Genomic DNA, 113823 nt, shown 5'->3' with positions numbered 1-113823 from the left:
GAGGGCATGACGCACCCCTATCTTCTGACCGAAGTTACGAACCTCGTTCGATATCACGGACGAGACGACGGACAGTCGGCATCGCAGGGCGCCGGTCGATCGCCGACTGCTCCACCGCGGACGGAGAACTCCCTTGAGAAGCACCGTAGTTCGGCTGCTGGTGGCCGTGTTCGTCGCTCTGGCCGCCACCTTGGCCGGCCCCGGCGCCACCGCGCACGCCGCCGTGCCCGACTCCCCTGCCGTGACCTACACCAACCCGATCGCCGAGAAGCGGGCCGACCCGCACATCTTCAAGCACACCGACGGCTACTACTACTTCACCGCCACCGTCCCCGAGTACGACCGGATCGTGCTGCGCCGGGCGACCACGATCCAGGGGCTGTCGACAGCCGCCGAGACCACGATCTGGACGAAGCACTCCAGCGGGGTCATGGGGGCCCACATCTGGGCTCCGGAGATCCACCACATCGACGGCAAGTGGTACGTGTACTTCGCCGCCGGCTCCACCAGTGACGTCTGGGCGATCCGCATGTACGTCCTCGAAGGCACCGGCGCCGATCCGCTGACCGCGACCTGGACCGAGAAGGGCCAGATCAGGACCACGTGGGAGAGCTTCTCGCTGGACGCCACGACCTTCGCCGTCAACGGTGTGCGCTATCTGGCGTGGGCACAGCGCAACCCGGCGGAGAACAACAACACCAGCCTGTTCCTCGCGAAGATGTCCAACCCCTGGACGATCAGCGGGACTCCCGCCGAGCTGTCGCAGCCCACCCTGTCCTGGGAGACGATCGGCTACAAGGTCAACGAGGGCCCGGCGCTGATCCAGCACGGCGGCAAGGTGTTCATGACGTACTCGGCGTCCGCCACCGACGCCAACTACTGCCTGGGCATGCTGACCGCGTCCGCCACGGCCGACCTGACCAACCCGGCGTCCTGGACGAAGAGCCAGAGCCCGGTGTTCCGGTCCAGCGCCGCGACCTCGCAGTACGGACCGGGCCACAACTCCTTCACCGTCTCCGAGGACGGGAAGTCGGACGTCCTCGTCTACCACGACCGCGGCTACAAGGACATCAGCGGCGACCCGCTGAACGACCCCAACCGCCGTACCCGCGTGCAGAAGGTCTACTGGAAGGCGGACGGGACCCCGGACTTCGGCATCCCGGTCGCCGACGGCGTCACCCCGAAGCGCTTCTCGTCGTACAACTTCACGGACCGGTTCGTCCGGCACTGGGAGTACCGCGCGAAGATCGAGGCGAACGTCTCGCCGCTCGCCGACTCGCAGTTCAGGGTCGTACCCGGGCTCGCGGGCACGGGCACGGTCTCCCTGGAGTCGGCCAACTTCCCCGGCTACTACCTGCGGCACAGGAACTTCGAGGTGTGGGTGGAGAAGAACGACGGGTCGGCGGCGTTCGCCTCCGACGCCGGCTTCTTCCCGCGGGCCGGACTCGCCGACGCGGCGGGAGTGTCGTACGAGTCCTCCAACTACCCGGGCCGCTATCTCCGGCATTACGACTACCTGCTGTATGTGCAGACCCCGGGCACGGCCACCGACAAGGGGGACGCGACCTTCTACGCCCAGTGACACCCCCGGACGGTGTCGAGGGTCCTTCTCCGGGCACTAGGAGAAGGACCCTCCGGATCCGAGGAGCGACAGTGACGACAGGGCGACTCCCCGATCACGAACAGCGCATACTCGACGAGGTGGAGCGCGCCCTGCGCCGCGACCGCCGACTGGAGCGCCGGCTGCGCACCGGACGGCTGCGCCGGCGGCCCGACCTGTCCCGCGTGGTGCACTACCGCCCGCACGTCCTGACCGTGGGCCTGCTGCTCGCGGCCTCCGTCTCGCTCATGGTGACGGGCATCGTCACCGCACGGCCCGCGGTGATCTGGGCCTTCGCGGCCCTGTGGCCCCTGACCCTGTACGCGGTGTTCCGTCTGCTGTGCCGCTGGACGGAACCCTGAGTCTCACGCCTCGCCCTCCCCGAAGGCCGACTCGATGGGCCGTTCGTCGACCAGCACCCGCCCCCGCGGCGGCCCCGCGAGCAGCGCGCGTACGGCCGTCAGGACGTCCGGTGCCACATGACCGGCGCGTGCCGTCTCCTCCGGCCGGGTCCGCTGGTCCGGTACGAGGATGCCGTGGGCGCCGACCCGGGAGGCGGCCTCGGCGTCCGCGGCGGTGCCGACGACCGCGCAGTCGGCCGGCGCGGTGCACACCCGGCCCGCCGCCCAGAGGATCAGGCCGGGTTCGGGCGGACGGCAGTGGCAGCCGTCGTCGGGCCCGTGCGGGCACACTCCCCAGATGTCGAAGGGGCCGAGCAGTTCGTCGACGCGGCGGTTGACGGCCCGTACATCGGCGTCGGCGGCTCCGCCGTGCCGGGTGTCCGGCTGCACGGCGACGAACCCGGTGCGGACGTCGTGCAGACGCAGCATGCCGAGCGCCTCCAGGGCTCCGGACGCGGGACGGAGCCTGCCGGGGTCGAGCGGGTCCTCGGCGAGGATGCTGTCACGGTCGAACAGCACCGTACGCACGCGCGTCATGCGGCCACCTCCCGGCTCTCGCGGGCACTTCTTCCCCTCGGCGGGTAACCGCGTGCGGCCGGTCCATGCGGGCGGGTGCGCCCCGTCGGGCCGCGCCGAGCAGGTGGGACACCTGGGAGATCCCCGCTGAGCAGGCCGGATTCCCTAAGATCGGCTCGTGGTCACCTTTCTCCTCGAACGTACGGCCCCGCTCTCGCAGGACGAGGCCTGGCGCCGCCTCACGGAGTGGCCCCGCCACGGCGACTCCGTCCCCCTGACGCGCGTCACCGTCGTGCCGCCGGGGCCCACGGCCGAGGGCACGCTCGTCGTCGCCCGCTCGGGGTGGGGCCCGCTCGGCTTCGACGACCCCATGGAGGTCACCGTCTGGCGCCCGCCGACGGAGGGTGTCTCCGGCCTGTGCCGCCTGGAGAAGCGGGGCCGGGTGGTGCGGGGCTGGGCCGAACTGGAGGTGCATCCGGGCCCGGGCGGCCGGGCGCGCGTCATCTGGCGCGAGGAGCTGCGGGTGGCCCTGCTCCCCAGGGCCTTGCTGGGTGCGGCGGCCCGGACGGTGTTCGGACGGACGCTCAACCGGCTGCTGCGGGGGACCTGAAGCGCGTGCAACAGTGGCCCCCATGACGGCGGTCGAGGGTACGACGGTACGGGTGGACGAGGTCGAGGAGCTCGCGGCGGACGGCCTGCGGTGGCTGATGTCCGCCGCGCGGGAGACGGGGACCGGCGCACTCGCCTGGCCGAGCGCGTCCTCGCGGGAGGAGACCGACCCGACCCTGTACAGCGGCACGGCGGGGATCGTCGCCGTGCTCCTGGAGGCGTGGCGGCACTTCGGTGACGACTCCTACGCCGACCTGGCAGTGCGCGCGGGCCGCGGTGTGGCCGCCGCCGTCGACGGCCACGAGGACGACTCGCTGTACTTCGGCCGGTCCGGCATGGCCCTGGTCCTGCACACCCTGGGCGACGAACTGGACGACAGCGCCTGCGCCACGGCCGCCGGCCGGGCGATGGACCTGGTGCGGGCGCACTTCGAAGGGGAGCGCTGGGGCGAGCTGTTCGAGCTGATGGGCGGCAACGGCGGGATCGGCCTGGCCGCTCTGGAGGTCGGCGACCCCGGGTTCGCCGTGCTCGCGGTGGAGCCCTATCTGCGGGCTGCTGAGCACACCCCATGGGGCGTCACCTGGCCGCACCGCCCGGGGCCGGACGCCCGGATGCACCACATGTCCCACGGCACGCTGGGCATCGCCTTTGCCCTCGCCCGGATCGGCCACGCGAGCGGCCGCGCCGACCTGGTCGACCTGGCGCTGGCGGGGGTCGCGGACGTCGTGGCCCGCGACGAGGGCGGCCCGGACGGCTTCCTGGTGCGGCACTCCACCCCGCAGTACCTCCCGGACCTGATCGAGCCGGTCAGCTACGGCTGGTGCCACGGTCCCACCGGCGACGCCCAGATCTTCCGGCTGCTGCGCGACACCCACGGCGACCCCGCCTGGGCCGCCCTCGCCGACCGCTGCTGGCACACGGTCACCCGCTCCGGGCTCCCGCGGCGGCTGCGGCCCGGCTTCTGGGACAACAACGGCCGCTGCTGCGGCACCGCCGGCGTCCTCGCCCTGGCCTGCGACCGGACCGCCGAGCGGACCGGGGGGCAGCAGGCGTACGACTTCGCGCTGACGCTCGTCGCCGACCTCACCGCCCGCGCGGTCCGGGACGGCGAGGGTGCCCGCTGGTCCAACGTCGAGCACCGGGCCACGCCGAGCGAGCTCGCGCCCCGCACCGACTGGGCGCAGGGCAGCGCGGGCATCGTGCGTGAACTGCTGCGGTTCGTCCGGCTGGGCCGGGGCGGCGATCCGGGGTACGCCTTCGCGTGGCCGGACCAGCCCCGGGTGTCCGCTCAGGCCACCGAACCGATCCGCCGGGCCGGGACCGACGTCACGTCGTGATGGATCGGCGTGTGCGCGCCGGTGAGGGAGACCCCGCTGCCGCCCCGCCGGGCCGCGACGATCTCCGCGGCGATGGACAGGGCCGTCTCCTCGGGCGTACGGGCTCCGAGGTCCAGGCCGACGGGTGACCGCAGCCGCGCCAGCTCCAGTTCGGTCACGCCGACTTCGCGGAGGCGTTCGTTGCGGTCGAGGTGGGTGCGGCGGGAGCCCATGGCGCCGACGTAGGCGACGGGCAGCCTGAGGGCCAGGCGCAGCAGGGGGACGTCGAACTTGGCGTCGTGGGTGAGGACGCACAGGACGGTCCGGGCGTCGACCTCGGTGCGCTCCAGGTACCGGTGCGGCCACTCGACGATGATCTCGTCGGCCTCCGGGAAGCGTGCCTCGGTCGCGAAGACGGGACGCGCGTCGCACACGGTGACCCGGTAGCCGAGGAACTTCCCGATCCGCACCAGCGCGGACGCGAAGTCGATCGCGCCGAAGACGATCATCCGGGGCGGTGGCACGGAGGACTCGACGAGCACGGTGAGCGGGGCGCCGCAGCGCGAGCCCTGCTCACCGATCTCCAGGGTGCCGGTGCGGCCCGCGTCCAGGAAGGCGCCGGCCTCGGCGGCGACGGTGCGGTCCAGTTCGGGATGGGCGCCGAAGCCGCCGTGTCCGCGAGGGTCCTCGGGGCGTACGACGAGTGCGTGGCCGACGAGTTCGCGCGGTCCGGAGACGATCCGCGCCAGCGCCGTCGCCCGGCCCCCCGCCGCGGCTTCGAGCGCCGTCGCGACGACGGCACGGACGGGATCGCCCGCCCGGACCGGGGTGACGAGGATGTCGATGACCCCGCCGCAGGTCAGACCCACGGCGAAGGCGTCCTCGTCGCTGTAGCCGAAGCGTTCGAGGACCGGCTCCCCGTCCTCCAGGGCCTGTCGGCACAGTTCGTACACCGCGCCCTCCACGCAGCCGCCGGAGACCGAGCCGATCGCCGTGCCGTCGGCGTCCACCGCGAGGGCGGCGCCGGGCAGGCGGGGTGCGCTGCCGCCGACGGCCACCACGGTGGCCACGGCGAAGTCACGTCCCTGCTCGACCCACCGGTGCAGCTCGTCGGCGATGTCCAGCATGTCTCGGTCTCCTTAACAGCGGTTGCGTACGGGTGCGTTCGTGCTGCTAGTGCACGCCCATCCAGCTCTCGATCGGATGGAGGGCGTAGTACACCAGGAAGATCGCCGTCAGCCCCCACATGAAGGCGCCGATCTCCCGCGCCTTGCCCTGCGCGACCTTGATCGCGACGTAGGAGATGACGCCGGCGGCGACACCCGCGGTGATCGAGTAGGTGAACGGCATGACCACGACGGTCAGGAAGACCGGGATCGCGGTGGCGCGGTCGGCCCAGTCGACGTGGCGGGCGTTCATCATCATCATGGCGCCGATGACCACGAGGGCGGCGGCCGCGACCTCGCCCGGCACGATCGCCGTGAGCGGGGTGAAGAAGAGACAGGCCGCGAAGAACAGGCCGGTGACGACGGAGGACAGGCCGGTACGGGCGCCCTCGCCCACTCCGGTGGCCGACTCGACGAACACGGTCTGCCCGGAGGCGCCGGCCACTCCGCCGATCGCCCCGCCCGCGCCGTCGATGAACAGCGCCTTGGACAGGCCCGGCATCCGGCCCTGCGCGTCGGCGAGTTTCGCCTCGGTGCCGACGCCGATGATGGTGGCCATCGCGTCGAAGAACCCGGCGAGCACCAGCGTGAACACGATCATGCCGACGGTCATCGCGCCGACCTCGCCCCAGCCGCCGAACTCGACCTTCCCGAAGATCGAGAAGTCCGGCATGGAGACCGCGCTGCCGTGCAGTTCGGGGGCGCCGCTCGCCCACTGCTTCGGGTCGACGGCTCCGGCCGCGTTGAGGACGACGGCCAGGACGGTCCCGCCGAGGATGCCGATCAGGATGGCGCCGGGGATGCCCCGGGCCTGGAGCATGAAGATCGCGAGGAGGGTGACGGCGAACAACAGGACGGGCCAGCCCGCGAGTTCGCCCGTCGGGCCGAGGGTCACCGGGGTCGCCTTGCCCTGGTGGACGAAGCCGGCCTTGTAGAAGCCGATCAGGGCGACGAACAGTCCGATGCCCATGGTGATCGCGTGCTTGAGGGCCAGCGGGATCGCGTTCATGATCATCTCGCGCAGGCCGGTGACGACCAGCAGCATGATGACCACGCCGTACATCACGCACATGCCCATGGCCTGCGGCCAGGTCATCGCGGGCGCGACCTGCGAGGACAGCACGCCGGAGACGGAGAGGCCGGCGGCGAGGGCGAGCGGCACCTTGCCGAGGAAGCCCATGAGCAGCGTGGTGAGGGCCGCCGCGAACGCGGTCGCGGTGATGAGCGCCTTCTGGCCGAGCGTGTCCCCCGCCACGTCCTTGCCGGACAGGATCAGGGGGTTGAGCAGGAGGATGTACGCCATCGCCATGAAGGTGGTGACGCCGCCGCGCAGTTCACGCGCGACCGTGGATCCTCGCCGGGATATGTGGAAGTACCGGTCGAGCCAGGACCTGCCGGCCGGGACGCGGGTGCCTTCTCCCGCGTCGTCGGCGACGGTCGCCGGCTCCAGTGACTGCTGGGTCATGTGGGCCTACTCCCAAGGTTCACAGGGGCACCCGTCAACCGCCTCGGCGGCTGCGGGATTTGGGAAGGTGCTGCGGCCGCACGACCCGGGGGACGGCCCGAGACGAACGAACGGGGTACTCCGGGCGGCGCGGCGAAGTGTGACGTTCCCGGTGCCGCCCGGAGGGACTTGCTAGGCCGTGCCCGTGAGGTGTTCCGGGCGTACCGGCGTCCTGTTGAGCTCCAGCCCGGTCGCGTTGCGGATCGCCGCGAGCACGGCCGGGGTGGAGGACAGGGTGGGTGCCTCGCCGATGCCGCGCAGCCCGTACGGCGCGTGGTCGTCGGCGAGTTCGAGCACGTCGACGGGGATGGTCGGCGTGTCGAGGATCGTGGGGATCAGGTAGTCCGTGAAGGAGGGGTTCTTCACCTTCGCCGTCTTCGGGTCGACGATGATCTCCTCCATCACCGCGACGCCCAGGCCCTGGGTCGTGCCGCCCTGGATCTGGCCGATGACGGACAGCGGGTTCAGCGCCTTGCCGACGTCCTGCGCGCAGGCCAGCTCGATCACCTTGACCAGGCCGAGCTCGGTGTCGACCTCGACGACCGCGCGGTGGGCGGCGAAGGAGTACTGGACGTGTCCGTTGCCCTGCCCGGTCCGCAGGTCGAAGGCCTCGGTGGGCCGGTGCCGCCACTCCGCCTCGACCTCGACGCTCTCGCCCTCCAGCACGTCGGCCAGGTCCGCGAGGACCTCACCGGCGTCGGTGACGACCTTGCCGCCCTCCAGGAGCAGTTCGGCGGTCGCCCAGGCGGGGTGGTAGGAGCCGAACTTGCGGCGCCCGATCTCCAGGACCTTCTCCCGGACCAGCTCGCAGGAGTTCTTGACGGCGCCGCCGGTGACGTACGTCTGCCGCGAGGCCGAGGTCGAACCCGCCGAGCCCACCTGGGTGTCCGCCGGGTGAATGGTCACCTGGGTGACACCGAGCTCGGTGCGGGCGATCTGCGCGTGGACGGTGACCCCGCCCTGGCCGACCTCCGCCATCGCGGTGTGCACGGTGGCGACGGGTTCACCGCCGACGACCTCCATGCGCACACGCGCGGTCGAGTAGTCGTCGAAGCCCTCGGAGAAGCCGACGTTCTTGATGCCGACCGCGTAGCCCACGCCCCGCACCACGCCTTCGCCGTGGGTGGTGTTGGACAGACCGCCCGGCAGCTGACGTACGTCGGCCTGCTCGCCGGCCGAGAGCCACTGCTGCTCCGGCGGCAGGGGCATCGCCTTGACGCGGCGCAGGAGTTCGGCGACGGGGGCGGGCGAGTCGACGGGCTGGCCCGTCGGCATGATCGTGCCCTGTTCCATGGCGTTCAGCTGCCGGAACTCCACCCGGTCCATGCCCACCGCGTCGGCGAGCTTGTCCATCTGGGCCTCGTAGGCGAAGCACGCCTGGACCGCGCCGAAGCCGCGCATCGCGCCGCACGGCGGGTTGTTGGTGTAGAGCGCGATGGCCTCGATGTCCACGTCGTCGACGACGTACGGCCCGATCGACAGCGAGGAGGCGTTGCCGACCACGGCCGGCGAGGCCGAGGCGTAGGCGCCGCCGTCCAGGACGATCCGGCACTTCACGTGGGTCAACTTGCCCTCGCGGGTGGCCCCGTGCTCGTAGAAGAGCTTGGCCGGGTGCCGGTGGACGTGTCCGAAGAAGGACTCGAACCGGTTGTAGACGATCTTGACGGGCTTGCCGGTGCGCAGGGCCAGCAGACAGGCGTGGATCTGCATCGACAGGTCCTCGCGGCCGCCGAAGGCCCCGCCGACGCCGGACAGCGTCATGCGCACCTTGCGCTCGGGCAGCCCGAGGACGGGGGCGATCTGGCGCAGGTCGGAGTGCAGCCACTGGGTGGCGATGTAGAGGTGGACGCCGCCGTCCTCGTCCGGCACGGCGAGACCCGACTCGGGACCCAGGAAGGCCTGGTCCTGCATGCCGAAGGTGTACTCGCCCCTCACCACGAAGTCGGCCTTCCTGGCGGCCTCTTCGGCGTCGCCGCGGACGATCGGCTGCCGGTGCACGATGTTGGGGTGCGGGACGTGTCCGATGTGGTGGTCGTCGCGGTTCTCGTGGATCAGGATCGCGTCGGGGGCGGTCGCGGAGGCCTCGTCGGTGATGACGGGCAGCTCGCGGTACTCGACCTTGATCTTCGCGGCCGCCCGGCGGGCGGTCTCCGGGTGGTCGGCGGCGACGATCGCGACCGGCTCGCCGTGGTGCCGGACCTTGCCGTGGGCGAGGACGGGGGTGTCCTGGATCTCCAGACCGTAGTTCCTCACGTCGGTCGGCAGATCGTCGTACGTCATGACGGCGTACACACCCGGCAGGGCGAGCGCCTCGCTCGTGTCGATGGACACGATCTCGGCGTGCGCGACCGTGGAGCGCAGGATCTGCCCCCAGAGCATGTCCTCGTGCCACATGTCGGACGAGTACGCGAACTCGCCGGTGACCTTGAGGGTGCCGTCGGGGCGGAGCGTGGACTCGCCGATGCCGCCCTTGGTCTTCGAACCCTGGGTGATCTTAGTGGGGGTGCCGTTGGGAGTGGACACGTCAGACCGCCTCTCCCTGTCGGGCGGCCGCGAGGCGGACCGCGTCCATGATCTTCTCGTAGCCGGTGCAGCGGCACAGGTTGCCCGACAGCGCCTCGCGGATGTCGGCGTCGCTCGGGTTGGGGTTGCGCTCCAGCATCTCGTCGGCGGCGACCAGCAGCCCCGGGGTGCAGAAGCCGCACTGGACGGCGCCGGCGTCGATGAACGCCTGCTGGATCGGCGCCAGTTCGGTGCCCTCGCCGGTCTGCGAGTCCTGCCCCCTGGCGGACCAGTCCTGGGCGTCCTGGAGCGAGGTCCCGCGGGAACCGCACGCCCGCTGCTTCGCGTGGTCCGCGAGCCCCTCGACGGTGACGACCTCGCGACCCTCGACCTGCCCGGCGGCGACCAGGCAGGAACACACCGGAACGCCGTCCAGCCGTACGGTGCACGATCCGCACTCGCCCTGCTCGCAGGCGTTCTTGGAACCCGGCAGCCCGAGCCGCTCGCGCAGCACGTACAGCAGGGACTCGCCCTCCCACACGTCGTCGGCTTCCTGCGGCCGTCCGTTGACAGTGAAGTTGACGCGCATTACGCAGCTCCCTCCGTGGTGGCGGCGGTGCCGCGGTACGACTCCCAGGTCCAGGTCAGCGTGCGGCGGGCCATGATGCCGACCGCGTGCCGGCGATAGCTCGCCGTGCCCCGGACGTCGTCGATCGGGTTGCAGGAGGCGGCGCACAGGTCCGCGAACTGCTTGGCGACCGAAGGGGTGATGATCTTGCCGTTGTCCCAGAACCCGCCCTCCTCGAGAGCGGCGTTCAGGAAGTCCTCGGCGGCCTTGGCCCGCACGGGGGTGGGGGCGGCCGAGCCGATCCCCGTCCGCACGGTCCGCGTCCCGGGGTGCAGCGCGAGCCCGAAGGCGCACACGGCGATGACCATGGCGTTGCGGGTACCGACCTTGGAGTACTGCTGGGGTCCGTCGGCCTTCTTGATGTGCACGGCGCGGATGAGCTCGTCGGCGGCCAGCGCGTTGCGCTTCACGCCGGTGTAGAACTCGTCGATCGGGATGCGACGCGTTCCGCGCACCGACTCGACCTCGACCTCGGCGCCTGCGGCGAGGAGGGCGGGGTGGGCGTCTCCGGCCGGGGAGGCGGTGCCGAGGTTGCCGCCGACACCGCCGCGGTTGCGGATCTGCGGGGAGGCCACCGTGTGCGAGGCGAGGGCCAGTCCCGGGAGCTCACCGCGCAGGTGCTCCATGATGTGGGTGTACGGCACCGAGGCGCCGAGCCGCACCGTGTCCTCGCCGACCTCCCACTCGGTGAGGTCGCCGATGCGGTTCAGGTCGAGCAGGTACTCGGGACGCCGATGGTCGAAGTTGATCTCGACCATCACGTCGGTGCCGCCCGCGATGGGCACAGCTGTGGGGTGCTCAGCCTTGGCGGCGAGCGCCTCCTCCCAACTGGCGGGGCGAAGGAAGTCCATGACCGGCTCTCTTCTTCGTCTTGGGGGTCGTACGGATCGAGCCAGATCGTGTGCGGCGGGCCCGGCTCGTTCATGTGCTGTTCACGTGGAGTGGGGTCAGTACACAGCGGCGTACTCCGACGGGGTCAGTCACGGAAACCATGAAGGAGTTGGCTGGTCGGGACCGTCATCTTGTAGATTCGTATGAACGGAGGTCCTCAGTAACCTCCATGTTTTCCTGCGGAAACGTGCGACACAGCCCACGTGACCTGGGACACAGCTCCGGAGGCGGCAGCGGCCGTTCCCCACTCCACCGGACTCCTCCTCCATCGTAGATTTCGAGACAAAGAACGGCGGCGACGAGAATGCGGCTGCGCGCACTGCTGGACACCGACGCGCTGGGCCTGCGGCTGCTCGGCGGCGAGGACGAACTGGACCGCACCGTGCGCGGTGTGATGACCACCGACCTGCGCGACCCCAGCCGCTACCTCTCGGGCGGGGAACTGGTCCTGACGGGCCTCGCCTGGCGCCGGGACGCGGCCGACTCGGAGCCGTTCGTACGACTCCTCGTGCAGGCCGGCGTGGTGGCGCTGGCGGCCGGCGAGGCGGAGCTGGGCGCCGTCCCGGAGGACCTGGTCGTCGCCTGCGCCCGGCACCGCCTCCCGCTGTTCGCGGTGCACGAGTCGGTGGCCTTCGCGACGATCACCGAGCACGTCGTGCGGCAGGTGTCCGGCGAGCGCGCGGGCGACCTGGCGGCCGTGGTGGACCGACACCGGCGCATGATGACGTCGGGCCCGGCGGGCGGCGGCCCGGACGTGGTCCTCGACCTCCTGGGCTCCGACCTGGACCTGCGCGCCTGGGTCCTCTCCCCGACCGGCCGCCTGATCGCGGGCCCGAAGGTGGCGGGTCCCGGCCTGCCCGCGGACACCTGCGCGAAGCTCGCGGCCGAACACCTGGCGGCGGCCCGCACCGGCCGCCGGGGCCCGCACCGGGTCACCCTCGGCCCGTCGGCGTACTCCCTCTTCCCGGTCCGCAGCAGCGGCCGCTCCCCCCAGGGCTCCCGGGACGTGCGCGAGACCGTCCTGTCCGACTGGCTGCTGGCGGTGGAGGCGGACGCCGGGGACTGGCCGGAGGAGCGGCTGGACCTGCTCCAGGGCGTCACCCAGCTCATCGCGGTCGAGCGGGACCGCAGGGACGCGGCCCGCACGGTCCGCCGCCGGCTGGCCCAGGAGGTCCTGGAGCTGGTCCAGACGGGAGCGGCGCCCGCCGAGATCGCCGCCCGTCTGCGGGTCGCCGCCCCGGTGCTCCTGCCCGGTCTGGGAGCGGCCCCGCACTGGCAGGTCGTGGTGGCGAGGGTGGAGTGGGAGGGCGGCGAGCTGGAGGGCGGCCCGATGGCGCAGGCCCTCCTGGAGGAGATCCTGGTGGACCCGGCGGCCACCGGCCCCGAGCCCTCCGACCGTATCGCGGTGGCCCACACGGGTGACGAGGCGATCGCGCTGGTCCCGCTCCCCGCGGTCTCGGCCGAGCACGACGGCTCGGAGTCCGGCATCCTGGCGGACGCCCTCCTGGAATCGGTCCGGGACCCCTTGTCGGCCGGCCTGGACCACGACGGCCGGGTCACCCTGGGCGTCAGCGCGTCGGTGCACTCGGCGGAGGGCCTCAGAGGCGCCCTGGAGGAGGCCCGCCACGCCCGCAGGGTGGCGGCGGCCCGGGCCGGCCGGGTCTGCGCGGCCGGCCACCAGGAACTGGCCTCCCACGTGCTGCTGCTGCCGTTCGTGCCCGACGACGTGCGCCGCGCCTTCACGGCCCGGCTCCTCGACCCGCTGCGCGACTACGACCGCCGCCACCGGGCCGAGCTGATCCCCACCCTGGAAGCCTTCCTGGACTGCGACGGCTCCTGGACCCGCTGCGCGACCCGTCTCCACCTGCACGTCAACACGCTGCGCTACCGCGTCGGGCGGATCGAGCAGTTGACGGGCCGGGACCTCTCGCGCCTCGAGGACAAGCTGGATTTCTTCCTGGCGCTGCGGATGAGCTGAAACCTGTGGGCGCCCGGACTCCCACGACTTTGTGAATTCCTTCACCCACCCCCTTGGCCGGGCCCGTCGTTTCGTGCTGAGATGCCGCCACCACTCAAAGCTCGACGGCGCGCTCGGGGAGGGCAACGTGGCGCATACCGCCATGTCTGGTAACGGAACGACCGCCGGTGACGATCCACTCCAGACCGCGGTATGGCGGCTGCGCTCGCGAGCCTGCTGGGCCGACGCGGCCGCCCTGCTCCAACCGGTCACCGCGCAGGCGGCCCTGCAGCGAGCGGCACTCCTGGTGGAACGCTGCCTGTACACGGAGCAGGGCTGGCCCGAGGCGGAGGACGCGCTGCGCACCGCCGAGGCGCTGGCCCACAGCGACGAGGAACGGGGGGCGGCCGCTTGTGAACGAGGGCAACTTGCGTACGCCTCCACCCTGCACGGGGTCCGGGACCGGTCGGACGAGGCGAGGGCGGCCCTGGGCCGCGCCGCGGCGCTGATCCCTCCGGGGGCGCAGGGGCGGGCCCTGCTGGACTTCCGCCGGGGCCTGCTGGCGGAGAACCTGACGCACGCCCCGCAGGCGGCCCGGGCGGCCTACCGCCGCGCCCACGCGGGCGCCACGGCCCAGTCCGACTCCCTGCTGCTGTCCTTCACCTGGCGGCACCTCGCCGGACTGGCGCTGCGGGAAGGGGAGTTGGCCGAGGCCCGGCACGGCTTCGCCGAATCCCTGCGGATCCGGGAGGAGTTGGGCTACCTGGTGGGCACGGCTCCGGCACTGGCCTCGCTGGCGGACGCGGAGGTGGAACCGGAGGCGTCCCGACTGCGCGAGGAGGCGCGGCGGTTGTACCGGTTGCTGGGCGGCGTACCCACGTGGCTGGCCCGCCAGCTGACCCCACCGGCGGCCACGGCGTGAGATCGCGGGACGGCCGCGGCTCCGCCGTGGCCGCTCGCGCAGTTCCCCGCGCCCCTGGGGAGATACAGGCACCTACGCCACGACGGACCGTTCGCCGCACCACCTGCCACGGACTGTCGTAGGGCGAGTGCGGGTCCGTCGTGGCCGGTCGCGCAGTTCCCCGCGCCCCTGGGGAGATGCAGGCACCTACGCCATGACGGACCGTTCGCCGCACCGCCTGCCATGGACTGTCGTGGGGCGGGTGCGGGTTCGTCGTGGCCGGTCGCGCAGTTCCCCGCGCCCCTGAGTGGGTCATGTGGACGCTCGTGCAGACGCGTACGGCGGTGAGGGGACGGGGTGGGGGGTGTCCGCCCGCAGCGGCCGGCGTCCGTTACAGAGCACTACTCAAGGGGCCGAGCCGCCGGACCGAGGACGGATACCCCCCACCCCGGCACCGACCCACCCACCGGGCCGTATGCGCTACGCACGCCCCCACCGGGCAGCGACGGGCCGCCGCAGGCATCTACAGGGGCGCGGGGAACTGCGCACAACGCCCGCCCCCACCAAGCCGCACCCGCACCCAACCATCAACCCCCACCGGCGAAATGCCCGCCCACCAAAACCCGCACCACATCCAAGTCCCGCGCGATCAACGCGTCCAGCAGCGCGGTGTGCTCCGCCGCGTCCGCGATCAGATCCGCCCGCCCCCGCGAAGCCAGGCCACCGACCAGCGGCCACTGCGACCGCCGGTGCAAGTCCTCGGAGATCTGCACCAGTTGCTCGTTCCCCGACAGCAGCAGCACCGCGCGGTGGAACGCCCGGTCCGCCTCCGCGTACGTCGCCCGGCACCCCGAGGACGCGGCGCGCACCGTGGCCTCCGCCACCGGCCGCAGCTCCGCCCACCGCTCCACCGGCACGCTCCGCGCCAGCCGCAGCACCACCGGCACCTCGATCAGCGCCCGCACCTCGGCCAGTTCCGCCAGCTCGCGGGCCCCCCGCTCGACCACCCGGAACCCGCGGTTGGGGACGGCCTCGACCGCACCCTCCAACGCGAGTTGCTGCATCGCCTCGCGCACGGGCGTCGCCGACACCCCGAACCGCTCTCCGAGGGCGGGCGCCGAGTAGACCTCACCGGGCCGCAGGTCTCCCGCGACCAGTGCCGTCCGCAGGGCGTCGAGGATCTGCCCCCGCACCGAGGCCCGCTGCACCACGGGACGGGGAATCGGCACCTCGCTGTGGGTGTGCTCGCCCCGCGCCGCGGCATCCTCCCCGACACGGGCCCGCGTCTGCGGCGGCACCCGTACCGCGCCGACACCTCGGCCCCCCTCCCGCCCGTCGCCCTGCGTCCCGGCGGAGCCTTCCGTCCCGGCGGAGCCTTCCGTCCCGGCGGAGCCTTCCGTCCCGGCGGAGCCCTGCGCACCCTGCTTCACGGGCCCTCCTCCGGACGTGTCGGTACTTGGGGTCATTAACGGCAGGTTGTTACTCACCCGTCAAGCACCTTAGGCGCAGAACGCTCCAGTTCAAATCCCGAAGATCTTGGGTAAGGTAAGCCTTACCTCAGAGTCCAGACGACCGCGAATCGGTGGCCCCGCATGCCCGCACCGCTGACCACCCCCCGTTCGGCACCCCGTACCGCCGCACCCTCGGCCCTCACCGCCGCCTACGCGCGCCTGACCGAGGCCCTGCCGATGCTCACGGTGACGGAGCTGCCCGCGGAGACCCCCCTCCCGGCCACCGACGGCTGGGTCACCGCCGCCGACCTGGCGGGGAGCGCGACCGCGCTGGACGCCTTCCTCGCCTGGGACGACGAGCAGGTCCTGAGGGACAACGCCCGCAAGGGCCGCCCGGACGTGATCGCCGGTTTCGGCCTGCACCGCTACGCCTGGCCCGCCTGCCTCCTGTTCACGGCCCCGTGGTTCCTGCACCGCCGGGTCCCCCGCTACCCCGTCACCCACGTCTCCTACGACCGCACCCGGGGCCCGATGTCCCTCGCGGTCCACCCCGGCTCCTTCGCCTGCCTCCCGGACGACCCGGCGGCGGGCCTGCCGGGCGCGTACACGGTCCGTGACGAGGAGACCCTGCGCGCCGAGCTGCGGGACGCGATCGCCGAGCACATGGAGCCGCTCCTCACCGCCTTCGGCCCGCGCATGCGCCGCCGCGGCAGGGCCCTGTGGGGCATGGTGACCGACGAGATCGTCGAGGGGATCTGGTACGTCGCCGAGCTCCTCGGCGAGCACGAGAAGCGCCGGGCCGAGCACGCCCTGGAGCTTCTGCTGCCCGGGACGACGAAGCCGTACGCCGGCTCCCCGGCCTTCCGCGTGCTCGCGGGTCCGGACGGCCGGCCGCTGCGCACCCGGGACCGGGTGAGCTGCTGCATATACTACACGCTGGCCCCGGACGACACCTGTGTCACCTGTCCGCGCACCTGCGACAGCGACCGGATCGCCAAGCTGACGGCTGCCGCCGCGAGTTGATGCCCCCTCAGGGGACCCCCGGCGCGGACCCCCGGTCCGCGTCCCGTAAGATCAACGCCGACTGGGACGCCCGTTCGGTTACAGGTGATTCACAACTTCCTCACCTGCCGCAGGAACTTTCCGTGGAACCACCCGTACGGGTAGTCTTATTCGAACTCAACTCCCGCCCCTCAAGCGGCAGTTCGAGCAGAAAGCCGCCCTGGGCAACCCCTTGCACTTCCTTGGCGGCCTCTTGCCCCGAAAACGCCTGAGGGCCGTTGGGATTGGGCCACTATGGCGGGCGTTACGCCCTATCCCAATGCAAGGGACCCCAGATGAGACTGACCGACATATCGCTGAACTGGTTGCTTCCGGGCGCCGTACTGCTCCTGGGCATGCTGGCGGCGGTGGCGGTGCTCGCGCGGAGCAAGCGGTCCGGCGGGGAGCACGCGAAAGACGACTCGTGGGAGCGGAGCGAGGAGCGCCGCAGGCGCAAGGAAGCCATATACGGCACCGCCTCCTATGTCCTCCTGTTCTGCTGTGCGGCGGTCGCCGCCGCCCTCTCCTTCCACGGTCTGGTGGGCTTCGGCCAGCAGAACCTGAACCTGTCCGGCGGCTGGGAGTACCTGGTCCCGTTCGGCCTGGACGGCGCGGCGATGTTCTGCTCCGTGCTGGCGGTCCGCGAGGCCAGCCACGGTGACGCGGCCCTCGGCTCCCGGATACTCGTGTGGACGTTCGCCGGTGCGGCGGCCTGGTTCAACTGGGTGCACGCGCCCAGGGGTTTCGGCCACGACGGCGCTCCGCAGTTCTTCTCCGGCATGTCCCTCTCGGCGGCCGTCCTCTTCGACCGCGCGCTGAAGCAGACCCGCAAGGCCGCACTGCGCGAGCAGGGTCTGGTGCCGCGTCCGCTGCCCCAGATCCGCATCGTCCGCTGGGTGAGGGCGCCGCGTGAGACGTACAAGGCCTGGTCGCTGATGCTGCTGGAGAACGTGCGCAGCCTCGACGAGGCGGTCGACGAGGTCCGCGAGGACAAGCGTCAGAAGGAGGCGGCCCGTCTCCGGCGCCGCGAGCAGGAGCGGGTCGAGCGGGCGCAGCTCAAGGCGATCAGCCGCGGTCATCGCGGCTTCGTCGGGCGGGGCGGGCGTCAGTTGGAGCAGCAGCAGCCGCAGGCCGCCCTGGAGCGGGCCTCCGCGGAGCCTGCGATATCCAACCCGGAGCCGCTGCCCGTGCGTCAGCGTCCTTCGCTCCAGCCCGTCCGCGGCGGCACCGAGTCGCACTCCGTCGACCTCACCGCGGAGGACGACACAATGGCCCTGCCGCGCCTCGACTCGCTGGAGCGCAAACTCAAGGATCTTGAGCAGCAGTTCGGCTGAGGCGAAGGCCGAGGCCTGAAGGGCACGGCCGGAGCGGCCGGAGCACCACGGGAAGGGGGCGTGACCGCGACGGTCACGCCCCCTTCCCGTGCGTCACGCCGCTCCGGCGTCCAGCTCGAACCAGACCGCCTTGCCCACGCCGTGTGCCCGTACGCCCCAGGCGTCCGCGAGGGACTGCACCAGGGCCAGGCCCCTGCCGTGCGTACCGTCCTCCGCGTCCGGTACCCGTACCCGGGGGATGCGGGCGACGAAGTCCCGCACCTCCACCCGCAGGGCCCGCGGCCCGACCGTGGCGGTGACGACCGCGTCATGGTCGGTGTGCACGAGTGCGTTGGTGACGAGTTCACTGGTGAGCAGTTCGGCTATCTCGGAGCGTCCGGGCCTCCCCCAGTGTCGTAGCAGTTCGCGCAACGCCCTGCGCGTCTCCGGTACGGCCCCCAGGTCCGCCCGCTCCAGTCGGCGCCGGAGCTGCGGCGACTGCGCCTGCTCCCGGGCGCTGTCGGCCTTCTCCTCCATGGTGTGTGCCGAGAAGGCCCCTGTCACCGTGGGACCGCCTCCTCGTGCCTGCCTCTTCATGACCCCCGCCCGCGTGCCGATGTCGGTTTCCCTCCTGCTCGAACACGTTCACGGGGATGCATGCCCGGTAGTTCATGCGCCAGTCATGTCGAATCGTCAACGACCAGGTGTTCGGCCATGTTTGCGGTGGCGACGACGGCCGGCCCGGCGGGACGGACCGAGGCTCGCGGACCCCGGGGCACGACGGCGCAGGCGGGACGGGGACAGCGGCTCGCGGCGGCCGGTACGAACGCCCGTCACGCCGTGCCTGTGCCGCTGGTCCCCTCCCTGTGGCATGTGCCCCGCCCCCCGCTGTCCGTCCTCCGGACGCCATGCGCGGCCCGGGAGCGCTACACGAGGCGGCCGGTGCGGGAAAGTGCCTGGTCGGCGAGGTGGCTCCGGGAACCGGGACGGCGGCCGAACCGCGACCACCAGGTCGGAGGCGGCCCCGGACGGGAACCGGTCCGGCTCAGCCGCCGGCCGCGGAGCCTGCCGTACGACGGCCCGCGCGCCCCTCGAACGGTGTGCGCCCCCGCCACCGGCGCCCGACGAACGGGGTCCGGTGAGCGGGGGTTGAGCCGGTGCGTACGAGCCCTCGGGCGTCCCGCGGGTCCACGGTGCCGCAGGGTCCCTCGCCCACCCGGTTCCGGGACACCGGGACCGTACGGCGTGGGACGATCTGCCGACTCCGCACTGCCGAGCTCGCCGTACCCGGCGAAGAACTGGGGCAGGAGGGAAACTGGCCTGATTCGGACGCTACTTGCGCCCGAGGCCCTTGGTGCCGATGTGGGAGATCTTGTGGCTGCCGCGGCTCATGTCGACCACGAGCGTGCTGGTCTGCCCGGCGCTCCAGGTGAGGGTGACGACGGCCTCCGTGCGGTCGCCGGTGCCGGTGACCTTCCAGGCGAGGGGCACGTTCTGGGCGCGCAGGACGCCGTCGGCGTGCTCCTTGTCCTCCCAGGCGTTCAGTTCCTTCTGGAAGGCGGGCGTGAGGTAGTGCGCGCGGAGCGCGTCCCGCAGTTCGCCGCCGCCCTCGTCGGTCGCCGCGTCGACGTAGGCGCCGTAGAAGTCGGCGATGCGCGTGATGTCGTCGGAGGGCTTCCCGCTGACGCTGCGCGGTCCTCCGGCGGAGGCCTGGGCCGTGACACCGAGGCCGAGGGCCAGGGCGAGGCCGACGGCCAGGGTGGTGCGGCGGGTCGCCTTGGTCGTGTTCATCCGTGTTCCCCGTTTTCTTTGCGGTTCCTGCTGCCGGTGGTGCGGTCCGTGCGGGGCCGCCCGCCCGACCCCCGTGCGGGAGGGCGGCCCCGTTCTCAGTGGAGCTTGCCGACCGCGGTGGCGGTCGTCTTCTTGAAGGCCTTCACCGGGGCGTCGGCGAAGTCGCCCATCTGCGACCACTCCACGACGGTGACGGTCCGGTCGTCCCGGCCCACGGACAGCAGGCGCACGTCGGTCGCGCCGAACGAGTGCTCCGTGTGCAGGCCGTGCACCCGGGCCCCCTCCTCGACCGCGACCTTCCCGTAGTTCTTGTACGTCGCCTCGAGATCCGGGTCGCCCTGTTCGAGGCGGCCGGCGCAGGTGCGGATCTCCTTGTTCATGCGGTCGGCGAGGGCCGCGGCCTTGGCCTTGGTGCCGACCTGGATGGTGAGCTGGCGGGCGCTGGTGTCCAGATCGGTGCGGAAGTCGCGGTACCGGGAGTCGTAGCCCGGCAGCGCGTCCGCGAGGCAGAGCTGGAGTTCGTCCGGGACGCCGTCGGTCACCTTGCCCGCCGTCCACGTGGACGAGGGGTGCGGCGGGAGGTCGGCGGCCGAGAGGAACCTGGGCGCGGCCGGCGCGGCCCCGGCCTGCACGGTGAGTGTGACGCCGAGCATGAGGCCGGTGAGAGAGAGTACGGTGAGCGCGCCTGCTCGACTGCGCTTGGGCATGAGTGTCCCCCGTGAGATACGTGCATGGATGTGGGATGCCACGGCGACGCCGGATGGTCGGTCCGGCCCGGTCGGTGTGACACCAAGAGCATCAGCGGTCACACGGGGCGGACGCAACACGGGACGCGCAATCCGTCGGCATGGAACCATCCCAGGCCGTCTGACGTGCAGGTACAGGCAGTGCCTGGGATACGGGATCAAGGGGGAAATCGTTGTCGGCACCGGAACCACGGGACGATGTCCAGGAGTTCGCGGCCCTGCTGCGGCGGCTGAAGGAGCGCACGGACCGCAGCTACGGTTCGCTGGCCCGGCGGCTGAACATGAACACATCGACCCTGCACCGCTACTGCGCGGGGGACGCCGTACCGGTCGACTTCGCGCCGGTGGAGCGGTTCGCCGCGCTGTGCGGGGCCTCGGCCGAGGAACGGATGGACCTGCACCGGCTGTGGCTGTCGGCGGTGGCGGCGCGCCGGCGGCCGCGGGCGGGCGAGACCTCGGAGGGTGCGGCTGGGACGACGGCGGATGCTGCCGACGGGGCAGGCGCTACGACCACGGCGGCGGCAGACGGTGACGCGGTGACCGGCGGTCCAGGGGACGTGGACAGGGCGGCCGTGGACACGGCTGACGGCGCCACGGCGGACGCGGGTGGGGACGGTGAGGTGCGTCCGGCGGCCGAGGGTGAGGAGGACGCCCTGCTCGCGGGGCGCGCCGCTCCTCCGGCCCGCCCCTGGTACCACCGTCGGCGCCTCGTCGTGACCGCCGCCGCCACCGTGGCGTTGCTCGCCACGCTGGGCACCCTGTCGGCGCTGCCCTCGGGGCGTTCCGCGTCCGACGAGGTCGCCCAGGCCCCGGACCCGTCGTCGTCCACGACGGCGCCGGTCACCGCCGGTCGCTCACCGTCCGGGTCGCCGAGCCCGTCCGCCACCTCGGGCTCCCCGTCGCCCCGGGGCACCGGGAAGAGCGCCTCCCCTTCGGTGAAGGGCGGCGCCGCCCCCGCGAAGGGCAGCGGCGGTTCCGGGCAGCGGGGCACCGCGACCGGCACCCCGCTCACCTGGACCGTCAACTCCCATGTCTGGAACGCGGGCTGCGGCCACGACTACGTCATCGACAAGCCGCCCGCCCAGGTCCCGCCGCCCCCGACGGCCCAGGACGCCGCGAACTGGGCGGGCACGCTGGGCGCCGTCCACGGCCGGCAGACCATGGTGCAGATCTCGGTGCAGGGCCGTGACTCGACGGCCGTCGTCCTGGAGGACCTCCGGGTCCGGGTCGTCTCGCGCGGGACCCCGGCCCAGGGCAACTCGTACGCCATGGAACAGGGTTGCGGAGGCGCGCTCACCCCGCGCCAGTTCTCCGTCGACCTGGACAAGGACCGGCCGATCGCCCGATCGCAGCCCGGCAACGACGGCGGGAACGTCATCCCGGCCGTGCGGATGCCCTACCGCGTGTCCTCGCAGGACCCGGAGGTGCTGCTGGTCACGGCCGAGACCGAGACCTGCGACTGCGCCTGGTACCTCGAACTGGACTGGTCCTCCCAGGGCCGCACCGGCACGGTCCGCGTCGACGACCGCGGCCGCCCGTTCCGCACGTCCGCCGTCAAGGGCCTGCCCCGCTACTGGTACGGCACGGACGCGGCAGGTCAGCGGGCATGGGTGGAGTACAGCGGTTAAGGGCGCGGCACGTTGCGGAGGTTGGAGCGGGCCATCTGGAGCATGCGGCCGACGCCGCCGTCGAGGACGATCTTCGAGGCGGACAGGGCGAAGCCGGTGACCATCTCGGCGCTGATCTTCGGCGGGATGGACAGGGCGTTGGGGTCGGTGACGATGTCGACGAGGGCCGGACCCTTGTGCTTGAACGCCGACTTGAGCGCCCCCGCCAGGTCCTTGGGCTTCTCGACGCGCACGCCGTAGGCACCGCAGGCCTGGGCCACGGCGGCGAAGTCGGGGTTCTTGTTGGCGGTGCCGTAGGAGGGGAGCCCGGCGACCAGCATCTCCAACTCGACCATGCCGAGCGAGGAGTTGTTGAAGAGGACGACCTTCACCGGCAGGTCGTACTGCACGAGGGTCAGGAAGTCGCCCATCAGCATGGAGAACCCGCCGTCCCCGGACATCGACACGACCTGGCGCCGGCGGTCGGTGAACTGCGCGCCGATCGCCATCGGCAGCGCGTTCGCCATCGACCCGTGCGAGAACGAACCGATCACCCGGCGGCGGCCGTTGGGTGAGATGTAGCGTGCGGCCCACACATTGCACATGCCGGTGTCGACGGTGAACACCGCGTCGTCGGCGGCGAGTTCGTCCAGTACGGAGGCCACGTACTCGGGATGGATCGGGACGTGCTTGTCGACCTTGCGGGTGTACGCCTTGACGACCCCTTCGAGCGCGTCGGCGTGCTTCTTGAGCATCTTGTCGAGGAAGCGCCGGTTCGTCTTCTCCTTCACCCGCGGCGTCAGACACCGCAGGGTCTCCTTCACGTCGCCCCAGACGGCGAGGTCCAGCTTGGAGCGGCGGCCGAGGTGTTCGGGCCGTACGTCGACCTGTGCGATCTGGACGTCGTCGGGGAGGAAGGCGTTGTACGGGAAGTCGGTGCCGAGCAGGATCAGCAGGTCGCACTCGTGGGTGGCCTCGTAGGCGGCGCCGTAGCCGAGCAGTCCGCTCATGCCGACGTCGAAGGGGTTGTCGTACTGGATCCACTCCTTGCCCCTGAGGGCGTGGCCCACCGGTGACTTGACCTTCTCGGCGAGCTCCATGACCTCGGCGTGCGCGCCCGCGGTGCCGCTGCCGCAGAAGAGGGTGATCTTCTGGGCCTTGTCGATCATCTCGACGAGCTTGTCGATCTCGGCGTCGCCGGGGCGGACGGAGGGCCGTGAGGTGACGAGGGCGGTCTCGGCGGCCTTCTCGGGGGCGGGCTGGTCGGCGATGTCGCCGGGGAGGGAGACGACGCTGACGCCGGAGCGGCCGACGGCGTTCTGGATGGCGGTCTGGAGCAGCCGCGGCATCTGCTGGGGGGTGGAGATCATCTCGCTGTAGTGACTGCACTCCTGGAAGAGGCGGTCGGGGTGGGTCTCCTGGAAGAACCCGAGGCCGATCTCGCTGGAGGGGATGTGCGAGGCGAGGGCGAGGACCGGGGCCATGGAGCGGTGGGCGTCGTAGAGGCCGTTGATGAGGTGCAGGTTGCCCGGCCCGCAGGAGCCGGCGCACGCGGCGAGCTTCCCGGTGATCTGCGCCTCCGCCCCCGCGGCGAACGCGGCGGTCTCCTCGTGCCGTACGTGCACCCAGTCGATGCCGGCGTTGCGGCGGACCGCGTCCACGACCGGGTTGAGGCTGTCGCCGACCACGCCGTAGAGGCGTTTCACCCCGGCCCTGACGAGGATGTCCACGAACTGTTCGGCGACGTTCTGCTTGGCCATGGATCCATGCACCCCTTCGGTCTCCTTGGGTCCATCAATCCACACTGGCCGCGATCACGCCTCCCAAACGGCTGCGGCCGTACGGTCGTCGGCATATCCCTTGACCCGTACCTGGGAGTCGGCGAGGAACGCGGCGAGCCCGGGCGGGGTGGGGCCCGACCACCGGTCCGTGAGGTACTCGCACAGTTCGGGCTCCCCGCGCAGGGGGTCGGCGAGGCCGCCGGTGCACATCAGCAGGGTGTCACCCGGGCGGGCGACGGAGGCGCGGAAGCGGAATGCCTCGCGGGGCGGCTCGGGGGCGGGTTCGTAGGGGCTCGGGGGTGTGGGGATGCCGAGGTCCATGGTGAGACGGTCGCCGTCGGGGGTCTCGGGCGGCAGCGAGCCGAAGCCTACGACGGGTTCGCCGGTGAGGTCGGTGACGCGGGGTTCGATGTCGTGCCACTCGCCGTCCCGGAGGCGGAAGAGGCCGCCGGCGCCGATGCCGAAGAAGACCCGGACACGGCAGTCGGGGTCGGCGGGCAGGAGCAGACAGCGCAGGGTGGCGGCGTACTCCTCCGGGTCGATGCCCTGCTCCACCGCGCTGGCGCGGAGCTTGCCGAGACTGCGGTCGGTGAGCCGGTGCAGCCCCGACTTGAGGTCGCCTCGGCGGGCGGCGCCGATGTCCTGCGCGAGCCGGGCATGACTGCGTCCCACGGCCCGGCCGATCCAGTGGCACGCCTCGGCCGCGGCGCGGTGGGCACCGGGGGTGGCGCGGGCGCCGGTGGCCATGGCGACGAGGACCAAGGCCTGGTCGCCGGTGCCGAAGCGGGCGGTGAGCAGGGAGTCCCGCCGGGGCTCGCCCCGGAACCTCGCCGAGTCCCCGCGCACGGACACCGCCCGCAGGGTGCAGGCCCCGTACCTGGCCCCGTCCAGCACGGTGTCCGCCACCAGGTCGTCCAGTTCCTCGGGGTCGGCGGGTGGGAGGGCGGTGGGTTCGGCGTCATAGGTGGGCGGCCCGGAACCGACGAAGCCGACGGGCCCGGGAGGGAGAGTGGGGAGGTCAAGACGGGTGGCGGTACGGGGTGCCTGCGGCGCGGGGGCGGGGTCCTGACCGGGTCCTGCGGACTCGGTCGTGGCGTTGGGCCGGGTGGAGCCGGGACCGTCGGACCGGGTTGGTGGTGTCGTTGCGGAGGTCTGCTGGTTGCCGCCGGTGTCGGGGCGAGGCACGGGGTCAGGGGCACGGTCGGGGCCGGGCTCAGGGGCCGGGGCGGAGGCCGGGGCGGGGGCCTGTGGCGTCGCCCACCAGTCGCCTTCGCCGTGACGGGTGGGGGCCGCGCCTCGCTCCGGGGGAACTGGAGCGTCCTCGGGGCGACCGGGAGGCGGCACGTCGTCGGTACGGTCCGGGAAGTCGGCTCGGTCGGCGTTCTCTGGTGGCGCGGGTGGGGTCGCCGGCCGGGGCGGGGCGGCGGGGTGCGGAGGCGGCGCTGTCGGGGGCCTCGGAGGCTCGGCCGGCGTACGTGAGGCCGGAACGGTCGTCGCCGGAGGTGTTTCCGTGGACGCTCGGCCACCGGGCTGCCGGGGTGGCCGGTCCTCGGGGTCCCGCTCGACGAAGCCGGGCGGCTTGGGCCCGGGCGGGAAGGGGGCGGGTGCGTCGTGGGGCGGTTCCCACGCCCGGGCGCCGCCGGGTGAGGGGGCCGCCGCGTCACGGGAACCTGTTCGCGGTGCGGGGACCATGGGACCGGCCTGAGGACTCTGCGCGTCCACGCCACCGGGCCGTGCCTCGCGGCGGGGGTGACCGTCGCCGGGCGCTGCCTGGCCCCCGAACGGCCCGCCTGCGGCCCCCGCCCCAGGGCGCTGGTCCCCGGCACCGGGCCTCGCGTCTTCGGCCCCCGCCGCACTCCGAGGCTGTCCATCTCCAGCCCCCGCCGCACGCCAAGGCTCTCCCCCACCCGGCCCTGCCCCGGACCCGAACGGCCGACCACCAGCCACCGCCCCGGGGCGCTGGTCCCCGGCTCCGGGCCCACCGTCTCCAGCCCCCGCTTCCCGCCCGAGCTGCCCGTCACCAGGCGCCCGCTCTGACCCGAAGGGCCTGTGCGGGGGTCGTCCGGGTCGCTGGTCCGCGGCCGACGCCCGTTCGTCGCCGCCGTTCTCCTCCGCGGGGGCAGGCTCCCGAGCCGCCCCGGCTCCGCGGTCGTCCCGGGGCGCCGGGACCCCGGTCCCGTCCCGTACCGCTCCCGCCGCCGAGGCGAAGCGGTCGTCCAGGGTGTCCGGGGCCGGTGCGGGGCCCGTGTCGTCGGCGGAGTCGTAGAGCTGCCCCCACCAGTCGTCCTCGTGACCGGTGGGCCTTCCCCCCTGCTGATTCATGCCCTCAATTGTCCACCGCGGGGGCCGTATGAAAACGGGGCATCCCGAAAATCAAGCTCCGCCACGCGCGTCGAACGGCGTGTCGAGTGAGCTGTCGAACTCCTGTTGCCCAGGGGGTCACCGGACGGGTCGCCGGACGATTCCACCCCCCACGGGAGAACCGCCCGGCGACGCCGGAGCGACCCGGACCCCGATGCCGGGACGGCTCGGGCCACGATCCGGCCGGCTCGGCCCGAGTGTGCCCGGCCCACCTGTCGTGGAGCTGTGACGGACGACGTCGTTGCCTGTGCCGCCCGCCCCGGGTCCCTCACCGGGTGCCCGCCGGAGCGGCCCCGCGAACCTCCCTGCTCTGCGTTTCGAGCCGTCCTCCTGCACCCTGGACGAATGGGAGCGTGGGACCTCCTGCTGGTCGGCCTGGTCATGCTGTTCGGCCTGGTCGGGGTTCTGGTGCCCGGTGTGCCGGGGGCGTGGCTCGTGTGGGCCGCGGTCCTGTGGTGGGCCCTGAAGGACCCGCAGCCGGTCGCGTGGGGCGTGCTCGTGGGGGCCACGGTCGCCCTGCTCCTGTCCCAGGTGGTGCGCTGGGCGCTGCCGCCGCGCCGGCTGCGGACGAGCGTGGCGGGCCCGCGCACGGGTGTGTACGCCGGGGCGGGCGCGTTCCTCGGGTTCTTCCTGATCCCCGTGCTCGGTGCGATCCCCGGGTTCATGGCCGGCATCTACGTCTCGGAACGGCTCCGCCTCGGCCGGCACGGCGAGGCGAGGGCCGCGGTGCGCACGGCGATGCGCTCGGGCGGCTCCAGCGTGCTGACGGAACTGTTCACCTGCCTGCTGATCATGGGCGCGTGGCTGGGGGCGGTGCTGTGGGGCTGACGTGGGACCGCAGGACTAGGGCATGCCCAGGCCGAGAGTCCGATGTGCGGGCCGCCCGCGCGTGTTTGGGTGGCTGCCATGACCGAATTCAGCGAGGCCGAACGCGCGTACCTGAAGTCCCAGCGGCTGGGTCGGCTGGCCACCGTCGACCCGCAGGGACAGCCGCAGGCGAACCCGGTCGGCTTCTTCCCGCAGGACGACGGCACCATCCTGATCGGCGGCCACGCGATGGGCCGCACCAAGAAGTGGCGCAACCTGCAGAAGAACCCGAAGGTCGCGCTGGTCGTCGACGACATCGTCAGCCTGAAGCCATGGACGGTGCGCGGCATCGACATCCGCGGGGAGGCGGAACTCCTCACCGGCCCGCACGAGTTGGGCCCGCACTTCAGTGAGGAGCTGATCCGCATCCATCCGCGGCGCATCCACAGCTGGGGACTGGAGGAGTCCTAGAGGGCGCCTTCGAGGGTGAGCAGGGTGGTCTTGCGCTCCAGACCGCCCGCGTACCCGGTGAGCGTGCCGTCGGCGCCGATCACCCGGTGGCACGGGCGGAGGATCAGCAGGGGGTTGGCGCCGACCGCGCCGCCCACGGCCCGGACGGCGACGCGGGAGGCCCCGACGCGCGCGGCGATCTCGCCGTAGGTCACCGTCGCGCCGTACGGGACGTCGTCGAGGGCGTCCCAGACGCGGGTCCGGAACTCGGTGCCTTCCGGGCGCAACTCCAGCTGGAACTCCTTGAGTTCACCGGCGAAGTAGGCGGCGAGCTGCTCCTCGGCGGCCCGGAAGGGGGCGGGGTCGTGGCGCCAGCCGTCCTGGACGGTACGGCCGTTCCGCTGTCCGGGGACGGACAGCGAGGTCAGTGCGCCGGTGTCGTCGGCGGTCAGGAGCAGACTGCCGACGGGGCTGTCGAGACGGGTCCAGCGGATGGGCATGGTTACTCCAACTCCCCTGCTGCACGCAGGTGTTGCCAGGCGTAGGAGCGCCAGGGGCGCCAGGTGTCGGGGGTGTCGAGGCCCGGTGGGGCCACGTCGGGGTCGCCGAGGGCGCGGCTGCGGACGACGGCGACGGTACGGGCGTCCAGGCCGGGCAGGGCCAGCAGCGCGCGCTGCGCCGCGTCGCGGTCCGCGCCCGGGTCGAGCCGTAGGGCGCCGTCGGCGAGTGCGGTGGCGAGCGCGCCCAGGGGTCCGGCCGCCTCGGAGAGGGCCGCGGGGTCGGGGAACAGGTGGGTGAGGTTGCCGCAGGGCGCGTCCAGGGTCTTGCCGTACCGCTGGACGAGCCGTTCGGATGCGGTACGGCCCACCAGTGCCCGTACGGCGAGCTCCTCCGGGTCGGCGGCGCCGGGCGACCGGATGCCGGGGCGGGCGGCGACCAGGGGGGCGAGCCGGGGGTCCGCGCCGAGCCGCTCGTCGACGGCGTACGGATCGGCGTCGAGGTCGAAGAGCCGCCGCAGCCGTCCGACGGCGGTGGTCAGGTCGCGCGGGTCGGTGAGGTGCAGTTGGGCGTCGAGCCAGCCGCCGGGGTGGGCGCCGGTGGCGGTCCTGGTGGCACCGGGGCGTTCGTGGACGGCGACGATGCCGGTGCCGTGCGGAAGCCGGAGGGTACGGCGGTAGGTGCGGCGGCCGGGTCGTCCGGTCACCTCCTCGACGCCGGGGACGGCCTCGCGCTCCAGCAGGTCGAAGACGGTGCCGGAGCGGTAGGGGCCGCGGTGGGCGAGCCGTAGCGGGATGCCCGCGGTGGGGGTGGCCGCGCGGCGGGCGGTCCGGGCGGCGGCCCGCAGGGCGCTGGGGGTGGCGGCGTAGATCTCGCGGATCGTGTCGTTGAACTGCCGGACGCTGGCGAAGCCCGACGCGAAGGCGATCTCCGTGACCGGCAGGCCGGTGGTCTGGAGCAGGACGCGCGCGGTGTGGGCGCGCTGGGCGCGGGCCAGGGCGACGGGCCCCGCGCCGAGTTCGGCGGTGAGCTGCCGCTGGACCTGGCGCGCGCTGTAGCCGAGGCGGTCGGCGAGCCCGGCGACGCCCTCCCGGTCGACGACGCCGTCGCCGATCAGCCGCATCGCCCGGCCCACCACGTCCGCCCGAGCGTTCCAGTCCGCGGAGCCGGGCACCGCGTCCGGACGGCACCGCCGGCAGGCACGGAATCCGGAGCCCTGCGCGGCGGCGGCCGTCGCGTAGAAGCGGACGTTGTGGCGCTTCGGGGTGACCGCGGGACAGCTGGGCCGGCAGTAGATGCCGGTCGTCTCGACGGCGAAGAAGAACTCCCCGTCGAACCGGGCGTCCCGGCTGCGGACCGCTTCGTACCTGGTGTCCTCGTCCATCACGTGTCCAGTCTCCGCCGTGCGCGGGGGTGCCGCTGGCGGAAATCGGACAGGGCACTGGGGTGGACGGGTGCGGTCCGTCGCGGCCGGACCGCACCCGTCCAGGGGCGCGGGGAACCGCGCGACCGGCCCCCACCCGGCCGCTGCCGAACGACCGCGTCCTGTGCCTACGCCCAGCGCCCCCGCTTCGCCTCCATCGCCGCCTTCCCCTGTGCCCCCCGCTTCTTCCACTCCTTCCTGATCTCCGCGCGGAGCCTCGCGTCGGTCTTCGCCACGATCCGCTGGTTCTCCCGGATCAGCTTCCGGTAGCTCTCCAGCCGCCGTTCGGGCAGCTCACCGGAGTCGATCGCGGCCAGCACCGCGCACCCCGGCTCGCTCTCGTGCGCGCAGTCGTGGAAGCGGCACTGCCGGCCCAGTTCCTCGATCTCGGAGAAGACCTGTCCGACACCGGTCTCGGCGTCCCACAGGCCGACGCCCCTGAGGCCGGGGGTGTCGATGAGCACACCCCCGCCGGGCAGGGCGAGCAGGTTGCGTGTGGTGGTCGTGTGGCGGCCCTTCCCGTCCGCGTCCCGGGTGGCCCGCACGGCCATCGCGTCCTCGCCGATGAGGACGTTCGCCAGGGTCGACTTCCCCGCGCCGGACTGTCCGAGCAGCACGGTCGTACCGCCGGAGACGACGGCGACGAGCACGTCGAGCCCCTCCCCGTCCAGGGCGCTGACGGTCAGCACCGGGACCCCGGGTGCCGTCGTCTCCACGTCCTGCACGAGATGGGAGAGGGTCGCCGCGTCCGGCACGAGGTCGGCCTTGGTGAGCACGACCACGGGCTGGGCGCCGGACTCCCAGGCCAGGGCGAGGAAGCGTTCGATGCGGCCGAGGTCGAGTTCGACGGCGAGCGAGACGGCGACGACGGCGTGGTCGACGTTGGCCGCGAGGATCTGCCCCTCGGACCGCTTGGAGGAGGTGGACCTGACGAAGGCGGTACGGCGTGGCAGGTACGTCCGTACGTAACGCGGATTGCCGCCGGGCTCGACGACGGCCCAGTCGCCGGTGCACAGCACCCGCATCGGGTCGTTCGGGGTGACGAAGGCGGTGTCCGCCCGCAGCAGCCCGTCGGCGGTGACGACGTCGCACTGCCCGCGGTCGACCCGGACCACGCGTCCGGGCAGGAGCCCCTCGGACTCGTAGGGGGCGAACGCGTCCGCCCATGCCTCGTCCCAGCCGTAGGGAGCGAGAGCGGAGAAAGCCTGAGAAGTGGAGCTGGAAGTCAAGGGAGACCCTTCACAAGGGTGGCCCCGGCACAAGGAGTGGGTGTCAGCCGACGGCCACGGAGGTGGACTTGATGATCTGGATGCGGGCAGCGCTCATCGCAAGGACAGCCATCGGTCGACACCTCCCTCATTCCTCGCTCGTGGGGCACGGCAGCGGTGTGCGGCCGTGCGAAGCGGTCTCACCTTAGAGGCGCCCGGGCCGGGGGCGCCACCGGTTTTTCCGGCCTCCGCCGCGGGCGTCCTCCTCACTCGAACAGCCCGGTGCGCTGGTCGTCCGGGAGGAGCGGTTGTGGCATGGAGACCGACCCCCACCTCCAGGAGAGCCCGTGATGACCCACCGTCCGCCCCGTCCCTTCCGCGTCCTCGCCCCGGCCCTCGCCGCCGGCGTCCTGCTGACGACCGCCGCATGTTCCGACGGCGACGACAGCGGGCCGGACCGTGCGGACACCACGCGGGTCTCCTCCTCGCCGCTCGCACAGGCGTCCCCGGCCCCGCTCACCCCGGCCGGGGCGCGGGCCGCGCTGGTGACCGAGGCGGATCTGGAGGACGACTGGAACCAGGTGAAGAACGCGGCCACCTGGCGCGACAGCCTGCTGGTCGGCAAGGTGGACGTCGCCGACTTCCTCACCGGCAAGGCGGACGCCGCCGACTGCCAGAAGCTTCTCGACCGGCTCTACGGCGACGATCTCCTGGGCAAGCCGTCCGGGGCGTCCGCGCTCACCGGCTTCGAGGAGGGTGCCTCCCGGCTGCTGTACCAGGTGGCCGCCTACGACAGGGCGGGGCTGGACAGCTCCTTCTCCTGGCTGAGGAGCCTGCCGGTCAAGTGCGACCAGTTCACGGCGACGGACGAGTCCGGGGCCGAGCGCACGGTGCAGGTGACCGAGCGGTCCCTGCCCGAGGAGGGCGACGCCCGTCAGGGGCTGCGGGTCACGGTCCGGGGCACCTCGGGCGGCGAGCCCGCCACGCTCACCCTCGACGTCGCGGCCGTGCGGGTGGGCACGGACGCCATCACCCTGACCAACGGCGGCCTCGACGGAGTGGACGGCGACAGTACCGAGCAAGCGGTGAAACTGGGCACGGCCCGGCTGAAGGACGTCCAGGCGGGACGCACCCCGTCGGCCGACCCGGGCGAGCTCGACTGACGGGCCGGTGAGCGCCGCCCGTCCCTTCCGGCGGGCCGGCCGCCGGGTTCGGCGTACCGCGCTGTGCGTGGCCCCGGCCAATAGCGGGCGGTGGCCCGCGGACTCGGGGTGTGCGTTCTCAGTCCAGGAGCGTGCGGGCCGCGACGGCCGAGGCGCTGATGGCTGCCGGGAAGCCGGCGCAGAACGCGATGTGGGTGATGATCGCCGCCGGTTCGGCCCGGGTCACTCCGTTGTCCACGGCCCGCCGCGGTCGCGCGGGCAGCTCCTCCGGGATTCCCCACCAACTCGGTCAGGGCCGGGGTGAGGGCGCGGGCCGTTTCGCGCGGCGACGCAGACGTGGAACGCGCGACGGGCCGCGTGGTCACCGGGCGCTCCGTGCGTGGGCGTGGCGGGCGATGCTTGCGGCGAACAACGGGGTTTCCCGCCGGTTGTGGTCACCGGAGGCGGCCTGCCGTGCGGCGGCGGCGGCCCTCGAAGGTGCCGCCGGTCTTCTCGAGAAAGTCCATGAATTCCCGGGTGGGGTGGCTGGTGACCTGGTTGGTGTAGGTGACGGTGCCGTCGCCGTTGTCCTTGGCCGACAGGTCCCAGATCACCTGGACCGTCGTCCAGCCGTGCGGGGTGAGGACATCGGAGGTGGACACCATGTGGCAGTGGTGCCTCTCTGCGATCTCGGCGACGTAGTGCTGGATCACCAGCCCGGTGCCGATCATCTCCACGTTGATCGACATCGGCCGGCCGTCGTCGGTCGTGGTGTAGCCGGCAGCCTTGTGGTCCGGCGGGGCGCAGCGCTGGTACTCCTTGTCCGGGAGGTTCAGCAGCCAGTCGGCGATGTCGATCGCGTCCCAGGGCGCGTCGAGCGTAGCGTGCTCCGTCGAGGTGGACAGCACGAGATCGGTCAGGGCCTTCTTCGCATCACTCATGGCGTGTTTCCTTCTGTGGTGGCCACGGCCGGTGCCGGGCCGGCTTGCGCGAGGGGACGGGTCGTGGGAGTGCGGGGGAGATGGACGGGCCGGTGGGCTCCCGGTGAGGAGGCTCTTGACCCTCTCGCTAAGTTCTGGCTGCGAGCGCCGCTCCCAGTGCGGCCAGGGCTGCGGCGGCCAGTGCGGTGACCGTCCAGCCGCCGTGTGCGAAGAGCAGTGCCCCTGCCGCGGAACCGAGCGATCCGGCCGCGAAGTACGCGGTCATGTACAGGGTGTTGAGGCGGGCGCGTGCCTCGGGATGCTGTGTGAGGGCGTGGGTCTGATTGGCGACGTTGCTCACGCGGGCACCGGAGTCCAGCAGCAGGGCCCCGACGATGAGGGCGCCGGCCGACAGGCCCCCCGCACCGGCGACGAGGAGGCCGAGCACCATCGTCCCCGCGGCCGCTACCGCGAGGCGTCGCCGCATTCGGCCGTCGAGGAACCGGCCGACGGCCAGTACCGTGGCGGTGCCGACGACGCCCACCAGGCCCAGCAGTCCGGCGCTGGTGGTCGACCAGCGGTGCGCCGGGCCGGTCACGTACAGCGTCACCGCGGTCCAGAAGACGTTGAAGCCGGCGAATCCGGCAGCGGCCGTCAGCGCCGCCCAGCGCAGCCCGCGCTGATCTCGCAGGAGTGGGAGAAGCGAGGCCAGCAGGGCCCGGTAGCCCAGCCCGTGGCGCACGGGCGGTTCGGGCAGGCCTCGCAGTGCAAGGTGCACGACCAGCGTCATCAGCGCCGACAGCACGTACACCGAACGCCAGCCGAGGAGACCGTCGAGCGCCCCGGCGATGACCCGGGCACCGACGATGCCGCCGAAGAGGCCGGCCGTGATGCGCGCCGTCGTGCGCCCCACGGCCTCGCGCGGCGCAAGCGACGCCGCGGCCGGCATCAGGATCTGTGCCAGCACGCTGGTTGCTCCCAGCAGCGCTGATGCCGCCGCGAACAGCGGGTAGTCGGTGGCGGATGCCGCGAGCGCCAGGGCGACCAGCCTGCCGGCGTTCAGCCGGCGCATCAACCGGTGCAGTCCCGTCCTTTCCAGGGCGGGCACCACCAGCAGCAGCCCGGCCGCGTAGCCCACCATGGTGATCATCGGCAGCAGTCCGGCGAGTGCGTCGGAAACGCCGAAAGAGGCGGCCAAGGGCCGCAGCAGCGGCTGGAGGTAGTAGACGTTGGCGACGCTCACGCCGGCCGCGACCGACATCCACGTCACCTGCCCCGTGCTGAGCCCGGGCGGGCCAAGGGGGTCCGCAAGCGTCGCATCCGTCCCGTCGAGGCGCTTCGGCGCCTGGGTCACATCAGCCATGCCTCTACGGTGTCGATAAGCTGTCTCGACGTCAAAGACCGGTTTTTGATGCCATTGATAAATGAGGCTGATGATCGTGGAACTGAGGACCTTGCGGGTCTTCGTGGCCGTGGCCGAGGAGCAGAGCTTCACCCGCGCCGCCGAGCGGCTGTCGGTGGCGCAGCCCGCCGTCAGCCACCAGATCCGCTCCCTGGAAAAAGAACTCGGCGAAGCGCTCTTCGAACGCAGCACACGCAGCGTCCGACTGACCGAGGCCGGCCGAGTGCTGCTCCCCCTGGCCGCCCGGACCCTCGCCGACGCCGACCGCGTGACCGCCGAGTTCGCCTCCCGCGCCGCCCTGGTCACCGGCACACTCATCCTGGGCACCGTGGACGGGGTCGAGCACACCCCGCTGCCCGCACTCCTGGGCACCTTCCACCGTCAGTACCCGGGCGTCGCCGTGCGGCTCGTCGAAGGACGCAGCGCCGCACTCATCTCGCGCGTCGAAGAAGGCGAACTGGACGCCGCCGTGGTGGCCCTGCCCCAGCAGCCCCTGGCCGAAGACCTGCGCAGCGTGGTCATGCTCGAGGACGAGATCGTGGCCGTCGTACCAGCGGACTCTCCGCTGGCCGGCCGGGTGAGCATGCCCATCGAGCTGCTGTCCGGCAGGACCCTGATCAGTTACGGCCCCGACAGCGGACTACGGCCACGCCTGCAGTCCGCGTTCGACGCGGCCGGCATCCTCTTCACCACCCAGTACGCGACCAACGACGGGGGCCTGCACGTCGCACTGGTGGAGGCCGGAGTGGGCATCGCCCTCACCGTGGGCACGGACCGGGCCCTCACAGCCGACTCCCGCATCCGTACCGTCCCGATCAGTCCCTCCCTCACCTACCGCAAAGCACTGATCTGGCGCGGCACCCCCCAGCCCACCCGGCCACTGCAAGCCCTCCTTGCCCTTCGCCCCACAGCTCCCTGAGGACGTGGCAGCAACCGACCCGATCGGGAACACGGGTGTCCCTGCCGTCTTCCGGAGTGGCGACGAGTCACTGGGGTATCGCCCGATGGGGGTGGCCGTGTCGGCCGTCGGGGTGTTCCCGTCCACAGCGGCATGTGACATAGTACTGACGTGACCAAGCGACTGACCTGCGACGTCGTGGTCGTCGGAGCCGGGATGGTGGGTGCGGCCTGCGCCCTGTACGCCGTTCGGGCGGGCCTCGACGTGATCGTCGTCGACCGCGGCCCGGTGGCCGGCGGCACCACGGGCGCCGGTGAGGGCAACCTCCTGGTCTCCGACAAGGAGCCGGGCCCCGAGCTGGAACTCGCCCTGTGGTCCGGCCGGTTGTGGGTCGAGCTGGCCGCGGAACTCGGCGAGGCGATCGAGTACGACCCCAAGGGCGGCGTGGTCGTCGCCGCCGGCCCCGACGGCCTCGAAGCCCTGGAGGGGTTCGCGACCGGGCAACGCGCCGCCGGGGTCGAGGCGGTGCGGGTGGACGCGGCCGAACTCCGGGACCTGGAGCCCCACTTGGCGCCCGGACTCGCGGGCGGAGTGCTGTATCCCCAGGACGCGCAGGTCATGCCGACCCTGGCCGCCGCCCACCTCGTACGGGCCTCGGGCGCCCGTCTGTTCACCGGCGCGACGGTGACCGGGGTGCTGCGCGGGGCCGGAGGTGCCGTCCGCGGGGTGCGCACCGACCGGGGCGAGATCCACGCATCGCACGTCGTCAACGCCGCCGGGACCTGGGGCGGTGAACTGGCCGCGCTGGCGGGAGCGGACCTGCCCGTGCTCCCCCGGCGCGGCTTCGTCCTCGTCACCGAGCCGCTCCCCCGCCTGATCCGCCACAAGGTGTACGCCGCCGACTACGTGGCCGACGTGGCCAGCGACTCGGCGGCCCTGCAGACCTCGCCGGTGGTCGAGGGGACGGCGGCGGGGCCGGTCCTGATCGGCGCGACCCGTGAACGGGTGGGTTTCGACCGCTCGTTGTCGCTGCCCGCGCTGCGGGCGCTGGCGGCGGGCGCGACCCGGCTGTTCCCGTTCCTGGAGCGGGTGCGCGCGATGCGGACGTACCTCGGCTTCCGCCCGTACATGCCCGACCACCTGCCCGCGATCGGCCCCGATCCCCGGGTACCCGGACTGTTCCACGCGTGCGGGCACGAGGGCGCGGGCATCGGACTGTCCACCGGGACCGGGCAGTTGATCGCCCAGGTGCTGGCCGGGCGGGCACCGGCACTGGACCTCGCCCCCTTCCGGCCCGACCGTTTCCCCGCCCCCGCCCCGCTGTCCGCCTCGTCGCCCGTCTCCCGGGAGGCATGGTGAACCCGCTGGAACTGGTGCGCGCCGAGCCCGGTCCCGCCTTCACCGTCACGCTCGACGGGCGGGAGATCGAGGCCCTGCCCGGGCAGACCGTCGCCGCCGCGCTGTGGACGGCGGGGGTCACCTCCTGGCGCACCACCCGGGGGGAGGGCCGGCCGCGCGGGATCTTCTGCGGCATCGGCGTCTGCTTCGACTGCCTGGTGACCGTCAACGACCGCCCGAACCAACGGGCTTGCCTGGTCCGGCTGCGACCGGGGGACGCGATCCGCACGCAGGAGGGGACCGGCCACGATGAGTGAACCGACCCTGGCGGTGATCGGCGCGGGCCCGGCCGGGCTCGCGGCCGCCCTCGCGGCGGCGGCCCGTGGTGTCCGCGTCACGCTGATCGATTCGGCGCCGGAGGCGGGCGGACAGTTCTACCGGCAGCCCGCGCCGGAGTTCGGCGCCCGCCGCCCCCGCGCGCTGCACCACCAGTGGCGGACCTGGGAGAGACTCCGGGACGGCCTGGGCACCCACCTACGGGCGGGCAGAGCACGGCACTTGACGGAGCATCATGTCTGGTTCGTCGAGCGCCGGGGCGGCGCCGGACTCATCGTGCACGCCCTCGCCGGCCCCGAGCAGGACGAACCGGTCGAGGTGCCCGCCGACGCGGTCCTCCTGGCCACCGGCGGCTACGAGAAGGTGCTGCCCTTCCCCGGCTGGACGCTGCCCGGGGTCGTCACCGCGGGCGGGGCGCAGGCCATGCTCAAGGGCGGGCTCGTGCTGCCCGGCCGTACCGCTGTCGTCGCCGGCACCGGACCGCTGCTGCTGCCCGTCGCCACGGGGCTCGCGGCGGCTGGCGCGACGGTGGCGGCGCTGGTGGACTCGGCCGATCCGATGTCGTTCGTACGGCGGTCCCGGGCGCTGTCGGTCCGGCCGGACAAGCTGGCCGAGGGCGCCGGGTACGCGGGCCGGCTGCTCCGGCACCGGGTGCGCACGCTCCCGCGCCACACCGTGGTGGAGGCGCACGGCTGCGACCGGCTGGAGGCGGTGACGGTCGCGGCCCTCGACCGGGAGGGACGGGTACGCCCGGACACCCGGCGGCGCATCGGGTGCGACACCCTCGCCGTGGGCCACGGCATGCTGCCGCACACCGACCTCGCCGACGCGCTGGGCTGCCGCGTCGACGGGACGGACGTGCACGTCGACGACGAGCAGCGCACCGACGTGCCGGGCGTGTGGGCGGCGGGCGAGGTCACCGGCATCGGGGGCTCGGCCCTGTCGCTCGCCGAGGGGCACATCGCCGGGCGGTCGATCGCGGCACGGCTGGCCGGGCGGACGCCGGACCCGGGCGAGTGGGCGGCCGCCGCGCGGACCCGGGAACGGCTGCGGGCCTTCTTCGCCGCTGTCGACTCGGCGTACGCGCCGCCCGCGCACTGGGCCGAGCAGGTCACCGACGAGACCGTGGTGTGCCGCTGCGAGGAGGTGTCGGCCGGTGCCGTGCGCGACGCGGTCCGGGAGCTGGGAGCCGGTGATCTGCGGACCGTGAAGCTGCTCACGCGGGCCGGGATGGGCTGGTGCCAGGGCCGGGTGTGCGGACCCGGGGTCGCCGGGGTCGCCGGGTGCGCGGAGACGGCGGGCCGCAGACCGTTCGCGCGGCCGGTGCCGCTGGGCGTGCTGGCACGGGCCGGGGAGACCGGGGAGCGGGAGGGCCGTGAACCGGAGAAGGGGCCCGGCGAAGACCGGGATCAGTAACATGTCACACCCCACTGAGAGGGAAACGCCATGACCACCACCGACCTCCGCCCCTGGCGCGGCGTCCTCGTCGCCACCGCGCTCCCCCTGAACGACGACCTGTCCGTGGACCACGGCAGGTACGCCGAGCACTGCGCCTGGCTGGTCGAGAACGGCTGCGACGGCGTCGTGCCGAACGGCTCGCTGGGCGAGTACCAGGTCCTCACGCCCGAGGAGCGGGCCAGGGTCGTGGAGACGGCCGTGGCGGCGATCGGCGGTGAGCGGGTGATGCCGGGGGTCGCCGCGTACGGCTCGGCGGAGTCCCGGCGCTGGGCCGAGCAGGCGCGCGACGCGGGCTGTGCGTCCGTGATGCTGCTGCCGCCCAACGCCTACCGGGCCGACGAGCGGTCGGTGCTCGCGCACTACGCCGAGGTCGCGAAGGCGGGCGTGCCGGTCGTGGCGTACAACAACCCCGTCGACACCAAGGTCGACCTGGTGCCCGAACTGCTGGCCAGGCTGCACGCGGACGGGTTCGTCCGCGCGGTCAAGGAGTTCTCCGGTGACGTCCGGCGCGCCTACCAGCTCGCCGAACTCGCCCCGGAACTGGACCTGTTGATCGGCGCCGACGACGTCCTGCTGGAGCTGGCGCTCGCCGGGGCCAAGGGCTGGGTGGCCGGCTACCCGAACGCGCTGCCCAGGTCGTCGGTCGAGCTGTACCGGGCCGCCGTGAGCGGTGACCTCGCCACCGCGAAGAAGCTGTACGAGCAGTTGCACCCGCTGCTGCGCTGGGACTCCAAGGTGGAGTTCGTGCAGGCCATCAAGTTGTCGATGGACATCGTGGGCCGTCACGGCGGGAGGTGCCGCCCGCCGCGGGTCCCGCTGCTGCCCGAGCAGGAGGCCGTCGTGCGGGCCGCCACCGAGAAGGCGGTCGCGGCCGGACTCGCGTAGCCCCGAACCGTCCCTGCGACCACCAGGAGCGTCATGCGCAGCAAACTCGTCCTGCACGCCGTCGACTCGCACACCGAGGGCATGCCCACCCGCGTGATCACCGGCGGGATCGGCACGATCCCCGGCGCGACCATGAACGAGCGGCGGCTGTGGTTCCGTGAGCACCGCGACGACGTCAAGCAGCTCCTGATGAACGAGCCGCGCGGGCACTCGGCGATGAGCGGGGCGATCCTCCAGCCGCCGGCCCGCCCGGACTGCGACTGGGGTGTCGTCTACATCGAGGTGTCGGGCTATCTGCCGATGTGCGGGCACGGCACGATCGGGGTGGCGACCGTGCTGGTGGAGACCGGGATGGTCGAGGTCGTCGAGCCGGTCACCACGATCCGGCTCGACACCCCGGCGGGCCTGGTCGTCGCCGAGGTCGCGGTGGAGGACGGCCGGGCGAAGAACGTCACGCTGCGGAACGTGCCGTCCTTCTCGGTCGCCCTGGACCGCAGGATCGCCCTGGCCGACGGGCGGACGGTGACGTACGACCTGGCGTACGGCGGCAACTTCTACGCCATCCTGCCGCTGGCGGAGTTCGGACTGCCCTTCGACCGGGCGCGCAAGGACGACATCCTCCAGGCGGGGCTGTCCCTCATGGCGGCGATCAACGCCGAGGAGGAGCCCGTCCACCCGGAGGACCCGTCCATCCGCGGCTGCCACCACGTCCATCTGATCGCCCCCGGGGCCACCGCCCGGCACTCCCGGCACGCGATGGCCATCCACCCGGGCTGGTTCGACCGCTCCCCCTGCGGCACCGGCACCAGCGCGCGCATGGCCCAGTTGCACGCGCGCGGCGAACTCCCGCTGCACACCGAGTTCGTGAACGAGTCCTTCATCGGGACGCGGTTCACGGGCCGGCTCCTCGGCACCACCGAGGTGGCGGGCCGTCCCGCCGTGCTGCCCAGCTTCACCGGGCGGGCGTGGATCACCGGCACGGCCCAGTACCTGCTCGACCCCACCGATCCGTTCCCGGCGGGATTCGTCCTCTGAGCGCGGAGCGCGTCGAGGATAATGCCGGGTGCCGCGTGACATTGCACCACTAGGAGATGCCCCTCATGGCCGCCCAGCGACTCGACACCCCCGCTCTGCCCGTCCTCGGCGGCAAGAAGAGCAGCTACCGGGAGCGGGTCGCCGACGCCCTGCGGGCCGCGCTGATCGCGGGCGAACTGCTGCCGGGACAGGTGTACTCGGCGCCCGCGCTCGCCGCCCGCTTCGGTGTGTCGGCCACACCCGTGCGCGAGGCCATGCTCGACCTCGCCAAGGAGGGCCTGGTCGACACCGTCCCCAACAAGGGGTTCCGGGTCACCGCGGTCTCCGAGAAGCAGCTCGACGAGTACACCCACATCCGCGCGCTGATCGAGATCCCCACGGTTGTGGAGCTGGCCTCGACCGCCGACGCGGTCTCGCTGGAGGCGTTGCGTCCGGCGGCCCGGGAGATCGTCCAGGCGGCGGTGTCCGGTGACCTCATCGCGTACGTCGAGGCCGACACCCGCTTCCACCTCGGACTGCTCGCCCTCGCGGGCAACGCCCACCTGGTGGAGGTGGTCGGCGACCTCCGCAAGCGGTCGCGGCTGTACGGACTGACCCCGCTGGTGAAGTCCGGCCGTCTGCTGGCCTCCGCGGAGGAACACCTCGAACTCCTCGACGCGCTGGTCGCCCGCGACGAGTCGGCGGTGCGGGAGGTCATGACCCGGCACATCGCTCATGTGCGGGGGCTGTGGGCGGCGCCGTAGGGGCGGGGCGGTCCGACTGCCCCCTGCGCGGGAGACGTGCGGGAGTGACCCTGCGGCCGCCGTCAGGACTTCACGCACTCCCGCCCGTTGACGGAGAAGTCGTACGCCGGGGCGTTCCTGCTCTGCCAGGAGGCGAGGAAGCCGAAGGAGAGCGAACCGTCCGCGGGGACCGACTTGTTGTAGTCGGCGGCGGTCGCGGTGACCTTCGCGCCGCTCTGGGTGTAGTCCGCGTCCCACATCTGCGTCACCTTCTGGCCGTCCTTGAAGGACCAGGTGACCCGCCAGTCGTCCAGCGCCTCGGGGGTGGTGACGGTGACCTCGGCCTGGAAGCCGTCGGGCCACTGGTTGACGAGGGAGTACTCGACCCGGCAGACCGGTGTGCCGCTCTCGTCGGGCTCCGGCTCCTCGGCGCCGCCGGAGGAGGTGCCCTGGGGTTCCGGGTCGGAGTTCTTCACCCCCGTGGACTCCGACGGGTTCCCCGTGGGGGTGCCGGAGGCCCCGGTCGAGCCCGGCGCCCGCGAGATGGCGGTGGGGACGGACGCGGTGGGGTTGGCCACCGGCCGGCCCTCGGCGGAGGCACCGGGCCCGGCGGCGCCGTTGTCCATGTCGTCGCCCGGCATCATCGAGACCGCGAGGGCGAGCAGGGAGACCAGGACGGCGGCGACGAGCAGCCCGTTGCGCGCCACCTTCGCCTTGTGCGCGCCGGGGTTGGGGGGTCCGCTCTCCAGCGCCGGCGGGCGTCCCGCGCCGAGGCGTACCTCGGCGGCCCGGCGGCGACGCTCCAGGTAGGCGAGTCCGCCCCAGCCGATCACCCCGCCCGCGAGGGCCGCGGGCAGCCCGCCACCGTGCAGGCGCAGACAGGCGGCGGCCTCCGCGCACTGCTGGCACCGCGCGAGATGACGGGACAGGTCCTCCGGGGTCTCACCGGAGGTGGAGCGGGTGACGGCGTCCAGCAGCCGGGCGTAGCTGCGGCACTGCGCGTCCATCGGCATGTCGAGGTGGTTGCGGTGGCTGCGGTCCCGGAACAGGCCGCGCACCTGGGCGAGTTCGTCCCCCACCGTGGCCGGGTCGAGGCCGAGCCGACGGGCCACCACGGGCAGCGGCAGCGCCTCCACCTCGGCCAGCCACAGCAGTTCGGCGTCCGCCGCCTGGAGGTCGCGCAGTCCGCGCAGGGCGATGGGGCGCTGGAGGGGCGGGCCGGTGTAGCGGGCGGCCTTGTCGGAGTTGAGCCACAGCCGCAGGTCGGGGTCGAGGCGGTGGCCGAGGCCCTGGGTCTCCCAGTCCGCGGCGGTGGTGCGAACGGCGGTGAGCAGCAGCGGTATTCGGGGCAGCCGGGCGGTACGGCGGCCGGCACCGCGGACGGCGGCCTCCGCTTCCCGCGCCTCGCGCATGCCGAGGGAGAACGCTTCCCTGGCCAGTTCCGTGGCGGCGGTGGAGCCGGCCGTGCACAGATCGGCGTACGACAGCACGGCATCCCAGCACTCGGAGAACAGCGCGGCCTCGGCGGCGTCCTGGGGGGTCGGCAGGTCGGGCATGGGTCTCCTGCATCCAAAGCGAGGTCAACTCACCATACTGGCAATGGAGTTGGGGGGAACCTCGCGGCAGGACAGGAGCCTTTCACGTCTCCCACACAACTGACAAGCAGGCTATTCAAAACGGTTACCGAGGGTTCGGTCCAGGCCCGCACGGCACAGGGCCACACGGTGTGACTCCGTTGTGTACGGACCGGAAGCGGGAACGTATCAATCCCGCCACACAAGAACCAGCCGTGACGGGAACTACGCCCTGCCCGGGCAGGACATACCACCGCTCCGGGCAGCCGCGGAGGCCGCCCGGAGCGGGATGTCGTACGGAGAGGTCAGACCTCGGCCGGTTCCGGCGCCGCCGGGAGGCTGTCCATGAAGGAGCTCACCGAGAAGACGGCACGGCCGGGTCCGGGCGGGCCGTACCCGGGGGGCGAGGAGAGACCGAAGTCCTCCATGGTCTGGCGGTACGCCTGGAGCAGCCGGATGTGGTACTCCAGCGGCGCGCCCTGCGGGTTGGCCTTGCCGAGCGGGGTGGTGGGCTCGGGGCACCAGGTGGTGAAGCGGGGCGTGATGCCGTGCGACATGAAGAAGCGCAGGCCCTCGGTGGTGGACGCGATGGCCTCGTCGACCGTCTTGAACCCGAAGGGCTCGGCCATCTCCACGCCCGCCACGAAGTTGGGGATGACGTTGCGCGCGCCGAACACCTCGGCCGAGTCCAGGATGCGCTTGTGCCACACGTCCCGGCCGACGTACCGCTCCTTGCCCGGGCAGTACATCTTGAAGAGGTACTCGTCCCACACCTCGTAGTTGGGGTGGTAGATCTGCACGCCGTAGTCCTTGAACCGCTGCACGTCGTCCTTCGGCAGCGCCTGCGCGACGACCTTGCCGATCCAGCGGCCCGGGAAGCGCTCCTCGATGGCCTTGGCGTAGTGGCCGTAGAAGTCGGCCTCGTCCCGCCCGGAGACGGTCTTGGTGATCGCGCCGCCGGTGAGCGTGTAGGCGGTGGACGCCTTGGCGGTGTCGTACCGGTCGATGATCTCCAGGGCCTCGAGGACCTCCTCGACGTCCTTGACGCCGGTGTACGGCCGCCCGGCCGCCTTGTGCTGGCGCCAGTTGTGGTTGATGTCGCAGTACTGGCACTCCTCCTTGGCGCCGAAGTACTGGCAGACCCGGAAGACGGTCAGGTAGATGAGGTAGCCCCACTGGATGGTCGGGGCGACCTCCATGACGGACTTGCCGCTGGAGAGCTTGTGCCGGTAGTACTCCGGCATCGGCGGCACGCCCACGTCGGCGATCCGCTTGCCGTCGAGGTAGAGCCCCAGCATGCCGCTGTCGTCGGCGGCGACACGGTAGGGCGAGGCCGGGTTCACCCGCACCGAGACGACGGTCCTGCGCAGGTCGTAGGGGCCGCCGGTGAGGATGATCTCCTCCGGCGGGCGGCGCAGCGCTGCCTCGCCCAGCTCCGGCAGGGTGCCGTGGTCGAAGGAGAAGATGAAGTACGACTTCGGCTTCACCTCACCCGACTCGTTGTCGCTGAGGGCGGACGGGTCGAAGGCCACGCCACCCCGCAACAGGTCCTCCTTGAAGACGGCTTCCCGCGGAACTTGCGGGAACCGCTCCATCAGATCCTCGACCAGCGCGGTACGGCTGCCCATCCCGTATCTCCTCCCGGATCGGACGTACGACTCCTCACGGTATGCCCTCGCTCGGACATCATCCGTGCCGGGTCCCCTCACGGCGTGAGATATGGGGCGGTATGGGCGTTTCCGGGGGCAGTGCCGGGTCGGGAACGGGCGCGCCCCACACCGACGTGAGCGGAAGCACACCGGCCCAGAGCCCCAGCTCGGCGTCGGGTCCGTCCCCGTCCTCGGGTGCGCCGGTGCGGATCTTGACGGAGGCCTCGTCGAGGCGGAGGGCGAGCAGGGTGGTGGCCGCGAGTTCCTTCCGGCTCGGCTGCCGGGCGTACGACCACTGGCCGGGCGTCGCGTGCTCGGTGAGCCGGCGCAGGCCCGACAGCTTCTCCTCGGGGTCGGTCACCTTGCGGGCCTCGCCGTGGATCATGGCGCTGCGGTAGTTGACGCCGTGCTCGAAGACGGACCGCGCGAGCACCAGCCCGTCGACGTGGGTGACCGTGACGCAGACCGGCGCACCGCCCGCGAGGCTCCGGCTGGCCACCGAGCCGTGCAGGTAGAGCTGCCGCTCGTGCCGCCCGTACACCGTGGGCACCACGATCGGCCGTCCCTCGACCACGACCCCGAGATGGCAGACGAACCCGGCGTCGAGAATCGCCTCCAGATCGGCCCGGTCCAGGCTGCCCTGCTCGCGCAGACGCCGGTGGCGGGTGAGGTCGGTCTCGGGGAGCTGATCAGGGAGCATGAACCGAGACGCTACTGATCCGGTGATCCCGAGACCAGCCTTCTGGGCGGCTGGACCTTGAGACGGCCCGAGAACAGCGAAATCCGTACCTCAGGCCGTTCGCTCCAGCCGGGCGTGGTCCACCGGCCACGCGAGGTCCGCCCGCGACACGACCCGCCCGGCCTCCTCGGCGACCGCCAGCCCCAGCCGCGCCAGCTCGTTGCCCTGGGACCCCGCCAGGTGCGGGGTGACGAAGGCGTTCGGCAGGTCGTGCAGGGGCGAGTCCGCGGGCAGGGGCTCGGGGTCGGTGACGTCGAGGACCGCGGACAGGCGGCCGGCGCGCAGTTCGTCCACGAGGGCGTCGGTGTCGACCAGGCTGCCCCGCGCGGTGTTGACCAGGACCGCCCCGTCGGGCATCAGGGCCAGCTCGCGGCGGCCGATGAGGTGCCGGGTCTCGGGGGTCTCGGGGGCGTGCACGGTCACGATCTCGCTGGAGCGCAGGAGGTCGTCCAACCCCGCCAGCGGGACGCCCAGTTCGGCGGCCCCCGCCGCGTCGACGTACGGGTCGGTCAGGGTCACCGCGAGGTCGAACGGGCGCAGCAGCTCGATCACCTTGCGCCCGATCCGGGACGCCCCGATCACCCCGACCCGCCGCCCGTGGTTGCCGATGCCGGGCACGACCCCCCAGGCGGGGGAGGACCGCTCGGCGCGCATCCGCTCGCGGCGCACGAAGACGTCCTTGCCGGCGAGCAGGATCGCGGCGAGCGTGTACTCGGCCACGGGCACCGCGTTGGCCTCGGCCGCCGAGGAGACGACGATGCCGCGCCGCCAGATCTCGGGGGTGGCGAAGCCCTTGACCGAGCCGGCCGCGTGCAGGACGGCCCGCAGTTTCGGGGCCGCGTCGAGGGCGGCGGCGTCCAGGCGCGGGCAGCCCCACCCGGTCACGAGGATCTCGGTGCGGGCCAGGACGTCCGCGAGAGCCGGGTCGGTGAGGTCCTCGGCCACCACCGCGGGATCGATGTCCACCCACTCCCGCAGCCGTGCCAGCACCTGGGGCGGGAAGACGAGCGGCACGTTCTCGGGGGTCATGGCGAACAGCGCCTGGGGTCGCTCGGGCAAGGTGGTGATCCTCCAGACCGACGGAAAGACGGTAGAAAACGCTCTCTACGGTAGGCCCCGACAAATGAGAGGGTCAACGCATACGCACTCCCGGGAGGAACGACGGACATGTCGGAGACGATCACCAACTGGGCGGGGAACATCACCTACTCCGCCAAGGAACTGCACCGGCCCCACTCGCTCGACGCACTCGCCGCGCTGGTCGCGGACAGCGCACGGGTACGGGTGCTGGGCAGCGGGCACTCCTTCAACGAGATCGCCGAGCCGGGCCCGGAGGGCGTCCTCCTCTCCGTCGCCGCTCTTCCGCCGGTGACCGACGTGGACACCGCGGCCCGTACGGTACGGGTCTCGGGCGGCGTCCGGTACGCCGAACTCGCGCGCGCGGTGCACGCCCACGGCCTCGCGCTGTCCAACATGGCCTCGCTGCCGCACATCTCCGTGGCCGGTTCGGTGGCGACCGGCACCCACGGCTCGGGCGTCGGCAACGGCCCGCTCTCGTCGGCCGTGCGGGAGGTGGAGCTGGTCACGGCGGACGGCGCGCCGCTGACCATCGGCCGGGACGACCCGCGCTTCGCCGGCGCGGTCACCTCGCTGGGCGCCCTCGGTGTCGTCACCGCGCTCACCCTGGACCTCGTGCCCTCCTTCGACGTGGAGCAGTACGTCTTCACCGAACTCCCCCTCGCCGAACTGGACTCGGCCGCCTTCGAGACGGTCATGTCGACGGCGTACAGCGTCAGCCTGTTCACCGACTGGCGTGCGCCCGGCTTCCGGCAGGTCTGGGTCAAGCGGCGGACCGACCAGCCCCTCGCGGACTTCCCGTGGGCCGCGCCCGCCACCGAGAAGATGCACCCGGTTCCGGGGATGCCGGCGGTCAACTGCACCGAGCAGTCCGGGGTGCCGGGGCCCTGGCACGACCGGCTGCCGCACTTCCGGGCCGAGTTCACACCGAGCAGCGGGGCGGAGCTCCAGTCCGAGTACCTGCTGCCGCGCGAGCACGCCGTCGAGGCGCTGCACGCGGTGGACGGCATCCGGGAGGGCGTCGCCGGGGTGCTCCAGACCTGCGAGGTGCGGACCGTGGCCGCGGACGGGCAGTGGCTGAGCCCCTCGTACGGCCGGGACACCGTGGCCCTGCACTTCACCTGGATCGAGAACACCGCGGCCGTGCTTCCGGTGGTGCGCCGGCTGGAGGCGGCACTGGACGCCTTCGACGCGCGGCCGCACTGGGGCAAGGTGTTCACCACCCCGGCCGGGATCCTGCGCGAGCGCTACCCGAGGCTCGGCGACTTCCGGAAGCTGGCGCGCGAGCTGGACCCCGAGGCAAAATTCGCCAACGCCTATGTCCGCGCCGTCCTTGCCGAGTGACTTTATAAAGCCCATTTCCTAAGCCCTTGTACAAAGTCGCCCGCACCCCATAGCCTTGCGCCGCGCCGGTGCCGCTGTCGTCCCGGCCTGAGCGAAAGGACGGGGGCAGGCCCGGTGAAGCGCACATCACGTGACATCCGCACCGCGAACCGCTACGAGGTGCTGCGCCAGATCATCGCCGAGTCGCCCACGTCCCGGCAGGAGCTGGCGGCGGCCACCGGGCTGAGCCTGGCGACCGTCGCCACGCTCGTGGGCGAGCTGCTCGACCTGCGGATGATCACGGAGGTCGGGTTCGAGGAGTCGGCCGGCGGGCGTCCGCGGGGGCTCGTCGCCGTCAACGCGTCGGGGGGCGCGTTGATCGGCGTGGACATCGCGGAGACCTACGTCCACGTCGAGTTGTTCGACCTCGCGCTGAACGTCCTGGCCCGCGCCGAGGAGGACGTCCGCCCCGGCGAGAGCCTCCCCGAGCAGGTGGTCAGCCATGTCGCCGCCGCCGTCGGCTCGGTGGTGGCGCAGGCGGGGATCGAGGGCGCCCGGGTGCTCGGCGTCGGCGTGAGCGTGCCGGGCCAGGTGGACCGCGCGACCGGCATCTCCGAGTACGCGCCCAACTGGGACTGGCACGACGTGCCGCTGCTCGACCTGCTCTCCGAGCACATCGCCTACCCGCTCTACCTGGACAACCCGCTGCGCGCCGTCGCCGTGGCCGAGCAGTGGTTCGGGGCCGCGCGCGGACGGGCGAACGCCGTCGTGGTCACCCTCGGCACCGGTGTGGGCGCCGGTCTCGTCCTGGGCGGGGCACTGCACCGCGGTGTGTCCAACAGCGCGGGCGAGTGGGGCCACAACACGATCGTCCTGGACGGACGCCTGTGCCGCTGCGGCAACCACGGCTGTGTGGAGACATACGTGGGCGCGCCCGGGATCATGCTGAACCTGCGGGAGCTGAGCCCCGACAGCGAGCTGCTGCACCCGGGCGACCAGACCGCGACGGTCGCCGCGCTGGCCCGCGGGATGCGCACCGGGGACCCGGTGGCCATCGAGGTCGTGCGGCACACCGCCCGCTATCTGGGCGCCTCCGTCGCACACCTGGTCAACCTGGTGAACCCGGAGGTGGTCGTGCTCAGCAGCTGGGTCGCGGCCGCCCTCGGCGAGCCCCTGGTCGCGGAGGTGCGCGAGGCCGTCGCCCGGCACGCGCTGCCCCGGCCGGCGGCCGCCACCGAGATCGTCCTCTCCCCCATCCCGACGGACCCGGCCTGCCTGGGCGCGGCGACGTTCGCGCTCGAAGGGGCGCTCCAGTCGGTCGGGCAGAGGTCCGCGAAACGCACCACCCCGGCACGGACGAAGACGCACGACCCCCATTAGGGCGCCGTACCGCACCACCTTCACGACGACGGAAGGGATGCACGTGTCTCACCCCCACCGCACGAGATCGGCCCTGCTGACAGCCGCAGCCGCGTTCGCTGTCGCGGGCCCCCTGATATCCGCCCCGCCCGCGTCGGCCGCCACCCCCACGGTGGCCGAGGTCTCCCCGCACGCCGCCCAGACCATCGACAACATCGGCGCCTCCGGCGCCTGGTGGGTCAACGACCTGAAGAACTTCGACCCGAGGGTCCAGGCCCGGGTCGCCAGTTTGCTCTTCTCCAAGGAGGGCCTGGCGCTGAGCAGTTACCGCTACAACATCGGCGGGGGCGGCACCGGCGTGACCTACGCCCCGCGCGCTCCCGAGGACTTCCTGAAGGACGACGGGTCCTACGACTGGAGCAGGGACGAGGCGGGCCGCACGTTCCTGTACGCCGCCGCCAGGTACGGCGTGCGGGACCTGATCGCCTTCGTCAACAGCGCGCCGGCGCGGTGGAAGACCAACGCCAGGAGCTGCGGCGGCTATCTGAAGGCGGAGAACACCCAGGACTTCGCGGACTACGTCGCCGACGTCACCGACCACTTCGCGAAGCAGGGCGTGAAGTTCGACTACATCAGCCCCTTCAACGAGCCGACCAACAGCTTCGACAGCTGCGGCCAGGAGGGCATGCTGGTGCCGGTCGACCAACGCGACGACATCGTGCGGGCGTTGGGCGCCGAGCAGCGGGCCCGGCACCAGCGGACGGGCATCATCGCGGACGAGTCCAGCTCCACGGTGAACTTCAACACCGAGGTCCCGCAGTGGATCTCGCAGCCGGACACCGCCCAGTACGTCGACAGGCTCGCCCACCACACGTACAACAACCCGGGCGACGACCAGCGGGCGAAGATCCACGAGACGTCGAAGTCGGTCGGCAAGCAGTCCTGGTCCACGGAGATCTGCTGCTTCGGCAACGGCGGCACGGGCTGGGCGCAGGAGTACGACCCCACGATCGACGGCGGTCTGAACCTGTCCCGGATCATCTACAAGGACTTCGCGACCGCGCACGACTCGGCGTTCCAGTGGTGGGTCGCCCTGTCGGAGATGATCGGCTCCGACCCCCTCGCGAAGAACTCCGAGGGCTGGAACGACGGCCTGATCTACTACGACCCGGACTACGCCGGCAACGGCAACCAGACCCTGTACTTCACCAAGCGCTACTACGCGCTGGGCCAGTACAGCAAGTTCGTCCGGCCGGGCGCGGTCGCCCACAACGTGACCGGTGCGCCGCAGGGCGTCGAGGTGTCGACGTACGACGACCACGGCAAGTGGGTCGTCGTGGTCAACAACCACAACACCACCGACACCGCGGTGCAGCTGCACTTCAACAGCAAGGCGCCGGTACGGGCGAGCAGGGCCGTGCGGACCTCGGCGACCGAGAGCTGGGCGAACGTGGCCAAGCCGTCGGTCAAGGGCGGCACGGCGTCGGCGATACTGCCGGCCCGGTCCGTCACGACGTACGTCCTCGACCAGAAGGGCCGCGGCACGTCGGCGGTCACGGGTGCGCTCCAGGGCAGGCAGTCCGGCAGGTGCCTGACCGCGGACGCCTCGGGTGCCTCGATCACGAACTGCACGGGCGGGCCGGAGCAGGTGTGGTCGTACGACGCGAAGGGCCGTCTGAAGGGCGTGAACGGCTATCTCACCGCGGGGAGTTCGGGGCTCGTCACCAGCCCTGACCCGGCCCCCGACGGCAGCCGGCGATGGCTGCTGAACTCCAACGGCCAAATCGTCAGCGAGGCCACCGGCACCTGCCTGGACGTCGGCGGACAGGCGACGGCCGACGGCAGCAGGGTCGGCCTGTGGACCTGCAACGGCGGGACCAACCAGGCCTGGTCCAGGCAGTAACTCCCCACTCCTCCACCGGGTTGCGGGCCGCTGGTGCGGCGGCCCGCGACCCCAGGGCGTCCGGTATCCCGAACGCTGCGCAACGCTTCGAGCAGACTTCGTCCAACCCCTTGCCGAAGGCTTAGCAGAAGGTTAACGTCCCGCACCGCAGGTCCATTTGAGCCAACGGGCACTGAGCCGCGGAGCCGCGCACAGAGCCGCCGCCGTATTCGAGACAAGGACGTCAGCATGTCGGCATTGAGCAACAGCAACTGGGACCGTCGAAACGTTCTGCGAGCCGCGATGGGCCTGGCCGCCGCCGGCGGGCTGGCCGCGTGCGGCAGCAACACGGGCCGCAGCAGCGGACCGGGCGACGGACTCGTCCAGTACTTCCACGCCTACGGCGAGGCGGGCACGGAGCAGGCGATCAAGCGGTACGCGAAGGCGTACAAGAAGGCCGACGTGACCACCAACTGGATCACGGGCAACAACTTCGAGGCGAAGCTCTTCGCCGCTCTGCTCACGAAGCAGGCACCCGACGTCTTCGAGTTCCACCCGCAGATCCAGATGGTCAAGAGCGGCCAGGTCGCGGACCTGACGGACATCATCGCCCCGGTCAAGGACGACTTCAACCCGGCCGACATCAAGTCGCACACGGTGGACGGGAAGATATACGGCGTCCGCATGATCGACGACCCGCAGTTCTTCTTCTACCGCAAGTCGATGCTGGAGAAGGCCAAGGTCGAGGTCCCGACCACCCTCGACGAGCTGCTCGAGGCGGCGGAGAAGCTCACCACCGACAAGGTCAAGGGTGTCTTCCTCGGCAACGACCTCACCCCGGCCATCAACCCGCTCATCTGGTCGGCCGGTGCCGACACCCTCACCCCCGACAACAAGCCCGCCTTCCACACGGACGCGGTCGTCGCCGGCATGAAGCAGCTGCGGCAGCTGTTCACCAGCGGCAACCTGCTCCTCGACGCCCCGGCCGACTACTGGGACCCCTCCGCGATCAACCAGGGCCTGTGCGCCATCCAGTTCTGCGGCATGTGGGCCATGCCCGCGATGCAGAAGGCCCTCGGCGACGACCTCGGCGTCTTCCCCTTCCCCAAGGTCGGCGACAACGGCAAGCAGTCGGTGTACAACGGCGGCTGGTCGATGTTCGTCAACGCCAAGGGCAAGAACGTCGACGCGGCCAAGGAGTACGTGAAGTGGCTGTGGATCGACCAGAAGCAGTACCAGGAGGACTGGGCCACCTCGTACGGCTTCCACATCCCGCCGCGCACCTCCATCGCCCAGTCGGCCACCAAGCTCCAGTCGGGTCTGCCGGCCGAGGGCGTCAAGCTCTTCAACGAGTTCGGGCACTTCGACAACATCGGCTGGACCCAGGCGATGATCACCGCCCTGACCGACGCGTTCGCCAACAGCGTCCGTAAGAACGGCGACCCCGACGCCGCGCTCGCCACCGCGGAGAAGAAGGTCGACGCCGAACTCAAGAAGCTCTTCGGATAGGCCCGCGGGACACCACGACATGTCGACCACCACCACGCGAGGGGTCGCCCGGCCCGCCCCGGCCAAGGCCGCACCGGCCCGGCCGCGGCGGGGCCTGAGGGGCAACCCGACCGTCAACTTCTGGCTCTTCACCGGGCCCTTCCTCATCGGCCTGGCGATCTTCGTCTTCGTGCCGATCGTCTGGAGCATCTGGCTCAGCTTCTTCGACGCGCGCTTCACCGTCACGCCGAGCAAGTTCGTCGGCCTCGACAACTACGAGAGCATGCTGACGAACTCCAACTTCACCGGCTCCCTGGTGACGTTCACGGTGTTCGCCGCGCTCATCGTGCCGCTCACCTGGGCCCTGTCGCTGGGCCTGGCGATGCTGGTGCACCGGCTGCGGTTCATGCGGGCGTTCTTCCGGTCGGTGTTCTTCCTGCCCACCGCCGTGTCGTACGTGGCCGCCGCGCTGATCTGGAAGATGTCGATCTTCACCGGTGTCCGCTTCGGCCTGATGAACACGGTGCTCGGCTGGTTCGGCGTCGACAACATCGCCTACCTGTCCGACCCGAACCCGCCCTGGTACTGGCTGGTCATCGTGACCGTGCGCCTGTGGCTGCAGGCCGGCTTCTACATGATCCTGTTCCTGGCCGCGCTCCAGAACATCCCGGCGGAGCTGTACGAGGCGGCCGCGATCGACGGCGCCAAGCCGGGCTGGCAGACCTTCCGGTACATCACGCTGCCCCAGCTGCGCGCCACCTCGACCGCGGTCATCCTGCTGCTGCTCGTCGCCGCCTACCAGGCGTTCGACGAGTTCTTCAACATCATCACGACCAAGGCCACCTGGGGCCAGACCCCGCTGATGGTCCTGTACAAGACCGCCCTCGGCGAGAACCAGGACTACGGCGCCGGCAGCGCGGGCGCCGTCATCCTCACGGTGCTGATCTGCGCCGTCACGCTCCTCCAGGGCAAGTTCATGGGCTTCGGAAGGGGGGAGGACTCCAAGTGACCACCACCGCACCTCAGGTGGGCAAGGAGAGCGGCAGGAAGCGCGGAGGCGTCCTCGGCAACACCGGCCTCTACGTCGCCGTCAGCGTCGCCGCCCTGCTGTTCCTGCTCCCCTTCTACCTGATCCTCCGCAACTCCCTGTCCACGGACCCCGAGATCACCGGCGAGAACTGGAAGCTGCTGCCCTCCTTCCAGTGGGGCAACATCAGCGAGCTGTTCGACGACCCGACGGTGGACTTCGCCCGGTCCATGTGGAACTCGACGGTGATCGCCGTCTCGATGACCGTCGGCACCCTGCTGATCTGCTCCCTGGCCGGCTACGGCCTCGCGCGCATCCCCTACCGGCACGCCAACAAGGTCTTCTACGTCGTCCTCGCGACCCTGATGGTGCCCACCGCCGTCACCTTCGTGCCCAGCTTCGTGCTGGTCTCGTCCCTCGGCTGGATCGACACCTACCGCGGTCTGATCATCCCCGGCCTGTTCAGCGGTTTCACCTGCTTCCTGTTCCGGCAGTACTTCCTCGGGTTCCCGAAGGAGCTGGAGGAGGCGGCTCGCGTGGACGGGCTCGGATACTGGGGCGCATACTGGCGCATCGTGGTGCCGAACTCGCTGAACTTCTTCGCGGCGATGGCCACGATCACGTTCATCAGCGGCTGGAACGCCTTCCTGTGGCCCCTGGTCATCGGCCAGGACCCGAGCTCCTGGACCGTCCAGGTCGCGCTGTCCTCCTTCATGACCAACCAGACCGTCAACTTCCATCTGATCTTCATGGCCACCGCCATTTCCATCCTGCCCCTGGTCTTCGTGTTCCTCTTCCTCCAGCGCTGGCTGGTCCAGGGAATCGCACAGACCGGCATCAAGGGCTGACACCTTCTCTCAGGACCTGGAGACCGATGTCCTTCCGCACGACCTCACCGGCCTTCGACTACGTCGAGGACGTCTCGCCCGGCAGCGGGGCCCTCCCGCCCCGCGCCTGGTACGCGTCCTCCGACGCGAAGGCCCTGCCCCTCGACGGCACCTGGCGCTTCCGGCTGTCGCCGACGGCCGACGCCGAGGACGACTCCTTCGCCGAGGAGGGATACGACGCCGCCGGCTGGGCCGAGGTCACGGTCCCGGGGCACTGGGTCCTCCAGGGCGACGGCGCCTTCGGGCTGCCGATTTACACCAACCACCTCTACCCGTTCCCGGTGGACCCGCCGCACGTCCCCACCGAGAACCCGACCGGCGACCACCTGCGCGTCTTCGACCTGCCGGAGGACTGGCCCGCCGACGGTGGCGCGGTGATCCGGTTCGACGGGGTCGAGTCCTGCGCCCGGGTGTGGCTCAACGGCACGGACATCGGCGAGTTCAAGGGCTCCCGGCTCGCGCACGAGTTCGCCGTGGGCCATCTGCTCAAGCCCCGGGGCAACGTGCTGGCCGTCCGCGTGCACCAGTGGTCGGCCGGCTCCTACCTGGAGGACCAGGACCAGTGGTGGCTGCCGGGCATCTTCCGCGAGGTGACCCTGCTGCACCGCCCGGCGGGCGCGGTCCTCGACTTCTTCGTGCACGCCTCCTACGACCACCGCACCGGCGAGGGCACCCTGCGCGTCGACTCCGACGTCGACGGGCGGGTGCTCGTGCCCGCCCTGGACATCGATGTCGCGACCGGCGAGTCCGTGACCGCCCTGGTGGCCCCGTGGAGCGCCGAGAGCCCCCGGCTCTACGACGGCGAGCTGGTCACCGAGGGTGAGCGGGTCCCGCTGCGCATCGGCTTCCGCACGGTCGTCCTGGAGGACGGCCTGATCAAGGTCAACGGCAGGGCGGTCCTGTTCAAGGGCGTCAACCGGCACGAGTGGCACCCGGAGACGGGCCGCACCCTGGACCTCGCGACCATGCGCGAGGACGTCCTGCTGATGAAGCGGCACAACATCAACGCCGTGCGCACCTCGCACTATCCGCCGCACCCGGCCTTCCTGGACCTGTGCGACGAGTACGGCCTGTGGGTCATCGACGAGTGCGACCTGGAGACCCACGGCTTCACCGAGCAGGACTGGCGGGACAACCCCGTCGACGACGACCGCTGGACCCCGGCCCTGCTGGACCGTGCGGCCCGCATGGTCGAGCGGGACAAGAACCACCCCTCGATCGTCCTCTGGTCGCTGGGCAACGAGGCCGGCACCGGTCGCGGCCTGACCGCGATGGCCGAGTGGATCCACGGGCGCGACCCCGAGCGGCTGGTGCACTACGAGGGCGACTGGAACTGCCGGGACACCGACGTGTACTCGCGCATGTACGCCTTCCACGACGAGGTCGAGAAGATCGGCGAGGAGCTGGACGGCGGCACCCACAAGCGCCGGTCGCTGCCGTTCATCCAGTGCGAGTACGGCCACGCCATGGGCAACGGCCCCGGCGGCCTCGCCGACTACCAGGACCTCTTCGAGAAGTACGACCGCCTCCAGGGCGGCTTCGTCTGGGAGTGGATCGACCACGGGATCAGGCACGCCGAGCTGGGCTACGCCTACGGCGGCGACTTCGGCGAGGAGCTGCACGACGGCAACTTCGTCTGCGACGGCCTGGTCTTCCCGGACCGCACGCCCTCCCCCGGGCTCGTCGAGTACAAGAAGGTCGTCGAGCCGGTCCGCATCGACGGCGCCGACGGCACCGTACGCGTCACCAACAAGTACGACTTCGCGGACCTGTCCGCGCTCGCCTTCGAGTGGTCGTACGAGGTGGAGGGCGAGAGCGTCGAGGCGGGCACGCTGTCGGTGCCGGCGCTGGCTCCCGGTGAGTCGGCGGACCTGAAGCTGCCGGAGCCGCCCGCCCACGAGGGGGCCGAGGCGCAGTGGACGGTACGGGCGCTGCTGGCGTCCGACACGGCCTGGGCGCCGAAGGGCCATGTCGTCGCGTGGGGCCAGCTCCCGGCCACAGCCGCGGTACGGCCCTCCGTGGCGCCCACCGGCCGGCCGGTGCGCGGCGAGAAGGTGATCACCCTGGGTCCGGGATCCTTCGACGCCCGTACCGGCGCCCTCGAGGCGATCGGCGGCATCGCCGTCGAGAGCCCGCGGCTGGACGTGTGGCGGGCGACGACCGACAACGACGAGGGCACGGAGTGGAACTCCGGCATCCAGTACAGCGCGCTGTGGCGCACGCTGGGTCTGCACCGGATGCGGCACCGCCTGGCCTCGGTGGAGGTCGGCGAGGAGGCGCTGACGGTCCGCACCAGGGTGGCGCCCGCCGCCCGCGAGGTCGGCCTCGGCGTGGTCTACCGCTGGACCTCGGACGGCTCGCGGCTCCGCCTGACGGTGTCCGTCGGCCCCGACGGCGAGTGGACACAGCCGCTGCCCCGCCTCGGCATCCGGCTCGGGCTCCCCGAGGCGGACCAGGTCAGGTGGTTCGGCGGCGGCCCCGGCGAGGCCTACCCGGACACCCGCAAGGCCTCCATGGTCGGACGCTGGAGCGCGACCGTGGACGAGCTCCAGACGCCGTACCTGCGCCCGCAGGAGAACGGCGCCCGGGCCGACGTCCGCTGGGTGGAGCTCGGCGGGCTGCGGATCGAGGGCGACCCGGAGTTCTCCTTCACCGCCCGCCGCTGGACGACCGAGCAGCTCGACGCGGCCGCCCACCTCACCGACCTCACCCCGGGCGGGACGGTGTGGGTGAACCTGGACCACGGCCACCACGGGATCGGCTCGCAGTCCTGCGGTCCGGGCCCGCTGCCGCAGTACCACCTGCGGGCCGAGCCGGCGGAGTTCTCCTTCGTCTTCTCGGTGCTCTCCCGGTGATCGATTAGTCCAATGACCAGGCGGATTAGTCCATTGCCGGTGTGATCGGGACTCTGCGACGGTCATGGTGTGCCTGCGGCCGGTCGGCTTCTCAGCCGACCGGCCGCAACCCATGTCCAGCGCAAGGGAGTTCACACCGTGAGGGGAAGCATCGAGGTGCGCGGTCTCTCGCGCACCTTCCACACCACCGTCCGCCGCCCCGGCCTCGCCGGCACCCTGCGCTCGCTGGTCAACCCGGAGCGGGTCGCCAAGCACGCCGTCTCGGACATCACCTTCGACGTGGCGCCCGGCGAACTCCTCGCCCTGCTCGGCCCCAACGGCGCCGGCAAGTCCACCACCATCAAGATGCTCACCGGCATCCTCACGCCCACCTCGGGCGAGGCGCGGGTGGCGGGCGTGGTGCCGTACGAGGACCGCGAACGCAACGCCCGTAACATCGGCGCGGTCTTCGGGCAGCGCACCCAGCTCTGGTGGGACCTGCCGGTGCGCGAGTCGTTCTCGATCCTCCGGGACATCTACGAGGTGCCGAGGGCCGAACACGCGGCCCGGCTCGCGGAGTTCGACGCCATCCTGGAGCTGTCCGCGTTCTGGGACACCCGGGTCCGCCATCTCTCCCTCGGCCAACGGGTCCGCTGCGACCTTGCCGCCGCACTGCTGCACGACCCGCCGGTCGTCTTCCTCGACGAACCGACCATCGGCATGGACGTGGTGGTCAAGGAGCAGGTACGGGAGTTCCTGCGCCACCAGGTCGAGGAGCGCGGCCGTACGGTCCTGCTGACCACCCACGACATGACGGAGGTGGAGCGGCTCGCCGAGCGGGTCGTCCTGATCAACCACGGCCGGCTCGTCCTCGACGGCTCCCTCGACGAGATCCGCCGCAGGTTCGGCTCCACCTGGCAGGTCCGCGCGACCCTCGCCGACGCGCACACGGACGTCGGCCCGCTGCCGGGGATCGCGGTGCTGCGCAAGGAGGGCCCGCAGGTCGTGTTCGGCCCCGAGAGCCCCGACGGGCCGGACTCCCCCACCGTGCACCAGGCCCTGAAGGCGGTCATCGAGCGGTACGAGGTGACGGGCGTCGCGATCGACGAGGCCGACCTCGAGGACGTGATGCGGGCGGCCTACGTCCACGCCGGGGCGGTCTGACATGGCCGTCCTGCACGCCTGGCGCGCCGCCCGGGTCACCCCGCTCGGCGAGCTGCACGCACCGCCGCGGATGACGGCCGTCCTGGTCCGGCTGGTCGTCCAGGTCGTCCTGGTGGCCTCCCTGTGGCACGGGCTGTACACGCACACCGGCACCACCGCGGGCCTCGCCGAGGGCCAGGCCGTCACGTACGCCGTGCTGGCCGTGCTCGCCTCCCGACTGCGGGAGCTGGACCAGTACGCGGGCCGGGACACCGTGCTCCAGCACATGCACTTCGGCACGATCGTCTACTGGTACCTGCGCCCGCTGCCGCCCCAGCGCTACCACGCCCTGCGCGCCCTCGGCGAGCAGGTGTACGGCTTCGCGTGGGCGCTCGGCGGCTACCTGGTCTGCCTGGCGGCCGGGGTGGTGGATCCGCCGGGGTCCGCCGCGGTGGCGGGGGTGTTCGCGCTGAGTCTGCTGCTGGGCCAGTGGGTCCTGTACCACGTGATGCTGGTCCTGGACCAGCTGTGCTTCTGGACGGTCCGCAACAACGCGGCGATGCTGATCCTGATCTTCGCGCAGAACCTGCTGTCCGGGGTGTACGCGCCGCTGTGGTTCTTCCCGGACTGGTTCATCACGCTGAGCGGATTCCTGCCGTTCCAGGCCACGTTGAGCGTGCCGCTGTCGCTGTACATCGGCCGCATCCCGCTGTCGGACGCCTGGGAGCAGCTGGCGGTCCAGGCGTTCTGGGGCGTGGCGCTCACCCTGTTCACCCGTTTCCTGTGGCGGCGGGCGGCCCGCCGCGTCATCTCCCAAGGAGGCTGAGGCCCGTGAACGGCATGCGGATCGCGTGGCGCGTCACGCGTCTCAACTTCCGTGCGCAGCTCGAGTACCGCACGGAGTTCCTGCTGATGATCGCGATCGGTGCGATCTGGCAGGTGTCGGTGATCGTGTTCGCCACCGTGCTGCTGACCCGGTTCACCGGGATGGGCGGCTGGGACAGCTCGGAGGTCCTGCTGATCCCGGCGACGCGGATGCTCGCCCACGGACTGTTCGTCCTGCTGCTGGGGCGGGTGCACGGCGCGGGCCGGCAGATCCAGGAGGGCCGCATCGACATCTACCTGACCCGCCCGATGCCGGTGCACCGCCAGCTCCAGCTGGCCTTCTTCCCGACCAACGCGATCGGCGACCTGACCGTGGCGGTGGGCCTGATGGCCGGCGCGCTCAGCCGCAGCCGGCTCGACTGGACGGCGGGCCGGATCTCCTACCTGGTCGTGGCCGTGATCGGCGGCATGCTCCTGGAGGCGGCCCTCTTCACGGCGATCACCTGCGCGGCCCTGCGCTTCCCGGCCGCGGACTACTGGAGCCGCTGGCTGGAGGAACTCCTCGGCACCTTCGGCAGCTACCCCCTGAACGTCCTCCCGAAGGCGGTGGGCGGCCTCCTCACCTACGGCCTCCCCCTCGCCTTCGTCGCCTACTTCCCCGCGGCGGTCCTCACCGGCCACGGCCACGACACCGGGGCCCCGTACTGGCTGGCGGCACTCTCACCGCTGCTGGGCGCGGTGGCGTACCTGGGCTCACGGGTCCTGTGGCGGTGGAGCCTTCGGCATTACGCGGGGATCAACGGGTGAGGCGCGCGGGCTCCGGGTGGCGTCAGGACCGCCGGACCGGGGTGAACAGGGCCGCTGTGGCGACGAGTACGCACGTCGTGCCCGCCAGGAGGCCCACCGGGGCAGTGCCCTGGTGTTCGGCCGCCCAGGTGAGGACGGCCGCGCCGATCGGGGCCGCTGAGTAGTGGAGGGTCCAGAAGGCGGAGGTGACGCGGCCGAGGAGGGGTTCGGGGGTGACCTCCTGGCGCAGGGACATGGAGCAGGTGCCCGCCACTCCTCCGCAGGCCAGGAAGAGCGCGACCAGGAGCGCCACGGCCGGTACGCCGCGGGCCCAGCCGATGCCGGCGAAAGCCGGCCCGCACAACGCCACCGAGCCGGTCCACACCGCGCCGAAGCCGAACCGCCGGCGTACCCGGGCCACCAGCAGGGCGCCGGTGATGGTGCCGAGCGCGCCGACGGCCATCACGGTGCCGACCGTGCCGTCGTCGTGGCCGAGGTCGTGCTTGAGGTGGTAGATCACCAGGTCGTTGAGGCCGAGGGTGAGGAAGCTGAACACGAACAGCAGCACGGTGAGCGAGCGCAGCACCGGGTGGGCGCGCAGGAACGCCACTCCGGTGCGCAGGTCGCGCCACAGACCGGTGCGTCCGGCTGCCTCGGCGGGGCGGCCCCGGAACCGCACGAAGAACGTGCACAGCGCCGACACCCCGAAGCTCGCCGCGTCCACACCGACCGCCGTGGCGGGTCCGGTCCAGGCCGCCACGACACCCGCGCACACCGGCCCCAGCACCCCGGCCGCGGCGGCGGTCGCGTTCAACCGCCCGTTGGCCTCCGTGAGTTGGCCCGTCCCGACGAGAGCCCGTACGACGGTGACATACCCGACGGCGAACAGCATGCCGACCGCCTCGCACACCGGCAGCACGGCGTACAGCAGCCAGATCCGGGGCCCGAACAGCCACACCAGCGGGATCACGCCGTACAGCACCATCCGCACGAGGTCGCAGCCGATGAGCAGCCGGCGCCGGTCGACCCGGTCCACCACCACGCCCGCGAACACGGCGGCGACGACCGAGGCGGCACCGCCGACCGCCGTCAGCAGTCCCATCCGGGCGAGGGAGCCGGTGGTCTCGAGCACCAGCAGGGGCAGGGCGATCAGGGCGAAGGAGTCACCGAGGACGGAGAGGGTCTGCGCGGCCCAGAAGACGGCGAAGTCGCGCTGCCGCCAAAGCGGACGTGAACGAGCCGTCGGCGAAGGAGACTTGTCGGTCGCGCCGTCCCGCTGAGCCTCGTACGCCATGCCCCTCCCCCGGTGCCCCGGCAACCCTAGGACCCCGGGTGGCGGTGCCCGAGCGAATTACCGCTCGGTGGGCGCGGCGCCCACGGCGGTCACTGCACGGCCCGGGTCACCCCGCCGTCACATTGCTCGTGATCAGCCGGAGCAGTCGCTTGGCCGCCGCGTCCTCCTCCGGTGTCAGCCCCATCGCGTCCCCCATCGCGGACGGCACGGCCCGGGCCTTCTCCCGCAGTCGCGCCCCCTCGTCCGTGAGCCGGATGGCCACCGAGCGCTCGTCGTCGAGGCGGCGTTCACGGCGCAGGAGCCCCGCCGCCTCCAGGCGCTTGAGCAGCGGTGACAGCGTGCTGGACTCCAGTTGCAGGGCGGCGCCCAGGTCGCGTACGGAGATCGAGTCCTGCTCCCAGAGCACCAGCAGCACCAGGTACTGGGGATAGGTCAGCCCGAGTTCGTCCAGGAGCGGGCGATAGCGCGCGGTGACCGCCCTCGACGCCGCGTAGAGGGCGAAGCAGAGCTGGTCGTCCAGGAGCAGGGACAGCTCACCCGGCTCGTCTGCGGTGGTACTCACGGAACGGCTCCCTTCGGTGGGTCCTCCACGGTACGCGTTCAGGTCTGCCCCGATTCTATCGACCGCGAATTAGTTGTGCACGACCCAATCGCGCGCTACTGTTCTCGATGTGCCGCCGCTCGGCCGAACCGACAGACCGAGCGCGCCCGCGGCACCCGATCCGAGGAGATCGTCATGACCGACAGCACCCCCCGCCCCGTACTGGAGCCCGCCGCCCAGGCCTTCGTGGAGGCCACCGCGAACCCGCCGTACCTCTTCGACCTCGGCCCGGCCGAGGGCCGCAAGGCGGTCGACGAGGTGCAGTCCGGTGACATCGACAAGCCCGCGGTGGACGAGGAGTGGGTGACCGTGCAAGACGGCCCCACGGGCAGCGTCCGGGCGCGGATCGTCCGGCCCGCCGGCGCCACCGGCTCCCTCCCCGTGGTGATCTACATCCACGGCGCGGGCTGGGTCTTCGGCAACGCCCACACCCACGACCGCCTCGTCCGTGAACTCGCCGTCGGCGCGCACGCCGCCGTCGTCTTCCCCGAGTACGACCTCTCCCCCGAGGCCCGCTACCCGGTCGCGATCGAGCAGAACTACGCGGTCGCCCGCTGGGTCGTCGAGCAGGGCGCGGGCAAGGGATTCGACGCCACGCGCATCGCCGTGGCCGGGGACTCCGTCGGCGGCAACATGACCGCCGCCCTGACCCTGATGGCCAAGGAGCGCGGGGACGTCCCGCTCGTCCAGCAGGTCCTCTTCTACCCGGTCACCGACGCGAGCTTCGACACCGGCTCCTACCACCAGTTCGCCACCGGCTACTTCCTGCGCCGCGACGCCATGCAGTGGTTCTGGGACCAGTACACGACCGACGAGGCCGACCGCGCCCAGATCACCGCCTCCCCGCTGCGCGCCACCACCGAGCAGCTCACCGGCCTGCCCCCGGCCCTGGTCATCACCGGCGAGGCCGACGTCCTGCGCGACGAGGGCGAGGCCTACGCCAACAAGCTCCGCGCAGCCGGCGTCCCGGTCACCGCCGTCCGCTACCAGGGCATCATCCACGACTTCGTGATGCTCAACGCCCTGCGCGAGACCCACGCCGCCGACGCAGCCATCAGCCAGGCGATCAGCACCCTCCGCACGGCCCTGGCGACCGCCTGACCGCACCCCCGTCACCCCTCCGAGGCCCCGGATCGGAAAATCCGGGGCCTTTCCCTATGCCTTCCAGTATCTTTCCTAGGAGTCCTAGGTTCACTGGAGCACGCATGGTCCCCAGAGCCGGCCTGAGCGCCGACCGCCTCACCGAGGCCGCAGCCGACCTCGCCGACGAGATCGGCTTCGAGAACGTCACCCTGGCCGCCCTGGCCAAACGCTTCGGCGTGAAGGACGCGAGCCTGTACTCGCACGTCAGGAACCTCCAGGACCTGCGCACCCGGGTGGCCCTGCTCGCCGGCGGCGAGCTGATCGACCGGATCGCCGTCGAGGTCGCGGGGCGGTCCGGGAAGGACGCGCTGGCCGCCTTCGCCGGCGCCTACCGGGCGTACGCGCTGGAGCGGCCGGGCCGGTACGCCGCCACCCAGATCCGGATCGACCAGTCGCTGATCGCCGGCACCCCCGCTCTCCGGCGCACCGCCGAGATCACCTACGGCATGCTGCGCGCCTACGGCCTCGCCGAACCCGATCTCACCGACGCGGTACGCCTGTTGCGCGCCACCTTCCACGGCTATTGCGCCCTGGAGTCGGCGGGCGGCTTCGGCGCACCCCGCGATGTGCAGAAGTCCTGGGACAGGGCGGTCGACGCCCTGCACGTGGCACTCGAGAACTGGCCCCATGAGGAGGGCACCGATGACTGACCCGTCCTACGACATCACCGGCCGCGGCCCCGTCCTGCTGCTGCTTCCCGGCGGCGCCGGCCACCCGATGGGCCTCGGCCCGATGACGGAGGCGCTCTCCGGGCACTTCACCGTCGTCACCCACGACCCCCTCGGCCTGGCCCACGGCCGCCTCGGCGAACCCGTCGCCGACCAGCGGGTCCAGGACTGGAGCGACGGGGCGCGGCGGGTGCTCGACGAGACGCTCCCGGAGGGTGAGACGGCGTACGTCCTCGGCACCAGCGCGGGGGCGGTCGCCGCGCTCGATCTGGCGACCCGGCACGCGGAGCGGTTGCGGCACGTCGTCGCGCACGAGCCGCCCTGCGTCGGGGTGCTGCTGGACGGGGCCCGGCAGCAGGCCGCGTTCCGGGAGGTCTGCGAGGTCTACCGGGCCAAGGGGCTCGCGGCGGCGGGCGCCCTGATGACCGCCGTACTGGAGGAGCGGGACGCGGGGGACCTCCCCGAGGGCCGCCCCCTGGCCCGGGAGGAGGAGTTGAGGACCCCCATGGCGCTCGCCCTCGCGCACGTCATCGGGCCCTTCACCTCGTACGTTCCCGACGCGTGCCCCGCGCGGACCCGGCTCACCGTAGCCGCCGGCGCGGACTCCCGCGGCCAACTCCTGTACCGCACGGCCGAGTTCCTGGTGAAGCGCCTCCAGGCCGACTTCGCCGAGTTCCCCGGCGGCCACCTCGGCATCCTCGAGCGCCCGGTGGACTTCGCCGACCGGCTCACGCGCACGCTGCTCGGGACCGGCCCGTGGTCATGACAGGTCACCGAGCGCGTCGGCGTAGTACGTGGACCCCTTGAGGTGCAGGGCCAGTTCGCGGAAACTCCAGCCCGGACCGGGTGACCGGTCGAGCTGCTCCTCCGTGAGCGCGTCGAGGCGGTTGGCCCAGACACGGGCGAGCCGCACGAGACGGCTGCGGGCCTCGTCCAGGTCCTCCTGAGTGAAGGGCGCGAGGTCGGCCACGGTGGTACTCGCGGACGCGTGCCAGCGGTCGGGCTGCGGGTCCTCGCCCGCGAGCCGCGCCTCCAGCTCGGCGAGGTGGTCGACCAGATGGTCGGCGACCCGCCGGATCGCCTTGTGCGGGGTGTACACACGCCCGTCGACGCGAGCGGGCTCCCCGTCCCACGCGGTCCAGGTGGCGGCCAGCCCGAGAACATGCTCCACCATGCCGGTGACGGCCTGCGCCGGGGTCTCCTGCGGATGTTCGTTCATGCCGGGACGGTAGCCATGGGTTGCTTCGGCGCCGGCCGAAGTGTGATGGAGGGAAGGGGCGGCCGGTGGGGCGGGCGGCGGCTTCACCCGCCGTCCGAGCCGTCTCCCTCCCCGCCCACGACATCCACGCCGTCCCTCGTCAGCCGGACCCGCATCTGCGGCCCCCCGGTCCACGTCACGGTCAGCTCCCCTGCCCCCACGGCCCGTACGGCCACCGTCTCCGGTAGCGGCGCGGCCTCCGGGTCGCCGGTGAGCCGGGCCAGGGCGACGAAGAGACCGTCACCGTCTCCCGTCACTCCGCCGAGCCCGCCGTCGAGGCCCACGGCGGGCAGGAGTTCGGCCCGCACGTCCTCCCGCGCGGCCCAGCCGGTCACCCGTACCGGCGTCCCGGGCGCGGCGCCGGACACCAGGAAGGCACGCACCTCGACCGCGCCCCGCGCGAGCACGGCACTGCACACCCGTACTCCCCCGGCCGCCGTGTGCCGGGAGGCCACCCATCCCTCCCCCGCCCCCAGCGGTTCGATCTCCGTCCTGCTCGGATCCCCGTCCACGAACACGCTGTTGTCGTACGACGGGGAGGGCTCGGTCACCGTCGAGTAGGCGAGGCGGGTGTAGTAGGGGTCGTAGCGGACGTCCTCGCTGCCGTGGTTGTGGAGGCGGACCAACCCGTCGGAAACGGTCGACTGGATGAGCCAGTTGGGGGCGGTGATCGAGGTGAGCGCGTCGGAGCGTTCGGCGGGTCCCGGTTCCTCCACCGCCGTCCAGACCTCGTGGTCCGCCGGGAGGAGCAGGCCGAGGAAGCCCTTGCTCGCCCAGTACGGGGAGGCCGGGCCCGAGTAGCCCTGGAGGACCGCCGGGTCGGGGCCGTGCCAGCCGAGGGTGAGCAGACCGCGCGAGTCCACGGCACCCCGGTCCAGGAAGTACTTGAGGGCTCCGGAGGCCAGTCTGCGGGTCTCGCCCGGGGAGAGAGGAGTGCGGCCCGTCAGCGCGCCCAGCCACAGGGGGGCGGTCGTCGCGAAGCGGTACGTCAGGGAGCGGCCCTGGTGCATCGGGGCGCCGTCGGCGCCGAACAGGCGGGCGTAGTCGGCGAGATGGCGGGAGAGGCGGCCGCCGTACAGGTCCAGCAGCCGGTCGTCCTCGGCCAGCCAGGCGTGCAGCACCGGGTAGAGGTGCATGGCCCAGCCGTTGTAGTAGTCGAACTTGCGGCCGTCGCCGTCGGTGTACCAGCCCTCGCCGACGTACCACGTCTCGATGCGTTCCAGGCCCCGGTCGATCGCCTTGCGGGAGGCCTCGGGCTCGTGCCCGACCGACGCCAGGAACCCGGCGACCGTGACCGGGAAGAGCTCCCAGTTGCAGGGCCACGGCTCGGCGGTGAGCGCGTCGGCGAGCCAGGCCGCGGTGCGTTGCCGTACGGCGTCCTCCAGTCGGTCCCACAGCAGCGGCTTGGTGATCCGCAGTGCGAACGCGATCGACGCCGCCTCCACCAGCGGCTGGCTGCGGTCCTCGATACGCGGCCAGACCCCCGAGACCCCGGCGGCGAGTCCGTCGGCGTACCGCTCCAGCGCGGTCGCGTCCTGGCGGAAGGCCGCCAGGAGGAGCGTACGGGCGAAGCCCTCGAGACCGTCGGAGAGGCGGCCGGACCAGCTCTGGCGGTCGCCGGGGAGGTGGTAGAGGGCGCGGTCACCGGTGGCGTACGGCTCGACCGCGGCGAGCAGGGCGTCGGCGGCCGCCTCCCAGTGGGCGCGCGTGTAACCGGTGCGGGGACTGAGGGTGCGGTCCTCGGGCGGCAGCTGCATCGTTCTCTCTTCCTCGCATCCCAGACTCGACGACTTGCCGGCTCACGGCACAGACCTGGGGCGCCCCGGTTCCGGTCGGGACGCCCCAGGCGTCTATCCCACCCGCACCAGCCCCGCGGGCACCAGCCCCTGTGCGACGAGTTCGTCGCGGACCAGGCCCGCGTACACGGTGGCCCCGTGCACGGAGGTGTGGGTGTTGTCCCTTTTCTCGTTGTAGAGGTAGATCGCCTTGGAGCCCTCCACGCCCAGGGACTCCACGAGCGACTTCGTCCTCGCCGTCAGGTCCACCACCGGGACGTCCTCGGCCGCGGCGACCGAGCGGATCACCGCGGGGTGGTCCACCCCGAGGCCGTTGACCAGCAGGGCCGTCCCGTTGTTCAGCGTGCCGTCCGAGTTGAACCAGCGTCGCACGACGGGCGTCACGAGGACAGGGTTCCCGCCTTTCTCCCTGACACCCGCGACCAGAGTCTCCAGGTTCGCCCGGTACGTCGCCTCGTCGGTCGTCTTGTCGTTGTGGGCGAGCTGCACCAGGACGAGGTCGCCGGGGCGGATCAGCGGCTGGACCGTGGCCCACAGCCGCGGCTCGGACAGGTAACTCACCGTGCTCTCGCCGGAGTCGGCGTAGTTGGCCACCGACAGGCCCTTGCGCAGGTACCGGGGCAGTTGCTGACCCCAGCCGGAGTAGGGGTCGCCGGGCTGGTCGCAGACCGTGGAGTCGCCGACGAGGATGATCTGGCGCGGGTGCCGGGCGCGGGTGACCTTGATGTCGGCGAGCGCGGGGGCCGAGCCGCCCAGCACCAGGTCCAGGCCCGGCGTGCCGTCGGGGCCGGTCGGTTCGCCCTCCGGGGTGCGGACGTTCACGGTGAAGCTGCGGGAGACCCGCTCGCCGGCCGCGGCGGCCGTCTCCGGGAGCAGCGAGCGGCGGGTCTCGCCGCTGATCGCCGTGCTCGACGGGCCGTCGCCGCCGAGGAGGACCTTCACGTCGTACGTCCCCGGCGGGACGTCGAAGTGGCAGGCGCCGGCGGTGCAGTTGTCGAGACCGGGCGGATGTGCCGGGTGCGCCTGCGCCGGGGCGGCCGTCAGGCCCGAGGCCAGTGCCACCGCCGCCAGCACGGCGAGGTTGAAACGTCTCATGCGCGTTCCTCCGTCGGGGGGACAACACCTGGCGCCGGACCGTACCGCCATCTGCAAGCGCTTTCTAGATCCTGGACGGATTTCACGAAGTCGCAACCCCCACAAGGTGAAAGCCCTTTCGCGAAATCGATTCAACTGTCACTCTCCAAGTGCCTGCCCCACCCCCACACCTCCCGGAGGAGGCACCCCCATGTCCGAATCCCCCGTGCACGCACCGGTCGGACGGCGCACCTTCGTCCTCGGTACCGCGGCCGCCGCGGGCACCGCCGCCCTCGCCGGGCCGCTCGCCCGACGCGCGTCCGCCGCGGGCTTCGGCTGGTGGGACGACGGCTCGAACTACGTCGTCGACACCGGAGCGAACCTCGTCTTCAAGGTCAGCAAGTCCAACGGCGACCTGACCTCCCTGGTCTACAAGGGCACCGAATACCAGGGCTACGGCGGCAAGAACTCGCACATCGAGTCCGGCCTCGGCGCCTCGACCGTCACGATCAAGCAGTCCGGCTCGACGATCCTGATCTCGGTCGCGTACGGCACGCTGCGGCACTACTACGCGGCCCGCAGCGGCGAGAACAACGTCTACCTGTGGACCAACCGGGCCGACACCTCGGTCGCCTCCACCCGCTTCATCCTGCGCGTCAGGGCCGGCCTCTTCCTCAACGACCAGCCGGATTCCTACACTTACGCGCCGACCGCCATCGAGGCCTCGGACGTCTTCGCAAGCCGGACGGCCAGACCCGCTCCAAGCACTACTCCAAGCTGCGGGTCATGGACTACGACTACATCGGCTGGAGCGCGAACGGCGTCGGCCTGTGGATCGTGCGGAGCAATCACGAGAAGGCGTCCGGCGGCCCCTTCTACCGCTCCCTGCTGCGTCACCAGAGCGCCGACGGCGGCGGCCTGTACGAGATCCTGCACTACGCCCAGAACCAGACCGAGGACGAGCGCTTCGGCCTCCAGGGCCCCTACGTCATCGCCCTCACGGACGGCGGCGCGCCCTCCTCGTCCCTCTTCCCGGGCACCCTCACCACCTCCTGGGCGGACTCGCTCGGCATCTCCGGCCACGTCGCCCAGGGCGGCCGGGGCCGGGTCGCGGGCGTGGGCATCACGGGCCGGAACACCGCGTACCCGTACACCGTCGGCCTCGCCAACCCGGCGGCCCAGTACTGGGGTCCGGCCCGCTCCTCGGACGGCAACTTCTCCATCGGCGGAGTCCTGCCGGGGACGTACACGCTGACCGTCTTCAAGAGCGAACTCGCCGTGTACACCACCTCGGTGACGGTGACCGCCGGCGGCACGACCACCCTGAACACGATCGCGATCCCGTCCTCGAACGACCCGAGCAACGCGGGCGCGATCTGGCGGATCAACGACTGGACGGGCACCCCGAGCGGCTTCAAGAACGCCGACCTGATGACGTACGCCCACCCCTCCGACGTCCGCGCCGCCTCCTGGACCGGCAACGTGGTGATCGACAGCGGCACCGAGACCTCCGCCTTCCCCTGCTACCTCTGGAAGGACGTCAACAGCGGTCTGCTGGTGTACTTCAGGCTGACCGCCGCGCAGGCCGCCGCAGCCCACACCCTGCGGATCGGGGTGACGACGGCCTACGCCAACGGACGGCCGCAGGTCGTCGTCAACGACACCTGGACGTCGGCGATCCCCTCCCCGCCCACCCAGCCGAGCACCCGGTCCCTGACCAACGGGTCCTACCGGGGCAACAACCACACGTTCAGCTACAGCGTTCCGGCCGGTGCCTGGCGCACGGACACCGGCCAGTACAACACGCTGAAGATCGACATCGTGAGCGGTTCGGGGTCGACGTCCTATCTCAGCGCGGGCACGTCGATCGACGCGATCGACCTGCTGGCCTGACGTCAGGTCCCGCGCGTCCACTGCTGGTTGGTCGCCCCGTTGCACGCGTACGTGATGATCGCGGCGGAGTTGGCGGTGGACGCGCCGTTCACGTCCAGGCACTCACCGCTGGTGCGGGCCTTGACGGTCACGTACGAGCCCGAGGCGGCCAGGGCCCACTGCTGGGTGGTGGCGGTCGAGGAGCAGTTCTCCTGGGTCACCGAGGAGGCGTTCTCCTGGAGGCACAGCGAGCTGCCGCGGCCGACGAGCTGGTAGTAGCCGGTGCCGAGGTCCTTGAACCACCACTTCTGGTTGCCGCCGCCGTTGCAGGTGTACTGGCTGATCGCGACGCCCTGCCACAGCGACTGGTCGGGCACGTCCGCGCACTTGCCGCTGTTGCGCGCGACCAGTGTGTTGTACGTGGCGGCGGTGCCGGTGACCGTCCCGGCCGTCGCGTCGACGGTGACCTCGGGGTACCAGGACATGGACATCGTGGTGGAGCTCGGGAAGGTCAGCGGCAGCCACACGTACCGCGAGTCGTTGACGGTGCCGCCGAAGGAGTTGCCCCAGCGGTCGCCCATGTAGAGGTACGAGGTGCCCGAGGTGCCCTGCACCGGAAGGACGTAGGCGGTCTGCGAGTTGTAGGTCGTGGAGTCGCCGACGTTCGCCATCGGGGTCCACGGGCCGGCGAGGGAGGTCGCGGTGGCGTACTGCTGTTGGTTGGCGCTCCAGCCGGTCGCGCCCGAGGTCAGCATGAAGTAGACGCCGCCCCGCTTGAACAGGGCCGGAGCCTCGCGGTGGCCGCCCGGCCAGGGGTTGGCGACGAGGCTCGCGATGCCGGTGTAGTCGGCGGTGAGCCGGTAGATGTGCAGGTCGTAGTTCTCGTTGGCGGCCGAGACCATGTAGCCGGTGCCGTCGGTGTCGACGAACGTGGTGATGTCCCGGGACATGTACTGGCCGAGCGGACGGAAGCTGCCCCGGTAGGCGTAGTTCCCGTCGACGGTGTCGGACACGGCGACGGCAGCGCGGGCCTCGCTGTAGTCGGTGCCGTTCTCCTTGTGCATCCACATCACGAACTTGCCGGTGCTTGCGTTGTAGACGACCTTGGGCCGCTCTATGTACGCCTTGGACAGCTCGGAGGCGGAGGACTGGGTCAGGACGTGGTTCCTGAACTCCCAGTTCTTCAGGTCGGTGGAGCGGTAGGCGTCCACGTACCGGAAGGTGTTGTCGGCGTTGCGGTCCTCGCCGAACCAGTAGTAGTAGGAGCCGACCTTGACGACCCCGCCGCCGTGGGCGTGCAGGGCGCCTCCCGAAGTGTCCGTGAACTGGACGCCGTTGGGGATCGTCAGCGGGGCGGCCTGGGCCGGTCCGGCGGTCACCAGGGCGCCGGCCAGGGCCAGGCAGAGGGCGATCAGTACCGCGTACGCACGTCTCATGACGCAACCTCCGAGTCGATGGCGGTGTCCGCCACCGGTATGCCGAAGTCCGGGGTGCCGTCCGCGTGCCAGCCGAGCTTCTGGACGCGGGTGTGGCGGTTGGGGTCGTTCAGCGGGTCGCCGACGATCTCCTCGTACGGGCGGGCGTGGTAGACGAGGACGTCACTGCGGCCGTCCTCGGCGACCGTGAAGCAGTTGTGGCCGGGGCCGTACTGCCCGGTGGTGTCGTTGCTGGTGAACACGGGGGTGGGCGACTTGGACCAGCTCGCCGGGTTCATCAGGTCGGCGTCCGCGTCGGCCGTGAGCAGACCCATGCAGTAGTGCCGGTCGGTGGCACTGGCCGAGTAGGACATGAACAGGCGGCCGTTGCGGGCGATGACCGAGGGGCCTTCGTTGACCTTGTAGCCGACGCACTCCCAGTCGTACTCCGGAGTGGAGAGCCGGATCTGGGGCCCCGTCAGGGTCCAGGGGTTCACCATCCGGGACAGGAAGAGACCGGTGTTGTTGTCCAGGCCGGGCTCGTGCTGGGCCCAGGCGAGATAGCGGGTGCCGCGGTGGGTGAAGGTGGTGGCGTCCAGGGAGAAGGTCTCCCAGGCCGTCCTGATCCGGCCCTTCTCCTCCCAAGTGCCCTTGAAGGGACTGGGGTTGGCGTTCTCCAGGACCCAGATGCGGATGTCCCACACGCTCTCGGCGGGCGCGGAGGCGAAGTAGACGTACCACTTGCCGCCGATGCGGTGGAGCTCCGGCGCCCAGATGTGGGCGCCCATGACGCCGGTCGGGTGCTTGCTCCAGATCACGGACTCGTCCGCGGTCGCGAGGCCGCTGATGGTGCGGGAGCGGCGCAGGACGATGCGGTCGTACTCGGGGACGGTGGCCGTGAAGTAGTAGTGGCCGTCGGTGTGGCGGTGGATGTGCGGGTCGGCGCGGTTGCGGACGAGCGGGTTCACGAAGGGTGCGGCCTTCTTCGGGCGCGGGGCGGCTTCGGCGGCGGTGGGGGTCGCGGCCAGGGCGCCCGCGGCCAGGGCACCCTTCAGCAGAAGTCGCCGGTGGGGGACGTCGGGGGCGCGGCTCATGCGGACTGCCTCTCGGGTGGGGGTGTCCTGAGAGCGATGTTCGATATTGAGAACATCTGTTGTTATTGCGAACAGCCGAAAGGTACGGCTGGGGAACCATGCGGTCAACGGGTTGGACGCGACCAGCAGAAGGCGCTTTCTGTATCGGTTCTGTGGGGACACCGCGTCTGCGCCCCGGGCCCGGTGCTCCGGACGGACCGCGCCGGTGGTCGGACATGCCTCGGCGGGCGGTGGTCCCGTAGTCCGGGCCCGGTGTTCGCGGACCGGACAGCCGGGGTCGTCCGGCGGGCCTTCGGTTAGCGTCGAGGCATGACCAGCGACACCCCGGAACTCCCCGGCACCCCCGCCCGCCCCTTCACCGAGGCCCTCGCGGCCGGCCCGGTCGTGCTCGACGGCGGCATGTCCAACCAGCTGGAGTCCGCCGGGCACGATCTGAGCGACGAACTGTGGTCGGCGCGGCTGCTCGCGGAGCGGCCCGAGGCGATCACCGAGGCGCATCTCGCCTACTACGAGGCGGGCGCGGACGTGGCGATCACGTCCAGCTACCAGGCCACCTTCGAGGGGTTCGCCAAGCGCGGGATCGGGCGCGAGCGGGCCGCCGAACTCCTCGGCCTGAGCGTCGGGTTGGCCCGGGAGGCGACCCGGCAGGCGTCGGCGAAGGTGATCCGGCGACCGCTGTACGTCGCCGCCTCGGTGGGGCCGTACGGCGCGATGCTCGCGGACGGCTCGGAGTACCGGGGGCGTTACGGGCTGAGCGTGGCCGAGCTGGAGGCGTTCCACCGGCCCCGGCTGGAGGTGCTGGCGGCGGCCGGGCCGGACGTCCTGGCGCTGGAGACGGTCCCGGACGCCGACGAGGCCGAGGCGCTGCTCCGGTCGGTCCGCGGTCTCGGTGTACCCGCCTGGCTCTCCTACTCCGTCGCGGGCGACCGCACGCGCGCGGGGCAGCCGCTCGCGGAGGCGTTCGCCCTCGCCGCCGAGGTGGACGAGGTCGTCGCGGTCGGCGTCAACTGCTGTGTCCCCGAGGACGTGGACCGGGCGATCGAGACCGCCGCGCGGGTCACCGGCAAGCCGGTCGTGGTCTACCCCAACAGCGGCGAGACCTGGAACGCGGGGGCGCGCCGCTGGGAAGGGCGGTCCTCGTTCACCTCGGACGAGGTCATGGGGTGGAGGCGGTCGGGCGCACGGCTGATCGGGGGATGCTGCCGGGTGGGCCCTGACGCGATCTCGGGGATTGCGGGAGCGCTGCGTTAGCGGGAGCGGTGCGTCAGGGGGAGTGACGCGTCAGCGGGAGTGCTGCGTCGGAGGGTGCGGTGCCTGGGGCGGTGCGGTGTCTCCGGGCGGTGCGGTGCGCCTTGCGCCCAGGGGCTGTTGGCACGCGCCGGCCGCGTTCGTCGTGGATGCTCGCGCGGTTCCCCGCGTGCCGTCGCCCGTGGTCCCCTCACTCCCCTCCCCGCTCTCCAGGAGGATGCCGCGCCACCGATGATCCGCGGGGCGGCCGATCCGCCACTGCCCGCTGCGACAAGTTCCCCTCGGACTGATCGAGTGGAGGGATCGGGGGTACACGGCCCCGCATGGCACCGAAGAACGATCACTCCAAGGTCCTGCGGGCGGTACGGCAGATGCGCCGCATCCGAGCCTTCTACACGCTGGGTGCTCTTCTCTGGGCGGCGACCGCCGCATGGGGAGGCTGGCAGAACCCCGGCAGTCGGCAGATGTGGGTGCCTGTACTCCTGTTGGCCGTCTTCGCCGGTCTGCTGTCCGTGACGACCCTGTGGCTGCGGCAGCACCGGTCCGAGGGCGCCGGCCGGCCCGCCCACCACGCGGCCCCACGGAGGCCGGCCTTCCGTCGCCACGCGAGCGCCTGACCGGCTGGCCTGCGGGCCTGCGGACGTGCGGGCCTGCGGGCCTGCGGGCCTGCGGACCGTGGCTCACGGATCCGCGGCGGCCGCTCGGCCGGACACGAAGCCGTCGACGCCGGGGCCGACGCAGTCGCCTACGCACGGCGCGGGCGCGAGGCGCCCACGCACGGCGACGACTCCTCCGGCCGGAGCGTGCCGCTTGGGGACGCCTCCGGATGACGCCTCCGGATAACACCTCCCGAGGACGTCCTTCGAGCACATCTCCCGGGGCCTCCTCCTGCGCCCTCCCAACTCCCCCAGGCGCACCGTGCGGCACCGGAGGTTCGACGGCCCCGACACCCGTGGGAGCGACGCCCGATGAGGGACCGTCCAGGGGGTAGTCGCTTGCCATGACTGTCTACGGATTACACGCCTCGCACGAGCAGATTCCGCCCGCGGATCTGCTCGACGCCGTGGTGCGCGCGGAGCAGGCGGGCTTCACCGCCGCCATGTGCTCGGACCACTTCTCGCCGTGGAGCGTGCGTCAGGGGGAGTCCGGCTTCGCCTGGTCATGGCTGGGCGCGGCTCTCCAGGCCACCGACCAGGTGCCGTTCGGTGTGGTGAACGCGCCCGGCCAGCGCTACCACCCGGCCGTCGTCGCCCAGGCGATCGCCACCCTCGCGTCCATGAACCCCGGCCGGTTCTGGACCGCGCTCGGCACCGGAGAGGCCTCCAACGAACACATCACCGGCGCGGGCTGGCCCCGCAAGGACATCCGCTCCGCGCGCCTGCGGGAGTGCGTCGACGTCATCCGGGCGCTGCTGCGGGGCGAGGAGGTCAGCCACGACGGGCTGGTGACCGTGGACCGGGCCCGGCTGTGGACGCTGCCGCCCGAGGAACCGCCGCTGGTGGGAGCCGCGTGCAGCACGGCCACCGCGGCCTGGTGCGCCGAGTGGGCGGACGGACTGATCACGGTCAACGCCCCGCGCGAACGCCTGCGCGAGATCATCGGCGCGTACCGTGACGCGGGCGGCCGTGGCCCCCTCCACCTCCAGGTGCACCTGAGCTGGGCGCCCGACGAGGCCGAGGCGCTCGCCCTCGCGCACGACCAGTGGCGGACCAACGTGCACTCGCCGCCGGTCAGTTGGGACCTCGACTCCGCGGAACTGTTCGACGTCGTCAGCGAGCACGTCACCCCGGAGGCGGTGGCGCGCACGGTGGACGTCTCCGCCGACCTCGGCCGGCACGCCGCCCGGCTCCAGGAGTACGCCGACCTGGGGTTCGACGCGGTGATGCTGCACCACGTGGGCCGTGAACAGACCGCGTTCATCGACGCGTTCGGCGCCGAGGTGCTGCCGCGGCTCGACGTGACCCGCCCGGTCCCCGCCACGGCCAAGGAGTACCGATGCGTCTGACCCGCACGTCCGACCTGTGGTGGAAGAACGCGGTGGTGTACTGCCTGGACGTCGAGACGTACCAGGACGGCAACGGCGACGGCATCGGAGACTTCGCGGGGCTCACCCAGCGCGTCGACCACCTGGTGCGCCTCGGTGTGACCTGCGTGTGGCTGATGCCCTTCTATCCCACGCGGGAGCGCGACGACGGCTACGACATCACGGACTTCTACGGCGTGGACCCGCGCCTGGGCACCCTCGGCGACTTCGCCGAGTTCGTCCGCACCGCGCGCGACCGCGGCATCCGTGTGATCGCCGATCTCGTCGTCAACCACACCTCCGAGGACCACCCCTGGTTCCGGGACGCCCGCTCCGCCCGGGACTCCGCCCACCGCGACTGGTACGTCTGGGCGGACGAGCCGCCAAAGGACGGCCCCCAGGGCGTGGTCTTCCCCGACGCGGAGGACAGCCTGTGGGAGTACGACGAGGGCAGCGGCCAGTACTACCTGCACCGCTTCTACAAGCAGCAGCCCGACCTCAACGTCGCCCACCCCGAGGTCCGTGACGAGATAGCCCGCATCATGGGTTTCTGGACCCAGCTCGGCCTGTCCGGCTTCCGGGTCGACGCCGTGCCCTTCCTGCTGGAGACCGACGGACAGAGCGACGCGGGGGAACTGCCCGACCCGCACGAGTACCTCGCCGATCTGCGTGCCTTCCTCGGCCGCCGCAACGGCGAGTCGGTCCTGCTCGGCGAGGTCAACCTGCCCTACGAGGGCACCGCCCGCTTCTTCGGCGACCCCTCCTCGGACCGCGGCGACGAACTCACCATGTGCTTCGACTTCGTCGCGATGCAGCAGATGTACCTGTCGATGGCACGCCACGACGCCAGGCCGCTGGCCGCCGCACTGCGCGACCGCCCCGCGGCGCCGCGCGACGCCCACTGGGCCGTGTTCGTGCGCAACCACGACGAACTCACCCTCGACAAGCTCAGCGACGCCGAACGGGCCGAGGTGTTCGCGTCCTTCGGCCCGGAGAAGGACATGCAGCTCTACGACCGGGGGCTGCGCCGCAGGCTCCCGCCCATGGTCGACGGCGACCGGCGCCGCGTCGAACTGGCCTACAGTCTGCTGTTCACCCTGCCGGGCACCCCCGTGCTCTTCTACGGCGAGGAGATCGGCATGGGCGAGAACCTCGCGGCGGAGGGACGCCAGGCGGTACGCACCCCGATGCAGTGGACCCCTGAGAAGGGCGCCGGGTTCTCCACCGCCGAGCCGGCCGCCTACCCCAACCCGCTGGTGGAGGGCGCGTTCGGTCCGCGGAACATCAACGTGTACGAGCAGAGCCGCGACCCCGCGTCCCTGCTGAGCCGCATGCGTCTGTTCATCGAACGCTACCGGGAGTCCCCCGAACTGGCCTGGGGCGACTACCGCTTGCTCACGACGGGGGAGGACGCCGTGCTGGCGCACGTCTGCCGCGCCGGCAACGGCACCGTGCTGGCCGTGCACAACTTCGCGGACCGGCCGCACACCGTGCGGCTGGAACTGGCCGAGGCCGGACCCGGCGAACGGCTGACGGACCTGCTCGACGAGCGGCACACCGGTCTCAGGGCGGGCGAGGACGGCATGTTCCACGTCGAGCTGCCTCCGTACGGCTACCGCTGGCTCCGCGTCGGCACCTCAGCGGACGACCCCGAAAGCATCGCGTCCGCCTGACCGGCCCATGAGCGGTGCCCGGGGCAGCTCTGCGACCGCCATGCGGGCCGCCTCGCGGTACGCCCCGCGCTCGGGCGTACCGCGGAGGACCCGGGCGTGGCCTGCGAGGCCGCCGTCAGTGCCGCCGCGCGAGCCCCGAGCGCCGCAGCCGTCGTACGACCGACCGCAGCTCGGCGGTCCGCGCGGGCCAGCCCTCCACCGGTTCCGACACGGGGGCCGTCTCCTCGGTGGTCGGGTCCGCCGTCCAGACCGCGAAATCGGCGTCCCGAGGGCCGGACGCGAGATGGGGTTCGCCCTTGCCGAAGATCTGCACGGGGTGGCCGGCGTCCCAGGGCCGCCAGCCGGGGTCGCCGTCGGCGGCGAAGCGCACCCAGGCCCCGTGCATGGCGTCCGCGAGCTCGGTGGGGGCGCCCTCTCCCGCGAGTTTGGCGGACTCGGGGGTGTTCCCGGTGTCGAAGACGAAGCCCAGCTCCAGGGCGTGGCAGGCACCGAGCTGCGGCAGGTTCGAGGGCCAGGCGAACTCGTACATGTACGACGAGCCGGGGCGGGCCTCGGCGAGGCGGTGCAGGGGGATGCGGAGCAGGTGGTCGGTGACCATCTGGCCCACGATCTCGGCGGTGCCGGCGCCGGGGTGCAGGGCGCGGTAGCCGCGGACCACCTCGGAGCCGCAGTGGCAGCGGGCCATGGCACCAGCGAGGGCGACCGGACCGAGCCGGTCCACGCGCTCCAGGAGTCCTCCGGGGACGAGCCAGAGGCGGTACTCCTCACTGGTCCAGCCCAGCATCAGGCCGACGTCCTTCGCGACGCCGGCGCCCGGGTCGGTGAGGGCCTCCAGGGGGTCGCGCGGCACGAGGTCGCCGTCGACCACGATCCCGAACGCGGGACCGCCGAGGACCGGGCTGCTGAGCCGGCCCACCTCGGCCTGGGTGCGCAGCAGCAGGTCACGGTCGACCTCCGCGAAGGCCGCGGCGGTGGCGGGGACCTTCAGCCGGGTGGCCATGCGGCGCACCATCCGCCGCACCTTGTCTCGGTCGCCCGCCTCGGGCGGACCGCTCTGCAGGACCGCCCGCCGGAACAGGCCCTGGGCCTGGGGCGCGGCCAGCAGGGCGCCGGCGCTGATCGCGCCGGCCGACTGCCCGGCCAGTGTGACGCGCCCCGGGTCGCCTCCGAAGGCCCCGATCGCCTGGTGCACCCACTGGAGCGCGGCGAGCTGGTCGCGCAGGCCGGGGTTGGCGGGGGCGTCCGGGAAGAGGCCGTACCCCTCGACGCCGAGCCGGTAGTTCACCGAGACGAACACGACGCCGTCCCGGGCGAAGGCGTGCCCGTCGTACACCGGCACCGCGGAGGATCCCCTGGTCAGGGCGCCGCCGTGCAGCCACACCAGGACCGGGAGGCGGGCTCCCGATCCCGGTTCGGGCGTCCAGACGTTCAGGTTGAGGCAGTCGTCGCCGGGCACGTAGGGGTCGGAGAGGTACTGCGCGAAGGCGTCGGTGTACGGCGGTTTCGGTGCCGTCGGCCCGAAGTCGACCGTGTCGCGCACTCCGTCCCAGGGCTCGGGCGGCTCCGGCGGCCGGAAGCGGCGGGGGCCGAAGGGCGGGGCCGCGTAGGGGATGCCCCGGAACACCGCGACCTGGTTCTCGTACCGGCCGCGTACCGCTCCGTACGGCGTGCTGACCACGGGATCCGCCTGGACTGCTGTCATCCGCCGGCCTCCTCACCGCGCTGATGCACCGTGAACAACAGAGCACCACATCCCGGCTCGGTATTCCGGTGCGGAGGGCGGCTCGGCCGCCACTTGGCGTACATCAGGGTGCCGGAGCCGGGCCGGCCGAGGCTTCGCCGGTGGTGCCGTGACCGCCGCCGCCGCTCCCGGGGGGCGGCGCGGCCGGCGTCCGTCGGTGCCCCCGCCGCGGCCGGACTCCTGCCACTGGCCGGCGCGCGACCGGCGGGTCGGTGCACGGGTACGGCACCGCCTGGGCGAGAGAGCCGGGACCCGCGGGACTTCAAGCGGGAAAGCGCCTTCATGTGCGGGGCCACGATGGGGCGGAGTGGCTCGATTCCGGTGGGCCGGCCCGGTCGGCGCATGCCCGCCCGCGGGGCCGGAGCCGGACTTCACCCGGCTCTCCGACGCCCACGGCTTCGGACTCCGGTTCGGCAGCGGGATGGCCTAAACCACCTCATGGGACTGGTCGTTGCGGCCTGCGGGGCCGGCTTCGGCGGGCCCGTCCGAGCTGTGGGCAGCGTTCGGAGTTTCGAAAGTCCTGCGGACCTGAAGACCGGCGAAGCCCGACCTCTTCCCGACTTCAACGGGCGAACCTAGGGTAGGAAGCGCTTACTGTTTCCGCGCTGGTCGAAACTTTCATGGCCCTCGGGCGGGCCGGAGAGGTGGTTCCCGATGGTCCGCACGGGGAGTGCGAGCGTGGCGGCCGGTCCCACGCTGGCGGTCGTGGCCCGGGAGGCGGGCGTGTCGGTGCCGACCGCCTCCAAGGTGGTCAACGGCCGTGAGGACGTGGCCCCCGAGACCCGTCGCCGGGTCACCGAGGCACTGGACCGGCTGGGCTACGTCCGCAGACCGAGGTTCGACGCGGCGAAGTCCTCGGGGCTGGTCGACCTGGTCCTGAACTCCCTGGAGACGTCCTGGTCGGGGGCGGTGCTGCACGGCGTGGAGTCGGCCGCCCACGACGCGGGCCTGGAGGTGGTGGTCTCGGCGGGGCTCGCCCGGAACCGGGCGGGACGCCCGGAACGCGGCTGGATGGACAAGCTCACCGCACGCGGCTCCTCCGGCGTGCTGTTCGACCTGGCCGAGCTGACGTCGTCGCAGTACGGCTGGCTGGACCAGCACCGCATCCCGTACGTCCTGATCGATCCGGTCCTGGAGCCGCCGCCGGGCGTGGTCTCGGTGGGCGCGGCGAACTGGCAGGGCGGGGTGACGGCGACCGAGCACCTGCTCGCGTTGGGCCACGAGCGCATCGCGGTCGTGGCCGGGCACCAGCGCAGGATGTCGAGCAGCGCGCGCGTGGCGGGCTACCGTTCCGCGCTCGCCTCGGCGGGGACACGGCAGCGTCCCGAGTACGTGCGGCACGCCGGACACGACGAGGGCGCGGCCCGCCGGCGCATGCTGGAACTCCTCGATCTGGCCGAACCGCCCACCGCGGTCTTCGTCTGCTCCGACCACATGGCCCTCGGCGTGTACGAGGCCCTGGCGGAGCGGGGCCTGCGCGTCCCCGAGGACATCAGCGTCGTGGGTTTCGACGACCTTCCCGAGGCCCGCTGGACCACTCCGGCCCTCACCACGGTCCGTCAGCCCCTGTCGGAGATGGCGGCGACGGCCCTGCGTCTGCTGGTCCGCATGATGGACGGCGACCGCCCGGAGAGCACCCGGACCGAACTGTCGACACGGCTGGTGGAGCGAGCGAGCACGGCCCCGCCGCGCGACTGACCCGGCGACCGCTGTAGAGGCCACCCACCGCCGGATCCGTTCAGCTTCGGTCATCGGTGGGCGGGGGGAACTGGCCGGGGCGGACGGGCGTCGAACGTTGCGGCGGGGAGGGGGGCCGCCGCCCGTGCCAGGGCGGCGGCGAGCACTTGGGGGACGACCATGACGCGCTGGCGGCCGCTGCCGGACTCGCTTCCGAGGGAGGCGCGGCATCTCGTCGAGCAACTGCGGCACCTCAAGGACCGCACCGGTCTGAGCCTGGCCGAACTCGCGCGGCGCACCGCGTACAGCAAGTCGTCCTGGCAGCGGTACCTCAGCGGCGCCAAGCAGCCGCCGCGGGGGGCGGTCCAGGCGCTGTGCAAGGTGGCGGGCGCGGACCAGGCGCGGCTGCTGGCGCTGTGGGACCTGGCCGACCCGGTCTGGCCGTACGGCCCGGTGGTGACGGAGGTGGCGGCGCCGGAGGTGGCGGTGGCGGTGCCTGCCGGGCTCGAGTACCGGCGGTGGCGTACGGCGGCACTGGTCGCGTTCGCGGTCATCGTGCTGCTGGTGGCGGGGGTGCTGTGGGCGTGGCCGTCGGGGAGCGGGTGACCGTGCGGCCGCCCGCTCCCCGGCCGGCCGGGGTCAGCCGCGCTGGTCGTAGTAGGCGATCCGCCAGGGTCCCCTGCCCTTGAGCTTGACCCGGTACTTGCCGCTGACCCGCTTGAAGTCGACGTCCCGCTTGTCGCCGTCGTAGCGGACCGAGCCGCCCGGGCCGGGGCCGTGGAGCCACTGCTGGGCGAACTCCCAGCTCTGGTCGGTGACCACGCCGTCGTTCTCCTGGAGACCGTAGCGCTCCTGCCACCACTGGGTGGCCGACTCGGTCTGCGGGCCGAACGAGCCGTCGATGTGGCCCTTGGCGAAGTTGTGCCAGTCCCCGTCCTCGTCCTGCCACTTGGCGCCGTCCGCGTACAGGACGGACTGCCACAGGGCCGTGGCGTTGCTGTCGGCGTAGTCGTCGACGCTCAGGTTCTCCTCGTCCTGCCAGTCGTCGCTGACGACGCCGTTGCCGTCGATGCCGTGGTACGAGGCCGCGTCGGCGGCCGGCGCCACGGCGAGGCCGAGCGTCCCGGCGCCCAGCAACGCGGCCGTCACCGTCGCGACGGCCCGCTTGCGCATGCTCATGGATGTCTCCCTTTCCGAACCGCCGTGGTTCCCCCCGTGGTTCCCCCTGGGGCGGCTCGCTTCGCTTGGCACGGCACAGCCTCACAGGGCTGAGGTGCGCACGGCGAGAGCCGCTCGCGTCCCCGGTCCGGCCGGGGACGGTCCGCCCCGTGTACGGCGGTGCGGTCCGGGAGCGCGGGCCGTGCGGGGACCTGCTGGGACGGGATGGGACGGGGTCAGCCGGTGCCGTGCGCCGGCCGTGCCGCCCAGGTGATCCCGCCCAGCAGGTGGGCCAGGAAGTCGGGGTCCGCCCACGCCTCGGCGGCGTGTCCGAGCGCGGTGTAGAAGACGCGGCCGGCGCCCTGCTCCCGGCACCACACCAGCGGGTGGTCGGCGCCCATGCCGCCGCCTTGGTACGACGACTCGTCGGCGCACGCCAGCACCCGTACCGATCCTCGGGGGTTGGTGCGGAAGTCGTACCACTCGTCGGTGAACTCCCAGACGGCGGGGAGGTGTCGGGTGGCCGGGTGGTCGCGGTCCTCGACGCGGATCCTGCCGGGCTGGTATGCGGGGTGCTTGTCGAAGCGGGCGCCCAGCAGTTCTCCGTAGTAGGGCCAGGTGTACTCGGTGCAGGCGGCCGCGTGCACCCCGACGAACCCGCCGCCCGACTCCACGTGGGCGGCGAGCCGTTCGCGCCCGGCAGGGGTGAGGATCTCGCCGCTGGTGGAGAGGAAGACGACGGCGGCGTACCGGTCGAGTGGCCGCTCCAGGGCGGCCGGGTCCTCGCTCGCGTCCACCTCGAAGCCGCCGAGGGCGCGGAGCGCGTCCACGGCGGCGGGGATGGAGTCGTGGCGGTAGTCGGCGGTGCGGGTGTGGACGAGGAGTCGGGGAGCCATGGATCAGAGCCTAGGAGGTGGGTCGCCGTACAGGTGTTCCACCGTGCGGTCCGCGCGCCGTAGCCTCGGCGCGGTGAACGCGATTCCCGCACGCCTCGACCATCTCGTCCTCGCGACGCCCGACCTGGCGGCGACGGTCGCCGACTTCACCCGGCGGACCGGTGTGGCGCCCGCCCCGGGCGGGGTGCACGTCGGTCTCGGCACCCGCAACCACCTGGTGTCGCTGGGCGGCACCGCCTATCTGGAGATCATCGGCCCGGACCCGGAGCAGCCGGAGCCGACGGGCCCGCGCCCCTTCGATGTCGACTCGCTCGCCGCCGCCCGCACGGTCACCTGGGCGATCAGTCCGCCCGACCTGGACGCGGCGGTGGCCACGGCCCGGGCCCGTGGTTACGACCCCGGGGAGATCCGCCCGATGAGCCGCCGCCGCCCCGACGGCACCCTGCTGGAGTGGCGCCTGACGGACGGCGCCACCCAGCACCCCTCCGGCCTGGTCCCCTTCCTCATCGACTGGGGCGCCTCCCCGCACCCCACGGCCTCGGGCCTGCCCACCACCGCCCTGCTGTCCCTGAGCGCGACCGCCCCGGCGCCCGAGGAGATCCGCCCCCTCCTCGCCGCCCTCGACGCCCGCCTCCCCCTCACCGAGGGCCCGGTGGGGCTGTCCTTCACGGTCGACACCCCGCGGGGACCGGTGACCTTCGGCTGACGTGTCCGATTCCTTCAAGACCGGGCGTCGAGGGCATGCCTACGGTGATGCCATGACTCCACGATTCGACGCCATCGGTCTGGTGGCCTCCGACATGGCCGCCTCCGTCGCCTTCTACCGGCGGCTCGGGTTCCCGTTCCCCGAGGGGGCCGAGTCGCAGCCGCACGCGGAGGCCGAACTACCGGGCGGTGTACGCCTGATGCTCGACACGGAGGAGACGGTCCGCTCCTTCCACCCCGGCTGGCGGGCCCCCTCCGGCGGCAGCCGCACCGCGCTCGCGCTGCGGTGCGCCGATCCGGCCGAGGTCGACGCGGTGTACGAGGAGCTGGTGGGCGAGGGGTTCCACGGTGAGCTCAAGCCGTGGAACGCCGTCTGGGGCCAGCGGTACGCGTCCCTGCACGACCCCGACGGCAACGGCGTCGACCTGTACGCCCCGCTAGCCGGCGAGTAGCCGCCCGAGCGGCAGGCCCGCCAACTCCCGTACGTCCCGGGCTAGATGGGCCTGGTCGGCGTACCCGCAGCGGGCCGCCGTCTCCGCGAACGGCACCCCGGCCCGGGCCAGCGCGAGGGCCCGCCGCAGCCGCAGGATGCGGGCCAGGGTCTTCGGCCCGTACCCGAACGCGGCCAGCGACCTGCGGTGCAACTGCCGTGCCCCGAGGCCGATCTCGTCGGCGGTCACGGCGACGGGGCGGCCCGCGTCGAGGGCGACGACGAGGGCCCGCAGGACGGGGTCGGGAGGGTTCGCGCGCTCCAGGGCGATGTCCTCGACGGCCTTGAGGGGGTCGGACGCCGCGGCGACCCGGCTCCGCAGTCGCCGTACCTCCGCGGCCGGCCACAGATCGGACAACTCCACCCGCCGGTCGCGCAGTTCATGGGCGGGCACCCCGAGGAAGGCGGGTGCGGCACCGGGGGCGAAGCGCAGGCCGACCCAGGTGCTGGGGGCGCCCCCGGGGACGTGGGCACGGGTGTCGGGCCCGGCCACGAGCAGCCGCCCCTCGTTCCACAGCAGGTCCATGCAGCCGTCGGGCAGCACGCGCCCGGAGCCGTCGCCGGTCCAGACGACGGCGCCTTCGAGTCTGGACGCCCTCTCCGCGTACACCGTCACCCCCCGCGGACCCGCAGCCGGAACTCCTGCGGACTGACCCCGTAGCCCCGCTTGAACGCGCTGGACAGGGCGAACGCGCTCCCGTACCCCACCTGCCGGGCGATCGCCTCCAGCGTGGCGGACCCCTCCCGCAGCCGGTCGGCCGCCAGCGCCAGCCGCCACCCGGTCAGATACGCCATCACCGGCTCCCCCACCAGCTCGGTGAACCGCCGGGCGAGCGCCGCCCGCGACACCCCCGCCTTGGCGGCCAGGGAGGCCACCGTCCACGGGTGCGCGGGATCGTCCTGCATCAGCCGCAGCACCCGTCCCACCACCGGGTCCGCGAGTGCCGCGTACCAGGCGGGCGCTTCCGCCTCGGGCCGGGAGAACCAGGCCCGCAGCGCCGCGATGACCAGCAGGTCCAGCATCCGGTCCAGGACGACCTCCTGGCCCGGCTCGTCGCGCACGATCTCCTCCATGAGCAGGGGGGTCAGCGGGCACTCCCACACGTCGGTGGTGAGCGACAGCAACGGCGGGAGCGCGTCCAGGAGCCGGTTGCTGATCTCGCCCTCCATCAGATACGTCCCGATGAGGAGGACCGTCTCGCCGTCCAGCCGGTCCCCCCAGGCGCGGACCCCGAGGTCCATGGAGCCGTTCAGGGACCGCCCGTCGGGGTAGCGGCACTCGGCGCCGGGCAGGATCAGCGCCTGCGGGACCGTGTCGGGGTCGTCGGCGCACGTGTAGGGGTCGGGGCCGCGGGCGATGGCGAGGTCGCCCGGGCGCAGCCGGATCCGCTCGCCCGCGTCGGGCAGGATCACGGCCTCCCCGCGGACCATCAGCATGACCGTCAGCGGCGCCCGGTCCTCCACGCGCACCGCCCACGGCGGGTCGAAGCACGCACGGATCATGAAGGCGCCACGCGCCCGCGGTCCTTCCAGCAGACCTGCCAGAGCGTCCATGCGGCCAGCGTAGACGGGTGCGCATGGGAATGAGCCGTTCGGCGATGGTCCCCTGCCGGGGCCGGGAGTTGACTCGACGGCATGACGGAGAACACGCGGAACACGACGGTGTTGGTGACCGGTGCCTCGGGCCGTACGGGCAGCCGGGTGGCACGGTCCGCGCGGGCCGCGGGGCTGACGGTACGGGCGGCCTCGCGGGCGCAGGGGTTCGACTGGCACGACCCGTCCACCTGGGCGCGGGGGCTGCGGGGCGCGGACGCGGCGTACCTCGTGTACCCCTCGGACATCGGAGCACCGGGGGCCGCCGAGGCGGTCGGGGCCCTCGCGCGGGAGGCGGTGGGGGCCGGCGTACGGCGGCTGGTGCTGCTGTCGGCGCGGGGGCAGGACCGGGCGCGGGACGCGGAGGAGGCGCTGCACGCGTCGGGGGCGGACTGGACGGTCGTGCGGGCCGCGTGGTTCGCGCAGAACTTCAGTGAGGGGCCGCTGGTCGAGGAGCTGCGGCTGAGCGGGGAGCTGGTGTTCCCGGCGGGCGGGGTGCGCGAGCCGTTCGTGGACGTGCGGGACATCGGGGACGTGGTGGCGGCCGTGCTGGTGGCGGGCGGCCGGTACGTCGGGGAGACGGTCACCGTGTCCGGCCCACGCCTGCTGACCTTCGGCGAGGCGGTCGCGGAGATCGGGAGGGCGACGGGCAGGGAGCTGGCGTACCGAGCGGTGTCGGGTCGGGAGTACGGGGAGCGCCTGACCGGGTTCGGGGTGCCGGAGGCGGAGGTCGGAGCGCTGGTCGAGGCGTTCGAGCAGCTGCTGGACGGCCGCAACGCGCATCTGTCGGACGGGGTGCGGGACGTGCTGGGCCGGGCGCCGCGGGACTTCGCGGAGTTCGCGAGGGAGGCGGCGGCCGCGGGCACGTGGAAGGCATGATCCCGAGGGCGTGATCCCACTCGGGGCGCGGGGAACCGCGCGGGAGGTCCCACCGGCCCGCGCCCGACAACGCGCCCCTTCAGGACCCCTCGGGCTTCTGCGGGGGATGGGTCGTCTTCGCGTGGGTCCGCAGCCGGGACGTCACGTCCTCCGGGGGCAGGAAGCGGGACCAGCGTTCCGGGAACTCCGAGGGCATGCCGGGGTCGTCGGGGTCCGGGTCGGCGTCGTGGAGCGCGGCCGCGCGGGCCACGTACTCCGCGACCTGCGCCTCGCGCACCCGCTCCTGCGCCGCGCGCGCCGCCGCCGTGGCCGCGGCAGGCCAGACACGGTCGATGGCCGCGTTCATCGCCGCGCCCACCAGGACGGCGAAGGCGGAGACGCCGATCCACAGCAGCACCGCCACGGCGGCGGCGAGCGAGCCGTAGATCGTCGCGCCCTCGATCGTGCTCTGCAGGTAGATCCGGAGCAGGAAGCTCCCCAGCACCCACATCGCCAGGGCCACCAGTGCGCCCGGCACGTCCTCGATCCACGGTGAGCGCACCGGTACCGACACGTGGTACAGGGTGGTCAGGAAGGCGATGGACAGGATGATCACCACGGGCCAGTACAGGACCTGGACGACCGTCGTCGACCACGGCACGATCCGCACCACGGCGTCCGGGCCGGCCACCATCAGGGGCAGCGCCACCGAGCCGATCAGCAGGGCCGCGATGAAAAGCGCGAACGCCACGAGCCGGGTCTTGACGATGCCGCGGACCCCGTCGAGGCCGTACATGACGGTGATGGTGTCGATGAAGACGTTCACCGCGCGCGACCCGGACCACAGGGCGAACAGGAAGCCGACGGAGATGACGTCGGGCCGGCCGCCCTTCATCACGTCGTCGAGGATCGGCTGCGCGATCTGCCGTACGCCCTTGTCGGACAGGACCGTGCGCGCGGCGTCCAGGAGGTTGGCCTCCAGGCTGCTGATGCTGTCGGTGCCGGTCCAGTCGTCGACGTAGCCGAGCAGTCCGATGAGGCTGAGCAGCAGCGGCGGTACGGACAGCAGCGAGAAGAACGCGGCCTCGGCGGCGAGCCCCAGGATGCGGTACTCGATGCACGAGTTGACGGTGTCCTTGACCAACAGCCAGGCGGTCCTGCGCTTCGACACGTTCCGGTAGAGGGCACGGGCCCGGTGGAGCCGGCCTGGTGGCTGTTGAGGGGAGTCGCTTGCTGCCTGCACGACCTAAAGGTATCCGCCACGGGAGCGTGCACTCATCCCCGCGTCCCGGTCCTGGGCACGGCCGTGCGGGGAACGTCCGCTCGCGTTCGGTTCCGTCACGGCCCGGAAAGCATCGGGCAACCCCGCGGAAATCCCAAAGGAAATCGAACTCCTTTTCTGTCATGCACCCGTTGGCCAGATCTGTCGGATTCGCCGACCGGAATGCCGGACGACAAATTTACCGACCATGAGGTGAATTCCCCGGTGGCGCCGCGGAACAGCGCGAGAACGGCATACCGAAGCCGCCTGGCCGACCAGCGAGAAACCGCCATTGACCGAAACGTGCTTGACCCGTTCACGAGCGCCTCGAAACAATTCGGATTGCATTCTGAAGGCCCTGACCAAGGCACGAGCCGGCCACTCCGTCCCCGTCGCGTGGTCACTCCAGGCGCATACCGAACCGCTCCTTCTCTCATTCCGTTACGTGTCTCAGGGCACTTCTCTTTCTTCCGGAACACCCGGAACACCCGGAACCGCGGAGAGCCTTCTCCATGATTTCCCGCTGCCCGGTGAACAGCGGTCGCCGTCCCGCCGTATCCCACTCCGGAGAATTCCCATGCCTGCTCCGAACGCGCCGAAGGAAGCCGTGCCGCGCATCGCGGGGGTCGATGTGGCCCGGGGCCTCGCCCTGCTCGGAATGTTCTCCGTTCACGTGTTCGGCGCGTTCGACGAGGCCGGGGCGCCGACGCCCGCCTGGATGTTCGCGGGCGGCCGTTCCTCGGCGACGTTCGCCGTGACGGCCGGGATCGGTCTGGCCTTCACCACCGGCGGCCGGCGGCCGGTGACCGGGCGGCCCGCCGCGGTGGCGGTGGCGGCGCGGGCCGGGGTCATCGCGCTGATCGGACTGCTGCTCGGGTACGCCTCGCGCGCGGCGGACCTGGACGTGGACGTGATCCTGGCGTTCTACGCTCTGCTGTTCCTGATCGCGGTCCCCCTGCTGGGCCTCGGCCCGCACACCCTGGCAGGGCTCTCCCTGTCCCTGGCCGTGGGGGCGCCGTTCGCCGTGCACGCGCTGCGGGGCGTCCTGCCCGAGCCGGCCTTCGACGGCGACCCGACGCTCCGGGACGTGCTCACCGATCCGCTCGGCCTGGTCTCGGACCTGCTGGTGCACGGTGACTACCCGGTGCTCGCCTGGACCGCCTATCTGTGCGCCGGACTCACCCTCGGCCGCCTCGACCTGACGTCACGCGAGACCGCGCCCCGGCTCCTCGGGGGCGGTCTCGCCCTCGTGGCCGGGACCTGGCTGGTGTCGTCCCTGGTCCTGTTCCGGTACGGCGGGCTGCGGCACCTGTGGCGCGCGGAGTTCCCCGGCGCCTCCCGCGCCGAGGCCCTTTGGGACAGTCCGGACGGTGAGACCTGGTGGGCGCTGCTCTCCCGCGCGCCGCACGCGACCACGCCCTTCGACATGCTCCTCACCCTGGGCTCGGCCGCGGCGATCCTCGGCGGCGCCCTGCTGTTGACCAGGAGCACCCGTCTCACCCGGGTGCTCACGCCGCTCGCGGCGGCCGGCAGCATGCCGCTGACCCTGTACGCCGCCCACGTGCTCCTTCTCGCCACCGGTGCGCTCTCCGGCTCCCCCGAGCTCCTCTACGCCGTCATGACCACCGGAGCGCTCCTCTTCGCCCTCTCGTGGCGGCACCTCGGACGTGGCCCGCTGGAAACGGTCGTCGCGGGCGCGGCCCGGCGGTGTCGCGAGGCCGTAACACCACCGCGCCCCCCGGAACCGGTGACGGACCCGGCCCGACTTAGCAGGCACACCGAATAGTCCATAAGGCCAAAAGTGATGATCTAGGAGCTCAAGTGGTGGTAAATCCCGGCGAGATCACGACAGTCGCCCCGGTGGACGGCACGGCCCAGGTCCTCGCCGAGGTGCTGGCCGGGGTCGTGAAGACGGATCACGTCCCCCTCGACAGCCACTTCTTCGACGACCTGGGCGCCAACTCCCTGGTCATGGCGCAGTTCTGCGCCCGGGTGCGGAAGCGGGGCGATCTGCCGCAGGTGTCGATGCGGGACGTGTACGGCCACCCGACGATCCGCGGTCTGGCCACCGCCCTCGCCGGGGCCCCGGCCCCCGCACCGGCCCCCGCACGGCCGGCCGAACCGCCCCCGCCGCCGGGCGGCACCACCCGGTACGTGCTGTGCGGGCTGGTTCAGTTCCTCGTCCTCGCCGTGTACTGCTGCGCTGCCGGTGCCGCCACCGCCCAGGGGTACGCCTGGCTGTCCGGCGGCGAGGGACTGCTCTCCGTCTATCTGCGCTCGCTGGTCTTCGGCGGTGCCCTGTTCGTCGCCCTGTGCACCCTGCCGGTGGTGGCGAAGTGGGTGCTGGTCGGCCGGTGGAAGGAGACGGAGTTCCCGGTGTGGGGTCCCGCCTACCTCCGCTTCTGGCTGGTCAAGGCGCTGCTGCACGCCAACCCGATGGTCCTGTTCGCGGGCAACCCGCTCTACGTCCTCTACCTGCGGGCCCTCGGCGCCCGCATCGGCCCGGGCGTCACGATCCTGTCCCACTCGGTACCGGTCTGCACCGATCTGCTGACCGTGGGCGCGGGCACGGTGATCCGCAAGGACGCCCTGTTCCCCGGCTACCGGGCGCACGCGGGCCGGATACGCACCGGCCCGGTCACCCTCGGCCGGGACGTCTTCGTCGGCGAGAAGACCGTCCTCGACATCGGCACGTCCATCGGCGACGGCGGACAGCTCGGCCACTCCTCCGCCCTGTACGACGGCGCCGCGATCCCCGCCGGCGAGCGCCGGCACGGCTCCCCGGCCCGCCCCACCGACGTCGACCACATCCGGGTCCCCGCGGCCCGCTGCACCACCGCACGCCGGGCCGGCTACGGCCTGGTGGCGCTGGTGCAGACGCTGCTGGTCCACGTCCCGCTCGGGATCGGCGGCACCTTCCTGGTGATGGACCTGGTCCCGGCCCTGGACCCGCTGCTGGAACCGGACGCGAAGGAACTGGCGACGGCCGCCTTCTACGCCCAGGCACTCGTCCTGTCCCTCGTCCTGTTCGCCGGTTCGATCGTCGCGGGCCTCATCGGCGTCACCCTGCTGCCCCGGCTGCTCAACCTGGCCCTGCGCCCCGACCGGGTCTATCCGCTGTACGGCTTCCACTACTCGGTGCAGCGCGCGATCGCCCGGATGACCAACATCAAGTTCTTCAAGTGGCTGTGCGGGGACAGCTCGTACATCGTCCCCTACCTGCGGTCCATCGGCTACGACCTGTCACGCGTCGAGCAGACCGGATCGAACTTCGGCACCGAGGTGTCGCACGAGACGCCGTACCTGGCCACCGTCGGCAGCGGCACGATGGTCGCCGACGGACTGTCGATCCTCAACGCCGAGTACTCCAGCACGTCGTTCCGCGTCTCGCGGGTCAGGATCGGCGGGCACAACTTCCTCGGCAACCACATCGCCTACCCGGTCGGCGGCCGTACCGGCGACAACTGCCTGCTCGCCACCAAGGTGCTGGTCCCGCTCGACGGCGAACTCCGCGAGGGCGTGGGCCTGCTGGGATCACCGCCCTTCGAGATCCCGCGCACGGTCGAGCGCGACACCCGCTTCGACCACCTGCGCGAGGGCGACGAACTGCGCCGCCGCCTGAGTGCCAAGAACCGCTTCAACGCCCGCTCGATGGCCCTGTTCCTGTTCGTCCGGTGGCTGCACTGGTTCGCGCTGACCCTCCTCGGTTTCGCCGTCGTCGATCTGTACGGCGGTCAGGGCGCCCTCGGCGGCCTGCTGATCGGCGGCTACCTGATGGCCGGACTCGCGCTCACCGTCGGCTACTACGTGCTGGTGGAGCGGCTGATCACCCGGTTCCGGCCGCTCCGGCCGCGGTTGTGCTCCATCTACGAGCCGTACTTCTGGTGGCACGAGCGCCTGTGGAAGGTGCCCGACAGCCAGCTCAAGCTGTTCAACGGCACGCCGTTCAAGAACGTCGTCTGGCGGCTCATGGGCGTACGGATCGGTCGCCGGGTCTTCGACGACGGGGTCGCCATCACCGAGCGGACGCTCACCGCGATCGGCGACGACTGCACGCTCGGCGCCCATTCCAAGGTGCAGGCGCACTCCCAGGAGGACGGCACCTTCAAGTCCGACCACATCGTCATCGGCGCCGGCTGCACCGTGGGGGCGGGCGCGCTGGTCCACTACGGCGTCTCGATGGGCGACGGCGCCGTGCTCGGTGTCGACGCCTTCCTGATGAAGGGCGAGGAGATGCCGGCGGGGGCGCACTGGGGCGGCAATCCGGCGGTGGCGCTGCGCCGCGCCTGAACCGCCCGAACGAGGAAAAACAGGGGGAAGCACGTCATGGAAACAGCGCACCGCACGCCCGGTCCGATACCGGACGTCACCGAGTACACGGTCCCGCTGCCCGAGGGCACACCGACCGGTCCCGCCGCACTCCTCGCGGCCCGCATCAAGGTCCTCGCCGCCCTCTCGGGCAAGGCGGAGGGCACTCCCTACGACGACCTGGGCGTCGCCGTCGCCGACGGTGCACTGCGGCTGCGGTACCGCACCGGCGCGCTCGACGCCACCGCGGCCGCCCGCGTCGCCGGCTACCACCTCACCGCGCTCCTCCACCCCGACCGCACGAGCCTGCTGTCCGAGGAGGAACTCCGCTTCCAGCTGGAGGAGTTGGCGGGCCCGGTCCGCGCGCTCCCGGACCGGCGGGTGCACGAGCTGTTCGAGGAGCGGGTCGCTAAGCACCCGGACGCCGTGGCCGCCGTGCAGGACGAGCGGCGGTGGACGTACGCCGAGCTCAACTCCCGCGCCAACCAGGTCGGCCGGGCGCTGCTGGCCCGCGGTCTCACGGCCGAGGACGTCGTCGCCGTGGTCATGGAGCGGAACCTGGACTGGATGGCGGCCGTGCTCGGCGTGCTCAAGGCGGGCGGGGTGTACCTGCCGGTCGAGCCGCACTTCCCGGCCGAGCGGGTCACCCGGACGCTGTTCCGGGCGGGCTGCGCGTTCGTCGTCACCGAGGAGGGCAGCACCGGCTCGCTCTCCGGTACGGCCGCCGAGACGCTGTACGTGGACGCGGTGTACGCCGAGGACCACGCCGACGACGACCTCGGGATCCCGGTCGCGGCGGATCAACTGGCCTACATCTACTTCACGTCCGGCTCCACGGGCGAGCCCAAGGGCGCGATGTGCGAGCACGCCGGTTTCCTCAACCACGTGCTCGCCAAGATCGAGGATTTGGGCATCGGCGAGGACGACGTGGTCGCGCAGACCGCGCCGCAGTGCTTCGACATCTCGCTGTGGCAGCTCCTCGCGGGGCCGGTCGCCGGCGGGCGGACGCTGATCGTCGGGCAGGACACGGTCCTGGACGTGCCGCGGTTCGTGGACACGCTGGTGCGGGGACGGGTGAACGTGCTCCAGGTCGTGCCCTCGTACCTGGAGGCCGTACTCGCCGAACTGGGGCAGCGGCCGCGCGAACTGACCGGCCTGCGCTGTGTGTCGGTGACCGGGGAGGCGGTGAAGCGGGAACTGGTGCAGCGCTGGTTCACCGCACAGCCCGGCATCACGCTGGCCAACGCCTACGGTCTGACCGAGACGTCGGACGACACCAACCACGAGGTCATGGACCGGGTGCCGGACGGCGACCGGGTCCCGCTCGGACGGCCGGTGCGCAATGTGCGGGTGTACGTCGTCGACGAGGACCTGGTCCCGGTGCCGCTGGGCGCGCCGGGCGAGATCGTGTTCTCCGGGGTGTGCGTGGGCCGCGGGTACGTCAACGACCCCGAGCGCACCGCGGCGGTCTTCGCCGAGGACCCGTACCGGCCCGGCGAACGGCTGTACCGCAGCGGTGACGTGGGGCGCTGGCGGGCCGACGGCAAACTGGAGTTCCTCGGCCGCCGGGACACCCAGGTCAAGATCCGCGGGTTCCGCGTGGAGATCGGCGAGATCGAGAACGCGCTGCTGCGGGTGGACGGGGTGCGCGACGGGGCCGTCGTGGTCGTCCGGGGCACCCAGCTCGCCGCGTTCTGCGCCGGGCCCGAGCCGGTGGCCGCGGACACGGTACGGGAGCGGCTGGCGGCCTCGCTGCCGTCGTACATGGTCCCCGCTGTCGTGCACTGGCGTCGGCGGCTGCCGCTGACCGCCAACGGCAAGACCGACCGCAGGACGCTCACCGCGCTCGCCGAGGACCTGGACGCCGGGTCGGCGGGCGGGCCGGTGACGGCAGGTGAGCGGCGGCTGGCGGAGGCCTGGGCCGCGGTGCTCGGCGTGCCCGCCGACCGGATCGGCCGGCTCGACCACTTCTTCGACCGTGGCGGCAGTTCGCTGTCCGCCGTGCGTCTCGCGATCGCCCTGGACCGGGCGGTCACCCTCCAGGACGTCGTCCGTCACCCGGTCCTCGCGGACCTGGCGGACCTGCTCGACCGGCGCGGCTGAAAGGAACTCCGAGATGTCCTCCACAAGTCTGCTTCCCTACCTGGACCCGGCCCCGGGCGCCCCTCCGGTCCTGCACGCCAAGCCGGCGGACGACCCGCTGGGTTGGGCGGCGGAGCACCGCGAGCCGCTGCGTGCCCTCGTCCACGACCACGGTTGCGTCCTGGTGCGCGGGCTTGGCCTCGCCGACCCCTCGACGAGCGAGGCGGTCTTCCGCCGGCTGACCGACGGCCTGATGCCCGACCATGAGCCCTTCGCGCCCCGGCGCCGCTATGCGGACGGTGTGTACTCGTCCACCAAGTGGCCGCCCAACCAGCAGATGTGCATGCACCACGAGGTCAGCTACGGCCTGGAGTTCCCGGGCCTGCTGCTGTTCGCCTGCCTGGAGGCGCCCGGTTCCGGGGGCGCGACCGTGCTCGCCGACGCCTCGGCGGTGCTGCGGGCCCTGCCCCGCGACCTGGTCGCCCGTTTCGAACGGGAGGGCTGGCTGCTGACCCGGGCGTACCACGACGAGATCGGAGCGTCCGTCGAGGAGGCCTTCGGCACGGACGACCGCACGGCCGTCGAACGCTACTGCCGGCGGCACGCCATCGAGTTCGCCTGGCAGGACGACGGCTCCCTGCACACCCGGCAGCGGCGCGACGCGGTCCTGCGGCACCCCTCCTCCGGGCTGCCCTGCTGGTTCAACCAGATCGCGTTCCTGAACGAGTGGACCATGGAGCCCGAAGTGCACGAGTACCTGGTGGACATGTACGGCGCCGACGGGTTGCCCTTCAACACCCGCTTCGGCGACGGGAGTCCGATCGACGCGGACCTCGTGCGGACGATCAACGAGGTGTACGACGCCCACACCGTGCGCGAGCCGTGGCAGGACGGCGACCTCCTGCTCGTCGACAACATCCGTACGGCGCACGGCCGTGAGCCCTTCGAGGGGCCGCGCGAGGTGCTGGCCGCGCTCGGCGACCCGGTGCTGCGCACCGACGGCGAGGTGAGCGGCGTATGAGCACCGTCGACGCCCCGTCCTTCGCGCTCGTCACCGGCGCCCAGGTGCAACGGGCCCTGCACGGAAGGGAACGGGAGATCGCGGACCTCGTCGAGGCCGTGTACCGGCTGCACGGCGCGGGTGACTCGGTGAACCCGCCGTCGTACTTCCTGACGTTCCCGGACCGCCCGTCGGCCCGGATCATCGCGCTGCCCGCCTCACTGGGGGGACCGCTGCGGGTGGACGGTCTGAAGTGGATCTCCAGCTTCCCGGAGAACACCAGGTCGGGACTCCCCCGGGCGTCCGCGGTGCTGATCCTCAACGACCCGGACACCGGCTACCCGTTCGCGTGCCTGGAGAGCTCCGTCATCAGCGCCACGCGCACCGCGTCGTCGGCGGCCCTGGCGGCCGCGAAGCTCGGCGCGGGCCGGGTCCGCCCGACCCGGGTCGGGTTCGTCGGCACCGGTCTGATCGCCCGCTACATCCACACCCATCTCGCCGCCACCGGCTGGGAGTTCGAGGAGACGGGGGTGCACGACCTGTCCGCCGAGAGCGCCGCCGGGTTCCGCGGCTACCTGGAGCGGTCCGGGGCGCCCGGGAAGGCTGTCGTGCACGACTCGGCCGAGTCCCTGATCCGCTCCAGCGACCTGGTCGTCTTCGCCACGGTCGCCGGCACACCGCACGTCCACGATCCGTCGTGGTTCGGCCATCACCCCCTGGTCCTGCACGTGTCCCTGCGCGATCTCGCCCCGGAGATCCTGCTCGCGTCCGCCAACTTCGTCGACGACGTCGAGCACTGCCTCAAGGCCGAGACCTCCCCGCACCTGGCCGAACGGCTCACGGGGAGCCGGGACTTCATCGACGGCACGCTCGACGACGTGCTGACCGGACGGGTGACCGTCCCGACGGACCGGACGGTGGTGTTCTCCCCCTTCGGCCTCGGGGTGCTCGACCTCGCCGTCGGCCGGTACGTCCACGACGAACTGGCCCGGCGCGGCGAACTGCACGTCGTCGACGGGTTCTTCAACGAGCTGCGCCGGTACGGCTGACGATCTGCGCGCATGAGGAGGGGGGCGTCATGCCCGTCATATCCGATCCTTCGGAGTTCAACGAGTCAGACCTCTACGTCGACCTGCGGGCGGCGCTGGAGCTTCCGCTGTTCCTGAAGTGCGAGGGCTTCAACTTCGCCGGGTCCGTCAAGCTGAAGGCGGCCCGCGAGATGGTGGACGCCGCCGAGCGGGACGGCACCCTGCGGCCCGGGTCGGTCCTGGTCGAGTCGTCGTCGGGGAACCTGGGGGTGGCCCTGAGCGTGATCGCCGCGAGCCGGGGTTACCGGTTCCTGTGCGTGACCGACTCACGGTGCAACCTGGCGACGATCCGGCTGATGGAGTCGCTCGGCACCCGGGTGCACGTGGTCAGGGAACCGGACCTGCACGACGGCTACCTCGGGGCGCGGCTCGCCTACGTGCGGGCGCTGTGCGCCTCGGACGAGCGGTACGTGTGGCTCAACCAGTACAGCAACCAGGGCAATTGGCGGGCGCACTACCGCTCCACGGCGCCGGAGATCGCGCGGCGCTTCCCGGACCTGGACGTGCTGTTCGTCGGGGCCGGCACCACCGGGACGCTGATGGGCTGCGCACGCTGGTTCTGGCAGTGGCGGCGGCCGGTGCGGATCGTCGCCGTCGACAGCATCGGCTCGGTCACCTTCGGCGGCCCGCCCGGAGTCCGTCTGATCCCGGGGCTCGGCGCGAGCGTGCCGCCGCAGCTGCTCGACAGGTCGTACATCGACGACGTGGTCCTCGTCGAGGAACCGGACACGCTCCAGGTCTGCCGCAGGCTGGCCGCCCGGGGCTTCCTGTTCGGCGGCTCCACCGGCACGGTCGTCAGCGGCGCCCACCAGTGGCTGTCCGCCCACGCCCGCCGCGGCCTCACCGCGGTCGCGATCGCGCCGGACCTCGGCGAGCGCTACCTCGACACGGTGTACCGCCCCGGCTGGCCCCACGGCCTGCCCGAACCGGACCCGACCCACCGGACCCCGGAGGCCATGGCCCACCTGGCCTGAACCCACCCCCTGCGCCCACCAGCAGGCGCAGGACAGCCCGTGCGACCACTACCTCAACACCCCGCACCACCCCGGCCCGCCCGAGCCGCACCCGGCCACCGGCGCGCCCCGTGCGGGGGAGGCTGGCGACCCCGTCCGCGCGGAACCGCCCGTACGCCCGCGGCGACCGGCGACCGGTGGCCGTGGGCCGGGCCGACGCTCCCCGAGCCCGCCCGTCCGCAGGCGTCCGACGCGGTGGTCCGCGGACGCCGGTCGACCGCGCCCGCACCAGGTCACCGCGCCGGCGGGCCGCCGGTACCCGCCCCCGGCGACCCGCCCCGTGTCCGTGAGGTGACCGGCCCCCCGCCCCGGGGTACTTTCGCTGGCATGGCAGGCACCACGCACACCGTGACCAACCAGCCCCCGCCCCTGACCGGCTACGACGTCTACGGCGCCGACCGCGCCCTCAAGGAGGCCGTCGAACGGCACCTCGACCCGGAACTGCTCGACGAGGTCCACGGCGAGCTGGGCGCGCTCGGCCGGGCCTGCGGCTCGGCGCAGGTGCAGGAGTGGGGCCTGCAGGCCAACGAGAACCCGCCCCGGCTGCGCACCCACGACCGCCACGGCCACCGGATCGACGAGGTCGAGTTCCATCCGGCCTGGCACCGCGTGCTCGGCAAGGGCGTCTCCGCGGGCCTGACCGCGGCCTGGGCCCGCCCCGGCGGACACGTACGGCGAGCGGCGGCCTTCCTGCTGTGGACGCAGGTCGACGCCGGCAACTGCTGCCCGCTGTCGATGACCCACGCCGCCGTCCCCGTCCTGCGCATCGACCCGGACCTCGCCGCCGAGTGGGAGCCGCGGCTGACGTCCATGGTCTACGACCGCGAGCTGCGGCCCGCCCACCTGAAGGCGGGGGCGCTGTTCGGGATGGGGATGACGGAGAAGCAGGGCGGCAGCGACGTCCGGGCGAACACGACGTCCGCCCGGGCCCTGCCCGACGGGGAGACCTTCGAGCTCACCGGTCACAAGTGGTTCTGCTCGGCCCCCATGTCGGACGGCTTCCTGGTCCTCGCCCAGGCCCCGGGCGGGCTCACCTGCTTCCTCGTCCCCCGCGTCCTGGAGGACGGCACCCGCAACACGTTCCTCCTCCAGCGCCTCAAGGACAAGCTCGGCAACCGCTCCAACGCCTCCGCCGAGGTCGAGTTCGACCGCACCTGGGCCCGCCGCGTCGGCGACGAGGGGCGCGGGGTCCGCACCATCATCGAGATGGTCGCGGCGACCCGGCTGGACTGCGTCCTCGGCTCGGCCGGGCTGATGCGCCAGGCCGTCGCCCAGGCGATCCACCACTGCACCCACCGCGAGGCCTTCGGCGGCAAGCTCGTCGACAAGCCGCTGATGCGCAACGTGCTCGCCGACCTCGCCCTGGAGTCCGAGGCTGCGACCGCCCTCGGCCTGCGCCTGGCGGCCGCCTACGACCGGGGCGACGAGCAGGAACGGGCCTTCCTCAGGATCGCGGTGCCGGCGGCCAAGTACTGGGTCACCAAACGCTGCACGCCGCTGACGGTGGAGGCCGCCGAGTGCCTGGGCGGCAACGGCTACGTGGAGGAGTCGGGCCTGCCCCGCCTGGTCCGCGAGTCGCCGTTGAACTCCGTCTGGGAGGGCGCGGGCAACATCCAGGCCCTCGACGTCCTGAGAGTTCTGCAACGGGAGCCGCAGGCCCTGAACGCCTACCTCCTGGAGATCGGCCGCACCCGGGGCGCCGACCACCGGCTGGACGCGGCGACGAAGAACCTGCTGACCGAACTGGCCGACCTGGAGGGCATCGAGGGCCGGGCCCGCCACCTGACGGAACGGCTCGCACTGGTCTTGCAGGGCTCCCTGCTCGTCCGGTACGCGCCCGCGGAGGTGGCCGACGCCTTCTGCGCGTCCCGGCTGGGCACCGACCGCGGCACGGCCTTCGGCACGCTGCCCACGGGCCTGGACCTGGCCGCGGTGGTGGAGCGGGCCCGCCCCGTCGGCTGACCTTCCGCACCCGCGGGGACAGGAGAACGGGGGTGGTGCTGCGCCGACACGGCACCACCCCCGTTACGGCCCTCAGAGGCCGGAAGACGCCGCTGCGAGACGGCGTTCGCCCAAGTTTCAATCAAGCCGGACCCCACCACCAGGGTTGCAGGGGGTTGCAACTTCCTGGCGACTGTGGGTGGACCGCGTGCCGCAGCGAGTGACGACCGGCACTATGAGACGGACAGTCAACGGACCCGGGACCGGGAGGACCAGTGCCGCTCTCGCCGACGCATGCGACCCAGCTAGCCACCATGGACACGGCACGTGCGGCCCGGGTACTGAACGACATCCGCTCCGCCACCCTGTCGGGCCGACGCGCCCCCCTCGCCCCGCGCCCCGTGATCAAGGAGTCCTGGAGCCGGATGCTGCGCGGCGGCGTCGACCCGGACCACGACTTCCGGTCAGGTCTGCTGTCCCCCGAGGAGGTGCAGCGGCGCCGGGAGGGCACCCAGCTCAGGCATGTCCTGCCGGTGCTCAGGGAGGGGCTGCTCTCGGTCGCCGACGTCGCCCACCACATCATGGTCGTCGCCGACGAGGACGGCCGTGTGCTGTGGCGGGAGGGCAGCTCCCCCGTGCTGCGCAAGGCCGACGGCACCGGCTTCGAACTCGGCGCCGACTGGCGGGAGAACGTCGTCGGAACGAACGGCATCGGCACCCCCGTGGTGGTGCGCCGCCCCGTCCAGGTCTTCGCCTCCGAGCACTTCGTGCGCTCCCAGACCTCGTGGACCTGCACCGGCGCCCCCATCAAGGACCCGCGCGACGGCCGGCTGATCGGCGTGGTCGACGTCAGCGGCCCCCTGGACACCATGCATCCGGCGACGCTCGCCTGGGTCGACTCGGTGGCCAAGCTCGCCGAGGCACGGCTGCGCGAGATGCATCTGGCCTCGCTGGAGCGGCTGCGGGCGGTGGCGGCGCCGGTGCTCGCGCGGCTCACCGGCCGGGCCCTGGTGGTGGACCGGGACGGCTGGACGGCGGCGGTGACCGGAATGCCGTACCAGAACCGGATCGCGCTGCCCAAGTCGCCGTCGCCGGGCCGCCGGTGGCTGCCGGCGCTCGGCCTGTGCGTCCTGGAACCGCTGGCGGGCGGCTGGTTGGTGCGCGCCGGCGACGAGCCGGAGCCGCAGGGCGCCACCCGGATCGTGCTGGACCTCGCGCAGCCGCGCCGCTGGACGGTGACGGTGTCGGGCGGGGCGGGCACGTGGAGTCACGAACTGAGCCCTCGGCACGCCGAGTTGCTCTACCTGCTGGCCCTGCGTCCCGCGGGCCGCAGCGCGGCGGGCCTGGCGGAGGACATGTTCGGCGATCCGGGCCGCACGGTGACCGTGCGTGCGGAGATGTCCCGGGTACGGCGCTATCTCGGGGCGTTCCTGGAACACCGGCCGTATCGTTTCTGCGAGGCCGCCGAGGTCGAGGTCCTGCTGCCGGGCGACCCCGTCGACCTGCTGCCGCACTCGACGGCCCCGGCCGTGCTCGCGGCCCGCGCCGCCACCGAGACCGGGTGAAAACCCTCGCTCATGGTGCATCTTCCGCATAATTGCAGCATCTTCGTCCCCAGGCGTGCCGTACTGCCGTAGCATCCTCTACGGGCCACCCCACCTGCTCCTCGGTCAACGTACGGATCAACAGGCGCAGTTGGCCCGCCTCGGGAGGACGGTATGAAGCAACGTGGCAGACACCGCAGGCGCAAGCGGGGCCAAGCGCTGCGCGCGTTCCTGGCCGGGACCGCCCTCGCACTGACCGCCGCCGCCACCATGATCAGCGCCTCGCAGGCCACGGTCGCCGCCAATCCCGGGACGCTGAAGCCGCTCACCTCGAAAGCCGAGACCGCCCCGCTGCGCCTCGAGGAGACCCAGGTCCCGCCGAGCGCCCTCGATCGGCTCTCCGCCGAGATGGGACGCCCGGTCGGCGTCTCCGCCGTCCTCGACTCCGCCGACCGGCCCCTGCGCGACGCGGTCGACTGCACGGCCGGTGAGCGCGCGGCCCTGCCCGTCGAGCCCACGGCCACCGCCGCCTACTGCTGGGACGCCGCCGACACCCGCTCCTGGCGGCCCGGAGCCGTCACCACCTCCGGGGACGCCGACGACGACGGCCTGTGGGGCACCAACCGCGTGATCCTCTCCGCCTGGAGCCGCACCGGCACCGCGGCGGACGACGGCGGCCTGGCCCGGGTCGCCTTCGTCGACGCCAACGACCTGAACCGACTCACCTACTCCTGGGTCCTGCTCGCCGTCCCGGTCGACGGCGGACACGACTTCCGCGGCCTGGTCTCCCAGGTCTCGGGGATGGTCTGGTACCAGAACAAACTCCTGGTCACCGCGAGCGGCGACGGCGGGGACGCCCTGTACGTCTACGACATGAACCGCGTCCAGCGGGCCACCGTCGACAGCCGCGCGGTGGGCCGGGTCCGCGGCGGCTGGTCGGCGCACGGCGCCCAGTGGGTCCTGCCCGCCGTCGGCTCCTACCGACTGACCGACGAGAAGGGCGCCGCCCGCCCCGACTACCTCTCCCTGGACCGCAGCACCGCTCCGGACAGCCTGGTCGCGAGCGAGTGGGTCTCGGGGGACGGCGACACCGGCGCCCGCATGTGGCGCTACGACTTCAGCGGCGACCCCGGCCGGGCCGGGCTGCTGGCGACCGACACCGGGGGCCACGCGCGCGTGGCCGAGGCCTACGCCACCAAGGCCGCCGGCTCCGGCCCCGTCCTGTCGCACGACTCCCAGTGGTACCTGGGCCGGGCGGCCGGGACGGACGGCGACCACGGCACCCTGTGGCGCCAGAACACCTCGAACCCCGCGAAGGCCACTCGCTGCGGCACGGACGAGACCCGGAGCTGCTGGAGCGGGGAGTCGGAGTCCCTGTCGTACTGGGAGCAGACGGGCGACGTGTGGTCCCAGTCGGGCCGGGCGCTGTTCGCGCTGCCGCTGGCCTCGATCGACAGATCTCTGGGGTAGATGGTTCCCTGGCCTCCATGCCGAACATCCCCGTGACCACCTGGTCCCTGGAACAGACCGCCCCCACCGACCTCCTCCCGGCCGAACCCCCGGAGGGTGACGTCCGCATCCACCGGGCGGAGATCCCCTCCCCCGAGTTCAGCCGTTTCCTCTACGCGTCCGTGGGCGGCGACATCCGCTGGACCGACCGGCTCTCCTGGACGTACGCGCGGTGGCGGGAGCACCTGGAGCGGCCGGGCGTGGAGACCTGGGTGGCCTACGACCACGGCACGCCCGCCGGATACGTCGAGCTGGAGCCCCAGGACGACGGGGTCGTGGAGATCGTCTACTTCGGCCTGCTCCCGGCCTTCCGCGGCCGGCGGATCGGCGGCCACCTCCTGTCCTACGGCACCGCCCGCGCCTGGGACCTCGCGGACCGCTGGCCGGGACTGACGGACACCAAGCGGGTCTGGCTGCACACGTGCAGCAAGGACGGCGAGCACGCGATGGCCAACTACCAGCGCCGTGGCTTCCAGCTCTTCGACACCAAGGTGGAGGAGGAGGCGGAGGTGCCCGCCCCTGGTCCCTGGCCCGGGGCGTACCCGGCCTGACCTGCGGGAACAAGAGATCCCGCGATCTTTGTGACCAACGACACCCTTATCTCGCCTGTCGAGACAAGGGTGTCCACATGGTGGATAATGCTGGACTGTGTCCAGATCGCCGTGACACGCTTCCGTCATGTCTGGAACTGGAATTGCCTTGGTGAGTCGGCGGCACGTCGACCTCGGCCGCATGTCCAGCGCCATCTGTCCGGTGCGCTGACGAGCCGCAGCGTCACCCGGCACATCTTCTCGAACGCCTCCCCGCGCAATGACGCGCATGCCCTCCCGTGCGCCCGTACGCGCAGGTAAGAGCCGCTTTCCGCCTGTCCCGAAGGACGTAGAACCATGGCCGCCACCCCGCAGAACCCTGCTGCCGCAGCGCCCCGCCGCAAGGTGAGCCGTCACCGCGGAGAGGGTCAGTGGGCCGCGGGGCACCACACCCCGCTGAACGGCAACGAGCAGTTCAAGAAGGACGACGACGGTCTCAATGTGCGGACACGCATTGAGACGATCTACTCGAAGCGCGGCTTCGACTCGATCGACCCCAACGACCTGCGCGGCCGCATGCGCTGGTGGGGCCTCTACACCCAGCGCAAGCCCGGCATCGACGGCGGCAAGACCGCGATCCTGGAGCCGGAGGAGCTGGACGACAAGTACTTCATGCTGCGGGTGCGGATCGACGGCGGACGCCTCACCACCCAGCAGCTGCGCGTGATCGGCGAGATCTCCGAGGAGTTCGCACGCGGCAGCGCCGACATCACCGACCGGCAGAACATCCAGCTCCACTGGATCCGCATCGAGGACGTCCCGGAGATCTGGAACCGCCTGGAGGCGGTCGGCCTCTCCACCACCGAGGCCTGCGGCGACTGCCCGCGCGTCGTCATCGGCTCGCCGGTCGCCGGCATCGCCGAGGACGAGATCATCGACGGCTCCTGGGCGATCGAGGAGATCCACGAGCGGTACATCGGCAGCAAGGAGTTCTCCAACCTGCCCCGCAAGTTCAAGACGGCGATCTCCGGCTCCCCGCTGCTCGACGTGGTCCACGAGATCAACGACATCGCCTTCGTCGGTGTCGAGCACCCCGAGCACGGCCCCGGCTTCGACCTGTGGGTGGGCGGCGGCCTGTCCACCAACCCGAAGCTCGGTGTGCGGCTCGGTGCCTGGGTGCCGCTGGCGGAGGTGCCCGAGGTGTGGGCCGGCGTGGTCGGCATCTTCCGCGACTGGGGCTACCGCCGGCTGCGCAACCGCGCCCGGCTGAAGTTCCTCGTCGCCGACTGGGGCCCGGAGAAGTTCCGCCAGGTCCTGGAGGACGACTACCTGAAGCGCAAGCTGATCGACGGTCCCGCGCCCGCCGAGCCCTCGGGCCGCTGGCGCGACCACGTCGGCGTGCACCGCCAGAAGGACGGCCTGTTCTACGTCGGTTTCGCCCCGCGCGTCGGCCGTGTCGACGGCACCACGCTGACGAAGATCGCCGAGGTGGCGGAGGCGCACGGCTCGGGCCGGGTCCGGACCACCGTCGAACAGAAGATGATCATCCTCGACGTCGAGGAGGCGCAGGTCCAGCCGCTGGTCGAGGCCCTGGAGGCGCTGGACCTGACGGCCAAGCCCTCTCCCTTCCGGCGCGGCACCATGGCCTGCACCGGCATCGAGTACTGCAAGCTCGCCATCGTCGAGACCAAGGCGCGCGGCTCGCAGCTGATCGACGAACTCGAGCGCCGCATCCCCGACTTCGACGAGCCGCTCACCATCAACCTCAACGGCTGCCCGAACGCCTGCGCCCGTATCCAGGTGGCGGACATCGGTCTCAAGGGCCAGCTGGTCCTCAACGACCGGGGCGAGCAGGTCGAGGGCTACCAGGTGCACCTGGGCGGCGCGCTCGGCCTGGAGGCCGGGTTCGGCCGCAAGGTGCGCGGCCTGAAGGTGACCTCCGAGGAACTGCCCGACTACGTCGAGCGGGTCCTGAAGCGGTACCGGGCCGAGCGCGAGGAGGGCGAGCGCTTCGCCGCCTGGGCCTCGCGCGCCTCCGAGGAGGCCCTCTCATGAGCGAGCGGGCCGCCCCGTTCTACTGCCCCTACTGCGGCGACGAGGACCTCCGTCCCAGCGAGCAGAGCCACGGCTCCTGGGAATGCGCGGCGTGCAACCGCGCATTCCAGTTGAAGTTCCTCGGGCTCCTCGCCCGGGGTCTTCAGCCCACCGACGCAGGGGGAGACCGGATATGACCGCGATTCAGGAAGAGCGCACGACCGACGATCTCAAGGCGCTCGCCGAGCAGGCGGGCCGCGATCTGGAGGACGCCTCCGCGCTGGAGATCCTCCAGTGGGCCGTGGACACGTTCGGCAAGCGGTTCTGCGTGACCTCGTCGATGGAGGACGCGGTGGTCGCCCACCTCGCGTCCCGCGTGATGAAGGGCGTGGACGTCGTCTTCCTCGACACCGGCTACCACTTCGAGGAGACCATCGGCACCCGGGACGCGGTCGAGGCCGTGATGGACGTCAACGTCATCACGCTGACCCCGCGTCAGACGGTCGCCGAGCAGGACGCCGAGTACGGCCCGAAGCTGCACGACCGCAACCCCGACCTGTGCTGCAGGCTCCGCAAGGTCGAGCTGCTGGAGCGGGGCCTGAAGGACTACCTCGCCTGGGCGACCGGGCTGCGCCGCGACGAGTCCCCGACCCGGGCGAACACCCCGGTCGTCGGCTGGGACGAGAAGCGGCGGAAGGTCAAGGTCTCCCCCATCGCCCGCTGGACCCAGGACGACGTGGACGCGTACGTCCAGGAGCACGGCGTGCTCACGAACCCCCTGCTGATGGACGGCTACGCGTCCGTCGGCTGCGCCCCCTGCACCCGCCGGGTCCTGGAGGGCGAGGACGCGCGCGCCGGCCGCTGGGCCGGCCGCGCGAAGACCGAGTGCGGGCTGCACGGATGACGACATCTACCGAGGAGTTGCACGTGACGACCGGAGCCACCGTCTGGCTCACGGGTCTGCCGAGTGCCGGCAAGACCACCATCGCGTACGAGCTGGCCGGCCGGCTGCGCGAGGAGGGCCATCTCGTCGAGGTGCTCGACGGCGACGAGATCCGCGAGTTCATCTCCGCGGGCCTCGGCTTCAGCCGCGAGGACCGGCACACCAACGTGCAGCGCATCGGCTTCCTGGCCGAACTGCTCGCCCGCAACGGCGTCAAGGTGCTGGTCCCGGTCATCGCGCCGTACGCCGACAGCCGTGACGCGGTGCGCAAGCGGCACCAGGAGAGCGGCGCCGCGTACCTGGAGATCCATGTGGCGACCCCGGTCGAGGTGTGCTCCGTACGCGATGTGAAGGGCCTGTACGCCAAGCAGGCGGCCGGTGAGCTCTCCGGACTGACCGGGGTCGACGACCCGTACGAGGAGCCCGAGTCGCCCGATCTGCGGATCGAGTCGCAGCACCAGACCGTCCAGGAGTCCGCGGCCGCGGTCCACGCGCTGCTCACCGAGAGGGGACTGGCATGACGACGACCGTCGCCAAGGTGGAGGAGGGCACGGAGGCCCCGTACGCCCTCTCGCACCTGGACGCGCTGGAGTCCGAGGCGGTGCACATCTTCCGTGAGGTGGCGGGTGAGTTCGAGCGGCCGGTGATCCTGTTCTCCGGTGGCAAGGACTCGATCGTCATGCTGCATCTGGCGTTGAAGGCGTTCGCGCCCGCGGCGGTTCCGTTCTCGCTGCTGCACGTGGACACCGGGCACAACTTCCCCGAGGTGCTGGAGTACCGGGACCGGGTGGTCGCGCGGCACGGCCTGCGCCTGCATGTGGCCTCGGTGCAGGACTACATCGACCGCGGTGTGCTCAAGGAGCGTGCGGACGGGACCCGCAATCCGCTCCAGACGCTGCCGCTGACGGAGAAGATCCAGGCGGAGAAGTTCGACGCGGTCTTCGGCGGCGGGCGCCGGGACGAGGAGAAGGCCCGGGCCAAGGAGCGGGTGTTCTCGCTGCGCGACGAGTTCTCCCAGTGGGACCCGCGCCGCCAGCGCCCCGAGCTGTGGAACCTCTACAACGGCCGGCACGCCCCCGGTGAGCATGTGCGCGTCTTCCCGCTGTCCAACTGGACGGAGCTGGATGTGTGGCAGTACATCGCCCGTGAGGGGATCGAGCTGCCGGAGATCTACTTCGCGCACGAGCGGGAGGTGTTCTCGCGCGACGGCATGTGGCTGACGGCCGGTGAGTGGGGCGGGCCCAGGGACGGCGAGAGCGTCGAGAAGCGGCGGGTGCGCTACCGCACGGTCGGTGACATGTCCTGCACGGGTGCGGTCGACTCCGACGCCGACAGCATCGAGAAGGTCATCGCGGAGATCGCCGCCTCCCGGCTCACCGAGCGGGGTGCCACCCGCGCCGACGACAAGATGTCCGAGGCCGCGATGGAAGACCGCAAGCGCGAGGGGTACTTCTAGAGATGAGCACGACCACTTCCGAGGTGCTCTCGGAGACGACGCTGCTGCGGTTCGCGACCGCCGGTTCGGTCGACGACGGCAAGTCCACGCTGGTGGGCCGGCTGCTGCACGACTCCAAGTCGATCCTGACCGATCAGCTGGAGGCGGTCGAGCGTGCCTCGGCCTCGCGCGGCCAGGAGGCCCCCGACCTGGCGCTGCTCACCGACGGTCTGCGCGCCGAGCGTGAGCAGGGCATCACCATCGACGTGGCCTACCGCTACTTCGCGACCCCCAGGCGCCGGTTCATCCTCGCCGACACGCCCGGTCATGTGCAGTACACCCGCAACATGGTGACGGGTGCCTCCACGGCCGAGCTGACGGTGATCCTGATCGACGCCCGCAACGGTGTCGTGGAGCAGACCCGCCGGCACGCGGCGCTGGCGGCGCTGCTGCGGGTGCCGCACGTGGTGCTCGCGGTCAACAAGATGGACCTGGTCGAGTACCAGGAGTCCGTGTTCGCGGCGATCGCCGAGGAGTTCACGGCGTACGCGACGGAGCTGGGCGTCCCGGAGGTCACCGCGATCCCGATCTCGGCGCTGGCCGGGGACAACGTCGTGGAGCCGTCGGCGAACATGGACTGGTACGGCGGCCCGACCGTCCTGGAGCACCTGGAGACGGTCCCGGTCACCCACGACCTGTCGCACTGCCACGCCCGGCTGCCGGTTCAGTACGTGATCCGGCCGCAGACCGCCGAGCACCCCGACTACCGGGGCTACGCCGGTCAGATCGCCGCGGGTTCCTTCCGGGTCGGTGAGCAGGTCACGGTGCTGCCCTCGGGCCGCTCCTCGAAGATCGCCGGGATCGACCTGCTCGGTGAGCCGGTCCAGGTGGCGTGGACGACGCAGTCGGTGACGATCCTGCTGGAGGACGACATCGACATCTCGCGCGGTGACCTGCTGGTGCCCAGCAAGGACGCCCCGCCGACCACCCAGGACATCGAGGCGACCGTCTGCCACGTGGCCGACGACCCGCTGACCGTGGGCCACCGGGTGCTGCTCAAGCACGGCACCCGCACGGTCAAGGCGATCGTCAAGGACATCCCGTCCCGGCTCACCCTGGACGACCTGTCCCTGCACCCGCACCCGGGACAGCTCGTCGCCAACGACATCGGCCGGGTCAAGATCCGTACCGCCGAGCCGCTGCCGGTCGACTCCTACTCGGACTCCCGGCGCACCGGTTCGTTCATCCTCATCGACCCGAACGACGGCACCACACTCACCGCGGGCATGGTCGGCGAGTCGTTCGCGTCCCCGGAGCCGGTCAAGGACGAGTCCGAGGACGACGGGTGGGACTTCTGACATGAACCCCACCGACTACTGGTCCACGTTCGCGAAGGAGGGCGGCCGCGTAGGCAGCGGCGCGCTCGGCAGCGGGCAGGGCGGAGTGGCGCGATGTGTGCGCTGACGTACGCGCACCGCTTGCGCGCCCCGTCCCCCCACAGCCGTAGACGCAGACCTGCCGACCTCCCGGCCACGACCTGAGAGACCGTGACCGCCGGGCCTCCGAGAGGAACACCTCCCGTGCCTGCTTCATCCGCTCTTCGCCGCTCCTTCGCGGTCATCGCCGCGCTCCCGCTCCTCACCCTCGCCGCGTGCGGCTACGGCTCCGAGTCGAAGGACACCGACACCGCCAAGGTCGCCGCCGGTGCCAAGAAGATCGACGGGCTCGACTCCGTCAAGATCGGCTACTTCGGCAACCTGACCCACGGCACCGCGCTCGTCGGGGTGAACAAGGGCTTCTTCCAGAAGGAGCTCGGGGCCACCAAGGCCTCGTACGCGACCTTCAACGCCGGTCCGTCCGAGATCGAGGCGCTCAACTCCAAGTCGATCGACATCGGCTGGATCGGCCCGTCCCCGGCGATCAACGGCTACGTCAAGTCGGGCGGCAAGAGCCTGAAGATCATCGGCGGTTCGGCGTCCGGCGGTGTGAAGCTGGTCGTCAACCCCGACAAGATCAAGTCCCTGAAGGACGTCAAGGGCAAGAAGATCGCGACGCCGCAGCTCGGCAACACCCAGGACGTGGCGTTCCTCAACTGGATCGCCGAGCAGGGCTGGAAGGTCGACGCGCAGAGCGGCAAGGGTGACGTCACCGTCGTCCGCACCGACAACAAGATCACGCCGGACGCCTACAAGTCCGGTTCCATCGACGGTGCCTGGGTGCCGGAGCCGACCGCGTCCAAGCTGGTCGCCGAGGGCGCGAAGGTGCTGCTCGACGAGTCGTCGCTGTGGCCGGACAAGAAGTTCGTGATCACGAACATCATCGTGCGGCAGGACTTCCTCAAGGAGCACCCGAAGGCGGTCGAGGCCGTCCTGAAGGCGTCGGTGGAAGCGAACAAGTGGATCAACGCCAACCCGGACGCGGCGAAGGCGGCGGCGAACAAGCAGCTGGAGGCGGACTCCGGCAAGGCGCTCAAGCCCGAGGTCCTGGACCCGGCGTGGAAGTCGATCCAGTTCACCAACGACCCGCTGGCCGCCACGCTCGACACCGAGGCGGAGCACGCGGTCAAGGCCGGTCTGCTGGAGAAGCCCGACCTGAACGGGATCTACGACCTCACGATCCTCAACAAGGTCCTCAAGGCCGAGGGCGAGTCCACGGTCGACGCCGCCGGTCTCGGCACCAGCTGACCCCGTCCCGATGAGTTCCCAGGAGGTGACGACCATGGCCACGACCACGACGCTCGCCCAGGCCGACGAGACGGTCGAGTACGCCGCGCGTCTCGACCACGTCTCGAAGTCCTTCGCGGGACCGGGCGGACAGCAGCTCGTCCTGGACGACGTCAGCATCGATGTCGCGCCGGGTGAGTTCGTCACCCTCCTGGGGGCCTCGGGCTGCGGCAAGTCCACGCTGCTCAACCTGGTCGCGGGGCTGGACCGGCCCAGCGCGGGCGCCATCACCACGGACGGCCGCCCGGCCCTGATGTTCCAGGAGCACGCCCTCTTCCCGTGGCTGACCGCCGGCAAGAACATCGAACTCGCCCTGAAGCTCAGGGGAGTTCCCAAGCCCGACCGGCGCGGCAAGGCCGAGGAACTGCTCGAACTGGTCCGGCTCAAGGGCGCGTACGGCAAGCGGGTGCACGAGCTGTCGGGCGGTATGCGCCAGCGGGTGGCCCTGGCCCGCGCGCTCGCCCAGGAGAGCAGCCTGCTGCTGATGGACGAGCCGTTCGCGGCCCTCGACGCCATCACACGCGACGTGCTGCACGACGAGATCACCCGGATCTGGACGGAGACGGGGGTCTCCGTCCTGTTCGTCACGCACAACGTACGGGAGGCGGTACGGCTCGCGCAGCGCGTGATCCTGCTGTCCTCCCGCCCCGGCCGGATCGCGCGCGAGTGGACGGTCGACATTCCGCAGCCGCGCCGCATCGAGGACGCGCCCGTGGCCGAACTGGCCCGTGAGATCACCGAAGAACTGCGTGGGGAGATCCGCCGCCATGGCCAGCACTGAGACGACACCGGCCCAGGACGCCGGGAGCGTGGAGGCGGGCCTCGACGCGCTGGAGACCCAGGCCACCGGCCGCCCGCCGCTCCGGGAGACCCTGGTCAGCAAGATCCTTCCGCCGGTCATCGCGCTCGCGGTGGTCCTCGTGGTGTGGACCCTGCTCTACCCGGTCGTGGACGACCCGTCCAAGCTGCCCTCGCCGTCGGCGGTGGCTGCCACCTTCAAGGACGCCTGGCTGGCGGGCGATCTGCTCGGCTACATCTGGACCAGCGTCTCGCGCGGTCTGCTCGGCTTCTTCTTCGCCCTGCTCATCGGCACCCCGCTGGGTCTGGTCGTGGCCCGGGTCAAGTTCGTCCGGGCGGCCATCGGACCGATCCTGTCGGGCCTCCAGTCGCTGCCGTCGGTGGCGTGGGTGCCGCCGGCCGTGATCTGGCTGGGCCTGAACAACTCCATGATGTACGCGGTGATCCTGCTCGGCGCGGTCCCCTCCATCGCCAACGGTCTGGTGTCCGGCGTCGACCAGGTGCCGCCGCTGTTCCTGCGGGCCGGCCGCACGATGGGGGCGACCGGCGTCAAGGGCATCTGGCACGTCACCCTGCCGGCCTCGCTGCCCGGCTATGTGGCGGGCCTGAAGCAGGGCTGGGCGTTCTCCTGGCGGTCGCTGATGGCCGCGGAGATCATCGCCCAGTTCCCCGACCTGGGCGTGGGGCTCGGCCAGTTGCTGGAGAACGGCCGCACCAACAGCGACATGGCCATGGTGTTCGAGGCGATCCTGCTCATCCTGTTCGTCGGCATCGCGATCGACCTGCTGATCTTCAGCCCGCTGGAGCGGTGGGTGCTGCGCAGCCGCGGTCTGCTGGTGAAGGGCTGAGTTCCGTGAAGCCCGTCCTCCTGGTCATCGCGCACGGCAGCCGCGACCCGCGGCACGCCGCGACGGTGCACGCCCTGGTCCGCCGGGTGCGCTCGCTGCGCCCGGACGTGCGGGTGGAGACGGGCTTCCTCGACTTCAACATCCCCTCCGTGCAGGGGGTGCTGGAGTCGCTGGCGGCGCAGGGCGTCCGGGACGTCGTGGCGCTGCCGCTGTTGCTGACGCGGGCGTTCCACGCGAAGGCGGACATCCCCGCGGTCCTCAGGGACGCTCCGCCGCGGCTGCGGATCCGGCAGGCGCAGGTGCTGGGCCCCTCCCCGCTCCTGCTGTCCGCGCTCGAACGACGGCTGTACGAGGCGGGGTTGACGCCCGCCGACAAGTCCTCGACCGGGGTCGTGCTGGCCTCGGCGGGGTCCACCGACCCGGAGGCGATCGCAGTGATCGCTGACATCGCGCGGGAGTGGCGGCACACCGGCTGGTGCGCCGTGCGGCCTGCGTTCGCCTCCGCGGCCCTGCCCCGCACCGAGGACGCGGTACGGGAACTGCGGGCCCTGGGCTGCGCGAAGGTGGCCGTGGCGCCGTACGTCCTCGCCCCCGGGTTCCTGCCCGACCGCATCGCACGCGGCGCCGCCGACGCGGACGTCCTGGCCGAGGTGCTGGGCCCCGCACCCGAGGTCGCCCGAGTGCTGCTGGAGCGCTACGACGCGGCGGCGGCGCGGGGGCTGCTGCGGCTGACCGCGAGCGCGTAGGCGTCACCCCTCGGCGGCCGCCACGGCCTCGTCGGCCAGCCGTGCCAACTCCCCCACCGGCAGCGACCCGGCCGGCCTGCGCTCGCGGGCGAAGGCGTTGGCCAGGCTCTGGAGAAGTTCGTTCAACGGCGTCGGGACGCCGTGCAGACGGCCCAGCAGGACGATCTCACCGTTGAGGTAGTCGGCCTCGATGGTGCCGGTGGCGCGGGCGAGGGACTGCCAGGAGGAGCCGCCGACCGGGACGCCGTCGAGCGGGACGGCGGTGACCTTGTCGCCGCGGGTCGTCCGCTGCTCCTCGACGCTCGCGTACGCGATCCCGGCCGCGTCGAGCACCGCCTGGCCCTCGGCCCGGACGCGACGGCGCAGGGACGTGCTGTCCGCTCCCCCGTCGTCGGGGCCGCTCAGGGCCATCACGGCGTTGCCGAGATTGGTCAGCAGCTTGGCGTACTGCCAGCGCGTCACGTCCGCCACGACGGGCGCCTCGAACCTGGACCTCTCCAGGTCGGCGGCGATCCGGTGCAGGATCCCGTCGGTGCCGTGCGGGTAGCGGCCGAGGTGCAGCATCCCGGTGAGCGGGGCGCAGGCGGCGCTGACGACACCGGGTTCCACGAACGTGGCCGGCAGCCAGACGCAGACGCCGTGGACGTGCCGGAAGCGGCGCAGGGCCATGCGCTGGCCCTCCACGCCGTTCTGCGCGCACAGCAGCGGCAGCCGCTCGGCCGCCGTGCCGCCGCCCTCGACCGGGGCCGGGCCCCAGGCGTCGAGGGCGCCTTCGGTGTCCTGGGTCTTCACGGCGAGGACGAGCACGTCGTCGGCGCGCAGGGCGCCGAGTCCGGCCGGGCCGTCCACGACCGGGAGCCGGTGGGTGAACTCGCCCTCCGGCACGCGCAGCCGCAGTCCGCCGTCCCTGAGCGCCTCGTGGTGCGCTCCCCTGGCGACCAGGACGACCTCGTGCCCGGCCCCGGCGAGCCGCCCGCCGACGGCCCCGCCGACCGCTCCGGCCCCGATGATGACGTAACGCATGGCAGGAGCCTCGCACACCGTCATCCCGCGAACGGTGTCGCCTGGTGGAACCAGAGCAGCCAGCCGCTCGCCGTGCGCCGCCACAGCGAACTGCGGTGCGCCCGGCTGCCGTTGTGCTCGGTGTCGAAGGTGAGGTGGACGACGTCCGGCGCGAGCGGGACCCCCTTCATCCCGGACGCCGTGATCGGGCCGGCCTCCTGATCCGTGGCCCCGGCGAGGGCGGCGATGACCGACGTGCGGTCCCACTGCCGCCCGGACGCGCCGAACTCGTGGAACTCGGGGTGCAGCAGCGCGCCCACCAGCTCGGGCGAGGCGCGCACTTCGGGGTCGAGGAGCCGCAACTCGCCCTGGACGGCGGCCCGCACCGCGGGGTCCTGGTCACTCACCGGTCATCTCCACCAGCTTGACGACGGTGTTCCAGTTGCGGCTGGTGGCGATCACACCCTTGTTCAGCCGGGGCTTGGACAGGTGCTCGGCGAGCTTGGAGCGGCCGAGGCCGTCCGGGGCGTACAGGTACAGGGCCCGGTCGCCCAGGCGGAACTCCTCGGGCAGGTAGGCGGTCCGGTCGATCTCCGCGAAGCGGTCCTCGTCGACGGGGGCGGAGAAGTACGTGACGTGGAGCTGCCTGCCCTCCAACTCGGCGGCCGGAAAGGGACAGTTGTCGGCGATCGCCCTGAGATAGGCGTGATCGCGGACGATCACGTCGACCGGGAAGCCGAACCGCTTCTCGATCGCGTCCGTGAGTTCGGCGGCCAGGGAGTCCTCGTCGCCGTGGTCGGCGGTGAAGACGGCCTGCCCGCTCTGGAGGTAGCTGCGGACACCGTCGTGGCCGAGGCCTTCCATCAGCGTGCGCAGGTCGGCCATGGGGACCTTCCTGCTGCCGCCGACGTTGATTCCGCGCAGCAGCGCCGCGTACGTCGTCGTCATGGGCCCCACCCTAGGGCGGGACCCGCGCGGACCCCGATCACCGCCCCGTACGAGGTCCGTTAGATGTAAGGGTCACGGTCCTCCCCAGTACGGAGGGCGCGCGGTCCCTTGGGAGGAGCCGGTGGCCCCCGCACTTCACCGGACAGCACGACGAGACGGGTTTATCCAGCTCATACCTTCGAAACGAAAGGTGGCGGCAGGGGGCTGTCACCGCTCACGAGGGGGCAAGCCCGTCATGCGGAACGGAGACACAAGGGTGCGTGGCCTGGCCGCCAGGGCCGGCGGCTGGAGCGCACGGCACCGATGGGCTGCCGTCGGTATCTGGGTGCTGTTCGTCGTCCTGGCGATGGGACTCGGCTCGGCGGCAGGCCGGGTCGACGTCAAGGACAGCGACCAGCTCAAGGGGGAGACCCACACCGCCGCGAAGATCATCGAGGACGCCGGGATCGACGAACCCGCCGGTGAGTCGGTGCTGATCCAGGCCAGGGACTCCGGCGGCAAGGCGACCGACGCCGACTTCAGGGCGGCCGTCGCCGCGGTCGTGAAGGCGGTCGAGGGCACCGGCAAGGTCACCGACGTCACCTCGCCGTACGACA

Annotated in this window: 101 protein-coding genes and 1 pseudogene (1 of these 102 only partly in view); 64 read left to right on the top strand and 38 right to left on the bottom strand. The window is 72.0% G+C overall.

Features of this window, described 5'->3' with window-relative positions; translation table 11 throughout:
• The first annotated feature begins 133 nt into the window (after positions 1-133).
• Positions 134-1582, top strand: a complete 1449-nt coding sequence (locus ACIQJT_RS20500; RefSeq protein ID WP_402645348.1) for a family 43 glycosylhydrolase — start codon at positions 134-136, stop codon at positions 1580-1582.
• 71 nt (positions 1583-1653) lie between these two features.
• Positions 1654-1962 (top strand): DUF3040 domain-containing protein, encoded by a 309-nt coding sequence (locus ACIQJT_RS20495; RefSeq protein ID WP_365458152.1) that lies wholly within the window; start codon positions 1654-1656, stop codon positions 1960-1962.
• 3 nt (positions 1963-1965) lie between these two features.
• Here ACIQJT_RS20495 and ACIQJT_RS20490 read toward each other — a convergent pair whose 3' ends face one another.
• Positions 1966-2538, bottom strand: coding sequence for an HAD-IIIA family hydrolase (locus ACIQJT_RS20490; protein WP_402645345.1), 573 nt, complete (start codon positions 2536-2538; stop codon positions 1966-1968).
• 157 nt (positions 2539-2695) lie between these two features.
• Here ACIQJT_RS20490 and ACIQJT_RS20485 point away from each other — a divergent pair, with 157 nt between their 5' ends.
• Together ACIQJT_RS20485 and ACIQJT_RS20480 are read left to right on the top strand one after the other, a co-directional pair.
• Complete coding sequence (locus ACIQJT_RS20485; protein WP_402645342.1) at positions 2696-3127, top strand: SRPBCC family protein; 432 nt, start codon at positions 2696-2698, stop codon at positions 3125-3127.
• 22 nt (positions 3128-3149) lie between these two features.
• Positions 3150-4463, top strand: coding sequence for a lanthionine synthetase LanC family protein (locus tag ACIQJT_RS20480; protein WP_402645339.1), 1314 nt, complete (start codon positions 3150-3152; stop codon positions 4461-4463).
• Here the strand turns inward: ACIQJT_RS20480 and ACIQJT_RS20475 are convergent.
• The 5 genes from ACIQJT_RS20475 to ACIQJT_RS20455 form a co-directional block, all read right to left on the bottom strand.
• Entirely contained in the window at positions 4415-5569 is a 1155-nt protein-coding gene (locus tag ACIQJT_RS20475; RefSeq protein ID WP_402645336.1) for an XdhC family protein, read from the bottom strand. The two genes, ACIQJT_RS20480 and ACIQJT_RS20475, sit on opposite strands and share 49 nt — an antisense overlap.
• Positions 5570-5615: 46 nt before the next feature.
• The gene (locus ACIQJT_RS20470; protein WP_365458137.1) at positions 5616-7073 is read right to left on the bottom strand and encodes an NCS2 family permease; all 1458 of its coding nucleotides are present in this window, start codon (positions 7071-7073) and stop codon (positions 5616-5618) included.
• Positions 7074-7244: 171 nt separating this feature from the next.
• The gene (locus ACIQJT_RS20465; protein WP_402645333.1) at positions 7245-9635 is read right to left on the bottom strand and encodes a xanthine dehydrogenase family protein molybdopterin-binding subunit; all 2391 of its coding nucleotides are present in this window, start codon (positions 9633-9635) and stop codon (positions 7245-7247) included.
• 1 nt (position 9636) lies between these two features.
• Positions 9637-10203 (bottom strand): (2Fe-2S)-binding protein, encoded by a 567-nt coding sequence (locus ACIQJT_RS20460; protein ID WP_402645330.1) that lies wholly within the window; start codon positions 10201-10203, stop codon positions 9637-9639.
• Entirely contained in the window at positions 10203-11093 is an 891-nt protein-coding gene (locus ACIQJT_RS20455) for a xanthine dehydrogenase family protein subunit M (RefSeq protein ID WP_053850491.1), read from the bottom strand. The genes ACIQJT_RS20460 and ACIQJT_RS20455 overlap by 1 nt, the downstream gene beginning before the upstream one ends.
• Positions 11094-11437: 344 nt before the next feature.
• Here ACIQJT_RS20455 and ACIQJT_RS20450 point away from each other — a divergent pair, with 344 nt between their 5' ends.
• Positions 11438-13111, top strand: coding sequence for a PucR family transcriptional regulator ligand-binding domain-containing protein (locus ACIQJT_RS20450; RefSeq protein ID WP_365458125.1), 1674 nt, complete (start codon positions 11438-11440; stop codon positions 13109-13111).
• Between the two features lie 127 nt (positions 13112-13238).
• Complete coding sequence (locus ACIQJT_RS20445; RefSeq protein ID WP_365458122.1) at positions 13239-14012, top strand: hypothetical protein; 774 nt, start codon at positions 13239-13241, stop codon at positions 14010-14012.
• 566 nt (positions 14013-14578) lie between these two features.
• Here the strand turns inward: ACIQJT_RS20445 and ACIQJT_RS20440 are convergent.
• A complete protein-coding gene (locus ACIQJT_RS20440) occupies positions 14579-15421 on the bottom strand; it encodes a GntR family transcriptional regulator (RefSeq protein ID WP_402645326.1) in 843 nt (280 codons plus the stop codon).
• A gap of 162 nt (positions 15422-15583) precedes the next feature.
• On the opposite strand from ACIQJT_RS20440, the gene ACIQJT_RS20435 reads away from it, so the two are divergent.
• Positions 15584-16465: a (2Fe-2S)-binding protein gene (locus tag ACIQJT_RS20435; protein WP_402645323.1), complete on the top strand. Its 882-nt coding sequence runs from the start codon at positions 15584-15586 to the stop codon at positions 16463-16465.
• A 314-nt stretch (positions 16466-16779) separates the two neighbouring features.
• Complete coding sequence (locus ACIQJT_RS20430) at positions 16780-17817, top strand: DUF2637 domain-containing protein (protein WP_365458113.1); 1038 nt, start codon at positions 16780-16782, stop codon at positions 17815-17817.
• Between the two features lie 93 nt (positions 17818-17910).
• On the opposite strand, the gene ACIQJT_RS20425 is transcribed toward ACIQJT_RS20430, so the two are convergent.
• The 3 genes from ACIQJT_RS20425 to ACIQJT_RS20415 all read right to left on the bottom strand — a co-directional run bounded on the left by ACIQJT_RS20425 (position 17911) and on the right by ACIQJT_RS20415 (position 20294).
• Entirely contained in the window at positions 17911-18333 is a 423-nt protein-coding gene (locus ACIQJT_RS20425) for an ATP-binding protein (RefSeq protein ID WP_053851995.1), read from the bottom strand.
• Positions 18334-19128: 795 nt separating this feature from the next.
• A complete protein-coding gene (locus tag ACIQJT_RS20420; RefSeq protein WP_402645320.1) occupies positions 19129-19587 on the bottom strand; it encodes a hypothetical protein in 459 nt (152 codons plus the stop codon).
• Between the two features lie 95 nt (positions 19588-19682).
• Entirely contained in the window at positions 19683-20294 is a 612-nt protein-coding gene (locus ACIQJT_RS20415) for a hypothetical protein (protein ID WP_365458107.1), read from the bottom strand.
• 212 nt (positions 20295-20506) lie between these two features.
• Between ACIQJT_RS20415 and ACIQJT_RS20410 the strand changes: the two genes are divergently transcribed.
• Positions 20507-21961: a helix-turn-helix domain-containing protein gene (locus tag ACIQJT_RS20410; RefSeq protein ID WP_402645317.1), complete on the top strand. Its 1455-nt coding sequence runs from the start codon at positions 20507-20509 to the stop codon at positions 21959-21961.
• Here the strand turns inward: ACIQJT_RS20410 and ACIQJT_RS20405 are convergent.
• On the bottom strand, positions 21958-23700 hold the full coding sequence (locus tag ACIQJT_RS20405; protein ID WP_402645315.1) for a pyruvate dehydrogenase: 1743 nt from the start codon (positions 23698-23700) through the stop codon (positions 21958-21960). The two genes, ACIQJT_RS20410 and ACIQJT_RS20405, sit on opposite strands and share 4 nt — an antisense overlap.
• A gap of 54 nt (positions 23701-23754) precedes the next feature.
• The gene (locus ACIQJT_RS20400) at positions 23755-25413 is read right to left on the bottom strand and encodes a protein phosphatase 2C domain-containing protein (RefSeq protein ID WP_402645312.1); all 1659 of its coding nucleotides are present in this window, start codon (positions 25411-25413) and stop codon (positions 23755-23757) included.
• Positions 25414-26427: 1014 nt separating this feature from the next.
• Here ACIQJT_RS20400 and ACIQJT_RS20395 point away from each other — a divergent pair.
• Entirely contained in the window at positions 26428-26910 is a 483-nt protein-coding gene (locus ACIQJT_RS20395; RefSeq protein ID WP_402645309.1) for a DUF456 domain-containing protein, read from the top strand.
• Positions 26911-26988: 78 nt separating this feature from the next.
• Positions 26989-27360 carry a PPOX class F420-dependent oxidoreductase gene (locus ACIQJT_RS20390; protein WP_402645304.1) on the top strand — a complete coding sequence of 124 codons (372 nt, stop codon included), beginning with the start codon at positions 26989-26991 and terminating at the stop codon, positions 27358-27360.
• On the opposite strand, the gene ACIQJT_RS20385 is transcribed toward ACIQJT_RS20390, so the two are convergent.
• The 3 genes from ACIQJT_RS20385 to rsgA all read right to left on the bottom strand — a co-directional run bounded on the left by ACIQJT_RS20385 (position 27357) and on the right by rsgA (position 30489).
• Complete coding sequence (locus tag ACIQJT_RS20385) at positions 27357-27839, bottom strand: methylated-DNA--[protein]-cysteine S-methyltransferase (RefSeq protein ID WP_365458092.1); 483 nt, start codon at positions 27837-27839, stop codon at positions 27357-27359. The two genes, ACIQJT_RS20390 and ACIQJT_RS20385, sit on opposite strands and share 4 nt — an antisense overlap.
• Positions 27840-27841: 2 nt before the next feature.
• A complete protein-coding gene (locus ACIQJT_RS20380; protein ID WP_402645700.1) occupies positions 27842-29221 on the bottom strand; it encodes a DNA-3-methyladenine glycosylase 2 family protein in 1380 nt (459 codons plus the stop codon).
• 167 nt (positions 29222-29388) lie between these two features.
• Positions 29389-30489, bottom strand: a complete 1101-nt coding sequence (gene rsgA, locus ACIQJT_RS20375) for a ribosome small subunit-dependent GTPase A (protein WP_365458089.1) — start codon at positions 30487-30489, stop codon at positions 29389-29391.
• A gap of 329 nt (positions 30490-30818) precedes the next feature.
• Here rsgA and ACIQJT_RS20370 point away from each other — a divergent pair, with 329 nt between their 5' ends.
• Complete coding sequence (locus ACIQJT_RS20370) at positions 30819-31631, top strand: hypothetical protein (RefSeq protein WP_402645300.1); 813 nt, start codon at positions 30819-30821, stop codon at positions 31629-31631.
• A gap of 118 nt (positions 31632-31749) precedes the next feature.
• Here the strand turns inward: ACIQJT_RS20370 and ACIQJT_RS20365 are convergent, their stop codons facing one another.
• The 3 genes from ACIQJT_RS20365 to ACIQJT_RS20355 all read right to left on the bottom strand — a co-directional run bounded on the left by ACIQJT_RS20365 (position 31750) and on the right by ACIQJT_RS20355 (position 33893).
• A complete protein-coding gene (locus ACIQJT_RS20365; protein WP_365458083.1) occupies positions 31750-31869 on the bottom strand; it encodes a carboxymuconolactone decarboxylase family protein in 120 nt (39 codons plus the stop codon).
• Positions 31870-32065: 196 nt separating this feature from the next.
• Entirely contained in the window at positions 32066-32551 is a 486-nt protein-coding gene (locus ACIQJT_RS20360; RefSeq protein WP_402645296.1) for a hypothetical protein, read from the bottom strand.
• Positions 32552-32678: 127 nt separating this feature from the next.
• A complete protein-coding gene (locus tag ACIQJT_RS20355) occupies positions 32679-33893 on the bottom strand; it encodes an MFS transporter (protein WP_402645293.1) in 1215 nt (404 codons plus the stop codon).
• Between the two features lie 61 nt (positions 33894-33954).
• Between ACIQJT_RS20355 and ACIQJT_RS20350 the strand changes: the two genes are divergently transcribed.
• From ACIQJT_RS20350 to ACIQJT_RS20320, 7 genes are all read left to right on the top strand, one after another.
• Positions 33955-34851, top strand: coding sequence for a LysR family transcriptional regulator (locus ACIQJT_RS20350; protein WP_402645290.1), 897 nt, complete (start codon positions 33955-33957; stop codon positions 34849-34851).
• A gap of 150 nt (positions 34852-35001) precedes the next feature.
• Positions 35002-36189, top strand: a complete 1188-nt coding sequence (locus tag ACIQJT_RS20345; protein WP_402645287.1) for an NAD(P)/FAD-dependent oxidoreductase — start codon at positions 35002-35004, stop codon at positions 36187-36189.
• Positions 36183-36485, top strand: a complete 303-nt coding sequence (locus ACIQJT_RS20340; protein WP_365458068.1) for a (2Fe-2S)-binding protein — start codon at positions 36183-36185, stop codon at positions 36483-36485. Before ACIQJT_RS20345 ends, ACIQJT_RS20340 begins: the two co-directional genes overlap by 7 nt.
• On the top strand, positions 36478-37920 hold the full coding sequence (locus ACIQJT_RS20335; RefSeq protein WP_402645284.1) for an FAD-dependent oxidoreductase: 1443 nt from the start codon (positions 36478-36480) through the stop codon (positions 37918-37920). The genes ACIQJT_RS20340 and ACIQJT_RS20335 overlap by 8 nt, the downstream gene beginning before the upstream one ends.
• A 30-nt stretch (positions 37921-37950) precedes the next feature.
• A complete protein-coding gene (locus tag ACIQJT_RS20330) occupies positions 37951-38847 on the top strand; it encodes a dihydrodipicolinate synthase family protein (protein WP_402645281.1) in 897 nt (298 codons plus the stop codon).
• 33 nt (positions 38848-38880) lie between these two features.
• Positions 38881-39882 carry a proline racemase family protein gene (locus tag ACIQJT_RS20325; protein WP_365458059.1) on the top strand — a complete coding sequence of 334 codons (1002 nt, stop codon included), beginning with the start codon at positions 38881-38883 and terminating at the stop codon, positions 39880-39882.
• Between the two features lie 65 nt (positions 39883-39947).
• Positions 39948-40625, top strand: coding sequence for a GntR family transcriptional regulator (locus ACIQJT_RS20320; protein WP_365458056.1), 678 nt, complete (start codon positions 39948-39950; stop codon positions 40623-40625).
• 62 nt (positions 40626-40687) lie between these two features.
• On the opposite strand, the gene ACIQJT_RS20315 is transcribed toward ACIQJT_RS20320, so the two are convergent.
• The 4 genes from ACIQJT_RS20315 to ACIQJT_RS20300 form a co-directional block, all read right to left on the bottom strand.
• Positions 40688-42160: a cellulose binding domain-containing protein gene (locus ACIQJT_RS20315; protein WP_402645278.1), complete on the bottom strand. Its 1473-nt coding sequence runs from the start codon at positions 42158-42160 to the stop codon at positions 40688-40690.
• Between the two features lie 323 nt (positions 42161-42483).
• On the bottom strand, positions 42484-43806 hold the full coding sequence (locus tag ACIQJT_RS20310) for a radical SAM protein (protein ID WP_365458050.1): 1323 nt from the start codon (positions 43804-43806) through the stop codon (positions 42484-42486).
• 58 nt (positions 43807-43864) lie between these two features.
• Complete coding sequence (locus ACIQJT_RS20305; RefSeq protein WP_365458047.1) at positions 43865-44527, bottom strand: pyridoxamine 5'-phosphate oxidase family protein; 663 nt, start codon at positions 44525-44527, stop codon at positions 43865-43867.
• A 90-nt stretch (positions 44528-44617) separates the two neighbouring features.
• The gene (locus ACIQJT_RS20300; RefSeq protein WP_402645275.1) at positions 44618-45625 is read right to left on the bottom strand and encodes a hydroxyacid dehydrogenase; all 1008 of its coding nucleotides are present in this window, start codon (positions 45623-45625) and stop codon (positions 44618-44620) included.
• 108 nt (positions 45626-45733) lie between these two features.
• Between ACIQJT_RS20300 and ACIQJT_RS20295 the strand changes: the two genes are divergently transcribed.
• The 10 genes from ACIQJT_RS20295 to ACIQJT_RS20250 all read left to right on the top strand — a co-directional run bounded on the left by ACIQJT_RS20295 (position 45734) and on the right by ACIQJT_RS20250 (position 59218).
• Positions 45734-46987, top strand: a complete 1254-nt coding sequence (locus ACIQJT_RS20295) for a D-arabinono-1,4-lactone oxidase (RefSeq protein WP_402645272.1) — start codon at positions 45734-45736, stop codon at positions 46985-46987.
• A gap of 114 nt (positions 46988-47101) precedes the next feature.
• On the top strand, positions 47102-48346 hold the full coding sequence (locus ACIQJT_RS20290) for an ROK family transcriptional regulator (RefSeq protein WP_365458039.1): 1245 nt from the start codon (positions 47102-47104) through the stop codon (positions 48344-48346).
• A gap of 37 nt (positions 48347-48383) precedes the next feature.
• The gene (locus ACIQJT_RS20285; protein ID WP_402645269.1) at positions 48384-50228 is read left to right on the top strand and encodes a glycoside hydrolase; all 1845 of its coding nucleotides are present in this window, start codon (positions 48384-48386) and stop codon (positions 50226-50228) included.
• A 228-nt stretch (positions 50229-50456) separates the two neighbouring features.
• On the top strand, positions 50457-51716 hold the full coding sequence (locus tag ACIQJT_RS20280) for an ABC transporter substrate-binding protein (RefSeq protein WP_402645266.1): 1260 nt from the start codon (positions 50457-50459) through the stop codon (positions 51714-51716).
• 19 nt (positions 51717-51735) lie between these two features.
• Complete coding sequence (locus ACIQJT_RS20275) at positions 51736-52704, top strand: sugar ABC transporter permease (RefSeq protein WP_365458030.1); 969 nt, start codon at positions 51736-51738, stop codon at positions 52702-52704.
• A complete protein-coding gene (locus ACIQJT_RS20270) occupies positions 52701-53570 on the top strand; it encodes a carbohydrate ABC transporter permease (protein ID WP_365458027.1) in 870 nt (289 codons plus the stop codon). Before ACIQJT_RS20275 ends, ACIQJT_RS20270 begins: the two co-directional genes overlap by 4 nt.
• A 26-nt stretch (positions 53571-53596) precedes the next feature.
• The gene (locus tag ACIQJT_RS20265; protein ID WP_402645262.1) at positions 53597-56464 is read left to right on the top strand and encodes a glycoside hydrolase family 2 TIM barrel-domain containing protein; all 2868 of its coding nucleotides are present in this window, start codon (positions 53597-53599) and stop codon (positions 56462-56464) included.
• Positions 56465-56602: 138 nt separating this feature from the next.
• Complete coding sequence (locus ACIQJT_RS20260) at positions 56603-57607, top strand: ATP-binding cassette domain-containing protein (RefSeq protein WP_402645260.1); 1005 nt, start codon at positions 56603-56605, stop codon at positions 57605-57607.
• A 1-nt stretch (position 57608) separates the two neighbouring features.
• The gene (locus tag ACIQJT_RS20255) at positions 57609-58412 is read left to right on the top strand and encodes an ABC-2 family transporter protein (RefSeq protein ID WP_365458018.1); all 804 of its coding nucleotides are present in this window, start codon (positions 57609-57611) and stop codon (positions 58410-58412) included.
• A 5-nt stretch (positions 58413-58417) separates the two neighbouring features.
• On the top strand, positions 58418-59218 hold the full coding sequence (locus tag ACIQJT_RS20250; RefSeq protein WP_365458015.1) for an ABC-2 family transporter protein: 801 nt from the start codon (positions 58418-58420) through the stop codon (positions 59216-59218).
• A 22-nt stretch (positions 59219-59240) separates the two neighbouring features.
• Here the strand turns inward: ACIQJT_RS20250 and ACIQJT_RS20245 are convergent, their stop codons facing one another.
• Together ACIQJT_RS20245 and ACIQJT_RS20240 are read right to left on the bottom strand one after the other, a co-directional pair.
• Complete coding sequence (locus ACIQJT_RS20245) at positions 59241-60491, bottom strand: MFS transporter (RefSeq protein ID WP_402645256.1); 1251 nt, start codon at positions 60489-60491, stop codon at positions 59241-59243.
• A 106-nt stretch (positions 60492-60597) separates the two neighbouring features.
• Complete coding sequence (locus ACIQJT_RS20240) at positions 60598-61053, bottom strand: transcriptional regulator, SarA/Rot family (protein ID WP_365458012.1); 456 nt, start codon at positions 61051-61053, stop codon at positions 60598-60600.
• A gap of 174 nt (positions 61054-61227) precedes the next feature.
• Here ACIQJT_RS20240 and ACIQJT_RS20235 point away from each other — a divergent pair, with 174 nt between their 5' ends.
• From ACIQJT_RS20235 to ACIQJT_RS20225, 3 genes are all read left to right on the top strand, one after another.
• A complete protein-coding gene (locus tag ACIQJT_RS20235) occupies positions 61228-62193 on the top strand; it encodes an alpha/beta hydrolase (protein WP_402645254.1) in 966 nt (321 codons plus the stop codon).
• Positions 62194-62297: 104 nt separating this feature from the next.
• The gene (locus tag ACIQJT_RS20230) at positions 62298-62885 is read left to right on the top strand and encodes a TetR/AcrR family transcriptional regulator (RefSeq protein ID WP_402645251.1); all 588 of its coding nucleotides are present in this window, start codon (positions 62298-62300) and stop codon (positions 62883-62885) included.
• Entirely contained in the window at positions 62878-63669 is a 792-nt protein-coding gene (locus ACIQJT_RS20225) for an alpha/beta fold hydrolase (RefSeq protein ID WP_402645248.1), read from the top strand. The genes ACIQJT_RS20230 and ACIQJT_RS20225 overlap by 8 nt, the downstream gene beginning before the upstream one ends.
• On the opposite strand, the gene ACIQJT_RS20220 is transcribed toward ACIQJT_RS20225, so the two are convergent.
• The 3 genes from ACIQJT_RS20220 to ACIQJT_RS20210 all read right to left on the bottom strand — a co-directional run bounded on the left by ACIQJT_RS20220 (position 63664) and on the right by ACIQJT_RS20210 (position 67052).
• Positions 63664-64122 carry a hypothetical protein gene (locus ACIQJT_RS20220; RefSeq protein ID WP_402645246.1) on the bottom strand — a complete coding sequence of 153 codons (459 nt, stop codon included), beginning with the start codon at positions 64120-64122 and terminating at the stop codon, positions 63664-63666. The genes ACIQJT_RS20225 and ACIQJT_RS20220 overlap by 6 nt on opposite strands.
• 83 nt (positions 64123-64205) lie before the next feature.
• Positions 64206-65918, bottom strand: a complete 1713-nt coding sequence (locus ACIQJT_RS20215; RefSeq protein ID WP_365457180.1) for a DUF2264 domain-containing protein — start codon at positions 65916-65918, stop codon at positions 64206-64208.
• 93 nt (positions 65919-66011) lie between these two features.
• Positions 66012-67052: a rhamnogalacturonan acetylesterase gene (locus ACIQJT_RS20210; protein ID WP_402645243.1), complete on the bottom strand. Its 1041-nt coding sequence runs from the start codon at positions 67050-67052 to the stop codon at positions 66012-66014.
• A 190-nt stretch (positions 67053-67242) separates the two neighbouring features.
• Here ACIQJT_RS20210 and ACIQJT_RS20205 point away from each other — a divergent pair.
• Positions 67243-68924: pseudogene (locus tag ACIQJT_RS20205) on the top strand (rhamnogalacturonan lyase B N-terminal domain-containing protein).
• A gap of 2 nt (positions 68925-68926) precedes the next feature.
• Here the strand turns inward: ACIQJT_RS20205 and ACIQJT_RS20200 are convergent.
• Positions 68927-70339 (bottom strand): RICIN domain-containing protein, encoded by a 1413-nt coding sequence (locus ACIQJT_RS20200; protein WP_402645240.1) that lies wholly within the window; start codon positions 70337-70339, stop codon positions 68927-68929.
• A complete protein-coding gene (locus ACIQJT_RS20195; protein WP_402645238.1) occupies positions 70336-71412 on the bottom strand; it encodes a family 43 glycosylhydrolase in 1077 nt (358 codons plus the stop codon). The genes ACIQJT_RS20200 and ACIQJT_RS20195 overlap by 4 nt, the downstream gene beginning before the upstream one ends.
• A gap of 309 nt (positions 71413-71721) precedes the next feature.
• Here ACIQJT_RS20195 and mmuM point away from each other — a divergent pair, with 309 nt between their 5' ends.
• From mmuM to ACIQJT_RS20175, 4 genes are all read left to right on the top strand, one after another.
• Positions 71722-72663, top strand: coding sequence for a homocysteine S-methyltransferase (gene mmuM, locus ACIQJT_RS20190; RefSeq protein WP_402645235.1), 942 nt, complete (start codon positions 71722-71724; stop codon positions 72661-72663).
• A gap of 320 nt (positions 72664-72983) precedes the next feature.
• A complete protein-coding gene (locus ACIQJT_RS20185; protein WP_402645232.1) occupies positions 72984-73277 on the top strand; it encodes a hypothetical protein in 294 nt (97 codons plus the stop codon).
• 383 nt (positions 73278-73660) lie between these two features.
• The gene (locus ACIQJT_RS20180) at positions 73661-74665 is read left to right on the top strand and encodes a TIGR03885 family FMN-dependent LLM class oxidoreductase (protein ID WP_402645230.1); all 1005 of its coding nucleotides are present in this window, start codon (positions 73661-73663) and stop codon (positions 74663-74665) included.
• A complete protein-coding gene (locus ACIQJT_RS20175; protein ID WP_402645228.1) occupies positions 74656-76356 on the top strand; it encodes an alpha-amylase family protein in 1701 nt (566 codons plus the stop codon). The genes ACIQJT_RS20180 and ACIQJT_RS20175 overlap by 10 nt, the downstream gene beginning before the upstream one ends.
• A 115-nt stretch (positions 76357-76471) precedes the next feature.
• Here the strand turns inward: ACIQJT_RS20175 and ACIQJT_RS20170 are convergent, their stop codons facing one another.
• Positions 76472-78058 (bottom strand): carboxylesterase/lipase family protein, encoded by a 1587-nt coding sequence (locus ACIQJT_RS20170; protein ID WP_402645225.1) that lies wholly within the window; start codon positions 78056-78058, stop codon positions 76472-76474.
• A 693-nt stretch (positions 78059-78751) separates the two neighbouring features.
• Here ACIQJT_RS20170 and ACIQJT_RS20165 point away from each other — a divergent pair.
• Together ACIQJT_RS20165 and ACIQJT_RS20160 are read left to right on the top strand one after the other, a co-directional pair.
• A complete protein-coding gene (locus ACIQJT_RS20165) occupies positions 78752-79795 on the top strand; it encodes a LacI family DNA-binding transcriptional regulator (protein WP_402645222.1) in 1044 nt (347 codons plus the stop codon).
• 159 nt (positions 79796-79954) lie between these two features.
• Complete coding sequence (locus ACIQJT_RS20160; protein WP_365457147.1) at positions 79955-80380, top strand: helix-turn-helix transcriptional regulator; 426 nt, start codon at positions 79955-79957, stop codon at positions 80378-80380.
• Between the two features lie 33 nt (positions 80381-80413).
• Here the strand turns inward: ACIQJT_RS20160 and ACIQJT_RS20155 are convergent, their stop codons facing one another.
• Positions 80414-80953 (bottom strand): peptidoglycan-binding protein, encoded by a 540-nt coding sequence (locus tag ACIQJT_RS20155; RefSeq protein WP_402645218.1) that lies wholly within the window; start codon positions 80951-80953, stop codon positions 80414-80416.
• 215 nt (positions 80954-81168) lie between these two features.
• The gene (locus ACIQJT_RS20150; protein ID WP_402645215.1) at positions 81169-81828 is read right to left on the bottom strand and encodes a ThuA domain-containing protein; all 660 of its coding nucleotides are present in this window, start codon (positions 81826-81828) and stop codon (positions 81169-81171) included.
• Positions 81829-81901: 73 nt separating this feature from the next.
• Here ACIQJT_RS20150 and ACIQJT_RS20145 point away from each other — a divergent pair, with 73 nt between their 5' ends.
• Both ACIQJT_RS20145 and ACIQJT_RS20140 read left to right on the top strand, forming a co-directional pair.
• The gene (locus ACIQJT_RS20145) at positions 81902-82534 is read left to right on the top strand and encodes a VOC family protein (protein WP_365457138.1); all 633 of its coding nucleotides are present in this window, start codon (positions 81902-81904) and stop codon (positions 82532-82534) included.
• 52 nt (positions 82535-82586) lie between these two features.
• Positions 82587-82985 (top strand): VOC family protein, encoded by a 399-nt coding sequence (locus ACIQJT_RS20140; RefSeq protein WP_365457135.1) that lies wholly within the window; start codon positions 82587-82589, stop codon positions 82983-82985.
• Here ACIQJT_RS20140 and ACIQJT_RS20135 read toward each other — a convergent pair.
• Both ACIQJT_RS20135 and ACIQJT_RS20130 read right to left on the bottom strand, forming a co-directional pair.
• Positions 82971-83633 (bottom strand): helix-turn-helix domain-containing protein, encoded by a 663-nt coding sequence (locus tag ACIQJT_RS20135; RefSeq protein WP_402645211.1) that lies wholly within the window; start codon positions 83631-83633, stop codon positions 82971-82973. The two genes, ACIQJT_RS20140 and ACIQJT_RS20135, sit on opposite strands and share 15 nt — an antisense overlap.
• 2 nt (positions 83634-83635) lie before the next feature.
• Positions 83636-84577, bottom strand: a complete 942-nt coding sequence (locus ACIQJT_RS20130; protein WP_365457129.1) for an AraC family transcriptional regulator — start codon at positions 84575-84577, stop codon at positions 83636-83638.
• Positions 84578-84658: 81 nt separating this feature from the next.
• Here ACIQJT_RS20130 and ACIQJT_RS20125 point away from each other — a divergent pair, with 81 nt between their 5' ends.
• Entirely contained in the window at positions 84659-85495 is an 837-nt protein-coding gene (locus ACIQJT_RS20125; protein ID WP_402645208.1) for an NmrA family transcriptional regulator, read from the top strand.
• A 79-nt stretch (positions 85496-85574) separates the two neighbouring features.
• Here the strand turns inward: ACIQJT_RS20125 and ACIQJT_RS20120 are convergent, their stop codons facing one another.
• A complete protein-coding gene (locus tag ACIQJT_RS20120; RefSeq protein WP_053852706.1) occupies positions 85575-86717 on the bottom strand; it encodes a YihY/virulence factor BrkB family protein in 1143 nt (380 codons plus the stop codon).
• Positions 86718-87312: 595 nt separating this feature from the next.
• On the opposite strand from ACIQJT_RS20120, the gene ACIQJT_RS20115 reads away from it, so the two are divergent.
• The 21 genes from ACIQJT_RS20115 to ACIQJT_RS20015 all read left to right on the top strand — a co-directional run bounded on the left by ACIQJT_RS20115 (position 87313) and on the right by ACIQJT_RS20015 (position 111277).
• Complete coding sequence (locus tag ACIQJT_RS20115; RefSeq protein WP_402645204.1) at positions 87313-88521, top strand: heparan-alpha-glucosaminide N-acetyltransferase domain-containing protein; 1209 nt, start codon at positions 87313-87315, stop codon at positions 88519-88521.
• A gap of 35 nt (positions 88522-88556) precedes the next feature.
• On the top strand, positions 88557-91025 hold the full coding sequence (locus ACIQJT_RS20110) for a Pls/PosA family non-ribosomal peptide synthetase (RefSeq protein ID WP_402645202.1): 2469 nt from the start codon (positions 88557-88559) through the stop codon (positions 91023-91025).
• Between the two features lie 36 nt (positions 91026-91061).
• Positions 91062-93146 carry an amino acid adenylation domain-containing protein gene (locus ACIQJT_RS20105; RefSeq protein ID WP_402645200.1) on the top strand — a complete coding sequence of 695 codons (2085 nt, stop codon included), beginning with the start codon at positions 91062-91064 and terminating at the stop codon, positions 93144-93146.
• A 13-nt stretch (positions 93147-93159) separates the two neighbouring features.
• Positions 93160-94146, top strand: a complete 987-nt coding sequence (locus ACIQJT_RS20100; RefSeq protein WP_402645197.1) for a TauD/TfdA family dioxygenase — start codon at positions 93160-93162, stop codon at positions 94144-94146.
• Positions 94143-95174: a 2,3-diaminopropionate biosynthesis protein SbnB gene (gene sbnB / locus ACIQJT_RS20095; RefSeq protein WP_402645194.1), complete on the top strand. Its 1032-nt coding sequence runs from the start codon at positions 94143-94145 to the stop codon at positions 95172-95174. Before ACIQJT_RS20100 ends, sbnB begins: the two co-directional genes overlap by 4 nt.
• A 29-nt stretch (positions 95175-95203) precedes the next feature.
• Positions 95204-96187: a 2,3-diaminopropionate biosynthesis protein SbnA gene (gene sbnA / locus ACIQJT_RS20090; RefSeq protein WP_402645191.1), complete on the top strand. Its 984-nt coding sequence runs from the start codon at positions 95204-95206 to the stop codon at positions 96185-96187.
• Positions 96188-96553: 366 nt separating this feature from the next.
• A complete protein-coding gene (locus ACIQJT_RS20085; protein ID WP_402645189.1) occupies positions 96554-98188 on the top strand; it encodes an acyl-CoA dehydrogenase family protein in 1635 nt (544 codons plus the stop codon).
• Between the two features lie 254 nt (positions 98189-98442).
• A complete protein-coding gene (locus tag ACIQJT_RS20080) occupies positions 98443-99732 on the top strand; it encodes a GAF domain-containing protein (RefSeq protein ID WP_402645186.1) in 1290 nt (429 codons plus the stop codon).
• 153 nt (positions 99733-99885) lie between these two features.
• Positions 99886-101181, top strand: a complete 1296-nt coding sequence (locus ACIQJT_RS20075; protein ID WP_402645184.1) for a hypothetical protein — start codon at positions 99886-99888, stop codon at positions 101179-101181.
• A 17-nt stretch (positions 101182-101198) separates the two neighbouring features.
• Positions 101199-101771 (top strand): GNAT family N-acetyltransferase, encoded by a 573-nt coding sequence (locus ACIQJT_RS20070; RefSeq protein WP_365457095.1) that lies wholly within the window; start codon positions 101199-101201, stop codon positions 101769-101771.
• A 127-nt stretch (positions 101772-101898) separates the two neighbouring features.
• Positions 101899-101982, top strand: a complete 84-nt coding sequence (locus ACIQJT_RS20065; RefSeq protein ID WP_349817346.1) for a putative leader peptide — start codon at positions 101899-101901, stop codon at positions 101980-101982.
• Positions 101983-102107: 125 nt separating this feature from the next.
• Positions 102108-103805, top strand: a complete 1698-nt coding sequence (locus ACIQJT_RS20060; RefSeq protein WP_402645181.1) for a nitrite/sulfite reductase — start codon at positions 102108-102110, stop codon at positions 103803-103805.
• Positions 103802-103981: a hypothetical protein gene (locus tag ACIQJT_RS20055; protein WP_053853126.1), complete on the top strand. Its 180-nt coding sequence runs from the start codon at positions 103802-103804 to the stop codon at positions 103979-103981. The genes ACIQJT_RS20060 and ACIQJT_RS20055 overlap by 4 nt, the downstream gene beginning before the upstream one ends.
• Complete coding sequence (locus tag ACIQJT_RS20050; protein ID WP_402645177.1) at positions 103978-104688, top strand: phosphoadenylyl-sulfate reductase; 711 nt, start codon at positions 103978-103980, stop codon at positions 104686-104688. The genes ACIQJT_RS20055 and ACIQJT_RS20050 overlap by 4 nt, the downstream gene beginning before the upstream one ends.
• A gap of 23 nt (positions 104689-104711) precedes the next feature.
• On the top strand, positions 104712-105248 hold the full coding sequence (gene cysC, locus ACIQJT_RS20045; protein WP_402645174.1) for an adenylyl-sulfate kinase: 537 nt from the start codon (positions 104712-104714) through the stop codon (positions 105246-105248).
• Positions 105245-106183 carry a sulfate adenylyltransferase subunit CysD gene (gene cysD, locus ACIQJT_RS20040; RefSeq protein ID WP_365457083.1) on the top strand — a complete coding sequence of 313 codons (939 nt, stop codon included), beginning with the start codon at positions 105245-105247 and terminating at the stop codon, positions 106181-106183. Before cysC ends, cysD begins: the two co-directional genes overlap by 4 nt.
• A 2-nt stretch (positions 106184-106185) precedes the next feature.
• Positions 106186-107520 carry a GTP-binding protein gene (locus ACIQJT_RS20035; RefSeq protein WP_365457080.1) on the top strand — a complete coding sequence of 445 codons (1335 nt, stop codon included), beginning with the start codon at positions 106186-106188 and terminating at the stop codon, positions 107518-107520.
• A gap of 222 nt (positions 107521-107742) precedes the next feature.
• Entirely contained in the window at positions 107743-108846 is a 1104-nt protein-coding gene (locus ACIQJT_RS20030) for an ABC transporter substrate-binding protein (RefSeq protein WP_365457077.1), read from the top strand.
• Between the two features lie 34 nt (positions 108847-108880).
• A complete protein-coding gene (locus ACIQJT_RS20025; RefSeq protein ID WP_365457074.1) occupies positions 108881-109666 on the top strand; it encodes an ABC transporter ATP-binding protein in 786 nt (261 codons plus the stop codon).
• The gene (locus ACIQJT_RS20020; RefSeq protein ID WP_365457071.1) at positions 109653-110531 is read left to right on the top strand and encodes an ABC transporter permease; all 879 of its coding nucleotides are present in this window, start codon (positions 109653-109655) and stop codon (positions 110529-110531) included. The genes ACIQJT_RS20025 and ACIQJT_RS20020 overlap by 14 nt, the downstream gene beginning before the upstream one ends.
• A gap of 5 nt (positions 110532-110536) precedes the next feature.
• Entirely contained in the window at positions 110537-111277 is a 741-nt protein-coding gene (locus tag ACIQJT_RS20015) for a sirohydrochlorin chelatase (protein WP_402645168.1), read from the top strand.
• Positions 111278-111280: 3 nt separating this feature from the next.
• Here the strand turns inward: ACIQJT_RS20015 and ACIQJT_RS20010 are convergent, their stop codons facing one another.
• From ACIQJT_RS20010 to ACIQJT_RS20000, 3 genes are read right to left on the bottom strand one after another with little or no spacing between them, the layout of a single operon-like run.
• Positions 111281-112300: a ketopantoate reductase family protein gene (locus tag ACIQJT_RS20010; RefSeq protein WP_402645165.1), complete on the bottom strand. Its 1020-nt coding sequence runs from the start codon at positions 112298-112300 to the stop codon at positions 111281-111283.
• 20 nt (positions 112301-112320) lie between these two features.
• Positions 112321-112686 carry a DUF4440 domain-containing protein gene (locus tag ACIQJT_RS20005; protein WP_402645162.1) on the bottom strand — a complete coding sequence of 122 codons (366 nt, stop codon included), beginning with the start codon at positions 112684-112686 and terminating at the stop codon, positions 112321-112323.
• A complete protein-coding gene (locus ACIQJT_RS20000) occupies positions 112679-113227 on the bottom strand; it encodes a DUF1697 domain-containing protein (RefSeq protein WP_402645159.1) in 549 nt (182 codons plus the stop codon). Before ACIQJT_RS20000 ends, ACIQJT_RS20005 begins: the two co-directional genes overlap by 8 nt.
• Positions 113228-113462: 235 nt before the next feature.
• On the opposite strand from ACIQJT_RS20000, the gene ACIQJT_RS19995 reads away from it, so the two are divergent.
• Positions 113463-113823: the start of an MMPL family transporter gene (locus ACIQJT_RS19995; RefSeq protein WP_402645157.1), read on the top strand. The gene runs 1904 nt beyond the window's last position; the window shows 361 of its 2265 coding nt (coding positions 1-361); it begins with the start codon at positions 113463-113465; its stop codon lies beyond the right edge, outside the window.

Source organism: Streptomyces sp. NPDC091972, from assembly GCF_044756385.1.
Lineage (GTDB): Bacteria > Actinomycetota > Actinomycetes > Streptomycetales > Streptomycetaceae > Streptomyces.
Note: the sequence above shows the minus strand (reverse complement) of the source record. Positions and strands in the feature narration are given on the sequence as shown.

Coding starts and splice junctions, on each gene's coding strand:
- ACIQJT_RS20490 (WP_402645345.1), bottom strand. CDS start 2,538: ATGACGCGCGTGCGTACGGTGCTGTTCGACCGTGACAGCATCCTCGCC.
- ACIQJT_RS20480 (WP_402645339.1), top strand. CDS start 3,150: ATGACGGCGGTCGAGGGTACGACGGTACGGGTGGACGAGGTCGAGGAG.
- ACIQJT_RS20475 (WP_402645336.1), bottom strand. CDS start 5,569: ATGCTGGACATCGCCGACGAGCTGCACCGGTGGGTCGAGCAGGGACGT.
- ACIQJT_RS20470 (WP_365458137.1), bottom strand. CDS start 7,073: ATGACCCAGCAGTCACTGGAGCCGGCGACCGTCGCCGACGACGCGGGA.
- ACIQJT_RS20460 (WP_402645330.1), bottom strand. CDS start 10,203: ATGCGCGTCAACTTCACTGTCAACGGACGGCCGCAGGAAGCCGACGAC.
- ACIQJT_RS20455 (WP_053850491.1), bottom strand. CDS start 11,093: ATGGACTTCCTTCGCCCCGCCAGTTGGGAGGAGGCGCTCGCCGCCAAG.
- ACIQJT_RS20450 (WP_365458125.1), top strand. CDS start 11,438: ATGCGGCTGCGCGCACTGCTGGACACCGACGCGCTGGGCCTGCGGCTG.
- ACIQJT_RS20435 (WP_402645323.1), top strand. CDS start 15,584: ATGCCCGCACCGCTGACCACCCCCCGTTCGGCACCCCGTACCGCCGCA.
- ACIQJT_RS20430 (WP_365458113.1), top strand. CDS start 16,780: ATGAGACTGACCGACATATCGCTGAACTGGTTGCTTCCGGGCGCCGTA.
- ACIQJT_RS20425 (WP_053851995.1), bottom strand. CDS start 18,333: ATGGAGGAGAAGGCCGACAGCGCCCGGGAGCAGGCGCAGTCGCCGCAG.
- ACIQJT_RS20420 (WP_402645320.1), bottom strand. CDS start 19,587: ATGAACACGACCAAGGCGACCCGCCGCACCACCCTGGCCGTCGGCCTC.
- ACIQJT_RS20415 (WP_365458107.1), bottom strand. CDS start 20,294: ATGCCCAAGCGCAGTCGAGCAGGCGCGCTCACCGTACTCTCTCTCACC.
- ACIQJT_RS20405 (WP_402645315.1), bottom strand. CDS start 23,700: ATGGCCAAGCAGAACGTCGCCGAACAGTTCGTGGACATCCTCGTCAGG.
- ACIQJT_RS20400 (WP_402645312.1), bottom strand. CDS start 25,413: ATGGTCCCCGCACCGCGAACAGGTTCCCGTGACGCGGCGGCCCCCTCA.
- ACIQJT_RS20395 (WP_402645309.1), top strand. CDS start 26,428: ATGGGAGCGTGGGACCTCCTGCTGGTCGGCCTGGTCATGCTGTTCGGC.
- ACIQJT_RS20390 (WP_402645304.1), top strand. CDS start 26,989: ATGACCGAATTCAGCGAGGCCGAACGCGCGTACCTGAAGTCCCAGCGG.
- ACIQJT_RS20385 (WP_365458092.1), bottom strand. CDS start 27,839: ATGCCCATCCGCTGGACCCGTCTCGACAGCCCCGTCGGCAGTCTGCTC.
- ACIQJT_RS20380 (WP_402645700.1), bottom strand. CDS start 29,221: ATGGACGAGGACACCAGGTACGAAGCGGTCCGCAGCCGGGACGCCCGG.
- ACIQJT_RS20370 (WP_402645300.1), top strand. CDS start 30,819: ATGACCCACCGTCCGCCCCGTCCCTTCCGCGTCCTCGCCCCGGCCCTC.
- ACIQJT_RS20360 (WP_402645296.1), bottom strand. CDS start 32,551: ATGAGTGATGCGAAGAAGGCCCTGACCGATCTCGTGCTGTCCACCTCG.
- ACIQJT_RS20355 (WP_402645293.1), bottom strand. CDS start 33,893: ATGGCTGATGTGACCCAGGCGCCGAAGCGCCTCGACGGGACGGATGCG.
- ACIQJT_RS20350 (WP_402645290.1), top strand. CDS start 33,955: ATGAGGCTGATGATCGTGGAACTGAGGACCTTGCGGGTCTTCGTGGCC.
- ACIQJT_RS20340 (WP_365458068.1), top strand. CDS start 36,183: ATGGTGAACCCGCTGGAACTGGTGCGCGCCGAGCCCGGTCCCGCCTTC.
- ACIQJT_RS20335 (WP_402645284.1), top strand. CDS start 36,478: ATGAGTGAACCGACCCTGGCGGTGATCGGCGCGGGCCCGGCCGGGCTC.
- ACIQJT_RS20330 (WP_402645281.1), top strand. CDS start 37,951: ATGACCACCACCGACCTCCGCCCCTGGCGCGGCGTCCTCGTCGCCACC.
- ACIQJT_RS20325 (WP_365458059.1), top strand. CDS start 38,881: ATGCGCAGCAAACTCGTCCTGCACGCCGTCGACTCGCACACCGAGGGC.
- ACIQJT_RS20320 (WP_365458056.1), top strand. CDS start 39,948: ATGGCCGCCCAGCGACTCGACACCCCCGCTCTGCCCGTCCTCGGCGGC.
- ACIQJT_RS20315 (WP_402645278.1), bottom strand. CDS start 42,160: ATGCCCGACCTGCCGACCCCCCAGGACGCCGCCGAGGCCGCGCTGTTC.
- ACIQJT_RS20310 (WP_365458050.1), bottom strand. CDS start 43,806: ATGGGCAGCCGTACCGCGCTGGTCGAGGATCTGATGGAGCGGTTCCCG.
- ACIQJT_RS20305 (WP_365458047.1), bottom strand. CDS start 44,527: ATGCTCCCTGATCAGCTCCCCGAGACCGACCTCACCCGCCACCGGCGT.
- ACIQJT_RS20295 (WP_402645272.1), top strand. CDS start 45,734: ATGTCGGAGACGATCACCAACTGGGCGGGGAACATCACCTACTCCGCC.
- ACIQJT_RS20285 (WP_402645269.1), top strand. CDS start 48,384: ATGCACGTGTCTCACCCCCACCGCACGAGATCGGCCCTGCTGACAGCC.
- ACIQJT_RS20280 (WP_402645266.1), top strand. CDS start 50,457: ATGTCGGCATTGAGCAACAGCAACTGGGACCGTCGAAACGTTCTGCGA.
- ACIQJT_RS20275 (WP_365458030.1), top strand. CDS start 51,736: ATGTCGACCACCACCACGCGAGGGGTCGCCCGGCCCGCCCCGGCCAAG.
- ACIQJT_RS20265 (WP_402645262.1), top strand. CDS start 53,597: ATGTCCTTCCGCACGACCTCACCGGCCTTCGACTACGTCGAGGACGTC.
- ACIQJT_RS20255 (WP_365458018.1), top strand. CDS start 57,609: ATGGCCGTCCTGCACGCCTGGCGCGCCGCCCGGGTCACCCCGCTCGGC.
- ACIQJT_RS20245 (WP_402645256.1), bottom strand. CDS start 60,491: ATGGCGTACGAGGCTCAGCGGGACGGCGCGACCGACAAGTCTCCTTCG.
- ACIQJT_RS20235 (WP_402645254.1), top strand. CDS start 61,228: ATGACCGACAGCACCCCCCGCCCCGTACTGGAGCCCGCCGCCCAGGCC.
- ACIQJT_RS20230 (WP_402645251.1), top strand. CDS start 62,298: ATGGTCCCCAGAGCCGGCCTGAGCGCCGACCGCCTCACCGAGGCCGCA.
- ACIQJT_RS20225 (WP_402645248.1), top strand. CDS start 62,878: ATGACTGACCCGTCCTACGACATCACCGGCCGCGGCCCCGTCCTGCTG.
- ACIQJT_RS20220 (WP_402645246.1), bottom strand. CDS start 64,122: ATGAACGAACATCCGCAGGAGACCCCGGCGCAGGCCGTCACCGGCATG.
- ACIQJT_RS20215 (WP_365457180.1), bottom strand. CDS start 65,918: ATGCAGCTGCCGCCCGAGGACCGCACCCTCAGTCCCCGCACCGGTTAC.
- ACIQJT_RS20210 (WP_402645243.1), bottom strand. CDS start 67,052: ATGAGACGTTTCAACCTCGCCGTGCTGGCGGCGGTGGCACTGGCCTCG.
- ACIQJT_RS20200 (WP_402645240.1), bottom strand. CDS start 70,339: ATGAGACGTGCGTACGCGGTACTGATCGCCCTCTGCCTGGCCCTGGCC.
- ACIQJT_RS20195 (WP_402645238.1), bottom strand. CDS start 71,412: ATGAGCCGCGCCCCCGACGTCCCCCACCGGCGACTTCTGCTGAAGGGT.
- mmuM (WP_402645235.1), top strand. CDS start 71,722: ATGACCAGCGACACCCCGGAACTCCCCGGCACCCCCGCCCGCCCCTTC.
- ACIQJT_RS20185 (WP_402645232.1), top strand. CDS start 72,984: ATGGCACCGAAGAACGATCACTCCAAGGTCCTGCGGGCGGTACGGCAG.
- ACIQJT_RS20180 (WP_402645230.1), top strand. CDS start 73,661: ATGACTGTCTACGGATTACACGCCTCGCACGAGCAGATTCCGCCCGCG.
- ACIQJT_RS20175 (WP_402645228.1), top strand. CDS start 74,656: ATGCGTCTGACCCGCACGTCCGACCTGTGGTGGAAGAACGCGGTGGTG.
- ACIQJT_RS20170 (WP_402645225.1), bottom strand. CDS start 78,058: ATGACAGCAGTCCAGGCGGATCCCGTGGTCAGCACGCCGTACGGAGCG.
- ACIQJT_RS20165 (WP_402645222.1), top strand. CDS start 78,752: ATGGTCCGCACGGGGAGTGCGAGCGTGGCGGCCGGTCCCACGCTGGCG.
- ACIQJT_RS20160 (WP_365457147.1), top strand. CDS start 79,955: ATGACGCGCTGGCGGCCGCTGCCGGACTCGCTTCCGAGGGAGGCGCGG.
- ACIQJT_RS20155 (WP_402645218.1), bottom strand. CDS start 80,953: ATGAGCATGCGCAAGCGGGCCGTCGCGACGGTGACGGCCGCGTTGCTG.
- ACIQJT_RS20150 (WP_402645215.1), bottom strand. CDS start 81,828: ATGGCTCCCCGACTCCTCGTCCACACCCGCACCGCCGACTACCGCCAC.
- ACIQJT_RS20140 (WP_365457135.1), top strand. CDS start 82,587: ATGACTCCACGATTCGACGCCATCGGTCTGGTGGCCTCCGACATGGCC.
- ACIQJT_RS20130 (WP_365457129.1), bottom strand. CDS start 84,577: ATGGACGCTCTGGCAGGTCTGCTGGAAGGACCGCGGGCGCGTGGCGCC.
- ACIQJT_RS20125 (WP_402645208.1), top strand. CDS start 84,659: ATGACGGAGAACACGCGGAACACGACGGTGTTGGTGACCGGTGCCTCG.
- ACIQJT_RS20115 (WP_402645204.1), top strand. CDS start 87,313: ATGCCTGCTCCGAACGCGCCGAAGGAAGCCGTGCCGCGCATCGCGGGG.
- ACIQJT_RS20105 (WP_402645200.1), top strand. CDS start 91,062: ATGGAAACAGCGCACCGCACGCCCGGTCCGATACCGGACGTCACCGAG.
- ACIQJT_RS20100 (WP_402645197.1), top strand. CDS start 93,160: ATGTCCTCCACAAGTCTGCTTCCCTACCTGGACCCGGCCCCGGGCGCC.
- sbnB (WP_402645194.1), top strand. CDS start 94,143: ATGAGCACCGTCGACGCCCCGTCCTTCGCGCTCGTCACCGGCGCCCAG.
- sbnA (WP_402645191.1), top strand. CDS start 95,204: ATGCCCGTCATATCCGATCCTTCGGAGTTCAACGAGTCAGACCTCTAC.
- ACIQJT_RS20085 (WP_402645189.1), top strand. CDS start 96,554: ATGGCAGGCACCACGCACACCGTGACCAACCAGCCCCCGCCCCTGACC.
- ACIQJT_RS20075 (WP_402645184.1), top strand. CDS start 99,886: ATGAAGCAACGTGGCAGACACCGCAGGCGCAAGCGGGGCCAAGCGCTG.
- ACIQJT_RS20070 (WP_365457095.1), top strand. CDS start 101,199: ATGCCGAACATCCCCGTGACCACCTGGTCCCTGGAACAGACCGCCCCC.
- ACIQJT_RS20065 (WP_349817346.1), top strand. CDS start 101,899: ATGTCTGGAACTGGAATTGCCTTGGTGAGTCGGCGGCACGTCGACCTC.
- ACIQJT_RS20060 (WP_402645181.1), top strand. CDS start 102,108: ATGGCCGCCACCCCGCAGAACCCTGCTGCCGCAGCGCCCCGCCGCAAG.
- ACIQJT_RS20055 (WP_053853126.1), top strand. CDS start 103,802: ATGAGCGAGCGGGCCGCCCCGTTCTACTGCCCCTACTGCGGCGACGAG.
- ACIQJT_RS20050 (WP_402645177.1), top strand. CDS start 103,978: ATGACCGCGATTCAGGAAGAGCGCACGACCGACGATCTCAAGGCGCTC.
- cysD (WP_365457083.1), top strand. CDS start 105,245: ATGACGACGACCGTCGCCAAGGTGGAGGAGGGCACGGAGGCCCCGTAC.
- ACIQJT_RS20035 (WP_365457080.1), top strand. CDS start 106,186: ATGAGCACGACCACTTCCGAGGTGCTCTCGGAGACGACGCTGCTGCGG.
- ACIQJT_RS20025 (WP_365457074.1), top strand. CDS start 108,881: ATGGCCACGACCACGACGCTCGCCCAGGCCGACGAGACGGTCGAGTAC.
- ACIQJT_RS20020 (WP_365457071.1), top strand. CDS start 109,653: ATGGCCAGCACTGAGACGACACCGGCCCAGGACGCCGGGAGCGTGGAG.
- ACIQJT_RS20010 (WP_402645165.1), bottom strand. CDS start 112,300: ATGCGTTACGTCATCATCGGGGCCGGAGCGGTCGGCGGGGCCGTCGGC.
- ACIQJT_RS20000 (WP_402645159.1), bottom strand. CDS start 113,227: ATGACGACGACGTACGCGGCGCTGCTGCGCGGAATCAACGTCGGCGGC.